The organism is Pseudoalteromonas sp. XI10, assembly GCF_001469895.1.
In the GTDB taxonomy this organism is placed as follows: Bacteria; Pseudomonadota; Gammaproteobacteria; order Enterobacterales; family Alteromonadaceae; genus Pseudoalteromonas.
In genome coordinates, this window is sequence record NZ_LOPY01000051.1 from 1 (window position 1) to 115,343 (window position 115,343).

At 41.9% G+C, this 115,343-nt stretch carries 105 protein-coding genes, 1 pseudogene and 1 riboswitch; of the genes and pseudogenes, 41 read left to right on the forward strand and 65 right to left on the reverse strand.

The genetic code is table 11. The features are described from left to right. Window positions 1-301: 301 nt before the first annotated feature. The 6 genes from hpf to tkt form a co-directional block, all read right to left on the reverse strand. Window positions 302-658 carry a ribosome hibernation-promoting factor, HPF/YfiA family gene (gene hpf / locus AUR67_RS14225; RefSeq protein ID WP_054551132.1) on the reverse strand — a complete coding sequence of 119 codons (357 nt, stop codon included), beginning with the start codon at window positions 656-658 and terminating at the stop codon, window positions 302-304. Window positions 659-840: 182 nt separating this feature from the next. Beyond that, window positions 841-1,152, reverse strand: coding sequence for a pyrimidine/purine nucleoside phosphorylase (locus AUR67_RS14230; protein ID WP_054551131.1), 312 nt, complete (start codon window positions 1,150-1,152; stop codon window positions 841-843). 273 nt (window positions 1,153-1,425) lie between these two features. Then, complete coding sequence (locus tag AUR67_RS14235; protein ID WP_058585784.1) at window positions 1,426-1,851, reverse strand: hypothetical protein; 426 nt, start codon at window positions 1,849-1,851, stop codon at window positions 1,426-1,428. An 8-nt stretch (window positions 1,852-1,859) separates the two neighbouring features. Further along, window positions 1,860-2,126: a hypothetical protein gene (locus AUR67_RS21045; RefSeq protein WP_152996534.1), complete on the reverse strand. Its 267-nt coding sequence runs from the start codon at window positions 2,124-2,126 to the stop codon at window positions 1,860-1,862. A gap of 87 nt (window positions 2,127-2,213) precedes the next feature. After that, window positions 2,214-2,573: a DUF6559 family protein gene (locus AUR67_RS14245; RefSeq protein ID WP_058585786.1), complete on the reverse strand. Its 360-nt coding sequence runs from the start codon at window positions 2,571-2,573 to the stop codon at window positions 2,214-2,216. An 808-nt stretch (window positions 2,574-3,381) separates the two neighbouring features. After that, the gene (gene tkt, locus AUR67_RS14255; protein ID WP_054560913.1) at window positions 3,382-5,373 is read right to left on the reverse strand and encodes a transketolase; all 1,992 of its coding nucleotides are present in this window, start codon (window positions 5,371-5,373) and stop codon (window positions 3,382-3,384) included. A gap of 266 nt (window positions 5,374-5,639) precedes the next feature. Here tkt and metK point away from each other — a divergent pair, with 266 nt between their 5' ends. Continuing rightward, window positions 5,640-6,791, forward strand: a complete 1,152-nt coding sequence (metK, locus tag AUR67_RS14260) for a methionine adenosyltransferase (protein ID WP_054551125.1) — start codon at window positions 5,640-5,642, stop codon at window positions 6,789-6,791. 51 nt (window positions 6,792-6,842) lie between these two features. Here the strand turns inward: metK and AUR67_RS14265 are convergent, their stop codons facing one another. The 3 genes from AUR67_RS14265 to AUR67_RS14275 all read right to left on the reverse strand — a co-directional run bounded on the left by AUR67_RS14265 (window position 6,843) and on the right by AUR67_RS14275 (window position 9,493). Further along, complete coding sequence (locus AUR67_RS14265; protein ID WP_058585787.1) at window positions 6,843-7,247, reverse strand: diacylglycerol kinase; 405 nt, start codon at window positions 7,245-7,247, stop codon at window positions 6,843-6,845. A gap of 79 nt (window positions 7,248-7,326) precedes the next feature. Continuing rightward, entirely contained in the window at window positions 7,327-7,935 is a 609-nt protein-coding gene (locus AUR67_RS14270) for an START domain-containing protein (RefSeq protein WP_058585788.1), read from the reverse strand. A 37-nt stretch (window positions 7,936-7,972) separates the two neighbouring features. Beyond that, window positions 7,973-9,493 carry a CYTH and CHAD domain-containing protein gene (locus AUR67_RS14275; protein ID WP_058585789.1) on the reverse strand — a complete coding sequence of 507 codons (1,521 nt, stop codon included), beginning with the start codon at window positions 9,491-9,493 and terminating at the stop codon, window positions 7,973-7,975. A 213-nt stretch (window positions 9,494-9,706) separates the two neighbouring features. Between AUR67_RS14275 and AUR67_RS14280 the strand changes: the two genes are divergently transcribed. Continuing rightward, entirely contained in the window at window positions 9,707-10,306 is a 600-nt protein-coding gene (locus AUR67_RS14280; protein WP_058585790.1) for a TIGR04211 family SH3 domain-containing protein, read from the forward strand. A gap of 48 nt (window positions 10,307-10,354) precedes the next feature. Here the strand turns inward: AUR67_RS14280 and AUR67_RS14285 are convergent, their stop codons facing one another. Continuing rightward, entirely contained in the window at window positions 10,355-10,837 is a 483-nt protein-coding gene (locus AUR67_RS14285; RefSeq protein WP_058585791.1) for a winged helix-turn-helix transcriptional regulator, read from the reverse strand. 167 nt (window positions 10,838-11,004) lie between these two features. Here AUR67_RS14285 and putA point away from each other — a divergent pair, with 167 nt between their 5' ends. Next, entirely contained in the window at window positions 11,005-14,808 is a 3,804-nt protein-coding gene (gene putA, locus AUR67_RS14290) for a bifunctional proline dehydrogenase/L-glutamate gamma-semialdehyde dehydrogenase PutA (RefSeq protein ID WP_058585792.1), read from the forward strand. Between the two features lie 161 nt (window positions 14,809-14,969). Then, window positions 14,970-16,178, forward strand: coding sequence for an HD-GYP domain-containing protein (locus AUR67_RS14295; RefSeq protein ID WP_058585793.1), 1,209 nt, complete (start codon window positions 14,970-14,972; stop codon window positions 16,176-16,178). 18 nt (window positions 16,179-16,196) lie between these two features. On the opposite strand, the gene AUR67_RS14300 is transcribed toward AUR67_RS14295, so the two are convergent. Further along, on the reverse strand, window positions 16,197-17,249 hold the full coding sequence (locus tag AUR67_RS14300; RefSeq protein ID WP_058585794.1) for a general secretion pathway protein GspB: 1,053 nt from the start codon (window positions 17,247-17,249) through the stop codon (window positions 16,197-16,199). A gap of 13 nt (window positions 17,250-17,262) precedes the next feature. Next, a complete protein-coding gene (locus AUR67_RS14305; protein WP_058585795.1) occupies window positions 17,263-18,180 on the reverse strand; it encodes an ExeA family protein in 918 nt (305 codons plus the stop codon). A 125-nt stretch (window positions 18,181-18,305) separates the two neighbouring features. On the opposite strand from AUR67_RS14305, the gene AUR67_RS14310 reads away from it, so the two are divergent. After that, window positions 18,306-19,415, forward strand: a complete 1,110-nt coding sequence (locus AUR67_RS14310) for a tRNA nucleotidyltransferase (RefSeq protein ID WP_058585796.1) — start codon at window positions 18,306-18,308, stop codon at window positions 19,413-19,415. Here the strand turns inward: AUR67_RS14310 and AUR67_RS14315 are convergent. The 4 genes from AUR67_RS14315 to AUR67_RS14330 form a co-directional block, all read right to left on the reverse strand. Continuing rightward, the gene (locus AUR67_RS14315) at window positions 19,403-19,924 is read right to left on the reverse strand and encodes a DUF1566 domain-containing protein (RefSeq protein WP_058585797.1); all 522 of its coding nucleotides are present in this window, start codon (window positions 19,922-19,924) and stop codon (window positions 19,403-19,405) included. The two genes, AUR67_RS14310 and AUR67_RS14315, sit on opposite strands and share 13 nt — an antisense overlap. Window position 19,925: 1 nt before the next feature. Further along, window positions 19,926-21,602: a DUF1566 domain-containing protein gene (locus AUR67_RS14320; RefSeq protein ID WP_058585798.1), complete on the reverse strand. Its 1,677-nt coding sequence runs from the start codon at window positions 21,600-21,602 to the stop codon at window positions 19,926-19,928. Between the two features lie 113 nt (window positions 21,603-21,715). Next, entirely contained in the window at window positions 21,716-22,048 is a 333-nt protein-coding gene (locus AUR67_RS14325) for a hypothetical protein (protein ID WP_054560926.1), read from the reverse strand. Window positions 22,049-22,081: 33 nt separating this feature from the next. After that, a complete protein-coding gene (locus tag AUR67_RS14330) occupies window positions 22,082-22,789 on the reverse strand; it encodes a DUF2982 domain-containing protein (protein ID WP_058585799.1) in 708 nt (235 codons plus the stop codon). A 241-nt stretch (window positions 22,790-23,030) separates the two neighbouring features. Between AUR67_RS14330 and AUR67_RS14335 the strand changes: the two genes are divergently transcribed. The 3 genes from AUR67_RS14335 to msrA all read left to right on the forward strand — a co-directional run bounded on the left by AUR67_RS14335 (window position 23,031) and on the right by msrA (window position 27,803). Next, window positions 23,031-24,083 carry an efflux RND transporter periplasmic adaptor subunit gene (locus tag AUR67_RS14335; RefSeq protein WP_058585979.1) on the forward strand — a complete coding sequence of 351 codons (1,053 nt, stop codon included), beginning with the start codon at window positions 23,031-23,033 and terminating at the stop codon, window positions 24,081-24,083. A 3-nt stretch (window positions 24,084-24,086) separates the two neighbouring features. Further along, the gene (locus tag AUR67_RS14340; RefSeq protein WP_058585800.1) at window positions 24,087-27,185 is read left to right on the forward strand and encodes an efflux RND transporter permease subunit; all 3,099 of its coding nucleotides are present in this window, start codon (window positions 24,087-24,089) and stop codon (window positions 27,183-27,185) included. Between the two features lie 84 nt (window positions 27,186-27,269). After that, window positions 27,270-27,803 (forward strand): peptide-methionine (S)-S-oxide reductase MsrA, encoded by a 534-nt coding sequence (gene msrA, locus AUR67_RS14345; RefSeq protein ID WP_058585801.1) that lies wholly within the window; start codon window positions 27,270-27,272, stop codon window positions 27,801-27,803. Between the two features lie 148 nt (window positions 27,804-27,951). Here msrA and AUR67_RS14350 read toward each other — a convergent pair whose 3' ends face one another. From AUR67_RS14350 to AUR67_RS14360, 3 genes are all read right to left on the reverse strand, one after another. Next, on the reverse strand, window positions 27,952-29,805 hold the full coding sequence (locus AUR67_RS14350) for a TonB-dependent receptor domain-containing protein (RefSeq protein WP_058585802.1): 1,854 nt from the start codon (window positions 29,803-29,805) through the stop codon (window positions 27,952-27,954). Window positions 29,806-29,838: 33 nt separating this feature from the next. Beyond that, window positions 29,839-29,993, reverse strand: a riboswitch (cobalamin riboswitch). A gap of 165 nt (window positions 29,994-30,158) precedes the next feature. Then, entirely contained in the window at window positions 30,159-30,398 is a 240-nt protein-coding gene (locus AUR67_RS14355) for a hypothetical protein (RefSeq protein ID WP_054551105.1), read from the reverse strand. 143 nt (window positions 30,399-30,541) lie between these two features. Then, the gene (locus tag AUR67_RS14360) at window positions 30,542-31,024 is read right to left on the reverse strand and encodes a YajQ family cyclic di-GMP-binding protein (protein WP_054551104.1); all 483 of its coding nucleotides are present in this window, start codon (window positions 31,022-31,024) and stop codon (window positions 30,542-30,544) included. Between the two features lie 158 nt (window positions 31,025-31,182). On the opposite strand from AUR67_RS14360, the gene AUR67_RS14365 reads away from it, so the two are divergent. Next, window positions 31,183-31,533 carry a VanZ family protein gene (locus AUR67_RS14365; RefSeq protein ID WP_055021578.1) on the forward strand — a complete coding sequence of 117 codons (351 nt, stop codon included), beginning with the start codon at window positions 31,183-31,185 and terminating at the stop codon, window positions 31,531-31,533. After that, complete coding sequence (locus tag AUR67_RS14370) at window positions 31,526-32,419, forward strand: ketopantoate reductase family protein (protein WP_058585803.1); 894 nt, start codon at window positions 31,526-31,528, stop codon at window positions 32,417-32,419. Before AUR67_RS14365 ends, AUR67_RS14370 begins: the two co-directional genes overlap by 8 nt. 114 nt (window positions 32,420-32,533) lie before the next feature. On the opposite strand, the gene thiI is transcribed toward AUR67_RS14370, so the two are convergent. Next, window positions 32,534-33,991, reverse strand: a complete 1,458-nt coding sequence (gene thiI / locus AUR67_RS14375; RefSeq protein ID WP_058585804.1) for a tRNA uracil 4-sulfurtransferase ThiI — start codon at window positions 33,989-33,991, stop codon at window positions 32,534-32,536. A 108-nt stretch (window positions 33,992-34,099) separates the two neighbouring features. After that, a complete protein-coding gene (locus AUR67_RS14380; RefSeq protein ID WP_054560933.1) occupies window positions 34,100-34,753 on the reverse strand; it encodes a TetR/AcrR family transcriptional regulator in 654 nt (217 codons plus the stop codon). Window positions 34,754-34,969: 216 nt separating this feature from the next. On the opposite strand from AUR67_RS14380, the gene coaD reads away from it, so the two are divergent. Further along, on the forward strand, window positions 34,970-35,452 hold the full coding sequence (coaD, locus tag AUR67_RS14385) for a pantetheine-phosphate adenylyltransferase (RefSeq protein ID WP_058585805.1): 483 nt from the start codon (window positions 34,970-34,972) through the stop codon (window positions 35,450-35,452). Further along, window positions 35,449-36,825, forward strand: a complete 1,377-nt coding sequence (locus AUR67_RS14390) for a capsule assembly Wzi family protein (protein WP_058585806.1) — start codon at window positions 35,449-35,451, stop codon at window positions 36,823-36,825. The genes coaD and AUR67_RS14390 overlap by 4 nt, the downstream gene beginning before the upstream one ends. Window positions 36,826-36,835: 10 nt before the next feature. Here AUR67_RS14390 and AUR67_RS14395 read toward each other — a convergent pair whose 3' ends face one another. From AUR67_RS14395 to argC, 8 genes and pseudogenes are all read right to left on the reverse strand, one after another. Next, on the reverse strand, window positions 36,836-37,369 hold the full coding sequence (locus tag AUR67_RS14395) for a hypothetical protein (protein WP_058585807.1): 534 nt from the start codon (window positions 37,367-37,369) through the stop codon (window positions 36,836-36,838). Window positions 37,370-37,877: 508 nt separating this feature from the next. Beyond that, complete coding sequence (locus AUR67_RS14405; protein WP_058585809.1) at window positions 37,878-38,408, reverse strand: hypothetical protein; 531 nt, start codon at window positions 38,406-38,408, stop codon at window positions 37,878-37,880. Window positions 38,409-38,426: 18 nt separating this feature from the next. Continuing rightward, window positions 38,427-38,633 (reverse strand): hypothetical protein, encoded by a 207-nt coding sequence (locus AUR67_RS14410; RefSeq protein WP_058585810.1) that lies wholly within the window; start codon window positions 38,631-38,633, stop codon window positions 38,427-38,429. A gap of 250 nt (window positions 38,634-38,883) precedes the next feature. Beyond that, window positions 38,884-40,748: pseudogene (argH, locus tag AUR67_RS14420) on the reverse strand (argininosuccinate lyase). A 53-nt stretch (window positions 40,749-40,801) separates the two neighbouring features. Beyond that, complete coding sequence (locus AUR67_RS14425) at window positions 40,802-42,004, reverse strand: argininosuccinate synthase (RefSeq protein WP_054551091.1); 1,203 nt, start codon at window positions 42,002-42,004, stop codon at window positions 40,802-40,804. Between the two features lie 9 nt (window positions 42,005-42,013). Beyond that, window positions 42,014-42,934 carry an ornithine carbamoyltransferase gene (locus AUR67_RS14430; protein ID WP_054560941.1) on the reverse strand — a complete coding sequence of 307 codons (921 nt, stop codon included), beginning with the start codon at window positions 42,932-42,934 and terminating at the stop codon, window positions 42,014-42,016. A gap of 7 nt (window positions 42,935-42,941) precedes the next feature. Continuing rightward, window positions 42,942-43,703, reverse strand: coding sequence for an acetylglutamate kinase (gene argB, locus AUR67_RS14435; RefSeq protein ID WP_054560942.1), 762 nt, complete (start codon window positions 43,701-43,703; stop codon window positions 42,942-42,944). After that, a complete protein-coding gene (argC, locus tag AUR67_RS14440; protein WP_058585812.1) occupies window positions 43,703-44,713 on the reverse strand; it encodes an N-acetyl-gamma-glutamyl-phosphate reductase in 1,011 nt (336 codons plus the stop codon). The genes argB and argC overlap by 1 nt, the downstream gene beginning before the upstream one ends. Window positions 44,714-44,934: 221 nt before the next feature. Between argC and argE the strand changes: the two genes are divergently transcribed. Next, window positions 44,935-46,125 carry an acetylornithine deacetylase gene (gene argE, locus AUR67_RS14445; protein ID WP_058585813.1) on the forward strand — a complete coding sequence of 397 codons (1,191 nt, stop codon included), beginning with the start codon at window positions 44,935-44,937 and terminating at the stop codon, window positions 46,123-46,125. 251 nt (window positions 46,126-46,376) lie between these two features. Here argE and panP read toward each other — a convergent pair whose 3' ends face one another. Next, window positions 46,377-48,005: a pyridoxal-dependent aspartate 1-decarboxylase PanP gene (gene panP, locus AUR67_RS14450; RefSeq protein ID WP_058585814.1), complete on the reverse strand. Its 1,629-nt coding sequence runs from the start codon at window positions 48,003-48,005 to the stop codon at window positions 46,377-46,379. 248 nt (window positions 48,006-48,253) lie between these two features. On the opposite strand from panP, the gene AUR67_RS14455 reads away from it, so the two are divergent. Continuing rightward, window positions 48,254-50,104, forward strand: coding sequence for a GGDEF domain-containing protein (locus AUR67_RS14455; RefSeq protein ID WP_058585815.1), 1,851 nt, complete (start codon window positions 48,254-48,256; stop codon window positions 50,102-50,104). Here the strand turns inward: AUR67_RS14455 and trmB are convergent. From trmB to folB, 8 genes are all read right to left on the reverse strand, one after another. After that, window positions 50,101-50,766 (reverse strand): tRNA (guanine(46)-N(7))-methyltransferase TrmB, encoded by a 666-nt coding sequence (gene trmB / locus AUR67_RS14460; protein ID WP_058585816.1) that lies wholly within the window; start codon window positions 50,764-50,766, stop codon window positions 50,101-50,103. The two genes, AUR67_RS14455 and trmB, sit on opposite strands and share 4 nt — an antisense overlap. Continuing rightward, the gene (locus AUR67_RS14465) at window positions 50,766-51,533 is read right to left on the reverse strand and encodes an ABC transporter permease (RefSeq protein WP_036970898.1); all 768 of its coding nucleotides are present in this window, start codon (window positions 51,531-51,533) and stop codon (window positions 50,766-50,768) included. Before AUR67_RS14465 ends, trmB begins: the two co-directional genes overlap by 1 nt. Then, complete coding sequence (locus tag AUR67_RS14470; RefSeq protein WP_058585817.1) at window positions 51,533-52,462, reverse strand: ABC transporter ATP-binding protein; 930 nt, start codon at window positions 52,460-52,462, stop codon at window positions 51,533-51,535. The genes AUR67_RS14465 and AUR67_RS14470 overlap by 1 nt, the downstream gene beginning before the upstream one ends. Next, entirely contained in the window at window positions 52,459-53,082 is a 624-nt protein-coding gene (locus AUR67_RS14475; protein ID WP_054551081.1) for a flavin prenyltransferase UbiX, read from the reverse strand. The genes AUR67_RS14470 and AUR67_RS14475 overlap by 4 nt, the downstream gene beginning before the upstream one ends. Window positions 53,083-53,104: 22 nt before the next feature. Beyond that, window positions 53,105-54,448: a UDP-N-acetylmuramate:L-alanyl-gamma-D-glutamyl-meso-diaminopimelate ligase gene (gene mpl, locus AUR67_RS14480; RefSeq protein WP_058585818.1), complete on the reverse strand. Its 1,344-nt coding sequence runs from the start codon at window positions 54,446-54,448 to the stop codon at window positions 53,105-53,107. Between the two features lie 161 nt (window positions 54,449-54,609). Beyond that, a complete protein-coding gene (locus AUR67_RS14485) occupies window positions 54,610-55,413 on the reverse strand; it encodes an undecaprenyl-diphosphate phosphatase (protein ID WP_054560951.1) in 804 nt (267 codons plus the stop codon). After that, entirely contained in the window at window positions 55,410-55,898 is a 489-nt protein-coding gene (folK, locus tag AUR67_RS14490; protein WP_058585819.1) for a 2-amino-4-hydroxy-6-hydroxymethyldihydropteridine diphosphokinase, read from the reverse strand. Before folK ends, AUR67_RS14485 begins: the two co-directional genes overlap by 4 nt. A gap of 1 nt (window position 55,899) precedes the next feature. Then, window positions 55,900-56,256: a dihydroneopterin aldolase gene (gene folB, locus AUR67_RS14495; RefSeq protein ID WP_055021570.1), complete on the reverse strand. Its 357-nt coding sequence runs from the start codon at window positions 56,254-56,256 to the stop codon at window positions 55,900-55,902. Window positions 56,257-56,484: 228 nt separating this feature from the next. Here folB and plsY point away from each other — a divergent pair, with 228 nt between their 5' ends. Then, complete coding sequence (plsY, locus tag AUR67_RS14500; protein WP_058585820.1) at window positions 56,485-57,087, forward strand: glycerol-3-phosphate 1-O-acyltransferase PlsY; 603 nt, start codon at window positions 56,485-56,487, stop codon at window positions 57,085-57,087. 7 nt (window positions 57,088-57,094) lie between these two features. Here plsY and tsaD read toward each other — a convergent pair whose 3' ends face one another. The 3 genes from tsaD to AUR67_RS14515 form a co-directional block, all read right to left on the reverse strand. Further along, window positions 57,095-58,108: a tRNA (adenosine(37)-N6)-threonylcarbamoyltransferase complex transferase subunit TsaD gene (tsaD, locus tag AUR67_RS14505; RefSeq protein ID WP_058585821.1), complete on the reverse strand. Its 1,014-nt coding sequence runs from the start codon at window positions 58,106-58,108 to the stop codon at window positions 57,095-57,097. 62 nt (window positions 58,109-58,170) lie between these two features. Then, window positions 58,171-58,761, reverse strand: coding sequence for a YjaG family protein (locus AUR67_RS14510; protein ID WP_058585822.1), 591 nt, complete (start codon window positions 58,759-58,761; stop codon window positions 58,171-58,173). Beyond that, the gene (locus AUR67_RS14515) at window positions 58,745-59,110 is read right to left on the reverse strand and encodes a DUF2007 domain-containing protein (RefSeq protein WP_055198283.1); all 366 of its coding nucleotides are present in this window, start codon (window positions 59,108-59,110) and stop codon (window positions 58,745-58,747) included. The genes AUR67_RS14510 and AUR67_RS14515 overlap by 17 nt, the downstream gene beginning before the upstream one ends. 86 nt (window positions 59,111-59,196) lie before the next feature. On the opposite strand from AUR67_RS14515, the gene AUR67_RS14520 reads away from it, so the two are divergent. From AUR67_RS14520 to AUR67_RS14535, 4 genes are all read left to right on the forward strand, one after another. Then, a complete protein-coding gene (locus AUR67_RS14520; RefSeq protein WP_054560956.1) occupies window positions 59,197-59,604 on the forward strand; it encodes a DUF2721 domain-containing protein in 408 nt (135 codons plus the stop codon). A 51-nt stretch (window positions 59,605-59,655) separates the two neighbouring features. Beyond that, entirely contained in the window at window positions 59,656-61,182 is a 1,527-nt protein-coding gene (locus tag AUR67_RS14525; RefSeq protein ID WP_058585823.1) for a response regulator, read from the forward strand. Window positions 61,183-61,300: 118 nt separating this feature from the next. Then, a complete protein-coding gene (locus tag AUR67_RS14530; protein WP_054560958.1) occupies window positions 61,301-62,188 on the forward strand; it encodes a LysR family transcriptional regulator in 888 nt (295 codons plus the stop codon). Window positions 62,189-62,328: 140 nt separating this feature from the next. Next, window positions 62,329-62,949 carry a 2OG-Fe(II) oxygenase gene (locus tag AUR67_RS14535; protein WP_058585824.1) on the forward strand — a complete coding sequence of 207 codons (621 nt, stop codon included), beginning with the start codon at window positions 62,329-62,331 and terminating at the stop codon, window positions 62,947-62,949. Here the strand turns inward: AUR67_RS14535 and ubiA are convergent, their stop codons facing one another. Then, entirely contained in the window at window positions 62,950-63,828 is an 879-nt protein-coding gene (ubiA, locus tag AUR67_RS14540; RefSeq protein ID WP_058585825.1) for a 4-hydroxybenzoate octaprenyltransferase, read from the reverse strand. Further along, the gene (locus AUR67_RS14545) at window positions 63,825-64,370 is read right to left on the reverse strand and encodes a chorismate--pyruvate lyase family protein (protein ID WP_058585826.1); all 546 of its coding nucleotides are present in this window, start codon (window positions 64,368-64,370) and stop codon (window positions 63,825-63,827) included. The genes ubiA and AUR67_RS14545 overlap by 4 nt, the downstream gene beginning before the upstream one ends. Window positions 64,371-64,571: 201 nt before the next feature. Between AUR67_RS14545 and AUR67_RS14550 the strand changes: the two genes are divergently transcribed. Next, window positions 64,572-64,940, forward strand: a complete 369-nt coding sequence (locus tag AUR67_RS14550; RefSeq protein WP_371351978.1) for a flagellar basal body-associated protein FliL — start codon at window positions 64,572-64,574, stop codon at window positions 64,938-64,940. A gap of 29 nt (window positions 64,941-64,969) precedes the next feature. Here AUR67_RS14550 and glpG read toward each other — a convergent pair whose 3' ends face one another. The 6 genes from glpG to AUR67_RS14580 form a co-directional block, all read right to left on the reverse strand. Continuing rightward, a complete protein-coding gene (glpG, locus tag AUR67_RS14555; RefSeq protein WP_058585827.1) occupies window positions 64,970-65,785 on the reverse strand; it encodes a rhomboid family intramembrane serine protease GlpG in 816 nt (271 codons plus the stop codon). After that, window positions 65,782-66,099: a thiosulfate sulfurtransferase GlpE gene (gene glpE / locus AUR67_RS14560; RefSeq protein ID WP_054560963.1), complete on the reverse strand. Its 318-nt coding sequence runs from the start codon at window positions 66,097-66,099 to the stop codon at window positions 65,782-65,784. The genes glpG and glpE overlap by 4 nt, the downstream gene beginning before the upstream one ends. Window positions 66,100-66,153: 54 nt before the next feature. Then, window positions 66,154-67,179 carry an L-threonine 3-dehydrogenase gene (gene tdh, locus AUR67_RS14565; protein ID WP_054551064.1) on the reverse strand — a complete coding sequence of 342 codons (1,026 nt, stop codon included), beginning with the start codon at window positions 67,177-67,179 and terminating at the stop codon, window positions 66,154-66,156. Window positions 67,180-67,234: 55 nt separating this feature from the next. Next, entirely contained in the window at window positions 67,235-68,431 is a 1,197-nt protein-coding gene (locus AUR67_RS14570) for a glycine C-acetyltransferase (RefSeq protein ID WP_058585828.1), read from the reverse strand. Between the two features lie 149 nt (window positions 68,432-68,580). Further along, window positions 68,581-69,132 (reverse strand): D-glycero-beta-D-manno-heptose 1,7-bisphosphate 7-phosphatase, encoded by a 552-nt coding sequence (gmhB, locus tag AUR67_RS14575; protein WP_058585829.1) that lies wholly within the window; start codon window positions 69,130-69,132, stop codon window positions 68,581-68,583. Next, window positions 69,132-70,190 (reverse strand): glycosyltransferase family 9 protein, encoded by a 1,059-nt coding sequence (locus AUR67_RS14580; protein WP_058585830.1) that lies wholly within the window; start codon window positions 70,188-70,190, stop codon window positions 69,132-69,134. The genes gmhB and AUR67_RS14580 overlap by 1 nt, the downstream gene beginning before the upstream one ends. A 124-nt stretch (window positions 70,191-70,314) precedes the next feature. Here AUR67_RS14580 and AUR67_RS14585 point away from each other — a divergent pair, with 124 nt between their 5' ends. Continuing rightward, on the forward strand, window positions 70,315-71,034 hold the full coding sequence (locus AUR67_RS14585; RefSeq protein WP_058585831.1) for a 3-deoxy-D-manno-octulosonic acid kinase: 720 nt from the start codon (window positions 70,315-70,317) through the stop codon (window positions 71,032-71,034). Here AUR67_RS14585 and AUR67_RS14590 read toward each other — a convergent pair whose 3' ends face one another. Together AUR67_RS14590 and AUR67_RS14595 are read right to left on the reverse strand one after the other, a co-directional pair. Further along, the gene (locus AUR67_RS14590) at window positions 71,035-72,126 is read right to left on the reverse strand and encodes a glycosyltransferase (protein WP_058585832.1); all 1,092 of its coding nucleotides are present in this window, start codon (window positions 72,124-72,126) and stop codon (window positions 71,035-71,037) included. Next, on the reverse strand, window positions 72,123-73,136 hold the full coding sequence (locus tag AUR67_RS14595) for a glycosyltransferase family 1 protein (protein WP_235591846.1): 1,014 nt from the start codon (window positions 73,134-73,136) through the stop codon (window positions 72,123-72,125). Before AUR67_RS14595 ends, AUR67_RS14590 begins: the two co-directional genes overlap by 4 nt. 212 nt (window positions 73,137-73,348) lie before the next feature. On the opposite strand from AUR67_RS14595, the gene AUR67_RS14600 reads away from it, so the two are divergent. Then, on the forward strand, window positions 73,349-74,923 hold the full coding sequence (locus AUR67_RS14600; RefSeq protein WP_058585834.1) for a capsule assembly Wzi family protein: 1,575 nt from the start codon (window positions 73,349-73,351) through the stop codon (window positions 74,921-74,923). A gap of 33 nt (window positions 74,924-74,956) precedes the next feature. Here AUR67_RS14600 and hldE read toward each other — a convergent pair whose 3' ends face one another. Next, entirely contained in the window at window positions 74,957-76,396 is a 1,440-nt protein-coding gene (gene hldE, locus AUR67_RS14605; protein ID WP_058585835.1) for a bifunctional D-glycero-beta-D-manno-heptose-7-phosphate kinase/D-glycero-beta-D-manno-heptose 1-phosphate adenylyltransferase HldE, read from the reverse strand. Then, a complete protein-coding gene (locus AUR67_RS14610) occupies window positions 76,396-76,986 on the reverse strand; it encodes an SIS domain-containing protein (RefSeq protein WP_058585836.1) in 591 nt (196 codons plus the stop codon). Before AUR67_RS14610 ends, hldE begins: the two co-directional genes overlap by 1 nt. A 188-nt stretch (window positions 76,987-77,174) precedes the next feature. On the opposite strand from AUR67_RS14610, the gene waaA reads away from it, so the two are divergent. Next, a complete protein-coding gene (waaA, locus tag AUR67_RS14615) occupies window positions 77,175-78,434 on the forward strand; it encodes a lipid IV(A) 3-deoxy-D-manno-octulosonic acid transferase (protein ID WP_058585837.1) in 1,260 nt (419 codons plus the stop codon). A 50-nt stretch (window positions 78,435-78,484) separates the two neighbouring features. Next, on the forward strand, window positions 78,485-79,027 hold the full coding sequence (locus tag AUR67_RS14620; protein WP_058585980.1) for a DUF1415 domain-containing protein: 543 nt from the start codon (window positions 78,485-78,487) through the stop codon (window positions 79,025-79,027). 75 nt (window positions 79,028-79,102) lie between these two features. Here the strand turns inward: AUR67_RS14620 and AUR67_RS14625 are convergent, their stop codons facing one another. From AUR67_RS14625 to purL, 4 genes are all read right to left on the reverse strand, one after another. After that, window positions 79,103-79,438, reverse strand: coding sequence for a YdbL family protein (locus AUR67_RS14625; protein ID WP_054551056.1), 336 nt, complete (start codon window positions 79,436-79,438; stop codon window positions 79,103-79,105). A 9-nt stretch (window positions 79,439-79,447) separates the two neighbouring features. Further along, complete coding sequence (locus AUR67_RS14630; protein WP_054551055.1) at window positions 79,448-79,630, reverse strand: YnbE family lipoprotein; 183 nt, start codon at window positions 79,628-79,630, stop codon at window positions 79,448-79,450. Further along, entirely contained in the window at window positions 79,623-82,091 is a 2,469-nt protein-coding gene (locus AUR67_RS14635; protein WP_058585838.1) for an intermembrane phospholipid transport protein YdbH family protein, read from the reverse strand. The genes AUR67_RS14630 and AUR67_RS14635 overlap by 8 nt, the downstream gene beginning before the upstream one ends. Before the next feature lie 154 nt (window positions 82,092-82,245). Next, on the reverse strand, window positions 82,246-86,130 hold the full coding sequence (purL, locus tag AUR67_RS14640) for a phosphoribosylformylglycinamidine synthase (RefSeq protein WP_058585839.1): 3,885 nt from the start codon (window positions 86,128-86,130) through the stop codon (window positions 82,246-82,248). 311 nt (window positions 86,131-86,441) lie between these two features. On the opposite strand from purL, the gene mltF reads away from it, so the two are divergent. Further along, complete coding sequence (mltF, locus tag AUR67_RS14645) at window positions 86,442-87,911, forward strand: membrane-bound lytic murein transglycosylase MltF (protein WP_058585840.1); 1,470 nt, start codon at window positions 86,442-86,444, stop codon at window positions 87,909-87,911. Between the two features lie 94 nt (window positions 87,912-88,005). Next, on the forward strand, window positions 88,006-88,176 hold the full coding sequence (locus AUR67_RS21295) for a hypothetical protein (protein ID WP_165385080.1): 171 nt from the start codon (window positions 88,006-88,008) through the stop codon (window positions 88,174-88,176). Here the strand turns inward: AUR67_RS21295 and tadA are convergent, their stop codons facing one another. Further along, window positions 88,177-88,674 carry a tRNA adenosine(34) deaminase TadA gene (gene tadA / locus AUR67_RS14650; RefSeq protein ID WP_058585841.1) on the reverse strand — a complete coding sequence of 166 codons (498 nt, stop codon included), beginning with the start codon at window positions 88,672-88,674 and terminating at the stop codon, window positions 88,177-88,179. 180 nt (window positions 88,675-88,854) lie between these two features. Between tadA and AUR67_RS14655 the strand changes: the two genes are divergently transcribed. After that, the gene (locus AUR67_RS14655; RefSeq protein ID WP_054560976.1) at window positions 88,855-90,159 is read left to right on the forward strand and encodes an inosine/guanosine kinase; all 1,305 of its coding nucleotides are present in this window, start codon (window positions 88,855-88,857) and stop codon (window positions 90,157-90,159) included. A 6-nt stretch (window positions 90,160-90,165) separates the two neighbouring features. Here AUR67_RS14655 and glsB read toward each other — a convergent pair whose 3' ends face one another. From glsB to ftsY, 5 genes are all read right to left on the reverse strand, one after another. Next, entirely contained in the window at window positions 90,166-91,086 is a 921-nt protein-coding gene (gene glsB, locus AUR67_RS14660) for a glutaminase B (protein ID WP_054560977.1), read from the reverse strand. 80 nt (window positions 91,087-91,166) lie between these two features. Then, the gene (gene rpoH, locus AUR67_RS14665) at window positions 91,167-92,030 is read right to left on the reverse strand and encodes an RNA polymerase sigma factor RpoH (protein ID WP_054551048.1); all 864 of its coding nucleotides are present in this window, start codon (window positions 92,028-92,030) and stop codon (window positions 91,167-91,169) included. A 225-nt stretch (window positions 92,031-92,255) separates the two neighbouring features. Then, window positions 92,256-93,242, reverse strand: a complete 987-nt coding sequence (gene ftsX, locus AUR67_RS14670) for a permease-like cell division protein FtsX (RefSeq protein WP_058585842.1) — start codon at window positions 93,240-93,242, stop codon at window positions 92,256-92,258. Further along, window positions 93,239-93,916 carry a cell division ATP-binding protein FtsE gene (gene ftsE, locus AUR67_RS14675; RefSeq protein WP_054560978.1) on the reverse strand — a complete coding sequence of 226 codons (678 nt, stop codon included), beginning with the start codon at window positions 93,914-93,916 and terminating at the stop codon, window positions 93,239-93,241. The genes ftsX and ftsE overlap by 4 nt, the downstream gene beginning before the upstream one ends. A 53-nt stretch (window positions 93,917-93,969) precedes the next feature. Next, the gene (ftsY, locus tag AUR67_RS14680; protein ID WP_082665648.1) at window positions 93,970-95,976 is read right to left on the reverse strand and encodes a signal recognition particle-docking protein FtsY; all 2,007 of its coding nucleotides are present in this window, start codon (window positions 95,974-95,976) and stop codon (window positions 93,970-93,972) included. Between the two features lie 209 nt (window positions 95,977-96,185). Here ftsY and rsmD point away from each other — a divergent pair, with 209 nt between their 5' ends. From rsmD to AUR67_RS14745, 13 genes are all read left to right on the forward strand, one after another. Continuing rightward, window positions 96,186-96,803 carry a 16S rRNA (guanine(966)-N(2))-methyltransferase RsmD gene (gene rsmD, locus AUR67_RS14685; protein ID WP_058585843.1) on the forward strand — a complete coding sequence of 206 codons (618 nt, stop codon included), beginning with the start codon at window positions 96,186-96,188 and terminating at the stop codon, window positions 96,801-96,803. Between the two features lie 145 nt (window positions 96,804-96,948). Continuing rightward, entirely contained in the window at window positions 96,949-97,164 is a 216-nt protein-coding gene (rpsU, locus tag AUR67_RS14690; protein ID WP_002957797.1) for a 30S ribosomal protein S21, read from the forward strand. Window positions 97,165-97,185: 21 nt separating this feature from the next. Then, window positions 97,186-97,632 carry a GatB/YqeY domain-containing protein gene (locus AUR67_RS14695; protein WP_054551044.1) on the forward strand — a complete coding sequence of 149 codons (447 nt, stop codon included), beginning with the start codon at window positions 97,186-97,188 and terminating at the stop codon, window positions 97,630-97,632. A gap of 136 nt (window positions 97,633-97,768) precedes the next feature. Further along, window positions 97,769-99,520 carry a DNA primase gene (dnaG, locus tag AUR67_RS14700; RefSeq protein ID WP_054560980.1) on the forward strand — a complete coding sequence of 584 codons (1,752 nt, stop codon included), beginning with the start codon at window positions 97,769-97,771 and terminating at the stop codon, window positions 99,518-99,520. 123 nt (window positions 99,521-99,643) lie between these two features. Then, the gene (gene rpoD, locus AUR67_RS14705; RefSeq protein WP_058585844.1) at window positions 99,644-101,500 is read left to right on the forward strand and encodes an RNA polymerase sigma factor RpoD; all 1,857 of its coding nucleotides are present in this window, start codon (window positions 99,644-99,646) and stop codon (window positions 101,498-101,500) included. 64 nt (window positions 101,501-101,564) lie between these two features. Then, the gene (prmA, locus tag AUR67_RS14710; protein ID WP_058585845.1) at window positions 101,565-102,446 is read left to right on the forward strand and encodes a 50S ribosomal protein L11 methyltransferase; all 882 of its coding nucleotides are present in this window, start codon (window positions 101,565-101,567) and stop codon (window positions 102,444-102,446) included. Window positions 102,447-102,716: 270 nt separating this feature from the next. Next, a complete protein-coding gene (gene dusB, locus AUR67_RS14715; RefSeq protein WP_058585846.1) occupies window positions 102,717-103,688 on the forward strand; it encodes a tRNA dihydrouridine synthase DusB in 972 nt (323 codons plus the stop codon). Window positions 103,689-103,709: 21 nt separating this feature from the next. Next, window positions 103,710-104,000, forward strand: a complete 291-nt coding sequence (gene fis, locus AUR67_RS14720) for a DNA-binding transcriptional regulator Fis (RefSeq protein WP_002957804.1) — start codon at window positions 103,710-103,712, stop codon at window positions 103,998-104,000. 230 nt (window positions 104,001-104,230) lie between these two features. Further along, window positions 104,231-105,817, forward strand: coding sequence for a bifunctional phosphoribosylaminoimidazolecarboxamide formyltransferase/IMP cyclohydrolase (purH, locus tag AUR67_RS14725; RefSeq protein WP_054560984.1), 1,587 nt, complete (start codon window positions 104,231-104,233; stop codon window positions 105,815-105,817). 102 nt (window positions 105,818-105,919) lie between these two features. After that, entirely contained in the window at window positions 105,920-106,741 is an 822-nt protein-coding gene (locus tag AUR67_RS14730; protein WP_058585847.1) for a class I SAM-dependent methyltransferase, read from the forward strand. A 15-nt stretch (window positions 106,742-106,756) separates the two neighbouring features. Then, complete coding sequence (purD, locus tag AUR67_RS14735) at window positions 106,757-108,043, forward strand: phosphoribosylamine--glycine ligase (protein ID WP_058585848.1); 1,287 nt, start codon at window positions 106,757-106,759, stop codon at window positions 108,041-108,043. Window positions 108,044-108,136: 93 nt separating this feature from the next. Then, window positions 108,137-110,635 (forward strand): EAL domain-containing protein, encoded by a 2,499-nt coding sequence (locus AUR67_RS14740; RefSeq protein WP_058585849.1) that lies wholly within the window; start codon window positions 108,137-108,139, stop codon window positions 110,633-110,635. Between the two features lie 46 nt (window positions 110,636-110,681). Beyond that, window positions 110,682-111,491, forward strand: a complete 810-nt coding sequence (locus tag AUR67_RS14745) for a DUF2797 domain-containing protein (protein ID WP_058585850.1) — start codon at window positions 110,682-110,684, stop codon at window positions 111,489-111,491. Here AUR67_RS14745 and AUR67_RS14750 read toward each other — a convergent pair. Further along, window positions 111,488-113,992 carry an EAL domain-containing protein gene (locus tag AUR67_RS14750; protein WP_058585851.1) on the reverse strand — a complete coding sequence of 835 codons (2,505 nt, stop codon included), beginning with the start codon at window positions 113,990-113,992 and terminating at the stop codon, window positions 111,488-111,490. The genes AUR67_RS14745 and AUR67_RS14750 overlap by 4 nt on opposite strands. A 78-nt stretch (window positions 113,993-114,070) precedes the next feature. Here AUR67_RS14750 and AUR67_RS14755 point away from each other — a divergent pair, with 78 nt between their 5' ends. Beyond that, window positions 114,071-114,364 (forward strand): hypothetical protein, encoded by a 294-nt coding sequence (locus tag AUR67_RS14755; RefSeq protein WP_058585852.1) that lies wholly within the window; start codon window positions 114,071-114,073, stop codon window positions 114,362-114,364. On the opposite strand, the gene AUR67_RS14760 is transcribed toward AUR67_RS14755, so the two are convergent. After that, window positions 114,361-115,281 (reverse strand): histone deacetylase family protein, encoded by a 921-nt coding sequence (locus tag AUR67_RS14760; RefSeq protein ID WP_054560991.1) that lies wholly within the window; start codon window positions 115,279-115,281, stop codon window positions 114,361-114,363. The genes AUR67_RS14755 and AUR67_RS14760 overlap by 4 nt on opposite strands. Window positions 115,282-115,343: the final 62 nt, after the last annotated feature.

Genomic DNA, 115,343 nt, shown 5'->3' on the forward strand with positions numbered 1-115,343 from the left:
ACTAGACTACCTACCACTTGTGTCAAGTAACTCGTTACTCGTTGGTTTTTTTAATCTGACTTCTAACGACTGATATCTAATATCTCCATTTTTATTCGGCGTTAAAACGCCTCCTACGTCTCGTATCTCACTAACTTTACTCTTTCCCCTAGCAACTCGCTAACTTTTGGAACTTCAATCTGACGGCTGATAGCTGATAGCTGATAGCTAAATATTAAAACCAAAAAAGCCAAGCGTTTCGCAACGGTTGGCTTTTTCAGATTTAGTTTTAAGTCTAGCCGCTTAGGCTAGTGCTCTGTAATTAGCTCAGGTTCATTTCTTGAATGATTTCGTGGGCAATTTCCGGTGTAGTACTGACCGGCTTTTCGTGTAGTTTGGCTTTCATTTGCCCTTTACGATGTTTTAGTGATGCATCAAGTTTTTTTGCAGCACCTGCGATAGCTGGGTACATCACATCATCTTCAGCTTTTACTGATAAACGTGCGCCTTCATAGGTTGTACTAATCTCAGCCTGATACTTATTGTGTTCTTTTGAAAGAATAATATCGAGTGATATTAATGATGGAAAATGGCTAGCAATTTTCGAGAACTTCTCGTTGATATGAGCTCTAACAGCCTCAGTAACGTCAACATGATGACCAGAAATATTAATCTTCATAGGGTATCCTTTTTTCTTGTTACCTCACAGTTAGTATTGGGGGCGAATTGAATTAACACAAGCGAAAATTGCAGATAATTAGTAATTGATTGTAACCACAGATGATTTAGATCATGCGTTGCGGATAAAGTATGCAAAAGCCCGCATCACACGGGCTTTTCAGAGAGGTTAACAACTGCTCATTAACTATACGAACAACAGTAATCAGCAAATTCGCTGACCTTTACTAGAAAGGTAACATTTGCATCAACGGTAAATGACTCTCCAGCTTGCATTGTTTGCCATTCGCTCTCACCGGGTAATAGCACTTGCCAACTGCCACCGTTAAGCTCCATCAACTCTTTTTTACTCGTAGCAAATTCAAACTCACCCGGTTGCATAAAGCCTAACGTTTTCGTGCTGCCATCAGCAAATACCACAGTACGGCTAGACACTTTACCGTCAAAATACACATTGGCTTTTTTCAGCACACTTACATTATCAAACTGAGACATCCTCACTCCTGTTGTTTTATTATTAAGTTACAGACAGTGCCAGTTGTCGGTTTAGCATTCAAGGGAAGCTGGGTGAGAAATAATCAAGTCGGGCTAGCTGTAAGCTGTCAGTTTTGAGCAGCTCGTGCAATTGTGGTAGGTCGTGCTTTAGCGCGTCAAGTTAAACACTACGAGAAAGAATATCTATGCAGAGTCATGAATTCTGAGCTGTAATAAATTGCAATTCTCATTGTTTTAAGAAGTATAGATTTTGTTATCTTCGTATGAAGTAAATTAAGACCCACAAGATTGTTTTTTAGCTATTTCATAGAAACAAATTAGACTATCTTCTTCACCCTTTGTTAATCGTTTAAATACTTTTGTACATGGAAAAAGCCAGTTATCACCACTTTGAATTCCTAACGTTAACAATTGCTCGTTATAACCCCAGACACCACCGTGCTCTTGGATGAAAACTTCACCTATGTAAGCACCTAACACCTTACTGATAGTTTCTATTTCATCGTCACTTGGGCTGTCATAGAACAATTTAGATAAAAAACTCCTAGGTATACTGTCATATAGTTTTGACACTATGAGTTCAACTTTTTCAACACTCGACTCCGTAAAGTCTAGTGTTATATCAAAATGACACTTGGCGTAATCAACAGCATCTAAAGAATATGCTTCCATCATTGCTGAGATTGTAGGTTCTTCCATTGAGATCTCTAAAAAGATTTAAAAGCTTGCTTTATAAAATAATTTACTACAATGTAGGTAACGATGCTTACAGTGATTACTAAAGCCAATGAGGGCAAGCCAAGGGGTATTGCTTCTGCTCTTGCATCACCAAAATCACACGCCCCCCAATTTGTTAAGCTGCCACCTAAATCTAGGCAGCTATCACTTCTTAGAAAGTCCATTAGCTTGAACCCGACAAGCAAACCTATTAACGAAGAGATTGAAGAGATTATTCTTTTATGTGATTTTTTCATGATGAAACACACCGACCTAACTATCTGGGGATAACCTTGATTAGTTATTTATATACCTTGACTATACTAGCTTGGAAATTGCAAAAACTAGAATGCACCACCATCTCCACCGCCGAAGCCACCATCCCCACCTCCGTCCGAGCCACTATCTATATCACTAAACATTGATGAACCTAAGAGCACTCCTAAAACACCGATACCCGATATATTGGTAATCGTATTATTCATAGACTCTAATGATTCGCCTTCAGGGAGATTAGCTTTATAAGTTGCAATATCACAGTACATAAAATATGCGTAATGTATGTGTTTTTTATTAAAGCCCATAACGTCTATTGTTTTATCAACCTGAGCTTTTGTATACGTTACAGAGCCACCGTATCTTTTCGCTAAGGCAGGTCTTAATTTGTATTTATACTTTCTGATTGTAGAACTTTTACCAAACATTAAAGTAGCTCCTGTTTTATAAAGCTTTCCTAGAAGAGTTTGACAAGTAACCCCGACAAACCTACGAGTGTCTGTAGCTAATGCAAATATCTTTCCTTACATTGCTATTAAGCAATACCACGAATGATATCCAGTTTATTTTCTGGTGCATCAACAGACATAAAATTGGGAATAGTCGATTCGGTTCTTCTTGGCCGCTCAAGAAATTGTACTGGCCATTCTGTGATCCTTTCTTCTTTCACATGCTTATACTGACCTGTTGATGGCTCATCTATATATTCACGCTGGAGAATTAATGCTAGTGGCTCTTCAGCTCCAGGTATATCATTACTGCACTCCAGTGCTTCTTCATACGTGTCGAAAGCATAGTAATAATCGCTCCCCTCTTCTAAATCAGGAGCACCGTTATGAGGGTGGCACCAAACTCAATATTCAAGTACCTCATCCCACACGTAACCACCACCAGATTTTGCTAAACCAGCATATTCACCGACTTTATTTGGGTCCAACACTTTTGGATAACTTTTCATAACCATCCTTGAGCAGAAAATATAAGTAAAAAACAAATATGCGTTTTATCGCGGCTTTTTTTGCTTCTTTTATAGCCTATTAATATCAAAGCTATTGGTTAATAGCTAGGCACAATTTCCGCGCGAAATAAATTTCACGCCTACGGTGAGGGGCTTTTAAACTGATGGCTGAGAGCTAAAACCGTTGGGTTTCACTCCGTTCTACCCAACCTACGGGGCATAAAAAAGCCCGCACTATGGTCAAACAGGGCGGGCTTTTAAATTTTAGCGGCTAAAGCTTAGAACAAAGCGTTTGCTTTGTTTACGATGTTTTCAACAGTGAAACCAAAGTGCTTGAATAACTCGCCTGCAGGTGCTGACTCACCGAAGGTCGTCATACCAACTACTGCGCCGTTTAGGCCTACATATTTGTACCAGTAGTCTGCGATACCCGCTTCGATTGCTACGCGACGTGTTACGCTTGCTGGTAGTACGCTTTCTTTATACGCAGCGTCTTGCTCATCAAATAAATCAGTTGAAGGCATAGATACCACGCGTACTTTTTTACCTTGTGAACGAAGTTCTGCAGCGGCATCTTGTGCAAGCTGTACTTCAGAACCTGTTGCAATAAGGATAAGCTCTGGCTCACCGTCACAGCTAAGTACGTAACCACCTTTTTTCACATCAGCTAACTGCTGTGCGGTACGCGTTTGTTGCTCTAGGCCTTGGCGAGTGAAAATCAGTGATGTTGGGCCATCTTTACGCTCAATAGCTTGTTGCCATGCAATCGCAGATTCAACTTGGTCACATGGGCGCCAGTTAACTAGATTAGGCGTTAAACGCATGCTTGCAATTTGTTCTACCGGTTGGTGCGTTGGACCATCTTCACCTAAACCAATTGAATCGTGCGTGTATACGAAGATGCTTGGCTGCTTCATTAATGCGGCCATACGTACTGCGTTACGTGCGTATTCCATGAACATTAAGAATGTAGCACCGTAAGGAATAAAGCCTTTATGTAATGCAATACCATTCATAATCGCTGACATACCAAATTCACGTACACCGTAGAAAATGTAGTTACCGCTAGCATCGTTAGCTTCTAGGCCTTTTGATCCATCCCAAAGTGTTAAGTTAGAACCTGCAAGGTCAGCAGAGCCACCCATGAATTCTGGTAGTAACGGGCCAAACGCATTTAATGCATTTTGTGAAGCTTTACGTGTTGCTGGGTTTGCTGGGTTTGCTTGTAGCTCTTCGATGTAAGCTTGTGACTTTTCAGCCCAATCAGCTGGTAACTCACCATTTGTACGGCGTTTAAATTCAGCAGCAAGTTCAGGGTGTGCACTTGCGTAAGCGGCAAACTTTTCGTCCCAGCTTGCTTCTAGTTGCTTACCTTTTTCTTTGCCATCCCACTCGCTGTAGATATCAGCTGGGATTTCAAATGCATCACCAGTCCAACCTAGGAACTCACGAGATGCTTTAATTTCGTCTTCACCTAATGGTGCACCGTGGCAATCATGGCTACCTGACTTGTTAGGTGAACCATAACCAATTACTGTTTTACAACAGATTAATGATGGCTTATCAGTGATGCTACGCGCTTCTTCGATAGCGGCGCGAATTGCATCAGGGTTATGACCATCAACATCGCTTACTACGTGCCAGCCGTATGCTTTGAAGCGCGCTGGTGTGTCATCGCTGAACCAACCTTCTACTTCACCATCAATTGAGATGCCGTTGTCATCCCAAAACGCAACTAGTTTACCTAGACCTAATGTACCGGCTAATGAACAGGCTTCGTGTGAAATACCTTCCATTAAACAGCCATCGCCCATGAATGCATACGTGAAGTGATCAACAATATCATGGCCTTCACGGTTAAACTGTGCAGCTAGCGCTTTTTCGGCAATTGCCATGCCCACTGCATTTGTGATCCCTTGACCTAATGGACCCGTAGTAGTCTCAATACCTGGTGCATATCCATACTCTGGGTGACCTGGTGTTTTTGAGTGCATTTGACGGAAGTTTTTAATTTCCTCTAGTGGTAAGTCATAGCCACTTAAGTGCAGTAGAGAATAGATCAGCATTGAACCGTGGCCGTTAGAAAGAATAAATCGATCTCGGTCTGCCCACTCTGGATTCGTTGGATTGTGCTTTAGATAATCGCGCCATAGTACTTCTGCGATATCTGCCATGCCCATAGGGGCGCCAGGGTGACCAGATTTGGCCTGTTGTACTGCGTCCATTGATAAGACGCGAATAGCATTTGCAAGTTCTTTGCGTGATGGCATGAATTCTCCTACCTTTATGTATTTGCGCTGGTTGTTTATGAAGCCCCATTCTTACTTATTGTAAGGGTACAGTGCAATTAAAAATCCGCATTAAATGCACCAATTATGGGCGTTTGTTAAGAACAATACGTTATTAGTAATTTTAAATAGACGTCTAGGCGTAAAATTACTATGCAAACATATTTGTTTTAGATAAAATACGCCCCTTAATTTTTTAGCGCTATTACCGACGTTTGTGAAGCGCAATATTTGTGAGCAGAAATACAATGGCAAAACATTTATTTACTTCTGAATCTGTTTCTGAAGGTCATCCGGATAAAATCGCGGACCAAATCTCTGACGCGGTTCTAGATGCTATCCTTGAGCAAGATTCTCATGCCCGTGTTGCATGTGAGACTTACGTTAAAACCGGTATGGTGATGGTTGGTGGTGAAATCACAACTAGCGCTTGGGTTGATATCGAAGAAATCACACGTAAAACAGTACGTGAAATCGGTTACACGCACTCAGACATGGGTTTCGATGCTGACTCTTGTGCAATCCTAAACACTATCGGTAAACAATCTCCAGACATCAACCAAGGTGTTGACCGTGCTCGCCCTGAAGAGCAAGGCGCTGGTGACCAAGGTCTAATGTTCGGTTACGCATGTAATGAAACTGACGTGTTAATGCCTGCACCTATCACTTACTCACACCGTCTAGTTCAGCGCCAAGCTGAAGTTCGTAAAAGCGGTGAGCTTAACTGGTTACGCCCAGATGCAAAATCTCAAGTAACGTTTGCATACGAAAATGGCAAGCCTGTTGGTATTGATGCAGTTGTTCTTTCAACTCAACACTGTGATTCAATCTCACAAAACGACTTAGTTGAAGCGGTAATGGAAACGATCATTAAGCCGGTTCTTCCTGCTGAGCTAATCTCAAGCGCAACTAAGTTCTTCATCAACCCAACTGGCCGTTTCGTAATCGGTGGCCCAATGGGTGACTGTGGTCTTACAGGTCGTAAAATCATCGTTGATACATACGGTGGTATGGCTCGTCACGGTGGTGGTGCTTTCTCTGGTAAAGATCCATCAAAAGTTGACCGCTCAGCTGCATATGCTGCTCGTTACGTTGCTAAAAACGTGGTTGCTGCTGGCCTTGCTGACAAATGTGAGCTACAAGTTTCTTACGCTATCGGTGTTGCAGAGCCAACGTCTATCAGCATCGAGACATTTGGTACAGGTAAATTAGAAGAAGCGCGCCTAATCGAATTAGTACGTGAGCACTTCGACCTACGCCCTTACGGCTTAATCCAAATGCTTGATCTTGAGCGTCCTATCTATCAACCGACTGCGGCATACGGTCACTTCGGTCGTGATGAGTTCCCTTGGGAGCGTACAGACAAAGCAGACGCACTTCGCGCAGCTGCTGGCCTGTAATAGGTTTGATAAAATGAAAAAAGCGCCTTCGGCGCTTTTTTTGTGTCTGATTTAAAGGTAACTCACTATCTTTTCGTAAACTGCGACACCCCAAACTAAGGCTAGAATTAGCAAGCTCAATGTCACTGCCGCAGAAGCCATATCTTTGGCCCTTCCCGATAATACATGATACTCAATCCCTACTCGGTCAGTGAGCGCTTCTATCGACGAGTTCAGTAACTCAACAATTAATAATAACAAGTAAGGTATAAATAGGACTAACCAATGATTTAATGACTGTGCAAAAACCACTGACAAGGGTAATAAGCACACCCCTAAATAGATTTCAGAACGAAATGCCGACTCTTCTTTAAATGCCGCTTTAAAGCCTTTAATAGAACACTTGGTTGCTTTTAAAATACGCCCAACGCCAATACCATTTGGCTTATTAACTAGGGGAATTTTTGGTTCTTTCATTTTTTACCTACCCGCTCAGAATTAGCCCGATCATAATGATAAATTCTTACTCTGTCACCCAAATACGCTTGATTAAACGCTAGCAATCACCTGGAATACTGCTGGTGTTTACGCGGGAAAACTGATCATTAGTTAATTGTTCTCTCAGTGCTTGTAGCGTTTTATAAACACTTTTTAGAGAAACTTTGTTACTTAACCAATGCGGAATTGAACCACCTGGGTCTGCGTAGGCTTGATGGCTGACCAACAAATTACTTTGTTGCTGTTCTAAACGCCAGTAAGCGGTGAGATCTTTAATACGCACAACGCCAGAGACTTCAGCTTTTGCATAAGGTTGGCTTTTGATTTGTAACTCGGTTTTGTGCTCATCTAAAGCGCGATAACAAGAGTAACTTACCAAGTCTCTATTTGATACCGGCCAAGGCGAGTTGAAGTGGGTATAAACAAGGGTTTCTGAAGGGCTTAAGCGCTCCATTAGCGTCACGCTTTTGACATTCTCGAGCCAGTTTTCGGCGTTGTCGGTATCACTGAGCAATGCCATAAAATCACTGGCCTTGGCATTTTTTACCAGCACAGAAGCATTAATTTCTATAATACCAGTTTCGTGCTTTTTATAGCTAACCTTTATGCCGTCTTGCTGTTTATAGGTTTGCCATTCAATAGGGTTAGCTACTGCCGAGAGACTCAAACATGCTAACCCTATCCATAGGCACAAGCGCATTTATTTAAAACCAATAAGGGTCTGTATTAAATGACGCGTGGCGACTTTGCTCCATCGCACTGACCAAAAACTCTGACTTTTGATCAAGCCATGATTGAATTTTTGTCAGCTCTAAGTCATCTTGACCTGCGCATAACTGCTTTAAGTACTCAAGGGTGCTTAACTCATAAATACCATGAGAGATATCAACCCATGGCATACGGAACTCATTTCGATCCTCTGTATCGAACAAGGCACCTAAGCAGTTGCCGCTGAGTAATGAGTTTTCAAGGCGGGTGCGTAGTGCCAAATAGTCTTCATCTGTAAACACTTGCTGCTCAGGAATAAGCTCGTGCATGTCGTGCCAATCTTTAGCAAATAAACGCTTAGCAATATCGGCAACTGGTTTTTCTGCTGCCTGAAACTCAGCTTGCCCCCATGATTTGCGCCATTGTTTTTCAATTAACCAGGTTGTTAATTGTAATAATAAGCGGTTGTATCGGGTGCTATGAAAAAGAGTTTCAATATCATCAATGCTTGGCTGAAGCTCTTTTAAGTCATTAATAACTTGTGTGAGCTCAGGCGCACTGTTGATTTTTTTGTAGTATGCGTGGCGCTTAGATGTGTAGGTTTTTAGCTGAATAGCATTTTCAACCCACGCTAATTCGCTCAATAACCACTTTAACTCTGTACGTAATGAGTCGGTATCGTCTTTACTAACAATATCGTCAAACAGCCAAAATGTATGGCGAATTAAACGAATACCGTCGGTGACACGCTTAAGGGTTTTTAAGCTTGGTTTTATGAAGTAGCAGGCTTCATGTTTTTGTACAAAGCGAATCGCGTAGTTAATGCTTTCTACTAAAGCTTGTTCTTGGGTTGCACCACGTTTTAGTGGCACAAAACCAATTGATTTGCTTGCTTTTAATGGTTTGTCATCTGCAAGACGATAACCTCGAGCAGCTTTAGAATAAAGCCCTAAGCGAACATGGCTTTCACTTACCAGTTTATCTGCCAGTGCAAATAACTCATTGCGACTACCTTCAATCAGTTCGATTTCAAGTTCAGAAATTGGCTCAACCTGACCCGACGCAGCAACTTCACCTTTATCTAATACCACTTCAATTTTTGCGCCACTTTCGGTTTCGAGTAACCAAGTACGGCGTATAAAGTTAGTGCTAAAAATTGGGTATAGGTTTTCTGCAATACCAGTCACTTGCATGCCATGCGGCCAAATAGCAGCATCAAATGCGAGTAAATCGGGGCGGTTACCTGACAGTGGTAAATTGTATTCTGGGCGCTGATGTAAGCCGCCAACCACTTCACCGGCAAGCTTGATAGTTTGCTCACACTCACCATCGCAACAGCGAGTACGAAGGCCAATATCTAAAGCACGTAATTCCCGGCTTGGCGTATCGTAATAAGCATTTTGTAAGTTGCGTGACGGTTTGTTAGTAACGGTTTTTGCAAATTGGGTAATTAATGCGGGGATCAGTGGAACAACGGCATCTGACACCAAAAACTTCAGTTCTATCTCAGTATCCATTCGCTTTGCGGAGTACATTTAAAATAAATAAGTGATCAAAATAAACAAAGCAGACTGTTAATGCAAATTTTTTCCTGTTTTTTGCGGTTAAGCTCACGCACGGATTACAATATCAGCCTTGCTATTAATAGTTGAAATCCCTACTATCTCTATACATAAAGAAATTATAAATTTAGCCACTTCTAGGCAAGATCACATTAACAAGGTAGATTGATGTTAAAACAGTGTATTTTTGGGTTGCTCCTTGCGGCCACCTCTTTTATTAGCTACGCAGAAGAAGCGCCAAGCAGCGACAACCAAAACACCGCCTACATAGTCGATAACCTGTACACCTTTATGCACTCAGGCCCAAGCAAAAACTACCGCATTTTGGGTTCAGTTGATGCAGGTACGCAAGTTGTGTTGTTGTCAGGTGAAGATAATGGCTACTTTAAAATTCGTGATGATAAAGATCGTGAAGGTTGGGTAGAGTCAAAATTTGTTACTGAAAATGCGGGTATTCAACAACAATTTCAAGCGCTGAATAACGACATGACGGTAATGCAAGAGCAGCTTCGCCAAGCTGAAATTGAACTGCCACAACTACAAGAGCAGAACAAATCACTGACAGAGCAAAACCTAGCTCTTAGCAAGCAAATTGAAGCGCTTAAGAACACTATTGAATCTGAGCGCAATGCAAAGCAAACAGCCAGTGCTAAAGAGAAACGTCAGCTACTTACTTATGGCGGCGCAATTGCATTTATCGGCTTACTGTTAGGTATTATCTTAACCGTGGTGTTGTCTCGCCGTAAACGTTACGACGGCTGGGCGTAAGCCACTAAATAGTCAATAAAAAAGCACCTGATGGTGCTTTTTTTGTATCTATATATCGAACCTTAGTCCGTTGTCCTGTTTAATTTTTTCGATCACCATATAGGTGTGATGCGTACCTACCCCTGGTATATCAACTAAATCCCCAAGCACCTGACGGTATTCATCCATATCAGACACACGTATTTTTAATAAGTAGTCATAGCCACCAGCAACCATGTCACATTCAACCACTTGCGGGATATTTAAAATATATTCACGAAAGACTTTAAAGACCGATGTATTCGAGGTCACTAACGATACCTGCACATGTGCTAACAAGCTCTGGTTAAGTTTTGCTTCGCTAAGCTTAGCGTAATAGCCTTCGATGTAGCCTTCTTGTTCTAAACGTTTTACACGGTCTAGGCATGGGCTTGGGCTCAGATTTACCTGTTTTGCGAGGTTTACGTTCGATATTCTGCCATTTTTTTGCAGAGCGTCTAAAATTGCTAAATCGATGCGATCTAACATGCGTAATCTATTCGGACTGGTCATAACAGAATTTTATGCGGCTAAGTTAACGGTATGCCCTGTAAATTATCGTAAATCGAAAAATTTAACCAGCATATTCTGCTGGATTTTAATTAGAATGCACGAATTATATCAATGGTAAGAAATGCAATTAGTTCATTTTTTAGACTCCACATACCAGAGGGTTACATATGCTATTTAATGGCGATTTGACAACTGAATGTCCAATTAGACAAAAGATCCGTGATTTCTACCGTATTGACGAAAATGCGGTTATTGATCATATTTTGCCTTTGGCTGAAGTAGGCGTGAAAGCGCGTAGCCGAGCGTGGGAACGCGCTCGTCAAATGGTTTTAAATATCCGTCGCGATCAGGATGGTCAAAGCGGTGTAGATGCACTATTAAATGAATTCTCACTATCAAGTGAAGAAGGCGTTGTATTAATGTGTCTTGCAGAAGCACTATTACGTGTTCCAGATAAAGCAACGCAAGAGTCACTAATTCGTGACAAACTTGCTAAAGGTGACTGGAGCTCGCATTTAGGTAGCAGCGATTCTTTATTTGTAAACGCCTCTTCTTGGGGTCTGTTAGTAACCGGTAAAATGGTTAACTACAGCGACAAGTCAAAAGAGCAGCAATTCGGTGTTCTTAAGAAAACAATTGGTCGTTTAGGTGAGCCTGTTATTCGTAAATCTGTGAACTTCGCGATGAAGATCATGGGTAAGCAATTCGTTATGGGTCGTACTATCGACGAAGCCATTGAACGTGCAGCAGAAAAAGAGCAAAAAGGCTACGTTTACTCATACGATATGCTAGGTGAAGGCGCACGCACAATGAAAGATGCAGAGCGTTACTTCCAAAGCTACATGACAGCTATCCACGCGATTGGTAAAGCAGCAAATGGCCGTGGCCCAATCAAGAGCCCTGGTATCTCAGTTAAAATTTCTGCGATTCACCCACGTTATGAATTCACACATCGTGAACGTGTTATTGCTGAAGTGGTACCTAAGTTAAAAGAACTTGCGCTTGCAGCGAAAAGCTACGATATCGGCTTTACTGTGGATGCTGAAGAAGCTGACCGTTTAGATATCTCTTTAGATGTTATTGAAGCGGTATTCAGTGATGACGATTTAGGTAACTGGAACGGCTTTGGTTTAGCAGTTCAAGCATACCAAAAGCGCGCTATTTTTGTCGTTGAGTGGGTTGCAGAACTTGCTCGTCGAGTTGGTCGTAAACTAATGGTTCGCCTTGTAAAAGGTGCATACTGGGATACAGAAATCAAAACCACTCAACAAGATGGTTTAGATCACTACCCGGTATTTACACGTAAAGCGACCACAGACGTTTCTTACAAAGCTTGTGCTATTAAGCTTCTAGAAGCACGCGATGTATTGTATCCGCAATTTGCTACACACAACGCATACACTGCAGCAACAATCTTAGAAGTTGCAAAAGGCGACAACGAAGGCTTTGAATTCCAACGCCTGCACGGTATGGGTGAGTCGTTATTCGACCAAATCGTAACCCAAGAGAAAATTCAATGTCGTGTTTACGCACCAGTGGGTCAACACGAAGACTTACTTGCATACTTAGTACGTCGTTTATTAGAAAACGGTGCTAACTCGTCATTCGTGAATGCGATTGTTGATACGACTAAGCCTGTTGAATCACTATTACCTGACCCTGTAGAAACACTGCAAGGTTTACGTAACAAGTACAACACGCAAATCAAGATGCCAATTGATTTATATGGCGAAGAACGTGCTAACTCAAAAGGCATGGACTTAACTGATATCAACGTAATTACACCATTTAAAGAAAACCTTGATACCTGGTTTGATGAGCACCGCATTGAATTAAGCGATGTGCCAGAAGGCTCTCTTCCTGTGAAGAACCCTGCAAATCACAAAGAAATCATTGGTCATGTGAAACTACAATCTTCTGACGAAATGACTTCGCTTTTAGAAAACGCAGAAAAAGCATTTGAATCATGGTCACAAACACCAGTAAAAGAGCGCGCAAACTTACTACGTCGTGTTGCTGACATTTTAGAGCGTCACCACGATGAGCTTGTTGCTATCTGTATTAAAGAAGCTGGTAAAATTACCCAAGATGGTATCGATGAAGTTCGTGAAGCAGTGGATTTCTGCCGCTACTACGCAGCACGCGCTGAAGAACTTTCTGAAGATGAGCGCTTTGAAGCACGTGGTGTGATCTTATGTATCAGCCCATGGAACTTCCCACTTGCAATCTTCTTAGGTCAAGTAGCTGCAGCAATCGTGACTGGTAACACAGTTATTGCGAAACCAGCTGAGCAAACAAGCTTAATCGCACTTCGTGCAATTGAACTGATGCTTTCTGTAGGCTTACCTGAGCACGTTGTACAGCCAGTTATTGCCCGTGGCAGCGAAGTAGGTAAAACCATCGTTCCTGATGAGCGTATTCAAGCTGTTATGTTCACCGGTTCTACAGAAACAGGGACTCTTATTTCGCAAACTCTTGCTGCGCGTAATGATATCCAAGTACCGCTTATCGCTGAAACTGGTGGTCAAAACTGTATGATCGTTGACTCAACCGCTCTACCAGAGCAAGTTGTTGACGATGTGATCAGCTCTGGCTTCCAAAGCGCTGGTCAACGTTGTTCTGCACTACGTGTATTGTTCTTACAAGAAGACGTTGCTGATGGCATCATTGAGATGCTAAAAGGCGCTTTAAAAGAACTTCATGTTGGTGACCCGTCATTGCTTTCAACAGATATCGGTCCTGTTATCGACGAAAAAGCACTGAAAAACTTAAATGACCATGTTGAATACTTAAAAGGTAATGCAACTCTTCACTATGAGTGTGCGATTCCTGATAACAGCGAAAATGGCGCATTCTTCTTTGCTCCTCGTCTTTACGAGATCAAAGACTTATCTGTGCTTAAACGTGAAGTATTTGGCCCGTGTGTGCATATCATTCGTTTCAAGGGCACAGAGCTTGATAACGTAATTGATCAAATCAATGGCACTGGCTTCGGTCTGACCATGGGGATCCACTCGCGTATCGAAGAGCGCTGCGAATACGTGGCGAAGATGTCACGTGCAGGTAATGTTTACGTCAACCGTAATATGATTGGTGCGATTGTTGGCGTACAACCATTTGGTGGCCGTGGTTTATCAGGCACAGGCCCTAAGGCCGGTGGCCCTAACTACTTACAACGTCTTGTGAAAGAAAAAGCATCACCAGATAACGTACAAATGACAAACCTAACACCTGATGAGCTAGATACTCACCACTACTCAGGTGCAGCTGAGCAAGTTGCTAAGCTGATGGAAAACTCATTACGCGATGAGAAAATCTGGCGCTCAACACCACTGAACGACCGAGTTTCTGCTGTGCGTCAATTACTTGCAAAAGTAGCGACTGTAGAAATCATCGACGAGCTTGCGGATGACTTAGCATTAACGCTAGCTGATGCACGTGCACAACTTAACCGTCTTGAAAAACACATGCGCAAGCACACTGTGCTGCCAGGACCTACGGGTGAATCTAACACGCTTCACTTAGAGCCTCGTGGTTGTGTAGTTTGTTATGCAGATAAGAGTACGTCATTTAATTTCTGGGCAATTTCGATTATCACAGCACTTGCTGCTGGTAATACTGTAATCACGGTTGCTTCTGAGTTATTCTTTGACGAAGCGGTTGCGTTTAAAGATAAGTTCATCTCAACAGGTATTGCTGAAGGTGTATTCCAAGTTGCTAAACCTAATCAGTTACAAGCAATTTTAGCGCACCCTCACCTTGCAGGTGCGGTTGTTGCAGCTCGTTCATCACGCTTGGGCTACTTCAGCCAGCAGCTAGCACAACGTAAAGGTGCGATTCTGCCAGTGATCAGCTCTGAGTACTACGACACGCTAATCAAGCGCTTACTAACTGAGAAAACAATCAGTGTTGATACAACCGCTTCAGGTGGTAACACATCACTAATGACCTTAGTTGAAGACGACGAGTAATCGTATTAGTTAAAGGAAATTAAACTTTCCTGAGTTATTTAAAAGCCCCCGCATTTGCGGGGGCTTTTGATTTTTACAGATACCTTTTTACTATTCTTGTTTACCGAGCTACAAATTTTCTGCTAGTTTTATAGTAATGTATTCGACTAGAAGTAAAGGCTTTGAAAACACTCCCTATCAATCAACTTAAGCCCGGCATGTTTGTCCAAAGTGTGACAAAGCAAAAAGGCAAGATCCGTATAAAAAACCAAGGTTGGGTAAAAACACAGGGAAGCATAGACAAGCTGATCAAGGCTGGCATCTTAGAAATAGCGATAGACCCAGACAAAACACTGACCTTAGACAGTGAGAATAAAGTGGTTGAGCAGCAACATAATCCGCAACCTGTTGGCGAGACTAGTGCTTTTGACCCTTGGCACACTACTCACAGTGTGTCTGCAGAAATGGGCAAAGCAAACAACTTATATAACGAAGCAAGATCATTGCAAAGCAAAGCCTTTGACGATATCCGCGATGGCAACAAAATTGATATTGCCCCTTTTAAAGAACTCGCAAGTGGCTTTATTGATTCGGTTTTTCGTAACCAAGATGCGCTTGCCTGTATCACTCGTATGCGTGAAAAGGATGCTTACCTACTTGAGCATTCTATCAATGTATCAATTTTGATGAGTATTTTTGCTAAGCACTTAGGTATTGAAAAAGCCATTATTGAAGAGCTTGCGACCGGTGCTTTACTTCACGATATTGGTAAGATCAATATTCCCAATGAGATACTCAATAAGCCTGGCAAGTTAACCGACGAAGAGTACCAAGTAATTCAAGACCATGCTCGTTTCAGTAAAGAAATTTTAGAGCAAGCAGGCTTGAGCGGGATTGCTGTAGATATAGCAGGGTTCCATCACGAACGCTTAGATGGCAGTGGCTACCCGTTTGGTAAAAGTGGTGACGAGATAAGCTTGTACGTACGCATGGCTTCGATTGTTGATGTGTATGATGCATTGACCGCTGAGCGGGTCTACAAAGCAGGCATGGAGCCAATTAAAGCGTTTAAGATACTAAAAGATGGCTGCCCAGATAGCTTTGATGGAGATCTAGTCACTAAGTTTATTCAGTGCATCGGTGTGCACCCGGTCGGCACTTTAGTTAAACTTGAGAGCCAAAAATTAGGTGTGGTCACTCACAGTAACCCTACTAGTCCTTTAAAACCTCAAGTTAAGGTGTTTTATCACGCTAAGCATGCTCGCTATACCGAAGTGCAGGATATTGATTTGGCTAACAGCCGTTGCCACGATAGCTTAGAATCAGCAGTCAGGCCGAGTGACTTTAACATCGACCTGATCCGCTTTTTTAAGAATGCTATTTTACCTTAACCTTAAAATTAAGACTGGCTACTCAGGCCAGTCTTGTAATGCTTTTAACGTAAACTCATAGCCATCGTAGCTTAATAAGCTCTGCTCTGGCGTAATTTCAATCACAGATAACACACCAATGTTATCGCCTTCGTATAACTCACGACCATTTAACTTAATCCAACGCTTCGATGTTTCTGAAGCATAAATATGCGCTTGGTATTTAATGGTAGGAATGAGGCTTTGTAATGCATCAGGCAATAGCTCAATGGGCTCTGCATACGATGTGTTTTTAGTGCTACGGGTAATATCAACACTATGTTTGTTATCAACATCTTCAACCGCTTTAGCAAAAGCATCTTTCAATGTATCTGGTACATCTTTAAGCTCATCATTTGTTGATGATTGAGAAGCAGGTTGAGTTGGCTGACCATTAAGTGGCTTGCCGAGCACCTTGTATTTACTTAAATCAACGCCATTACTGCTCATTTGCTGCGGGTTGATTTGTTGCATTGACTGCGAAAACTGTTGCTGTGATTGATACACTGGCTGATTTTGATACGCAGCTTGCTGCTGGTACTGAGGTTGTACTTGATAACCTTGATTTGCATACACAGGAGCTGAATTAACAGGTACTTGCACCCATTGATATTGCTGACCTTGCACCGGAACCTGCTGCATCATTTGTTGCGGTACAGATTGTTGCACTTGCCCTTGTTGCATCGTTGTTACTTGGGCTGGGTTATTGGTCGCTTGCGGGTTTTGGCTTTGCGCTACTTGCTGTTGCTTAGCGAGTTGTTCTGTTTCAGGACTTGCCTGAGCCTCAGTGGCAACGCTTTCTGTGGTTTCATTGCTGTTATTAACAAGCTTTGGCTGCTCAGCAGCAGGTTTAGTTTGCTGTAACCATTTACCAATCGAAAATCCTGCCATAAGCGTCAATATTGCCGCCAGTAATAGCCCAAATGAAAAAGCTAAGCGGCGATAGCGTGTTAATTCTTGCTGTTGTTTGAGCGCAAGTGCGGCTTGGTCATGATCAACGGCAGTTTGTGCGTGCTGATCAGATTGTTTAATTGCATCTAGTAATAATGACATAAATGAACACTCGTTATATTAGGTAGGATAAACCAATACCCATTCCTAATACGGCTAAAAATGAAACTGGGTAAAGCCAAACATAACTCGGCTCTTTATTTGCTACAGCAACAGGAGTGCTGGTTGGCGGCAGTGCTTCTGCGGCTGAGCGCATTACAAGCTCACTGTCGATACTCAATTTTTGCTGTGAAAATGCTCCCACTAAACAGCGCTCACATAATAAATTGATCAATCTTGGTACGCCTTGAGTAACCTGATAAATCGCTTTTAACGCATCCCCTGAGAACAATGCTTGCTCTGTGCCCGCTTTAAATAAACGGTGCTTAACATAGGCAAACACTTGTCCTTCAGTGAGTGGTAATAAGTGATAACGCGCAGTAATACGCTGGGCAAGTTGTCTTAATTCAGTGCGTTTTAAAAGCTCTTGAAGCTCAGGTTGCCCTACTAATACAATTTGCAGCAGCTTTTTATGATCTGTTTCGATATTGGTTAACAAGCGCAGCTGCTCTAGCACATCAGGTGCGAGTAATTGTGCTTCATCAATAATTAAGATGGTGTGACCGCCCGCTTGATTGTTTGCCTCAAGGTGCTTTTTAATCACATCAGTAAGGGTCTTCAAAGTCGCATTAGTACTGTCATACTCAATCTTTAATTCGTCACAAATACTGGCAAGCAGTTCAAGCTGTGACAAAGCCGGATTATGAATTTGTGCCACTTGGGTGTTTTCAGGTAACTGCTCTTGCAAGCTTCTTGTTAGTGTTGTTTTACCTGTACCCACTTCGCCTGTTAACAAAACGAAGCCACCCGCTTCACCTAATCCATAGGTAAGGTGCGCTAATGCCTCTTTATGGCGTTCACTAAGAAATAAATACTCAGGATTTGGGGCAATCGAAAAGGGTTTTTCTGACAAGCCAAAATAGCTTAAATACACCGTGTTATTCCTTGCGTTTAAAATCACGGTCTATAATGGCAAAAAACATCGCTACTTAAAACCTTGTTTACATTTTATTGGCTAAATAACGTAAAATAGCGAAAAGGCAAAATTATAGGTGTTTTATGCAGGTTTATTTAGTCGGTGGCGCAGTCAGAGACGCCCTACTTGGTCGTGACGTTAAAGAGCGCGACTATGTGGTAGTTGGTGCAACACCTGAACAACTTATCAGCCAAGGCTATCAACAAGTTGGTAAAGATTTTCCGGTATTTTTACATCCACAAAGTAAAGAAGAATATGCGCTGGCTCGAACCGAGCGAAAACAAGGTCAAGGTTACACTGGCTTCATTTGTGATTTCACGCCAGATGTCACATTAGAGCAAGACTTAATTCGTCGAGATCTCACCGTAAATGCCATTGCTCAAGCTCAAGATGGCAGCTTAGTTGACCCTTTTTCTGGCCAACAAGACCTTGAAAATCGTGTATTACGTCATGTCTCCGATGCCTTTAGTGAAGACCCTCTACGCATATTACGCGTAGCGCGTTTTGCTGCTCGTTATCATTACCTAGGCTTTACTATTGCGCCAGAAACCAAGGCGCTTTTAATTGATATGGTCAAAGCCAATGAGCTAAACACGCTAACTGCTGAACGCGTTTGGTTAGAATGCGAAAAATCTCTAAGTGATGGCGCATTTAGCGAGTTTTTAAATGTGCTTGCCAGCATTGGCGGCCTGCATGTAATTAGCCCTGAGCTTGAAAATAAATGGTGTGATGAGCTTTACCATACCTTACAAGCTCGCCTTGCCTATGCGAATAAACTGCAAGTTAGTGACACTGCGTTATTATTTAGCCAAGTTACCTTAGCGCTTTCAAGCGATGAGATAAAAGCGATAGCTAGCAAGATACGCTTACCTAATGAAGTGCGCGATTTAGCGCTGTTTAGTCAAACCCATCAAACAACGTTAAGTGCAGAAAAACCATCTAGCGAGGCCGTTTTTGCTTGCTTTAACCAACTTGATTTATGGCGTCGCCCTGAACGTTTTGATCAAGTATTAAAGGTGTTAGAGATAAGTCAGCAACAGCCAGTAGCCCGCTATGACTCTTTAGTAAATGCAGCCACACAAGCACGGGCTGTCAACCCGCAACAGTTTATTGCACAAGGTATAAAAGGCGCAGAAATAAAAACCGCGCTTGAGCAAGCGCGGTTAAAGATTATTAAAGACTACTTTTCGTAGCGCACCAAACGCAAATAAACATCGGACGTTTTTGCGTGAAGGCTGTTGATGCCTTTATCAAATTGATACACCCAAGCTAGATCAGTGCGACTGATCCCTGAAGTGCTACTCCAGTAGTTTTGCAGCTTAGTCGATAAAAATGCGTTTTCGTTAATGCTAGGCTGCACACAACTATGCTCTAAAATACTTGCTAACTCTTTAACATTTGGCACATGCCAATCACTGTAATCAGCAAAAGTTGCATTTTCAGCCCCGCGTAAAGCTTCGCCCCAAGTAAGTTGCTGGCTAGTGCCCTCGCAAGTATCTGTGTCACTATCATAGCTTTGACCAAACGTACAACGTTGCCACATAAGACCCGTTTCGCTATCACTTACAGTGCCATCTTCGTTAATTACAAAACGGCTATCAGGGGTCGTCTCTGTGACGGCGCTGTAACATACTTGCGCAGCAGCAAAACCCGATTGCAGAGCAATAACGGTAAGTGCTGTAATTAAAGGTAACTTTCGCATATTACTCTCCCGGCGTTCTAACTAAGCGCACAAAGGCGGTATTACTTTTCGGATACGCTAAATCATTAGCTGTACTCATATCGATAATATAAGCTTGCGATAAACTCGTACCATCTGCCGCTGTTTGCGAAGTCCAATAAGGCATAAATGAACTGCTACCGGTACTTAGCTGAGTATCACTTGGTTGATTAGGGAAGAAATCACTATTAAGCAATGTAGACTCACCTTGCTTGGCATAATCTAATAACCCTAATAACTCGGTGTAAGTTGGCACACGCCAATTTGTACCACCGCAAAAATCGCTGCTGTTCACATCATTAATGTAAGTTTGCAGGCCACAGTCACTGGTGCTTGGGCAAGTAGAGCCGGCAGCCCCTTGCACACTACCCGTTTGCACACCACTTGAACCATTTAAATACCAGGTATAATGGTTTGTTGCTGCACGATCAGCTGTCGACGGTGGTAATGTTGAACTGGCTTCTTTTACTTCCCAAATAAGGCCCGTCACGTTATCGCGTACACAACTAAAGCTGGTCGCATCATCAGGGAGTTCGTCGGCAAATTCATTCATTTTAGTAAAATCAAACGCTAAGTCGCCCTGACCTACTTTATCTAGTTGGTTTGCGACACTATCACGACCTACATCGGCGTCTTGGCTTGGGAAGTCTTCGCTGTCACAATTAATTTTTTGTGAGTTGTTATAGCAATCACTCATGCCTGTATCGTTAATTAAACCAAGTGGTTTTGGGCTAATATCAATTATCACAGTATCTGTGTCGCTTCGCGATTTACTGTCAGTCACGGTAACTTCTAAACTAAGCTCAGAATCGGTATCAACATCAGGGGCTACAAACGTCGTGATACACTGGTTCTGGTTTGCCAAGGTCACAGTTTCACCTGTTAATTGCTCCCAAAAACATGACTTTGTTGCTGTCACAATTTCACTATTGCTGGCATCAAGGGTTACGGTATCAAACTCAATAACCTGCTGATCTTCACCTGCATCCGCAATAATCACTTCAACGGTTTTGTTTAAGGTAAACGATGCTTCAGTGCTTGCTGAGCCACCTTCATCATCCGTTACAGTTAAACGCCATGTCATCGCTGTATTTGATTCAAGTAGTGGGTGAGTAAAGCTAATGGTTTGATTGTTGTAACTGTCAGCCGTTAAATCTGGGCCATCAAGTTGAGTCCACAAGTAACTGTCAACTGAGCCGTTTTCATCAATATCAACAGACTCTTCGCCACTTAATGTGATCACATCATTATATTGTGATGGCAATTCTTCTGGAGCTGTTTGCGTGATCACTGCAACAGGCAGTTGATTATTTGATGTAATAAAAATACTGACCTGATCGGAAACAAGTTGCCCATCGGTTTGATAATTCACTTTTAAAACAAGTTCAGAGTCGAGTTTAATATCTGGAGCGGTAATGGTTTGTTCTGCGCCCTCTGCTGGAAAACCTTCTAGTGCAGGGCCACTGACTCGCTCCCAAGTAAAGGTGCCATCAGCTGGGGAGCCTTGGGCAGAGACAGTAAATTCACTTTTTTCAATAATTTGCTGATCGGAGCCTGCATTAACTGTTGCTGCGACTGGGTTCGAATCACTCGAACCACCACCGCCGCCACAGGCTGTTAATGTCGTTAATGCAACTAGGGTAAGAGGCACTAATCTCATGTTTACCACCTTAAAATGCAAAGTCGGTCATGGCCGACTGCCAAATAAGAAAGTCGGTCATGGCCGACTGCCAAATAAGCTAATAACAAGCAATTAAAGTGCCAGACTAGGAATTATAAATAACTATCTTGGTGAATACGTACGAAGAGCTTAGTGCCTATTTTACTGTAATCAACTTTGTACTCTCTGCCATCAAGGGCTTGAATAAACAACAAACGTTTTTCTTCTGCAAATACATCTGGGCTTGATACATACACCATCTCTAAGTAGCGCTCTTTGGCTTCACGACGGTTTTTTGGCAGGTCTTCTTTAAACGGCTCTAAACCGTTTTGAGTAACTTTAATGCGTGGATGGTTCTCACCATTCACAACCACTAAGTCGAGTTTTTTATCTTTATGTATAATTGTGTTTCGACCGCTTTTAATAAAAGAACGTTCTTGACTCATAGCCTTTTCCTACTACTTACTGCCACCTATAGCTTACTTTTTCTGTAAGCGAGTCTCTATAAACTCACTAGGATTCAGTTTCCAACGATTCAAATCAGCACTAAATTGCCAAATATCAACATCAAGTACATTGGCAGGCAATAATAAATCGTATCCTGTCAACTGCCTTAAATGCTGCGTACGATTGGCAAACATGGCAATCAATCCTTTGTAAACCTGACCACTTGGGGCAGTGTAGTCCGTCTCTTCTATTAACCATTTTGATGGGCAATCACCATTTTTGCAATGTTTTTGAATAACTTGCATAAATAGATGACGCTGCTCTATTAGTAATCGTCCGGCAATTCTTGGGTGAATCTGTGTTAAAAATTCATCTATGTTATTGAGTTTAATACCAACTGCATTTAACTCAAGATATTCTAAGCCCTGTTCCACTTTTGGTATACCACTATGATGAAAATTAGCATGATTTAGCTGCCAATTCCCAACTTTGTGATGATAAATAAGTAAATTCTGAGTAAATGTTAGGCTAAAGTATGGTTCTTGAGTTTTTAAAAAGCCAATAAAAATTGCCGCTATGCAGGTTGTGGCTAAAAAAATCTCAACAATGCTAATTTCACCGGGCCTCAATAGGTTAACTAGCATAATAATGATTAACCCAATACCACCAACAATTAAAAACTCACTGCCATGGCGGGATGCTTGTGCGCGCACTCTAAGTGCAGGAGGTTTCTTATCCATAAACAGAAAAGTAAAAAATAAACATCACAATTGTGACCAAAACTATCTTTCTAAGCGTTAAACAATAATTACATTTTGGCTCTTTACCCATACTAAAACCTCTCTTTTAGTCACAATAAAGGAACAAACTAGCCGAACTTTTAACTTTTACGCCAAATGCACAAATTTATGAGATACCTGACATACGGGGCACGTACTAATTTTGTACACTACACTCAACTAATTTTCTGGTAACACGATGATGTATTCTACACAATCTGGTAAAGCACTTTTTCCTTTTATTATTACCCTTTTACTAGGGTTATGTATTTATTTGTATTTACCTTCAAGCCAAGGTGAGCAAAGCAACTTTGGCGACCGTGCAACTCAAGTGACAGCGCACACTGTTACAGCCGAAGAAAATGCGGTGCTAATAGAAGCAATTGGTAGTGCTCGTGCTAACCAAGCTATTTATATTCGCAGTGCACAAAACGATTATGTTACCGATATCTTTTTCAATGATGGCGACTTAGTCAGTAAAGGTCAAAAACTGGTTCAATTGCAATCTCAAGAAGAAGAGTTAGCAGTGAAAGAGCTAAGCATTAATTTACGTGAAGAACGCCGTCAACTTGAACGCCTTACTGAGCTATCTCGCTCACAGGCTACGGCTAAATCATTACTAGAAGAGCAGCTATCTCGCGTTGACGCAACCGAAGCACAACTTGAAAGCGCTAAAACAAAACTTGCCGAAATGACGATTAAAGCACCGTTCACAGGTTTACTTGGTAAGCGCGAAATTTCAATTGGTACTTATGTTAGCAATACTACAAACATCACCACCCTTGATGATATCAGCATCATTAAAGTCGACTTTAAAGTACCAGAAAAATACCTAGCGCAGTTACAGCTAGGAATGAAAGTGATGACGCAAAACGATGCTTACCCTGATAAAACCTTTAACGGTAAAGTGACGCATATTAGCTCGCGTATCGATTCAGTCACTCGTAGCGTTGAAGTTACAGCAAGCTTTATCAATGAAAAAGGCCTATTACGCCCAGGTATGCTGTTAAACACCGCATTAGAGTTAAGCTCAAACCAAGCGCTAATGGTACCAGAGAAAGCCGTCATCCCTCAGCAAGACAAACACTACGTGTTCCAAATTGAAGATGGCGTTGCTAACAAAGTCGAAGTACATGTGGCGGGTCGTCACAATGGCTGGGTAGCTATTGATAAAGGCCTTGAAAATGGGCAGCAAGTCGTGACTGAAGGCATCATTAAGATCCGTACTGGCAGCAAAGTAAGTATCAAGGGCTAAACCATGAAAATTACTGATACTAGCGTTAAACGCCCGGTCTTTGCGATCGTAATAAACCTGTTGTTACTTACCTTTGGTTTGGTGGCATTTTCTATGCTACCACTGCGAGAATATCCAGATATTGAAACACCGATTGTCAGCGTTAGCACAGATTACACCGGTGCCAGCGCAGAGATAATTGAAACTAAAATCACCCAAGTACTCGAAAACCGCATTTCAGGTATCGAAGGCATTAAAAGTATTAACTCATCAAGCCGAAATGGTCGCTCAAATATCACTATTGAGTTTAATATCAGCCGCGATATTGATGCCGCATCAAACGATGTACGCGAACGTGTAGCCCGTGCCCTTGATAGCTTACCTGAGCAAGTTCGCCCGCCAGAGGTCTCTAAATCAAACAGTGATGAAAGCCCAATTGCCTGGTTCGTACTAAACAGCACTACCATGGACTCATTACAGTTATCTGATTATGCACAACGCTTTATTGTTGACCGATTAGCGGTTGTTGATGGTGTCTCTAATGTACGCGTTGGTGGCGAGCGTAAATACGCAATGAAAATTTGGTTAAACCGTAAAGCGATGGCAGCCCGCGGTATTACCAGTAGCGATATTGAAAACACCTTACGCACTGAAAACGTTGAACTACCTGCCGGTGAAATCGAATCTATCGACCGTGATTTTACAGTACGTACCGCGCGTAGTTATAAAGATCAGCGAGACTTTAGAAACCTAGTAATCAAGCGTGGCGATGACGGCTATTTGGTACGTTTAGGTGAAGTGGCTGATGTTCACTTAGAAGCTGCTGACGATGAAAGTTTATTCCGTGGTAATGGCCGTAATATGATTGGCTTGGGTATCGTCAAGCAAGCCAAAGCCAATACGCTAACCGTGGTTGATAATGCCCGCGCAGAGCTTGAAAAAATTAAGCGTAACCTGCCAGAAGGCACCACCATTCAAGACAGCTATGACTCATCTATTTTCATCAAAGAATCAATTGATGAAGTATACAGAACCCTTGGGATTTCAATGGCGCTAGTTGTCTTGGTTATTTACCTATTTTTAGGCAATATCCGCGCAACCCTAGTGCCTGCTGTAACCGTACCAGTGGCCTTAGTGGGCAGCTTTATGTTCTTGCTGGCTATGGGTTACTCAATCAACTTGTTAACTCTTCTGGCACTCGTGCTTGCTATCGGTTTAGTAGTAGATGATGCGATTGTAATGCTTGAGAATATTCACCGCCGTATAGAGCTGGGTGAACCACCACTGCTTGCAGCGTTTCGTGGTGCCCGTGAAGTTGGCTTTGCGATTATTGCCACCACACTCGTACTGATTGCGGTATTCGTGCCACTAGTGTTTATGGATGGCCGTATTGGTGCCCTATTCACAGAATTTGCGATGGCAGTAAGCGCCGCAGTGTTCTTTTCTAGTATTACGGCATTAACACTTTCTCCGGCACTCTGCTCAAAAGTATTAAAAGCTTCAGAAAAAGAAAGCAAGTTTAGCCAGTGGATGGATAGAACCTTTAACAAAATCGAAAATGCCTATCGTAACTCGCTGGCTTCAAATATGGGCCGTAAGTGGAGCTTGCTACTGACTATGATTTTGGCTGGTGTTGCCAGCTTTATGCTGTTTCAAAAAGTGCCTTCAGAGCTTACTCCAAAAGAAGACCGCGGTACTTTCTTTATCATGATGAGTGGCCCAGAAGGCGCAAGTTATGAAAATAACGCTGCAAACATGGCTAAAATTGAAGAACGTTTAATGCCTTACTCTGAGTCTGGTGAATTGAGCCGAGTGCTTGTTCGTGTACCTGGCTGGGGTGGTCAAGGCGGTGTTGCTATCATTGGTATGGCCGACTGGGATAAGCGTAAGCGCTCAACCTGGGAAGTAATGGACGAAATCAGCGGTAAAATGACTGAAGTGACCGATGTGCGTGCGTTTGCAATTATGCGCCGTGGTATTGGTGGCGGTGGTTCATCTCGCCCGATTGAATTTGTACTGCAAGGTAACGATTACGACCAACTAGCCGATTGGCGAGACCGTATTATTGAGCGTGCTGAGAAAAACCCAGGCTTGGTAAGAATCGATCATGATTACAAAGAAACATTCCCGCAGTTTTTAATCAACATTGATAAAAACAAAGCCGCTGATTTAGGGGTTTCTGTATCGGATGTAGGCCGCACACTCGAAACCATGTTAGGCCAACGCCGCGTAACGACCTTTATCGACCGTGGTGAAGAATATGATGTGATTTTAAAAGGCACCAAAGAAGACTTTGCTAACCCAACTGATATCTCAAATATCTATTTAAAATCACGCAGTGGTGAATTAGTGCCGCTAGATAGCTTAATTAGCTTAAAAGAAGAAGCCACTGCATCGCGTTTAAACCGTTATAACCGTATGCGCGCAATTACTTTAAGTGCGAACTTAGCAGATGGTTATACCCTAGAAGAAGCGCTTAACTTCTTAAATCAAGTGGCAGCGGAAGAAAACGACATCGACGGTGCAATCGACTACAAGGGTGAATCTCAGCTGTTCTATGAAGGTGCATCGGCAATGACTTATGTATTCATACTAGCACTGACTGTGACCTTCTTAGTACTCGCAGCACAGTTTGAAAGCTTTATTCACCCATTTGTGATCATGCTTACTGTGCCACTTGGTTTAGTGGGTGCACTATTTGGCTTGTGGTACACCGGACTTACTCTGAATATTTACAGCCAAATTGGTATCGTAATGCTGATAGGTTTAAGTGCGAAAAACGGTATCTTGATTGTTGAGTTTGCAAACCAGCTGCGCGATAAAGGCGTTGAGTTTAACGAAGCGATTAGCCAAGCTGCGACACAACGTTTACGCCCAATTATTATGACCTCACTAACCACAGTGATGAGCTCGGTACCGCTAGTTCTTGCAAGTGGCCCAGGTGCAGAAAGTCGCATGGTAATTGGTGTGGTGGTATTTACAGGTGTTATTGTTGCAACCTTACTTACCTTATTCGTAGTACCTGCAGCATACAGCGCACTTGCTAGAAATACCCAGTCGCCTGAGTACTTGCAAAGCAAGTTAGAACAACAAGCAAAAGACAAGCCGTTAGAAGAAATTTAAACAAGCTTAAGCTTTAACAAAACGCCGTCTTTACGGCGTTTTGTTTTTTCGGCTATAGTCAGCAAAACGGTAAGGGAGTGAAATATGGATAACAACATACAAATCGCCACTTTTGGCGGCGGCTGCTTTTGGTGTATTGATGCCGCATTTAGACGCGTAAAAGGCGTGCTTAATGTCAGTTCTGGCTATGCTGGCGGTGAGATTGAAAACCCAAGTTATCAACAAATTTGTACCGGCTTAACGGGTCACGCTGAAGTTGTTCAGCTCGATTTTGACAGCAGTATTGTAAGCTATAACACCCTACTTGAAATGTTCTTCACTTTACACGATGCCACACAGTTAAACCGCCAAGGTAATGATGTCGGCACCCAGTATCGAAGTGTTATTTACTATCATGATGAAAAGCAAAAAGCAGAATCTCAAGCCATGATTGATGCCTTACAAAAGCAAATTCGTGAGCCGATTGTCACCGAGCTTAGCCCGCTTACAAACTTTTACCCTGCAGAGCAGTACCATCAAGACTATTACAATGAAAACCCAAATCAAGGTTATTGCAGTATTCTGATTGCCCCTAAGATTGCAAAGTTCGAACAGTATTACGCAGATAAACTAAAATGAAAAAAGCCCGCTAAGTAGGTAGCGAGCTTTTAGACGCAGAACTAATAATAACGCTGAGCTTGTTTTAACTTAAGACTAATGACATCAACGGGCAAATTAATGTCAATTACTAGCTATAAGTAAACAACTCAGCTGACTTTAAGAGTTATTAGAACTGATAGCGGGCACCTACAAACAGGCGACGCTCGGCCGTGTTGTAGTAATAAAATTCGTCGTTGATGTAATCACCATCTAGGTCTGTACCATAGGCATCAACGGCGTTGTACTCTTTATCGAATAGGTTTTCTACACGTAGTGACACAGTTAAGTTGTCAGTTACTTGGTAGTGACCTACTAAATTCCATAACGTATACGAAGGTAAGTGCGTTAACTTGCCATCACGGTCACCACGGTATTGCATATCGATACCGGCATCAAAATCCCCCCATGCTTTGTTTAATGACCAATTAACACTGTGATTTGACACATAGGTTAGTGACTGACCAGTCTCAGTATCTTCTGCTGAAAGATAGGTAAAGTTAAAGCTGTGATCAAAGCCAAACACTTGGTTTTTAAAGCTAAACTCAACACCTTCGTGGCGAGCTTCGTTTATATTGGTTGGGATCCACTGCCCTGATGCATTTGGTGCCCAAGCGATTTTGTTATCGATTTCGCTGCGGAAAATCGCAATATCAAGGCTGATATCATTCACATTGAGTGATAAACCAAGCTCTTGGTTATCTGATGTTTCAGGATTTAACTCTGGGTTACCTGAGCCTGGGTAATATAAGTCATTAAATGTTGGAGATTTAAAACCCGTACTTTGACTTACGCGGAATGTAGCGATGTCATTTAAGTGATAGCCAACAGCTGCGGTGTAAGTTGTTTCATCACCAAACTGCTGATCATCATCTTGGCGAACGGTTAGGTTTGCCAGCACTTGTTCGTCGTCATAATAAGCGCCAACAAACGCAGCGAATACTTCACGGCTGTCTTTTAAGTAAGTACCAGAGTTAGTGTTCACTTCATCTTTATACCAATTCAAACCGCCACTAAGAGTCAGAGCTTGATTGAAAAAGTATTGGCCATTGTAATCGATTTGCTCACGCTCAGTTTCAAACTTATCGACCACCGTTGCGCCTGTGTAATCAATACGTGAGTCATCTGAACTATCACTTGATATTGCAATATCAATGGCATGGCTGTGTTTTTCGAAAGCTTTTTTCCAACCTAGTGAAGCTTGGTAATTTTCGAATTCGCCTTTTTCTACAGTGCTGTCTACAGGGCTATAAGCGCTATCGTATTTTGCTTCGCCTTCTGAGTATTGTGCTTGCGCTAAAAACTCACCTAACTGCTCATTTTGATAACCTAGATTAAAGCCAAGGTTTTTGTTCTCGTAGCCGTCTTCATCTGGGGCTAAGCCTTGCAGAACATCAAATCCATCTGTTTTTTCATAACCGGCATTAACGGCAACATCAACACCCGCAAACTGGCCACCTGTCGCTACTTGGTACTCTTGGTAAGAGTCTGAGCCAAAAGTAACATCTAAGGTCGTATTTTGTGCTTTACGGGTAATGATATTAATCACACCAGCTAGCGCATCAGAACCATATACAGCAGCACGTGAACCTTTAATTACTTCAACACGCTCAATACTGTTTAAAGGAATATTGCTAATACTTTTATAGCCAAGTGTTGCAGAGCCGGTGCGTACACCATCAATTAAAATAAGTGTATGACGAGAACTTGCACCACGTAATGAAACACCTGAGCTTTGTCCAAAACCACCATTGGCATTAATTTGAAAGCCTGCTTGGGTGGCCAGTAAGCTTGGTAAGTCACGAACATAGCTTGCTTCAATATCAGCACGGTCTATAACAGTAACGCTAGCTAATACATCATTAATTGATTGTTCGAATTTATTGGCAGTAACTGTGATGTGCTCGATTGATTGCTCGTCAGCAGATACAGAAAAAGACAACGCAGCAGCAACCGCTACGCCTAACGCAGATTTATTTAGCATGATATCCCCTAGCCTGTGCCCACCGCACACGCGAATAGTAAGTTACTTCAAGGCCGGTCTCCGGACTCTGTAAATGCATGGCATATACATTACCGTTGCGGGGGCAGTGTTGGCATTGTTTTCTCCCTGAAAACGCACCGACTTCCCGATTATCTTGCGACTATTTCACCCTTTGAAATAAAACGTATCAGAAGATACAGCAAGCACCTTGAAAATAGGCCGTTATTGTGATGATTTTGGGGAAGAAAGTCAATGGACGGCTATACTGCTAAAATAAAGTTTTAAGCTTTAAGCTGTAAGCCGAAAGTAAAAAAGCCAATCAGCATGGCTGATTGGCTTTTATAAAACAATGATTACCAGAAATACTCATGAGGTTTCGAGTTTCCTAACGGAAAAACAATTCCTTCTGGGTCAGCACCATTCAGCACAAGCTTACAAAGAGCTTTATTTAAACGTCTTCTTGGCTTGGTCATCGTCATTTTCACCCACCAACTTGGTGTTTGTTGGTAAAAATAAGTACTGTGTGGGCCTGTGTATTTTCTGTTTATTTTACCGTGTTTATTACGATCTATTGCTTTGTTTTTTACTGACATAAATATCCTCTAGCTGAAAATAGCTAGAAGATATCTTTTTCTCTGTAACCTAATATTTGTCTCAAAATACGCTCCTTGTAAAGTTCAGAAACTTGTAGGCTTATAGCTTAAAACTTACAGCTTAAAGCTAAAAACATAGAGTATTAATCGCGGAAGTTTTTGAACTGGAATGGTTGACCTAAATCAGCAGTACGAACAACTTGCATTGCTTCTTGTAAATCATCACGCTTTTTACCAGTTACACGTAATTCTTCACCTTGAATAGCAGCTTGTACTTTGATCTTTGAGTCTTTGATTAACTTAACGATTTTCTTCGCTACGTCTTTTTCAATACCTTGCTTAAGAGCAACGTCACGCATTACGTATTTACCGCTACGCGACTCATCTTTAAGCTCAAGGCTAGATACATCTAAACCACGCTTTGAAATTTTCGCAGCAAGAATATCAAAAAGCTGCATAACTTGTTGTGGTGCTTCTGCTTTTAACTTAATTACTTTGTCACTTAGTTCGATTGATGCATCAACACCACGAAAATCAAAACGCGTCTCTAGTTCACGCTTTGCATTATCTACTGCATTCTGCGCTTCGTTCATTTCTACTTCAGAAACAATATCAAATGAAGGCATGGGGTTCTCCTAACATAGTCTTTTTTAAATTCATTTATGGTTGGCAATTATAACGCTTATTTATAGATTCTTTCTATTTTTATCCGACTTGTTCAGGTGCGATGCAAAAATTGTTTGATATACTGGCCATTCAATTTCGGCATTATTTAGGGTTTATTGTGACAAGGCGTGTTTACCAAGTTATCTTTTTAGCCAGCATTATTGGCTTTACAATTTTATTTGCCAAAGAAATTAAAGGGGTGAGCAACCTCTTTCCACACGTTGATAAAGTGGCGCATTTTGGTATTTTCTTTGTACTGGCCATGGTGATGGATAAAGCCTTTAAATTGCCACTTATGGTGCAAATTTTACTGTTAGCCGGATATGGTGCAGCCATAGAGTTTATGCAAGATATGCTGCCTTATCGTCAAGCTTCGGTTGGGGATTTTGTCGCTGATTTTATCGGTGCTGTAAGTTACTTTATCATTAAACTTGGTTTTCATTTAGGTAGTAAACAACGTAATGGCTAACATTTTAATTGTTGGCGACGGTGCGATTGGCTTGTTGTTTAGTCATTTTTTATCTGCGCAACATGACATTACATTACTGACCCGTAAGCCGACCCTGACCACGCGTTTTTATCAAGCGAGTAATGGTAAATCACACCCAATTAAAGCTCGCCTTATTCACCACAAAGAGCTAAGTCAATCCGCCCCCTTTGACTTGGTGTTAATAACAGTAAAAGCATTTCAGGTGCAAACTGCCTTTGGACAAGTAAAACCTTACCTCAGTAAAACATGCCAAATCGTTCTTTCTCACAACGGCATGGGGAATGTTGATGAACTCAATACCCAGCTTTTAAACACGCAAGGGTTAGCGTTTTTAACAACGCGTTTAGCTGGTTTCAAAACAACGCCTTATAGTGTTAGCCATACAGGTAATGGCGAAAGCGTGTTAGGTGCATGTAATGCAGCTGCAAGCGAAAACCTCGGTGAACTTAAGCAGCAGTTTAGTTACTTACCACACTTTTCAGTGAGCGATGATATTCACTCATTGCGATGGCAAAAACTGTTAGTGAATATTGCTATTAACCCGTTAACAGCGATTCATAACGTAAAAAATGGCCAGCTACGTGCACCGCAATTTAGCACGCGCATAATCAATTTACTTAGTGAAGCGTGTCTGGTTGCCAATAAACAAGGGGTTAAAGTAAAACTCAGCGAGGCGCTGGATCAAGCCTATTCTGTGATGACAGCCACCGCTGAAAACTTTTCTTCTATGCAGCAAGACATCAGCCATAATCGAGAATCAGAAATTGATGCAATTTGTGGTTATGTGTGCGAGCAAGGCGCTAAGTTAGGGGTAAAAACTCCCTATAATCAGGCCATGCTGAGCATGATAAAAATAAAAAGTTAGCGAGCTGCTAGTTACTAGGGTAAATAGGAAAGTTTCAAGGGGAAAGGGGAAAGTTCTCGTAATTATTTCAGGCATTAAAAAAGCGCGAACATGTCGCGCTTTTATTACCATCCCTTACGGACGATACACTTTTACGTTGCTAAAGCCTTCTTCGTGCAAGATCAGCGCTTGTAGCTGGCTCATCACACCTTTAGCACAATATAAGTAATATTCTTTATCTTTTGGTAAGTCACCAAATTTAGTCGCTAAGCGGAAGAAAGGTAAATGTACAACTTCAATACCTTCAAGCTCTAATGGGTTTGCGTCCTCTTCTTCAGGTGAGCGAATATCAACAACAACCGCTCCTTCAGGTAAATCAGATACAGACTCAGCTTCTTTCACTTCTTCTTTTGCTTCGGTGTCAATATCGCGAATATCCATCACACGCGCATTTTCAACAACTGTATTTAGCACGTCGAAGTCAAACTTAGCTTCTTCGGCAAGAATAGTTTTGATTTTAGCTTTAACTGTTGGCTTTTTAGAAATTACACCACAGTATTCCGGCATGCTTTCTGCCATCTCAGCCGTGCCGATTTGACGCGCAATATTGATAATATCTTGCTTGTCGTGTTGGATTAACGGGCGAATGATTAAAGTTTCCGTCACACGGTCAATCACACTCAAATTAGCCAGTGTTTGGCTTGATACCTGACCAATACTTTCGCCAGTTACCAATGCTTGTACACCTAGTTTTTCTGCAACTTGGCTACCGGCACGCATCATCATACGCTTAAGCACAACACCCATTTGGCTGTTTTCAACGTTTTCTAAGATTTCTGCTATAACAGGTTCAAAATCAACAGTAACAAACTTCACTTTATGAGTAGAGCTGAACTGTTTCCAGATATAATAACTGGCCTGCTTAACACCGATTTCGTGCGCAGCACCACCTAAGTTAAAGAACAAGAAGTGAGTACGTGCACCTTTACGGATCATTTGATAGCTTGCAACACCAGAGTCAAAACCGCCCGACATAAGCGATAATACATCTTCTTGTGTTGGCAACGGGAAGCCCGCCATACCTAAGTGAGTTTGAGTAACAATGTATGCTTTATCATCACGTACTTCTAAGCGAACAGTTACTTCAGGGTGAGATAATTTAACGCGCGCACCTTCAACATGCTGGTTTAAACCACCACCTACGTAGCGCTCTACATCGCTCGATGTGAAATCATGCTTACCAGAACGTTTACAACGCACACAGAATGTTTTGCCCGCAATCGTATGGCCGATTAGTTCAAGTGCTTTTTGGTAAATATCGTCGATTGAGTCGAAGTCTGTTTCTGTTACTTCAATAAACTGTACGATACCTGGAATGCGTTTTAAGCCATCGATAATATCTAAGCGAACTTGCTCAGAGTCTAGCAAGCTAACAACAGAGATATTGTCCCAGTTGTTTCTTACCTGAACTTTTTCGTCAACACGACGCAAAACGATCTTAATGTTATTTTCTAATAACTTGGTAAAACGCTTACGAACAGATTTACTCTTGATCGCGATTTCAGGGTGTAATTTGACGATAAATTTAAGCATAGTTCACTCTTAGACTGTGGATTTCACACGCCCCGAGGTATAGCAACCTCAAGGGCGCGCGATTATAACAAAAATTATAGCGTCTAGGAAATAAACTGCTTTGCGGGATTATTGTTCGCTTTGCTCTGTTTCAGCAAGGGCTAAATACTTAGCTCTTAATTGGTTAACTTGCTCTAGGTGTTGCTCAGTGCAATGAGCTTTTAATAGCAGTAATACTTTTAAAATACCGTTATAAATATCAGCTCTGGCAAGTTCACCACTTAAGCGACGAGCTTTGATGTAAGGCGTCCAAAAGCTCACGGTCATTTTAAGCATATGCGCAAGTTCTGTAACATCTTCGTCTTCAATGCAAATAACACCACCTTCACGTAATGCAAACAGCACATCTTTGACTTGCTCTAAAAGCTCAGCCTGAAACGCAATGTAGCCTTTTTTCAGCTCTTCATCACGAGATAAAATATCGCCTAAGTTGTCGTAGAAAAACTGAAAACGCCACATTAATTCAAACAGTGAATCTAGATAACCGGCTAGATTCTCTAGCGCATCATCATCAGGCGTCAAAGGCTTAAAGTGTGTGTGTAAGTGGTCGCTATACAAAGCAAATATATGGCGAATAATATCTTCTTTATTTTTAAAGTGATAATACAAGTTACCTGGGCTTATCCCCATATGCGAAGCGATATGATTGGTTGTTATGGCACGCTCACCGTGGCGATTAAATAACTCGATGCTGGTGTGTATGATCTTGTCCTTTGTGCTCATAGCATAATTACTCTGTTTTTATGATTATTACGTTCCCCAGCCGAGCAGTATAAACAAATGCGCGGCAATTAAATACTACCTTGAAAAATATTAACCTCAATCGGTTTAGTACCTTATATAGGTGAAGGTTCCTAATCCGATACGCGTATTTTCTAAGCTGCATAGTCGAGAAAACACTGTTAATATAGCAGGCAAATTTATAAATCGCTGATAGTTATGAACGTTACTGCAATCTATCCGGGCACTTTCGACCCACTTACAAATGGCCATACAGACTTAATTCATCGCGCGGCAAAAATGTTCGATAAAGTAATTGTTGCCATTGCGCATAACCCAAGTAAACAACCCTGCTTTACCCTTGATGAGCGCGTTGAGCTTGCTAATAAAATTTTGGCGCATCTTGATAACGTGAATGTAATTGGTTTTTCAGGCTTATTAGCTGATTTAGCTCGCGACCATAATGCCGAAGTGCTTATTCGTGGTATTCGTGCGGTGTCTGACTTCGACTATGAATTTCAGTTAGCGAATATGAATCGTCGCCTGAACCCAGATCTAGAAAGTGTATTTTTAACACCGGCAGAAAAAAATTCATTTATTTCATCGACTCTCGTCAAAGAAGTCGCACGTCACAATGGCGATGTGAGCGAGTTTGTTGACCCTATTGTAGCCAAAGCCTTACAGGATAAAATTCACGGATGAAATTAAAAAATTTCATTAGCTTAACTGCATTACTAATGATCTCTGCACCAAGTGTTGCTGGGCCATGGATAGAAAGTGACGACCCTTTACTTCGCGCTTCAATCGAAATTCTATTTAACCAAGGCATTATCAAACAGCCTATTAATAGCTACCCATTAATGTGGCAAGGTATCGCACGCGACCTAGACGTTGCCAATACCAGCCAACTAGATGAACGAAGCTTATTTGCCTACCAGCATGTTAAGCATGCCCTTGATAATGCTAAACAAAAAAGCAGCTCAGGTATTCGCCTAAACTACAACAGCGAACCTCTCGCTCAGCAAGGGTTTGGGAAACGCCACCAGCAAGAAAGCGGTGTAAATAGTTATGGTTCAATCACAGGAAAGCGTGTTAGCGCTAAAGTCAGTGTAAATTATGCCGATGACGCCCTTGATAAGCAGCATGTTACTTACCAAGATAGCTATTTAGCCGTACTCCTGGGTAATTGGTCACTTAGTGCGGAGCAAGTAAGCCATTGGTGGGGGCCAAGTAACGATAACGCCCTACTACTATCAAATAATGCGGCGCCCATGAAAGGCGTGCGCTTTACCAGAGCGAATACACAATATGTAGGCCCAAGTTGGTTATCATTTATCGGTAACTGGCAGTTAACGGGTATCTACGCCAAACAAAAGCCATATTTAAATAACTCAGATGACGGTGACTTTTGGGCGCTCCGATTTGCAAGCACCCCATTAACAGGCCTTGAAATAGCAATTAACAGTGCAGGCTCTGATTATTTAACTAACCTAGAGATTGACCCTGTTACACTCGAAAGCAATGAATCAACACACCGTTTAACTAGCTTAGATGTTAAGTACTCAACCACTTTAGCAGCTCAACCAGTGGCATTTTATGCTGAAGTGATGGGTCGAAATGAAAGTGGCTTAGCACCGAGCGAGCCATTTTATACGCTGGGTGTTGAAAGCTATTTTGGCTCGAAAGAGAGCCTATTAAAAAGCTATTTTGAATACTCAAATACAGAGCAAACTTGTGAGCAAATTAGCGATTGCGTATATGGCTCTGGTAGCTATACACAACGCTCGCGCTTAATTGGCAGCTCAACACCACTACAAAGTAAATCGGCTATCCTTGGCGCCTATTACCACACTCTAAATGGTTATGGTGGCCATGCTAAGCTTCGTTGGATTGAAAGCGAAACAACACACGCTGAGCTCGCATCAGATATGAGTCAGCTGCAGTTAGAACTCGGTTATCAACAATCTGTGTTTAATGGCTTGTGGAAAGTGACAGGGCTTATTTCAAAGGATGAAATAGGTGATGAGTCAGAAACAAATACGGCCCTTAGAACCAGTTGGGAATATCGCTTTTAACTAATTGAGGTCAAGCAGGTTCAGCTTGACCTCGAACTTTCCTGTATAGCTTCGCAAGCCCTAAAAAATCTTTATTACTGAAAAGTGCGATGAGCATCATTGCATCCATAATATTGACAGTAACCGTATAAAAGCCCCATAACCACCACTCTTCGGTATTCTCAAGTATATTAATATCTATATACATACTGATAAAAAGAGAGCTGTTAATTAATAAACCTAATAACACATAGAGTTTTGCAGGGTAACTAACGATCGATTTACCTTTAGATATCAGCAGTATTGCACCAATACAGGTGAGATCTAGAGCTGTCCAAACTACATAGGCAGTTGCATAACTCATCGACTCTATCTGGAAAGTAGCTGAAGTTAGTGGATCTGAGGCTAAATAAGACAAAAACATTGTTAGCGAAATCCACATTAAAGTTTTATCACCATTGGGAACTATTGATTTACTAACCATGTTATATAGGAAAGCCATCAGAAATCCCCACATAATAAATGTTGCTAGATAAGCACTTACATACTTATGAAACTCAGCCAAAGCTTTTCACCTTTTCTTTTGAATAATTCATGCATACAACACGATGAAGCTTTAGAAAATCCTTATTAAAAAGCAACACGAGAATCATAGTGACATCTACAGTGTTTACGCCAAATGAGTACAACGTCCAAAGAAACCATTCAGATTTGTTTTCGTATATAAAAATATCGATGTATATCGATAACATTAGGATGGAATTGAGAGTAAGTCCGAAGAGGATATAAGTTGTTCCGCAAAAGTTAGCTACCTTGGCACAATACATCCAAAATAAGACTACAGCTATAGTGAGTAAGTCAAAGTAAAACCAGTTCAAATAACTATAAACAGAGAGTTTAACGAAGCCGCTGATGAAGTATGAAATCATCATAATAAAAGATAAAACAAGAACTCTACTATCTGTTTTATTGATATTAACCGCTAAGTTAAATAAAAAGGCCATCAAAAAGCCCCACTCTATGAAGGCCCCTAACAAGTCCCCCAAAAAAGCATCTATATACATCTTTAAGTTCTATAACTGCTTTTGAAGTTGTTTTGACTTACCTGTACGTAAAAAGCGGTTCTTTAACGCATTTAGACCCAAGATATCTCTATCAACGATGAGTGCGATAATCATCGTAAAATCGAGTAAGTAGACGGTGAACGAGTAAAAGTCCCATAAGAACCAAGGACTTACATTACCAGTAATATGTAAATCATAATACATCAATAATTGAAGTATCGTATTTGAGCAAAGTACAAAAATTACATAGGTAAATGCTGGTGACTTAACACCCTTAATAAAGTAGGTACAACTAAAAATTACAGCTAGGGTAATTACATCATAGATAGCCCAACTAAGGTAGACACTTGAATTATCGAACCAAGAGAATAGATGATCACTTGTAAAGTATGATGCAAAAACAACGAGCGATAGCATTAACAGAACATTATTTCTTTTAGCATTTGCAATCCAGAGAAAGGCATTAAAAAAAAATGCCATCATTAATCCCCATACAACCATTGCAGGAAGAGATAAACCAAAATGTTCTGTTAAATACATCTTTTACTCATAGTGTAATTAATTTGGGCGTTTATCCGGATCTAATACAATGATACCACCGCGTTGGATTTCAGCACCGCCAGATAAAGCCATGGCTTCACTTGATAAAGTTACTGTATCAGATTGCAGGGTTTTATTACTAGTAGTTTGTTCCAAAGCAGGCTTTGTTTGTTGCATTTGGCTGTAAGCTTGCATTTGCAATTGGCTATTGTTTGAAACTTGCATAAGTTAATTCCTTTAAGTTAATTGTTTTTTCAGTACAGCTTACAATAGCTTGCAAGCTGAGTTAAGCGTTCTCATTTTTTTGACGCTTTTTTATACTTCATCGCGACGTTGCCACCGCGCGGATAATAAAAGCAATTAACGATCCAACTTTTATAAATTTTGGTCTTTTTGATCATAAAAGTCAGCAAATCTAAATTTCAGGCATAAAAAACGCACAGGGGTAACCGTGCGTTTTTCTCATCCAGGGAATTTAAGCCACGTGTTTACACGGGATCACCGCGCTATTACTTGGCTTTAAAATATATTCCATTGCCACTTCATCGCAGTTCTCTTTGCGAAGGCAAAGCTCACAATCTTTGATCACTTTTTCTGGCAAACTGTCTTTGCTACAAAAGCTAAAACCTTGGCTTGCAAAAAACTCTGGCACTCTTGTCAGGACAATTACCCGACTAAGCGCCAAGCTTTTGGCTTTTTTTAGCAAATGTTCAACAAGTTGACGCCCCTGCCCGGCAATTCGTGATTCGGGGTCTACCCCGAGCGAGCGAATTTCAGCAAGGCCAGTGTCGTAAATATACAGCGAGGCACAGCCAGCAACTTGGTTTTCAACTTCTGTAACAGCAAACTCATTAATTGAGTGAATCATGTCGCTTTTAGCTCGTGGTAGGTTTTCACCTACCGTAGCCCAATGCTGAATAAGCTTAGCGATGGACTCAACATCATTTAAGGTTGCATCACGTACCGCTATTTGCTGTTTTTTTTTGCGTATTTGATGGCACTTGTTACTTGCTCAACAGAGGTGCCACCCAGAGCTTGCCTTGCTTTAATACAGGCATCTATTTCTAATACAGGATATACATCTGATTCGAAAATGCTATGCACTGACTTAAATTGCTCTAAACTTAAATCTTCTAAGTTATTCCCTTGTGCAATAGCCATTTGCACGAGCGTACCAACAATGTGGTGACCTTCTCTAAATGGAATACCTTTAGCCACTAAATAGTCAGCAAGTTCAGTCGCATTTGAGTGACCACCTTTTGCAGCTGCTAATGTTTTATCTGCATTAACTTTAATACCTTTGATACACGCTTGCGCCATATGAATACATGCCAGCCAAGTTGGCATCGCATCAAATAAGCCTTCTTTGTCCTCTTGCATATCTTTATTGTAAGCAAGTGGTAGCGCTTTAAGTGTCATCATCATGGCACTGAATGCGCCAAAAACGCGGCCAGTTTTACCACGAATTAACTCTAGTGCATCTGGGTTTTTCTTTTGCGGCATTAGTGAAGAGCCTGATGTTACCCCATCAGAAAGCTCAATAAAGCCCGCTTCACCCGAGTTATAGAAAATTAAATCTTCAGCCATGCGTGATAAGTGGATCATCGAGATCGATGCACAGCTTAATAGCTCAACTACAAAATCACGGTCAGATACGGCATCAAGGCTATTGCGTGTAGCACCGGTAAAACCTAACCCTTCGGCAAGAGTTTGCCTATCAATTGGGTACGCAGTTCCGGCCAATGCACCGCTACCAAGTGGGCAATAATTCATACGGTTTTTGGCATCACTTAAACGGCTTTCATCACGTTCAAGCATTTCAACATAGGCCATACACCAATGACTAAATAACACAGGTTGTGCGCGCTGTAAGTGTGTGTAACCCGGTAAAATAGTGCCAAGCTCACGCTCAGCTAAGGCAATAAATTCACCTTTAAGTTCTGCGATTGCTTCAAGAATATGCTCAGCTGTATCACGACACCACAAGCGGAAATCTGTTGCAACTTGGTCATTACGACTACGACCAGTGTGTAACTTTTTAGCAAGGTCACCCACTTTATCAATCAGTGCTGATTCAACATAAGAATGAATATCTTCATGCCCTGCTACAGCCACTGCTTGTGGGTTCGCTTTAACTTCATCTAACAGCTTATTAAGTGCAGCAACGAGGTCATCGTATTCTTGCTGGTTTAAAACGTTTACTTGTTTTAACGCTCCAGCCCAAGCAACTGAACCAATAATGTCTTGCTCTGCAAGTTGATAATCAAAAGGAAGTGAATCGTTGAATTGTTTAAACGCTTCATCTGGACCCGTAGAAAAACGTCCGCCCCATAATGCCATTGAACTGTCTCCAAATTCGGCTATTGCCCTGCTATTGCAGGGCAATAATTAAATTACTTTTTCGTTAGTGCTGAGATTCTGCTAGATAGCGAGAATAAACGAATGAAGCCTTCTGCATGTGATTGGTCATATACATCATCTTCGCCGAAGGTTGCGAAATCTTCGCTGTATAAGCTATTCGGTGATTTTTTCTGTACCGCCGTGACTTGGCCTTTATAAAGCTTAAGCACTACTTCACCCGTTGCTAACTTAGACAGTGATTCAGCACCTGCAAGAATCGAGTCTTTTAATGGCGTAAACCAACGACCGTCATAGACTAAGTGAGAGAACTCGCCACCAAGTACTTCTTTCCATTTACGGCTTGATTTATCTAGTACAAGCTCGTCAATCGCTTGAAGAGCAGCCATGATCACAGTGCCCCCAGGTGTTTCATAACAGCCACGCGACTTCATACCCACTAAGCGGTTTTCTACGATATCAACACGACCCACACCATGAGGCGCAGCAATGTCATTTAATTTAACTAAGCAGTCATATGGTTTAAGCGATTCACCATTAACAGCAACCACTTCACCTTCAACAACGTTTAATGTTACATATTCTGCTTCATTGGGTGCTTGCTCTGGCGAGTTAGTCCAAGTCCACACTTGATCACTTGGTTGGCACCATGGATCTTCAAGCTCACCACCTTCGTGAGAAATGTGCCAAGCATTCGCATCACGGCTATAAATTTTTGTTGCTGATGCAGAACACGGAATATTACGCTCAGCTAAGTAATCAAGTAATGATTCACGGCTTGATAAGTCCCACTCACGCCAAGGTGCAATCACTTTTAGATCTGGTGCAAGGGCTGCAAAACATGACTCAAAACGTACTTGGTCGTTACCTTTACCAGTACAACCATGTGAAAGCGCATCAGCACCTACTTTACGTGCAATTTCAACCTGCGCTTTAGCAATGATTGGACGCGCCATAGACGTACCTAGTAAATAAGTGCCTTCGTAAATAGAACCCGTTTTTAAAGTTGGGTAAATATAGTCGCTAACCATCTCGTCTTTTAAGTCAACGATATGGCATTCCGACGCACCTGAAGCTATGGCTTTTTCTTCAACGCCTTCAAGCTCTTCTGCGCCTTGGCCAACATCAGCAACAAACGCGATTACTTCACAGCCGTAGTTTTCTTTTAACCATGGCACGATTGCCGATGTATCAAGACCACCAGAATAGGCTAATACGACTTTTTTAATTGAACTCATTGGTGTTCCTTAAACAAAATTTGGATTTAATAATGTGACAAGTAGAGCATTTTGCGCGTGCATACGATTCTCTGCTTGTTGAATAATTTTTGATGCTGGGCCATCCATTACCTCAGAGGTAATTTCAAACTCACGATGCGCTGGCTGACAATGCAGTACCGTTTGCGCACCCGTTTTCTCTAGTAGGGCTTGGTTAAGCTGATATGGCATATATTTAGCTTTAACCTGCTCAAGCGGTGTTTTATCACCCATTGAAACCCAGGTATCAGCATAGACTGCATTTGCGCCAACTGCCGCCTCAATTCTGTCACTCACCATGACAGAGGCACCATTCATTGCTGCAATTTGCTCTGCTTGCTTAAGAATTTGCGAATCTGGCGAGCTACCTTTAGGACAAACTGCAACAAAATCAGTGCCTAAAGTAGCGGCTAATAACATTAGAGAGTGTGTGACGTTGTTACCTTCACCTAAGTAAGCAAGCTTTAGTTTACTAACATCGCCATGCACTTCTTGCAGCGTTAAAAAGTCAGCAAGCGCTTGGCACGGGTGATATAAGTCACATAAGCTATTAACAACAGGCACCGATGAATATTCAGCAAGCGTAGTCAGTGTTTTGTGCGCATTCACGCGAGCAACAATGCCATCAGCCCAAGTTGAGATATTAAGAGCAAAGTCTTTAACCGATTCACGAGCGCCCATGGCACCATTTTGTGAATCTAAATAAACTGCGTGACCACCCAGTTTATTAATACCAATATCAAATGATAAACGAGTACGTAAACTTGGCTTTTCGAACAATGTAACCACTGATTTGCCCGCTAATGCTTGGCTGAAGTCTGTTGGGTTTGCTTTAATTTTTTGCGCTAAGTTTAGTAATTTAAGTGCGCCTTTTTGGTCTAACTCAAGACCATTTAAGAAATTCTTTAACATGAAATACCTATGGTGTAATTTTCGTTCCTACATGTTCGCCTTTTAATAAAGCGACTAAGTTCTCTGGCTTCAGCCAGCTTGAGATATACACACCACGTCGTAAATGTTGGGCAGCAAGAAGGCTGGTCTTTACTTTGACCTCCATCCCGCCCTGAATGACTCCTTCAAGGATAAGTGTTTCGATTTGCTGCGTATTAAGTTGATGTAGAGGCTGCTTATTGGCATCAAGCACAGCTTCTACGTCTGTCATAAAAATAAGTTCTGCATTAAGCTCTTTAGCGATAGCCGCTGCAGCTTCATCTGCATTGACGTTGTACCATTGGCCATCTTCCCCAAAGCCAATAGAGCTCACTAGGGGTAAACGACCTTGTTCAAGCATGCTAGGTAGCACGCTGTCACAACTACCCGAACATTGACCTACTTGCGCCAATACTTTAAGTTTTTCAGATACCAGTACACCCGCTTCATAAAGGCTTAAACCAACAGGTTTGTGGCCAGCGCTGATTGCTTGGCTCATCAATTGTTTATTGGCACAACCGGCAAGAGCACCAACAATATATGGCATTTGCTCATTTGGGCTGATACGTAAACCTTGATGTTTTGCAGTTACAAAGCCGGCGTCTTTAAGCCAAGCATCAACCAAGGCTCCACCACCATGAACAATCACAAAGTTATCTTGTTGCTCAGAGGCTAAAACATCAAAAAGCGCTTTTGCGGCATCTGCGCTATTTAACACAGCACCACCGACTTTAATGATCCAAGTTTTCATTACAGCGCTCCTACTAAGCCAGTATGGTGAGGTTCACCCATGGCTAAATTAATACACTGTAATGCTTGCCCAGCAGCACCTTTTAGGAGGTTATCAATCGCTGACATAACGATGAGTTGCTCACCTTTTTGTTGCCATGCAATATCAACAAATGGCTGTTTAGCCACGCCTTTAATGCTTGGAATTTTATTGCCAAGTAAACGAATTAACGGCTCGTTTGCTAATACTTGATAAGCCGCATTCACTTGCTCTGCAGTTACGCCTGGTTTTAATTGCACATAAATAGTTTCTAAGATTCCACGGGGGAAGTTACCCAAATGTGGTGTGAATAGCACAGGGTGACCAAGATGCTGCTCAATCTCAGGTGTGTGTCTGTGGTTAAACAAACCATAAGGAGCAAGTGACACTTCGCAAAAGTGCGTATTAACACTGGCTTTTCTACCAGCGCCTGTAACACCTGACACCGCATTAACAATAATGGCTTGATCAGCTAATAAACCCGCTTCTTTAAGTGGTTTTAAAGAATTAAGTGCAGCTGTAGGGTAACAACCCGCAACAGCAACAAGGTTTGCTTTACTAATCGCATCGCTATTCCACTCTGCTAAACCATATGCTGCTTGCTCTAAAAGCTCAGGATGTTCATGTGCGAAACCGTAATAAGTTAGGTAATCCTCATTCCCAGCTAAACGGAAACCACCAGATAGGTCGAATACTTTTTTACCCATGGCTAAAAATTGGGGAGCAAGATCAACACTGACCTTGTGATCTGTACACAGGCATACATAGTCAGCATTGCTTTCAATATCTTTGTACGCTTCAGCAGTTAGAGGTTGTAGTGGATACTCTAACAATCCAAGGTGCTCAGGGTATAAATCGCTTAATAACTTACCTTTATCTAAACTCCCTTCAGACACATAACATGCTTGTAGGGTCAGTTTTGGATGCTTAGCAACTAAACTTGCTAGCTCTGCGCCGCTATAACCACTTGCGCCAATAATCACTACATTCATTGCTTACTTTTACCTATTAAATCTGTTTATCGATACGCCTAAAATTACTCGCTCAATTGCGAATAAAAACACTGTCTAAAGTAATGAAATCAGGTTATCGTCGTTTCGTGTTCATCGTACAGCTTTACTAATATTTATGCTTAAAAAGTGAATTGATATTCATCATAAATACTTTTATATTGTTATGCAATTAGATTGAATAATTATTTTTGGATTTTTTTATGTCGCTACCCTCTTTTATATCTATGTATCAGCAGCTAATTGCTGCCCCTTCAATTAGTGCGATTGAAGATTCTTTGTGCATGAGCAATAAAGGGGTTATTACCTTGCTCGCAGACTGGTGCGAAAGCCTTGGTTTTACATGTGAAATCACAGAGCTTGAAAACGGTAAAGGCCGTTACAACTTATTAGCGAAACGTGGTGAAGGAGATGGCGGTTTAATGCTTGCAGGTCATACTGATACTGTGCCATTTGATGATAGCCGCTGGAACTACGATCCATTCAAACTTAGTGAGCATGACAATAAACTTTATGGTTTAGGTAGTATTGATATGAAGGGCTTTTTTGCCTTTGTATTGCAAGCAATTAGTGAGCTCGATGAAACTAAACAAACAGAGCCACTATTAATTCTAGCCACTGCTGACGAAGAAACCACAATGGCGGGAGCACAACAAATTTGCCGCCATCCAGACTTAAAACCAGCGCGCTGTATTATTGGTGAGCCAACTGATATGACACCAGTATTTACTCATAAAGGCCATATGAGTACAGCGATCCGGGTAATTGGTCGCTCAGGCCATAGCTCCGCTCCTGAACGTGGTTTAAACGCCATCGAAGTCATGCATAAAATGATTACAAAATTGTTAATCATCAAAGAAGAATTAAAGAATAAATATTCAGTTGAGCACTTTGAAATCCCGTACCCTACTTTGAACCTCGGCCATATCCATGGTGGCGATAATGCCAACCGCATTTGTGGTTGCTGTGAAATGCACATTGATATGCGGCCTTTACCTGGTTTAAGTGTGCAAGAACTACAAGCGATTTTGCTAACAGCCGCAGAAGAGATTAATGCTCAATACCCAAATGCAGTGAGCGTTATCGACATGCATGAACCTATCCCAGCATTTAGTGGTAGCACTGATACAGCACTTGTAAAGCTGGCCGAAAAAATCTCGGGTCAACCAGCTGTCGCTGTAAACTATTGTACAGAAGCTCCTTTTATTCAACAGCTTGGCTGTGAAACCATCGTCATGGGACCTGGCTCAATTAACCAAGCCCACCAGCCAGATGAGTTTTTGGCGATGGAAAAAATAAAACCTTCGCAAGCGATTATCAGTAACATGATTAAAGCAAGCTGCTTTAGTGAATATACCCAAACCACCTCAAGATGCGAGTTTCAGTTGGAATAAAAAGCGATTTAGGCAAGGCATTGATTGCAAATAATAGTGGTTCTATTGTTAAAATCAATAACGCAGTATAAATCGCTTTTAAACCAACCCTCTGGGCGTTTCACAGGCACTTACTCTCATCGTTGTTACTTCTTAAAAGGGACTACCATTCTTGCAAAGTAACGCCTTGATATTAAGCACCTGTGAAACGCTGAATTCTGCATCTTGAGGTGGCTTGGGTATAATAAAAAGGGAGCATCACGCTCCCTTTTCTAATCCATATACTTACTCAAGTACTTTTTAAATACCGGATCAGTTTTCGCTAGTTCTTTTTGCTCCGCTAAAATATCTTTTAGAATTGCTTTAGAGGTTAACGGGTTGGCTAATACAACGCGAAATACCACGGTGGGCTGATGGTCATATTTTGCAGGAGTTAAACGAGTACGCGATACAAAAGAACGACCCGCTTCACGCTGACGTTTTTGCATGCTTGCAGTAAAGCGATTCAACGAAGCGTAAATATCTAATTTCGTTTCTTCGTCAGCATCTTTAAGCTTCGCTTGGATTTCTTTTGGTACGTAACGATAGGTTAATAAGCAAAGCTCAGGCTCTGAGATTAACTCAAAGTCTTCATCCTGCTTGATCATGTCGGCAAAAGTGCGGGCTTTCACGATACTGCGATCAATTAGCATCTCGTAGCCTTTACGGCCAATAACACGTAAGCAAGCATGCACTAACATTGCCATACCAGGGCGGCTGCCCTCAAGGGTATGACTGCCTAAATCTTTTGAGCCTTTACGAAGAATATATTCCGCATGATGCTCAATAGCATCCGTCGCAGCAGGGTCTTTAAATAACACCAGACCAGCCCCCATTGGTACATACATTTGTTTGTGTGCATCAATGGTTATTGAATCAGCGCGTTCGATACCGCTCAATAGGTGGCGGTAATTTGAAGATAATAAGGTTGAACCACCCCATGCAGCATCGACATGAAAATGACAGCCAAGTTCTTCGCTCAAATCAGCCATTTCATTTAGTGGATCTATGCTGCCTGTTTCAGTCGTCCCAGCAACACCCACGAGTGCCATTACCTTAATGCCAGAGGCTTCAAGCTCATGAGCCTTTTTACGCATCGCATCAACATCGACTTTATTATTTTCGCCGGTTGCAATTGCGACAATGTTATCGCGACCAATACCCAGTAAATCAACGGTTTTGCCTAATGAGTAATGGCCTCGCTCAGAAACAAGCACAGCTAAGCCTTTATAACCATAATGCAGCATTCCAGAGATTAAACCCTGCGCAGCAATACCTTTATAGTCACCATCCGCTTTTAATAAACGGTTGCGGGCAATCCATAGTGCAGTAATGTTAGCAACAGTGCCACCTGAACAAAATGCGCCTAATGACGTTTTCGCACTGTGCATCCATTTACTATAAAAGCTGTCGTCTTCACCATATGCAAGGTGATGCATCATGCCCAAAACTTGTCTTTCAAGAGGCGTAAATGCCTTTGAAGTTTCAATTTTTACTAGGTTTTGGTTAAGACCGACCATTAACTTAGACAGCGGTAACACAAAATGCGGTAATGCTGAGGTCATATGGCCAATAAAGCTCGGCGCAGCGGTATGAACAGAATGAGCAACCAACTGCTCCATAATGTCTTGAGCATAGTCAGATACAAAGGTCGGCTCTTCTGGAATAGTAGCCGTTTGAAAGTCTTTTTCAATTTCGTGCAAAGGCTTTTCGATAGCAGCTATGTTCTCATTTAAGAACCCAGCTAAGTTGCTAGAAATTTCAGATTCGATTTTACTTAATGTCGAGTCTGGTGCTTCTGGCACCGTAAAAATACGAATCAAGCTTTCTTTAGAGGCGACGGCACAACGCTTTTGATCCATCCTAATACCCATAATTAGCAGCTAAAAATGCACCCGATGGTGGGACATCTAGGTAAGCACTTTTGCGGCACTGTTTCTACGAAATTGGCTAACTTTACTGGAATATCACGAAAATGTCTCGCATAAAGCAAAAAAGCGCTAATTTCGATGACAAAAAAGTGATCAGTTAATGAAATTTGCAGTCATTTTATACTATCAGATACGCTTTTTTTGAGTATAATCAAACGATAACTGCAAAGGGAACCTCTATGCCCAAAGGAATGCAAAAAACCAGCTGGCTGCTATATGGCTTCGCCGCATTTTTTATTAGCTTATTTGGCTATATCTATTACACCTATGAAACCACGCGTAGTGAGATCATGGAGAATATCGATACCAAACTGCTTAATGCTGCGGTCAGTGTCAAACATATCCTAGGTGATGACTATCACAATATAGTTAATGCGGGCTTACCAATCTCTTCGGCAATATATAAAGACAAAAGCCGAGCCCTATCTGAGTATGCAAAACAAATGCAGCTTGCCTATGTGTACGCAATGGTACTGCGCGACGGCAAAGTCTATTTTAGTGCCTCGAGTTACACGCAAAAAGATCAAAACAATGGCCGCGTAACACAGTTTCTAGATGCCTACCCCGAAGCGACAGAACTTAACAAAGAAGCCTTTTTTTCAACAGAGCCAGTATTTGAGGTATCAAAAGATCAATGGGGCTATTTTAAAAGCATCTTTGTCACTTTTGTCGATGATAATGGTCACACCTATATAACTGGTGCCGACATAACCATTAGTGACTTAAATCAGCAACTACAGCGCAGTGTGACCCGTGCAATGATCACAGGCTGCTTCTTTTTCTTTATTGCAGCGCTAATTGCAGGGTTGTATTTTTTACAACTAAAACGCTCCCTCTCAACAGATGCCCGCACTGGCTTTGCAAACCACGTCGCACTCGAATACTACATAAAGAAAACCACCAAACATCGTATGGAGCTAGCAGTTATTGCCATTAATGAGTTAGAAGATATTAGCAGTTTTTATGGCACTGAAGTGAGCGACAAAGTAATGGCTAACTTGCTTAGCTATTTTCAATCAAGGATGCCTAGCGAAGGGTTTGTCTATCGATTAGCAACTAATAAAATTGCGCTATTACGAACGCATAGTGATGAGCGTAATATCGATGATGTAATTAATGCTTTTAACTATGCAATTCCTGCGTTGAAAGAACCTTATATCTACGTGAGCTTGTATGCTGGCATTGCTACAGGTAATAAATTAATGCTGATTGAAAATGCCCATGTTGCGCTGCAACAAGCAAAGCTAAATAATCAGCGTATTGTACGTTATGAAAATGTGTTTAAGCAGGTTGAAGAGAAGTTTAGAAGCAATGTTACGCTTGCCAAAGAAGTAAAAGAAGCCTTCGATAACAACCGTATCGTACCTTACTTTCAAGCAGTCTATAATAACCAAAGCAAACAGATTGACCATTATCAATGCCTAGCCAGAATGGCCAGTGCCACGGGCCGTATTCATGCGCCAGATTACTTTATGATGGTACTAAAGCGCTCACGTATGGACGGTCTTTTAAGGCGCACCATGTTTACTCGCTGCATTGAGCAGTTTAGAAAAACCAATGTGCGCTGGAGTATCAACATTACCGCACAAGATATTCTCGACCCAAGCTTAAGCGAGTTTTTAGAGTTACAACTTAGGCGCTATCCGCAGCCTCATAATATTATTTTTCAGTTTTATGAGCGTGATGCTATCGCTTACTTTAGTGAAGTAAAAACCTTTATTAACACCCTAAAAAATAAAGGCGCTCAGGTTATTATCAATGAATTCGGCGCGGGCTTTTCAAACTTACCCCACATTAGAAAGCTCGAAATTGATGGCTTAAAGCTAGATAAAGGGTTGGTGAGCCAAATTCATACCAATACTGATAACTATCTATTTATTGAAAACTTGGTGAAATATGCTCAGCAACTAAAGTTAGATGTAATTGCTGAGCAAGTTGATAACGAACAAATAGCTGATGCGCTTGCTCGTGCGGGTGTTACTTTAATGCAAGGGAGTCATTTTGCACCACCGACCCCCTATATTCATTAAAGGTTGATCACCAAACGGTGACTTTGTTGACCACTGGCCCAATATTTACGTTCGAATGGGGTAATTGCAGTATCGCTTTCATACAGCTCAACATCGCACTTATGCCCTGCAAGCTCTAATGAGCGGGCAAACTCTTTTACGTATATATCCCAGTTGCTTCTCAGCTCTAAGCGGCCACCTAATTTAACAATATACGGAAAAATTGCAGCACCGTGCCAGCGTCTTTGCAAGTGTTTTGCTTTTGGCCAAGGGTTTGGATACAACAAGTAATGATGACTCGGTTGCCAGTTTGCAGCCACCGCTAAGCGCCAAAAATCATTTAAATCAGCTTGTACTAAAATGTACTGCCCTGCATCTGTTTGCTTGTATTCAATATCATGCTTATCTAAGCGATGTGATGACTTATCAATGCCAATCACCAATGCATCAGGGTGACGCTTTGCTAAGTTAGCGGTACTTTCACCCACACCACAACACGAATCAAGAATAATAGGCCCGTTAAACGCCTGCACCTTTGCGTTTACCTGATCAAAAGCCGCTTGCGTATGCTCTGCAATCGGCTTTTTAAATTCAGCACTTAAGTGCTTTAAAACAATTTCGTCTAGCTTTTCATGTAAGCTAGGTTGATTCGATACAATACTTCTCGAATTTGCATCCGTCATTAGTGTCTAAGCCCCACACCACGTTTAATAAGGGTTAATGCTAACGTAAATAAACCCACAATAAATAAACCAAGTACACCAAATGCTACCGATAAGTCGACATCAGACACACCTAAGAAACCATATCTAAATGCATTCACCATATAAATAATTGGGTTTACTTGCGATACGCCCTGCCAAAATTCTGGCAACAAGGTGATAGAGTAAAACACCCCACCGAGATAAGTCAGCGGCGTTAAAATAAAGGTCGGGATAATACTAATATCATCAAAGCTATTAGCATAAATTGCATTGATAAGTCCGCCTAACGCAAACACAGCCGACGTTAAAATAACCGTAGCCATAATCACAAAAATATTATGAATTTGAATATCAACAAATAGCAAAGAGACACAGGTAACAATTAAACCAACCAGCATGCCTCGTGTCATACCACCGCCCATGTAGCCAAGTACAATGATGTAGTTTGGCACTGGTGCAACTAAGAGCTCTTCAATGCTTTTTTGAAATTTAGTCGAATAAAAACTCGAGGCAACATTCGAGTAAGAGTTGGTGATCACCGACATCATAATCAGACCCGGGACAATAAACTCCATATAACTAAAGCCACCCATATCCCCGATACGAGAACCAATCAGATTACCAAAAATCACAAAATACAGGCTCATCGTGATTGCCGGCGGAACTAAGGTTTGCACCCAAATACGTAAAAAGCGAATACACTCTTTGATCCAAATACTTTTTAGCGCTACTCCATATTTAAACATTATTCGCCTCGCCCTTGTTCTAATAAACCTACAAACAGCTCTTCTAAACGGTTTGCTTTATTTCGCATACTCAGCACAGTATTACCTTGCTCAGTCAGCGCACTAAACACCTGGTTTAAGCCCTGAGACTTCGCCACTTCAACTTCTAAAGTGTGATCATCGGTCAGTGTGTATTGGTAACCTTCAATGCTAATTGGCTGCACAGGTTGCTTTAAATCCAGTACGAAAGTTTCTTTATCAAGCTTGGCAAGTAACGCTTTAATGGTGGTGTTTTCAACAATCACACCACTGTCGATAATCGCGATGTTTTTACATAACAGCTCAGCTTCTTCTAGATAATGGGTGGTCAAGATGATGGTCACACCTTGCTTATTAATCTCGCGAAGAAAATCCCACATAGAGCGACGTAGCTCAATATCAACACCGGCTGTTGGTTCATCTAAAATGAGTAATTTAGGTTCATGCATCAGTGCACGAGCAATCATTAAACGGCGCTTCATACCACCTGAAAGGGTGCGCGCTTGTTTATCTTTTTTCTCAAATAAACCTAGCTGATTTAAGTATTTTTCAGCACGCTCATGTGCCAGCTTTCTTGGTACACCGTAATAGCCTGCTTGGTTAACCAAGATTTGATTTAGTGTTTCAAACTGACTGAAATTAAATTCTTGCGGTACTAAGCCGAGTTCAGACTTAGCAGCTTCAAGGTCTGTATCAATATCGTGACCAAATACCTGGACACGACCGGCACTTTTATTCACTAACGATGAGATAACACCAATAGTGGTTGATTTACCTGCCCCGTTTGGTCCAAGTAAGGCAAAGAAGTCGCCTTGCTGAACTTGTAAATCAATGCCTTTTACGGCTTCAACACCATTTTTATAAACCTTTTTTAGGCCTTCAATATTTAATGCGATCGTTTTTTCGCTCACTGTTTGCCCTCTCCATAACCCCAACGTTTCGTCAAAGTATGTTCAATGTTTAAATGATCTAAAATTCGCGCCACCATAAAATCAACCAAATCTGAAATCTGCTCTGGTTGATGATAAAACCCCGGTGCCGCAGGCATAATAGTTACGCCTAGCCTTGCTAGCTTCAGCATGTTTTCAAGATGGATTTCGCTAAATGGCGTTTCACGCGGGACTAAAATCAGTTGCCCACGCTCTTTAATAACCACGTCAGCAGCACGTTCGAGTAAGTTATCTGATGCCCCGACCGCAATTGCAGATACAGAACCTGCACTACACGGGCATACCACCATTTTTTTCGGCGCAGCTGAGCCTGATGCAACAGGACTAAACCAGTTGTCTTTACCAAATACTTTAAGTTGTTCAGGAGCGGCATTAAAAAGCGTACTCAGCTGCTCTGTCGCTTTGTCTTCATTACCCGAAAGTTTGATATTCGATTCTGTATCAAAGACCACTCTTGCCGCACTTGAGATCAGTACATACACCTGAAACTGCTGTTCAAGTAATACCTCTAATAACCTTAAGCCATAAGGAGCCCCAGAGGCACCGCTAAAAGCTAACGTTATTTTATCTTTAAATTGCATACAGTTAAGCTCCGTATACTGGTTAGTTTTGTTCAAGGGCAGTGATTAAACGCTGATGAATACCTTCAAAACCACCATTACTCATAATTAAAATATGTTGTGACGGCGCACAGTTGCCAACGACCTGAGTAATGATTTCCTCAGTGCTTTTCATGCAATGCATACCTGCTTTGTCTGCGTATTCTTTTAACGACCAGCTTAAATTTTCTGGCTCAAATAAATACACATCATCTGCTGCATCGAGAGAATCAATCAGAGTTTGTTGATGCACGCCCATTTTCATAGTGTTTGAACGAGGCTCTAAAATAGCAATTATCTTCTCAGTGCCTACTTTTGCACGTAGCCCTGCTAAGGTCGTTTTAATTGCCGTTGGATGATGGGCAAAGTCGTCATACACTTTTATCGAGTTAACATCGGCTTTAAGCTCCATACGGCGCTTAGGTGAGATAAACTCAGCTAATCCTGCAATACTGACTGATACCGCGATGCCTACGTGCCTGGCTGCTGCAATGGCCATAATGGCATTTTTGACATTGTGCTCGCCCATAGCTTGCCAACTGACAACACCTTGCACTTGTGAATTTAGTAGCACTTCAAATTCACTACCATCAGCTTTAAGTAAGCGGTAATCCCAATCACCCGTCAGTGTTTCGCTCTCGCTCCAAAGGCCACGTTCAATCACATCTTGTAGTGCTTCGTCTTGGCTTGGCCAAATCACTTTGCCACTACAGGGTAATGTACGCATCAAGTGGTGAAATTGTTTCTTTATCGCGTTTAAATCTTCAAAAATATCAGCATGATCAAATTCAAGATTATTTAGAATTAAGGTGCGTGGTAAGTAATGAACAAATTTACTGCGTTTATCGAAAAACGCCGTGTCGTATTCGTCGGCTTCAATAACAAAAAATGGCGTTTCGCCAACACGAGCAGACACACCAAAGTTTTGTACTATACCACCAATTAAAAAGCCCGGTTTCATTCCTGCGTATTCTAGTAACCATGCCAGCATACTGGCTGTAGTCGTTTTGCCGTGTGTTCCGGCCACAGCCAACACCCAAGAGTTTTGCAGTAAATTATGCTTTAACCATTCTGGACCAGAAGTATAAGGCAAGCCTTTATCAAGAACGTATTCAACACAAGGGTTGCCTCGGCTCATAGCATTACCAATCACCACCATATCTGGCGCGGGTTCTAGTTGGGCAACGTCATAACCTTGGGTGAGTGTAATTCCTAGCTCTTCTAATTGCGTGCTCATCGGTGGGTACACATTTTGATCAGAGCCTGTCACTGTGTGACCTAACGATTTAGCGATTGCGGCAATACCACCCATAAAGGTGCCACAAATTCCAAGAATATGAATATGCATCTACTGTCCTGAGCAAAATGAATAAGAGATAAGTAAGGCGTTATAATGCCAAATATAAGCTTTACTTACCATTACTACACGGCATTAGAGTATTGCCAAATAGCCAACATAAAAAAACACCTCAACTTGAGGTGTTTTTTTAATTAAGTTTAAAGCCTATTTTACAGCATTAAGAATGCAAACAAACCGACACCTAATAGTAAGCGATAGATAACAAATGGCATCATGCCCATGCGCTCAATCACTTTTAAGAAAAAGAAAATACATGCATAAGCCGATACAAATGATAAACCTGCGCCTAATAGAATTGCATGCCAATCAATCGCCTCGCCCGCTGTAGCCAACTGATACACATAATATGAACCTGCTGCAGCAATAACTGGAATTGACATTAAAAACGAAAAACGTGCAGCGCTTTGCTTGTTTAGACCCAACATTAAGCCCACAGTAATGGTAATACCTGAACGGGATGTTCCAGGAAATACCATAGCGAGCACTTGCGAGAAGCCTAATAAAAGCGCACTGAAAAAGTTTACTTGGTAAATATTCTTAACTTGCTTTGCTTTTACATCGGCATACCAAAGTAACAAACCAAATACGATGGTTGAAGTAGCAATAACCCAGGCATTACGCGAGTAACTTTCCACAAAGTCTTTAAATAAATAACCAATTAATAATGCAGGAATGGTCGCAACAATAATCCACCAGCCTAAACGACTATCATCGGTTGCGCCTTGTGAGCCAAAGGATTTAAACCAAGCACCGAGAATATCCACCACTTCTTTACGAAAATACAGTACCACAGCACCCAGTGTACCTACATGTACCGCAACATCAAATGCCAAGCCTTGGTCGTGCCAACCTAAAACTTGTGAGGGTAAAATTAAATGTGCTGAGCTCGAAATAGGTAAAAACTCAGTCAATCCTTGAATTAAGGCTAAAACAATTATCTCAATAATACTCATGGGTTAGAAAACTCCACCTTCCATAGTTTTTGTTGTGGGTTGTTATAATTATTCCATAACTCAGCCAAAGTTAGCTTAGCTACGGGGTGATAAAAATCGGGAGCAATTTCAGCAAGAGGCTGCAATACAAACGCATTTTTAGTGATTTCATCCCGCGGTAATTGCGCAGGCGAATCACAGATAATGTCATCATAAAACAATAAATCAAGGTCTAATGTGCGCGGGCTAAACTTTTTATCCTCACGGGTGCGGCCATTATCAAGTTCAATTTTTTTCAATAGCTTACATAGTTCAGCTAATGGCATATCGGTTTTTGCTGCAACCACTGAATTATAAAAATTGCTACCAGCAAACCCCACTGCTTCACTTTCATAAACAGACGAATGTATAAAGCCTGGAAAGTGAGGCTTTAAGGCAATAAGCGCTTGTCGAAGATAATGCTCTTTATTGACATTAGAACCTAAGCTTATAAATATTTGCGCCATGTTAGTTTGCCTTACGACGGGTGATCTCAACTCCCACCGTTTGCGCTTGTGGCACTGCGGCTGGTTTACTAACACGTATAGTGACTTGGTTAGTCGCAAACTCAGCTAAAATAATAGCAGCTAATTGCTCAACTAAAGTTTCAAGTAACTCAACGGGTTTTGCCGTTGTATGCTCAATCACTCGTTCACTCACTTTGGCGTAATCAAGTGCTAAATTTATATCATCAGTTGCCGCTGCGGCAGAAATATCACATAACATTTCGATATCAAAATACAGGCTTTGTTTACTTTCTTTTTCAAAATCATACACGCCAATAATGGTGTCTACATGTAGTTGTGATATATATACCTTGTCCATTGATACTCCAAGTGACATGAATATTAAAACAACTCCTCATACTAAACGCTTATTGATAACAATAATGCGCTATATAAGCTGTCATACTGTTTTAATATATAAAAATTACCCCTACAATAACGGATAGATGCATTGCAATAAGGTGCTTACATTCTACTCGATGAGAGCGGCAGATGGTTTTGCCGCCAATGATAGCCCAAAAGTGCAGATTAAAAAATAAGGAAGCGCGTGTTAGAAGTTTTAATGTTAGTTTTAGCTTACATACTGGGATCGGTCTCTTCCGCTATCCTTGTATCACGGCTGTTTAAACTACCAGACCCACGCAGTCATGGATCGAATAACCCTGGTGCTACAAATGTTTATCGCCTTGGTGGAAAAATCCCCGCTGTTTTAGTTCTTGTCTTTGATATTTTAAAAGGAACCATCCCTGTCTGGGGTGCCTACTTTTTAAAAATAGACCCACTAATGCTAGGTTTAATTGGTGTGGCAGCCTGTTTAGGGCATATGTATCCGCTGTTTTTTAGCTTTAAAGGTGGTAAGGCCGTTGCGACCGCTTTTGGCACGTTATTACCCATTGGTTTATCGCTAGGTGGGATGCTGATCGCAACCTGGCTCATAATTGTTGCTATCACACGTTATTCATCGCTTGCGGCACTGGTTACGGTTTCTTTAGCGCCTCTTTATACATGGTGGATAAAGCCTTTGTATACCTTGCCAGTTACCTTTTTGACCGTGTTAATAATTTTCCGTCACAGAGCAAATATTACTCGTTTGATGGCGGGGGAAGAACCTAAAGTAGGGGCTAAGAAAAAAGCCCCTGAACAAGAATAGCTAGCAGTTATAACGCTTCGAGTGAATCAATAGGCCAGCGCGGCTTAGTTTTCATATCGAGGCTAGCAAACTGACCAGCTTTCAAACGCTGCATACCAGCGTAAGCAATCATTGCGCCGTTATCTGTACAAAACTCTGTGCGCGGGTAATACACACGCCCTTTCATGCCTTGCATTACTCGTTCAAGTTGCGCACGTAATTGCACGTTTGCACTCACACCACCGGCGATCACTAAACGTTTGATACCTGTTTGCTTTAATGCACGTTTACATTTGATAGTTAATGTATCGATAACCGCGGTTTGGAATGCATGAGCAATATCAGCTTTGGTTTGCTCATCATCATCGCTATCACGAATCGCAAGCGATGCCGCTGTTTTTAAGCCACTAAAGCTAAAATCTAAGCCTGGTTTATCAGTCATCGGACGTGGGAATACAAAACGCTCAGGCGTACCTTGCTCCGCAAGTTTTGCTAAACGTGGGCCACCCGGATAATCAAGACCTAATAACTTCGCAGTTTTATCGAATGCTTCACCGGCAGCATCATCAACTGACTCACCCAGCACTTCGTATTCACCAATGCCAGATACTTTAACCATCATAGTATGACCGCCAGACACCAGTAGTGCGATAAACGGAAATTCCGGTTTGTCCTCTTCAAGCATTGGCGCAAGTAGGTGGCCTTCCATATGATGAACAGCAACAGCAGGAATATTCCAACCATAGGCCAATGAGCGACCAATAGAAGTTCCCACAAGGAGTGCACCAACAAGTCCAGGACCTGCGGTGTAAGCAATACCATCTAAGTCTTCTGGCCCACAACCCGCTTGTGCAAAAGCAGCATCAATCAAAGGTAAGGTTTTACGTACATGATCGCGTGACGCAAGCTCAGGTACCACACCGCCGTAATCGGCATGCACTTTTACTTGGCTATACAGTTGATGTGCTAATAAGCCTTGTTCATCATCATAAATGGCAATCCCCGTTTCATCACATGATGATTCAATACCTAAAATTCGCATCAATTACTCCGCCAAGAAAAAACAAACGCGTATTTTACAGTGAAAATACGCATTACTGAATATTAAATTGCAATACCGATGTTGGTTTGGCCGTCAGATACTGCAAGTTGCTTAAGCTCTTTTACGTTCTGGGAGGTAATTCGGCCCATTTGCTCTACAAAATCAATAAGCTCTGCAAGCACATCAATTTCATACTGCATTAAAGGGTGTTCACGAACAGCTTTGTTATCAGCAATTTCACCATCCACTGTTAGTTGATATTCAATGAAACGAGCCACTGAAGCCTGTGAAATTTTACTAATATTTAAAAACTCTTGTTCATCTTTGGCTATCAAACCGTGCAACATGCCAAGCAAAGCGGTTGCTGTATCGATTGCGGGATAAGTCCCGAACATGTCAAAGTCAGTAAGCTCTGGCACATTCGGCTCTATTTTTTCAATTTGCTTTTCAAGGCTGATTTTACTTTTTGGTAGTAAGATTTTTTCCCAGCAGACACTTAATGCGCTACGAAAAACCGCGGCATCACCAAACCCTGTTGCTTCACTAAATAAGCTGTAATTAGGCAGCATACGCTCAAGTAATGCGCCACCTAACACCGCTTTTTGCAAATAGTTTAATTCTCTAATACGTTGAAAATTATTCGCTTTTGTCATTCTTTACAGTCCCACAAGACCAACATATTTCAAATGTTGCTCCGTTAAGCTCATGACACTTAGGGCATACCCAGTCAGGAGCCGATTGTTTTAATTGCCGGTAGTTTAGCAATATTTCTTGCGCCTGGCGCTCTTTTAATGCGTAAACGAGTATATCGACCCCTGTTTGTTCAAATGGGATCTCCCCAAGCGCCCCTTGTAAAAGCTCACCTTGCAGTTGCGATTCGATCCCTTTACTTTTTAAAAGCCCTTTAATAATGTTTGCTTCTAAGCCATTTTCAGCCTGAAACACTTTCACCCAAGCGAATGGGTCCTGCTTAGCAGGTTGATTTAAATTATTGTTTTGCAAATCACTTCCCTTTTACTTTTCTATCTTTAAATCCTAAACTACGCTAGCAACTAACTTCGCTGCAATGCTTATTTCAAGGTAGCCACATGACTTTAACAACACCGGGACTGTTATTCCCAGCAATTTCTTTACTGTTACTTGCTTACACCAACCGTTTTTTGGTGCTGGCTCAGCTTATTCGAGAGCTCAATGCACGTGAAGGGGAAAGTATCCGCCCGTTAGTTGTTGCGCAAATTACCAATTTAAGAAAACGCATTAAACTCATTCGGGTGATGCAGGTTTATGGCGTGGCCTCTTTTCTGATGTGTACATTATCAATGTTTGCTTTATTTATTGAGTTTAATACCACAGGAATCATTTTATTTGGCATCAGCCTCGCTTGCTTAGCCTTGTCACTTCTCACCTCTTTGTATGAGATCCACATTTCTTGTGATGCTATTGAAATCGAATTAAAGAATATCGAAAAAAAACCAGTTTCAGATAAGGCAGAGTAAATTTCTGCCTCTATACTTATTGTATGAGATACAACAATAAGTGGTGTTTTTGTGGATGATTTCTTATTTTCTGAAGAACAGTTAGAAGAAAATAATATAGAAACTGAAGAGCCTGAATACTGGCATATTCTTGTTGTTGATGATGAAGAAGATATCCATCAAGTTACGAAACTAGTATTAGCTGGCTTCACTTTCGAAAATAAAGGTCTGCGCTTTTATGACGCCTACTCTGCGGCCGAAGCAAAAGAGTTTTTAAAAAAAGATATTCCCTTTTCTGTTGCTCTAGTTGATGTGGTAATGGAAACCAACCATGCTGGTCTTGAGCTTATTCAATACATTCGCGATGAAATAGAAAACCACGATATTCGTTTAATTCTGCGCACAGGTCAGCCAGGTGAAGCCCCAGAAGAAGCGATTATCCGCGATTACGACATCAACGATTATAAAAACAAAACTGAGCTCACCGCGATTAAAATTAAAACCCTGCTCTACTCAGCCTTAAGAGCACACCGCGATATTCAAATTATTGATCGCCACAAGCATGGGCTTGAACAGATCATCAACGCGTCTGCTAACTTTTTAAAATGTGACAGTGTTCATGAATTTGCTTCAACAATTTTAAGCCATGTCACTAACGTGATGGGCATTAATGACACGCAAATTTATTGTGCTGCAGCCGTTAATCTACAATCGTCACCAGCAAAAGATTTTCAATTGCTTGCAGCCTCAGGTGTAGGCCCCACACCACAGCAAAACACCATTCCTGATGAAGTAAAAAACTTATTTATAGATGCACATGAGCGAAAATCATCACTAAAAACAAGTAATGATTATATTGGTTACTTCCCTACCAAAGCCGGCCTTGAAACCATGCTTTATGTTCATAAAGGCAGTAAGTTACAGGCAACAGAGCATCAACTGTTAGAGTTTTATGCCAACAATATCGCGCTTGCTTACGATAATTTAAAGCTCAGAGAAATGGTAAAAGAGTCGCAAAAAGAGCTTTCGTACATTCTTGGAGAAGCAGTAGAAAAACGCTCTAAAGAAACCGGCTCTCACGTTAAACGTGTTGCTTTATATAGTGAGTTACTTGCTCAACTTTCAGAGCTTAATCCATTTCAATGTGAAATAATTAAGCTTGCTTCACCACTACATGACATTGGTAAAATCAGCATTCCAGACAGCATATTGAATAAACCAGGTAAACTCACTGATGATGAGTGGGAAATAATGAAAACCCATGCAGAAATCGGCTATGAAATATTAAAAAACTCAAGTAACGAGATATTGACATGCGGTGCTTTAATTTCTTACCAGCATCATGAAAAGTGGGATGGCTCAGGGTATCCACAAGGTTTAATGGCAGACGATATTAATATAGTTGGCCGCATAACCGCCCTCGCCGATGTGTTTGACGCCCTTTGCAGTGACCGTTGTTATAAGAAGGCTTGGCCATTAGAAGAGGCGTTAACTCTCATAAAAGATCAGCGGGCGAAACATTTTGATCCAATTCTAGTCGACTTATTACTTGAAAATTTACCACTTTTCTTAGAGATTAAGGACCGTTATCCTGATTAGATGTAACTTTTCTGTAAAACACTTCCCAAAATAGGTACAATAATTTACTATGCCTACCGTGAAGTATAATAATATTGCCTGGACGTAAAAGGCTTACTTATAACAAGGGACTATTAAAGTGAGATTTGAACAACTTGAACAATTTGTGGCGCTCGGGGTGCTGAGGCATTTCCGACAAGCTGCAGAAAAAACCCAAATCAGCACTTCAGCGTTAACTCGCAGTATTCAGACGCTCGAAGATGAAATTGGCTATGAGCTCGTTACCCGCTCTACACGCTCAGTTAAGTTAACCAAAGAAGGTGAACTTTTCCTTGAGTACGCTAAACAAACCCTCGACAATCTAGAAGAAACCAAAAAGCGTTTATTCGAATCTTTAAACGGTTGCACTAACGAAAAATTAGTTATTGGTTATACCAACAAAGCAAGCACGGTCGTGCCTGTTTCTTGCGGCCAATTTTTAGCGCAGTATCCGCATGTAAAAATAGAGATGCAACTACAAGAGCAAAGTGAACTTGTTCGTAAACTGCAATTAGGTGAAATTGATATTAGCGTATGCTCTCAGGCAATGAACAGCATTGGTAGTGATATACATTTACCTGATCAACTGATTATTTTTGTAGCTAAAAACCACCCACTTGCGCATAAGAGCGACATTAGTAAACGCGACTTTGCAGACTACCCTATGTACAGCTGTTTTTCACAGTCTAAACAAGTGCAAGCTATGCTAAACGATGCTATCGAGTCTTTTGATAAAACATCAAGCATCAAAGTAGGCAGCATCGAGCAAGTAATGGATGGCCTTAAAAAGTCAAACCACATCGCAATAGCCAGTATTGAACACACAAATATTGTCTCTTCTGACCCAGATTTACTGTTATTGAAAACCAATAAAGGTATCGCACACGAGCAGCTTGTGATCCAAACAAATCAACAAATCAATGAGAATTCTCATGTTAGTCATTTACTTGACCTCATTGAAAAAACGGCGTTATCAAGCCAAAGCTAAAAGCTATTTTATATGCTGCTAGCCTGTAATTAATCAGGCTAGCCAATCCACTCTATTTCTTCATTTTTTGCTGCCTAAAAAGCGTGCATCACACAATTTTTCATATACACTTACGCACCTTTTTTTGATTGTGCACATGAATGAACGCACCGCTTATTACCGACACATACTTAGATGCTATTGAACGTACAGGATATGCTGTTGTTGAAAACGCGATTGATGAAAGCTTAATTGCTGATTTAATTGCAGATTGCTATCGCATTAACCCGCATTTTCATACCGCAGGTATTGGCCGATTAAACGACCAACAAATAAATAAAACCGTGCGTAAAGATAAAACCTTTTGGTTTGATAGCTCAAGCCAAGCACAAATTACTTATCTTGCGACCATGGAAGCGATAAAGACACAGTTAAACCGTGGCTTCTATTTAGGCTTATTTGATTATGAATGCCATTATGCAAAGTATCAACAAGGTGACTTTTATAAAAAGCACTATGATGCCTTCAAAGGCCGTTCGAATCGCATTTTTACAACGGTTTGTTACTTAAATACGCCAGAGTCTGGCGGTGAATTGGTGATCTACAAACCAAAAAGTAAAGACATTGAAATAATCATTAAACCTCAAGCGGGCTTATTGGTGATGTTTGAAAGCGAACGCTTTATGCATGAAGTATTACCCGCAAACGATGTACGCTACTCTATTGCGGGCTGGTTCAGAAAAAATGCCTCAATCAGCGGCATTATCGACCCACCAAGGTAATTAAAATGGCAGTGGCAAGGATGCTGCTATACCGATAAAAATCACTAACCCTACATAATGGTTATTCAAAAATGCTTTGAAACAAGGATCTCGCTCTCGTTTATGAATAAGCATTTGTTGATAAAGTAAAAAACCAACCGCTGCAGCTAAGCCCAGCCAATAGGGAAAACCAAGGTGATTACTCATACCTATGTAAGCAAGAATCGTAATAAACAAGGCATTGAGTAAAAAAATGATGTGTCTGTCATAGCTGGCAAACAAGATTGCTGTTGATTTAACGCCAATCTTTAAATCATCATCTCTATCAACCATGGCATACATAGTGTCATAAGCCACAGTCCAAACAAGATTCGCGGTAAATAGTAGCCAGGCTTCTAATGGTACTGAGCCAATAGATGCCATATAGGCCATTGGAATAGCCCAGCTGAATGCAGCACCAAGCACAACTTGCGGTAGTTGCGTGTAGCGCTTCATAAATGGATAACAAAACGCCAGTGCTAAGGCACCAAACGACAATAATATCGTTGACCACCCGAGTGTTAACACTAAACCAAAGGCCACCACAATAAGCAATACAAATAAGCTCAGAGCTTCACCACTTGATACCAAACCTGCTGCCAGCGGTCGCTGAGCTGTGCGCTTAACTGAACCATCTATTTTACGATCGGCAAAGTCATTAATTACACACCCAGCACTGCGCATCACAAAGACGCCCAAACTAAAAACCACAAAATTTAATAAGCTCGGTGTGCCAAGCTCAGCAAGCCACAGCGCCCAATAAGTTGGCCACAATAGCAACAAGGTGCCAATTGGCTTATCGGTACGCATTAACTGTTTATAGTAAGGTATATGTGCGACCTTAAGTGCAGCTAGCTTCATAGGTAAATATACGCTCCAGGTAAGAATACTTCAGCCACGAGAAAATGAGCATTAGATAAGCTAAAAACACTGCGTCTTCCCCACAATGATTGTGAAGAGAAGCCAATTTCAGATGTTAAAGCTTGGATAGCGTGCTGCTGTGAAAATTCAGCAACTTCTATTTCTGTGCGCGATAAGCTTGGGTCTTGAAAAATAACATCACCAAGCGGCCTTGTTCCCATACTTAGTAACTGCTGCTTTTTTAATGTATCATCTGCCGGCAACCAGCTTTGTGCATAAACCATTGGTTTACCATCGCATAGAAGTAACACTTCGCGATTTAATGCCTGACTTAGAGAGGTATTGAGTAACGCTTGTTGCTCGGCGGTTAGGTCAAATGGCGCCTCGTTTAAAACTTCAACTGAAAAAGCCTGACAGTGACTTTTAAGCTTGGCTGTTAATGACCCAGCTTCAAGCAACCAACCTTGCTGTTGTTGCGTCAAATCTGGAAATGCTGAAGCAGGCTGCCAATTTGCAGCTAATGAAACTGGGAATGTGATCACAACGACTCATTATTTTTAAATACCGTGCAAATGATATCACTGCTGCACGTTTCGAAAAAGTCATGATTTAATCTCAAGCAGGGTTAAAAAACGCAGAACAGCCTGTATCTTAAGTGAATTTGGGTATAGACTAAAAATCATTGAAAGGGTGGAATATTCTTAACTATGAAAAAATCATTGTTATCAATTTACTTGATAAGCATGCTACTTGTTACTGCAACAAGTTGGTCTGTACGCGCTGAATCAAATGTTGGCTACTTTGGTTTTGAGCCTGACATCATCACAAACTACATAGGTCAAGGTAATAAAAAGCTTGGCTATGTTCGTATAACGGTGGATCTCATGCTCAATGATCTATCTGATATCGCAATCGTAGAACATCACACTCCACTATTGCGTGATGCGATTGTTGAAATACTCTCAAAAGAGCCTGAAGAAAACATTAAATCGCTTACCGGTCGCGAAGAAATCAGAAAGCGCTGCACCGAAAAGCTAAAAGCACTACTAAAACAAGAAACAGGACAAGAGATTGTCCGAGAAGTGTTATTTACTAAGTATTTATATCATTAATTGTTAGATGGCGGCATAAGCCGCCATTTTTATTTACGCGATAACAGCTTGTCTGACACGGCATAAGCCATACCAGCTAGTAACCCCGCTAAATGCGCCCAGTTCGCCATACTCACAGGCAACATATCTACAAAGCCCAGAATAAGCCAAACCAGCATAAAACCAACAATGCTATTACTCACTAGTGGCGGCTCTGTTGGCCTCATTACGCTATAAATCCAGCAAAAACCAAGTAAGCCATACACAACGCCGCTTAGACCACCAAAGTTAGGCCCTACAAGTAAAAACTGTGCCCAACTGCTAATAAGTGCCGTCACTAAAAATAAACCCACTAAGGTTAATTTACCGCTACGTTTTTCTATATCGTTACCCAGCGTCATCCACCAGATCAAATTAAAAATAAGATGAACAGCGCTAAAGTGCACAATGGCAGGTGTAAACCAAGTTAGAGGCTGTGCAGGATTAAACTGCAACATACTGTAAATAGTTTCAAAACCACCTAATAAAAAGGCCACATATATAGCTATAGAGACTAAAGTAACCGTACGGTTTAGCCAGCTTAATGTTTTAAAACGGGCTTTTAAATTAAGGGATTGCCCTTGATATGACAGAGGCGATTGTGTACTGCCTACCTGCCATGAAGCTTGTTGGTATTTTTCGTCATGAGGGTTAGCTGCAAACTCTTGCCAAAGAGGTTGAGCTTGATGAAAGTGCTCTGGAGCAACACAAATAATCACAGTTTGTCCATCTTGAGAGCGCAGCTCTCCATGTAAGCCCTTACTTTTGATGTAATCTATAAAGCCTTGTGCGGCGCGAGGATTATTTATGCTACCCAACTCAATCATCGTTCAATGTGCTCCGGAAGTTGTGTCTGCCAAGCTGTAAAGCCACCATCCATGCTGTATACGTCTTCAAACCCCTGCTCTACTAAATAGCTCGCAGCACCTTGAGAACTCACACCATGATAGCAAACGATGATGATTGGCTGATCAAACTCTTTATGCATCATAAATTCGCTGATATTAGCATTTGATAAATGCTCAGCGCCTGGGATATGTCCAGTTTGAAATGAGTTAGGATCGCGAATATCAGCAATCACAACCTCTTCTTTATCTAACAGCGCAAATGTTTCGCTCACTGAAATATGTTTATACGACATAGTACTCTCTAAACTAAAAAGGCGGCCAAAGCCGCCTTATCAAATTACTCGGTGTTAATCCCAGTTGAGGATTACTTTACCTGATTGGCCTGAAATCATTGTATCAAAGCCTGCTTGGAAGTCATCCACGGAGAACTGGTGAGTGATAATTGGTTTCAGATCAAGACCTGACTGAATTAGACTCGCCATCTTGTACCAAGTTTCAAACATTTCACGGCCGTAAATACCTTTAATAATTAGACCTTTGAAAATAACCTGGTTCCAATCAACCGCCATATCTGAAGGTGGAATACCTAACATGGCAATTTTACCGCCGTGATTCATGTTGTTTAGCATGCTGTTAAATGCAACTGGCACACCTGACATTTCAAGACCAATATCAAAGCCTTCGGTCATGCCAAGCTCTTTCATTACATCTTCAAGCTTTTCAGTTGCTACGTTTACAGCACGAGTCGCGCCCATTTTACGTGCTAAATCTAAGCGGTATTCGTTCACATCAGTGATAACCACATGACGTGCACCAACATGTTTGGCAACAGCAGCAGCCATGATACCAATAGGGCCAGCACCTGTGATTAATACGTCTTCACCTACTAAGTCAAACGACAACGCTGTGTGTACTGCATTACCGAATGGGTCAAAGATTGATGCTAGTTCATCAGGAATGTTATCTGGAATTTTAAATGCGTTGAAAGCTGGGATCACAAGGTATTCAGCAAATGCACCTTCACGGTTAACACCTACGCCTGTTGTATTACGGCATAAGTGCACACGACCAGCGCGACAGTTACGACAGTGACCACAGGTAATATGACCTTCGCCAGAAACACGGTCCCCCACTTGGAAACCACGTACTTCCTGACCCATATCAACCACTTCACCTACATACTCGTGACCAACAACCATTGGCGTAGGAATTGTATTTTGTGCCCACTCATCCCATTTATAAATATGGACATCTGTTCCACAAATTGCTGTTTTGCGGATTTTAATAAGCAGATCGTTATGGCCAACTTCAGGTTTTGGCGCATCAGTCATCCAGATCCCTGGTTCTGCTTTTAATTTAGATAATGCTTTCATGATTTACACTCAATTAAACAAAACCGAAGCAAAAGCTTCGGTTTAGGAAATAAAATTAGATAACACCCATTTCTTTACCAATACGGGTAAAGGCAGCAATAGCGGTATCTAATTGCTCTTTTGTATGCGCCGCAGAAATTTGCGTACGGATACGTGCTTGGCCTTTAGGTACTACAGGGAATGAGAAACCTGTTACGTAAATGCCTTCAGCAAGTAATTTGTCAGCCATGGCTGAGGCAATTTTAGCATCGCCTAACATGACAGGGATAATAGCGTGGTCTTTACCAGCACAGGTAAATCCTGCTGCTTCCATTTGTTCACGGAAATACTTTGCGTTATCCCAAAGCTTAGCGCGTAACTCGCCGCCATTGCTTAGCATCTCAAGTACTTTAATTGATGCAGTAACAATTGATGGTGCAAGTGAGTTTGAGAAAAGGTATGGACGAGAGCGCTGACGTAACCACTCAACAATTTCTTTTTTACCTGAAGTGTAACCACCTGATGCACCACCAAGTGCTTTACCAAGGGTACCTGTGATGATATCAACACGATCAAGTACACCGCAGTACTCTGGCGTACCTTTACCATTTTCACCAACAAAACCAACCGCGTGAGAGTCATCTACCATCACTAATGCATCATATTTATCAGCTAGGTCACAAACCGCTTCTAGATTACAAATTACGCCGTCCATTGAGAAAACACCGTCAGTGGCGATTAGCTTAGTTTTAGCACCCGCTTCATCAGCAGCAATAAGTTGTTTTTCAAGGTCGCTCATGTCGTTATTTGCATAGCGGAAACGCTTAGCTTTACAAAGACGCACACCGTCAATGATCGAAGCGTGGTTTAGCGCGTCAGAGATAATTGCATCATCTGGGCCTAAGATTGTTTCGAATAAACCTGCGTTGGCATCAAAACATGATGAGTAAAGAATAGTGTCTTCTGTTTCTAAGAACTCAGAAATCTTTTGCTCTAAAGTTTTATGAATATCTTGAGTACCACAAATAAAGCGCACAGACGCAACACCAAAACCATGATCGTCAAGGCCTTGTTGAGCTGCTTTAATTAACTCTGGGCTATTTGCTAAGCCAAGGTAGTTATTAGCACAAAAGTTAATGACCTTATCACCTGAGGCAACTTCAATTTGAGCCTGTTGCTGTGACGTGATAACACGCTCGCTTTTGTATAAGCCTTCAGCTTTCACTTCATCAATTTGCTGCTGCAACTGATTAAAAAACGCAGATGCTCTCATCTGTAATCTCCACATATTCTTGTATCTAACCAGAAATGATTAGCATGACATTAAATTTTGCGCCTATTGTAAAAGCTTAGCCGAACAATTGCACTGTTTGCAGTTCGTCGCAGACCTTAAGGCTTACGAAATAAAACTGGTCTTACCTGCTAAGACTGTAAAACTAAAGCAGGTAACTCAGCTAAAGACTCACAGACTACATCGGCGTGTTGCTCTGTTGACTCGGCATAACTCTGCCCTGAACGAACTAACACACGGGTAGCGATATTAGCTCTTTCAGCGGCAATAAGGTCGCCAAGCTTATCACCAACCATAATGCTTTGAGATGGATCGATTTGATGCTCATCAATGGCTTGTAAAAGCATACCCGGAGCAGGCTTGCGACAGTTGCACTCTTGCAAATAGGCAGGCTCAGCTTTGCTTGGATGATGCGGACAAAAATAGACATCAAGAATAGTAACGCCATGGCGGCAAAACTCGCCCTTCATCCACTCAGTGAGGTTGTAAAAATCTTGCTCTGAATAATAACCACGGCCAATACCTGACTGGTTAGTTACCACCACAATTTTATAGCCCGCATCAGTAAAGGCTTTGCACGCCTCAAATACACCGGGTACAAATTCAAACTCTTCTGGTTTGTATACATAGCCATGATCAATATTGACCACACCATCACGGTCTAAAAATAAAACTTTGCTCATTACAATTGCTCTTTATCTACCACGTGGTCAAACATCGAAATCACCTTTTCAACACTTATTTGCGTCATTAAATCAGCCCCTTTAACGCGTGTTCCCCAAGGTAGCTCTTGCGCTGTTTTGCCTGTTTGCTCACGTAAATTTTGGTGATAAACCTCAACAACATAATCTTGGTATAAATAAGGCCCTGTGCGTTTTGGGTTTGAGTGGGCATACAAACCAATAACAGGTGTTCCTACCGTTACAGCCATATGTGCAGGCCCAGTATCAGGAGCTAACACTAACGCTGCACGTTTCAAAACACATAACAGTTCTTTTAGTTGAGTTTTCCCTACTAAGTTAAGCACAGGAGCCGAACTCTGCGCGATAATTTGCTCGGCAAGTTCAATCTCTAAAGAGGTTGGGCCGCCAGTAATAACCACCGAAAAGCCTTGTTGATGAGCATGTTCAGCAAGTGCAGCATAACGCTCTGGTAACCAATTACGTTCTTTTTTACTTGCCGCAGGCGAGATAACAAAAATACGCCCGGCTAAACGCTCATCGCCTAATAGCGCATCGGCTGCTTGTTGGTGCTGTTCAGTAATTGGCATTTGCCATTGAGGTTTGTAATCAGGGGCCCCTATTGCTTGAGCAAAACCTTTAAAGCCTTCTAATACATGCGCCTCTGATTGCGGGGCAATACGCTTATTAATAAACAAGCTATGTAACTCTTTTGAGCGCGCCCAATCAAACCCCACTTTGACTTTTGCCGGAATACAACGGGCTGCTAGATTCGCTCTGAGTGCTACTTGCATATGTAATAGCACATCAAATTTACGCCCCTTGAACGTATCTTTTAGTTGCTGATAAGCCTGTTTGCCCTGCTTTTTATCGAACACAACAAACTCAACGCCAGGTAAATCAGCCAGTAACATGGCCTCAACTTTACCAATCGCCCAGGTAATTTTTGCCTTCGGATGTGCCTTTTGAATTGCTTGCACTGCTGATACGGCATGACATACATCACCAATAGCCGAAAGCCTTAAAATACAAATATCTGAATAGGAGGTTGATTGAGTCACGTGCGCCCTTAGCTACAGCAAATAATATGCGATCTTAAATTAACTTGATGCTAATGCAAGCACTTATGCGAAAAGCTAAAAATACGGTAAGATAGCGCTAATTTTATTTAATCTTGAAGTTGTTATGTTTGAAACTCAGCATCTGCAGAACACCACCCTTTTGTGTCACCCAGCTTATAAAGATGAGCTCACGCAACAGTGGTTCGATGCCAATTATTGGCAACAGCAAGATAAAATCGTTGGTGCAAAAAAAGGCCGCGCGACAGCGTGGTTTTTTAAACATCAACAACTTACAGGCGTTCTGCGTCACTATTGGCGTGGTGGTTTAATAGGTAAGTTGCTGAGCGATCAGTACTTATATTTTGGTTTAAAGCAAACTCGTGTTTATAAAGAGTTTACACTGATGATTCGCTTAATTGAGCTTGGCCTAAATGTGCCTACACCTATTGCGGCAAAAGTGACCACTCGTGGCTTAATCTATCGCGGCGATATCATTACCGAAGCTGTAACTGGCGCAAAAAGCGTGTTAGATATTTTAATCACGCGCCCACTTAGCCAGTCTGAGCTAAAAGCGATAGCAGTCACTCTCAGCGAGTTTCACAATCATGGCGTCTATCACGCAGATTTAAACATCAATAACATACTGTTCGATGATACAGGTAAGGTGTTTATCATCGACTTTGACCGCGGTGAAATCAAACAGCCACATGCTAGCTGGCAAACAGAGAACATTAAGCGCCTTGCCCGTTCATTTGCGAAAGAGCAAGGCCGTAATGAAGTGATGCATTGGCAGCAAAGTGATTGGCAGTCACTGGTGTGTGACTACCAAGCATTGCTGAACTAATTATCGATTTTGGGCCAATGCTAAATAACTTTCAGCGACTTTTGTTGATGGTATTTTTGATAGTATTTCTGCATCAACAACCTCTGGCTTATCGTTTAACACAGACTCAATAGCTTGAGTTAAAGCCCCAGGGTTATTTGTAGGAACCAAATACTTGGCTAAACTACCCGTTAAGATTTCTTTTGGTCCATGAGTACAATCGGTGCTTACAACTGGCGTACCCAGTATGAGCGCCTCAATGAGAACAGTAGGTAATCCTTCATAATCTGAACTCAGTACCAAAGCATCAGCGCCTTTAATCCAAGCATATGGGTTTTGCTGAAAGCCTGGCAAAATAAGCCTATCTTCAATACCATGCTGGCGACCAAGTTTGGCGGCTTTATTAACTTTATTACATAATAAAACAAGCTTATGGGATGTATTTAAATTAGCAAATGCTGAAAATAAAACATCATGTCTTTTTTGTTTTGCTAAACGACCAACGTGAATAATGTAAGGCTCACTTGGCAATCCTAACTCAGCTTCACTCGCTTTTTTGACTATGCTTTGAATATTGAACGGGTTAAAAATTGTTGTGATACTGCGGGGACTAATCAACTTTTGCTGTTTAATTTCACTTTCAATACCTTCAGAAACACAAATTAAATTTTGTCCTGACAAGCGCTTTTTACTTTTCAGTAAATAATAATAAGCAAATGGTCCAAGTTTCTTTTGTCTATTTAACTCAGCCGTAATTGAGTTATGAATGACATAGAAAACATGTTTAATAGAACTACAAATTAGCAAATTATTACTACGATCTAAATTTGATAGAACGAGATCAAATTCCCCGTTTTTAGATTGGTATTGTGCAAACCAGTTTTCGATATGTTGTACGCTTTTCTTTAGTTGCCAGAATCTATCAACTTTTTTTGCCTTATGGTCAAACAAACATTCAACATGCAGCTGTGATGGTAAGGTATATTCAATCGAGTTCGCTAAACTAAGAATGACAACTTCATGTTGTTGAGCCAGAAGCTCGCCAGCCAGCGTCAGCATCACTTTCTCAGCCCCACCGCCAACCAAAGAATCAATAACTATGGCAACCTTCATTTAGAAATCCCAAACAATAACTCAGACACGCCTTGCAGCATTTCTTTCTTGGCATTATGCGGTTTTATTTTCGCCAAAACGTTTTTAGTTGCTTGATAAGTTGCTGGTTCCAGTAATCGTTTAACAGCGTCACTTAAACTGTCTAACGTTGGGTCAGCGGCTAAAGTTAAGTTACTGTCCACACAGTTTTGCAAACGTTTCGGTTGGTCCTTGGAAATTGCTGCAGCAACAGTGGGGACTTTGAGTGAAATAGCTTGTAATAAACTGTCCCCCGCTGATAACACTGCAAAATTAGCATGTGCTAATACACCAACAAATTTACTTGCATGTAAACTTTTTAAGATGATCAGGGTATCATCTTTAGGTAGATCGTTTGGGTAGTTAGAACCAAAAACAACGATACCTTTCAAACCTGTTTCAGCAGCTATTTTCTTGGCTGCTTGATAAAAAATATCAGCAAATAGCTGTGTTTTTTCACCGTGCCCACCTGATCCAGCATTTACTAAAAAATAACCTTCATTAGTAAGGTTAAATTGAGCTAACAATTGATACGTGTCAGTACTTGATGACTGCGAGAAAAAAGGACCCACATTTACCGGAGGTGACAAAGGAAAGAGCTTAAGCTTTAATCGCTCACTGAAGCTTATTTTTTCAATACAATAATCAGGTTGCGCAACCCAATGTTTATCTATTAAATTTAAACGATTTAGCTTTAAGCCTTTCGCTCTTTTTTTATTATGCTGTGAAATAAACACCACTTTAGCCCCTGCACGCTTTGCTGTTTTCATTTGGGCTGCTCTACCGGCACAATCAAAAACAACCAAGTTAGGCTTAAATGTTTCAATTAATTGATTAACCTTACGCGTTTCTTTTGTCGCTGATTGCTCTATGAGTGTTGTATCAAATGGGCAATCAAAAGCGTAATTTGTATGTTTATTTAATAAAAAGTGGATGTCTAAACGATCGGGAAAACACTCATTTAAATAATGAGCAAATGATAACGAACGCATGTATTCACCTATTCCTTCAGATGATGACACGGGGATAAATAAAAGGCGTTTTTTTTCCATTACACTTTAAATTATAAAATTTGCCAGATTATACATCAAATTGAGTTCCTTTTACGATACCTAGACGAATTGCTCGTTGTGAATTATTTACTGCAATCATCATGTAGGGTTGGTAGACTTCTAGTCCCAAAAAACTAACCGAGAATTAAGCATTGCCTAAAAAAACACTTTTATTACTCGCTCTTGCTAGCGCACTTAGTCTACCTCTAGCTGCTGAACCTTGGGTTAAACCAGACGACTATGGCTTACGAGCCGACATTCAATTATTAGCGGATACAGGAGTGATTAAAGCCCCTGTAACTACATACCCGCTAATGTGGAATAGCTTTATTGATGAATTAAATGACACCACACTAGAGCAATTACCTAGTTTTGTTCAAGATGCTTTACTTCGAGTACAACACAGATATAAAGCCGAAAATACCGAACAGCACAATTTCCATACTGAAGTTTTTCTATCAACAGATACATTACCAGCCACGAGTTTTGGCGCCACCAACACACAAAAATCAGAAGCGACCGTCGCTTATAGTTATTTAGGTGAAAGTTTAGCTGGTAAACTAGCAGTTAATTATCGTTCTGATGGTCGAAAATGCTATCTAGAGGGCATGGAACAATCAGACATAGCTGAAGATCATCAAGCGCTTACTGACTGTGATGATATTACTTTTGACCATAGTTACCTTGCCTATAAAATTGGCAACTGGGTATTTCGTGCAGGTGCAGTTGAACAATTCTGGGGACCTGGTGTTGACAACAGTTTAATTCTCACAGCGAATAGTAAACCTTTACAAGCTTTCAGCATTAGTCGTGAAAAAGCCACCGCTTTTGAATCAGCTTGGTTGAGTTGGATTGGTCCTTGGAGCTTAACAACTCAAATGGCTAAGCTTGAATCAACCCGAGCAGTCCCTGATGCGCTACTTTGGAGTAGCCGAGTGAACTTTAGGCCAATTCAGCAACTTGAAGTTGCTCTAAGCTGGTCTGCACAATGGGGCGGGGATGGTGAACCCCAATCTATCTCTGAATTTTTTGATATGGTTACAGGTAAAAGTACTTGTCCCGATGGTTCGCAAGACTGTACTGAAGCTGAAAAGTCAAAATTAGGCAACCAACTGGCAGGTATTGATTTACGCTGGTCAGATACTCTCTATTCATACCCGTACGCTATTTATGTAAGTACGATTGGCGAAGACGCTAGTAGCTACTTTAAACCCGCAGACAGAGCGTATTTAGCAGGTGTAGAAACAACAATTCCATTTGCAGAGCAAAATATCAAAGTAAACATTGAATACATTGATACTGTGGTTTCATGCTCTGGTGATGAATCTGTGCCTGGTGCTGAAATCTTCAATAACTGCTATTACGAGCATGGTAAATATAATTCTGGTTATCGCTACCAAGGAAGAACGATAGGCTCTACATTTGATAACGACACAGAATCCCTTGTACTTACAGTTCTTGGGCAACATAGAAATGGCAACGATTGGCAGGTTAAACTGCGCCAAGTTGATTACAACAACGACAATGTAGATCTTTACCCTAGCAACCCAGATTTAGGGCATACAATCACTAAAAATGCCATTGATAGCACACAACTAGAACTGCGCTACAGAATGTTAGCATTACAAGGAAGAATCTCTTTCGGTGCTCTGGCTGCTAAGAATAAATCAATGGAGGAATCAGACACTGAAACCTCCGCATTTATGAAATATGAAATGAACTTTTAGAATCAAAAAAGCCAACACATGTTGGCTTTTTTATTAACTTTTGATTTTGCTAATTACGTTTGATGTTGAGCAACCATTAAGAAACTCAAGCACTTCGACTTTTCCGCCATGGCGTAATACATGATCGGCACCGGCAATTTGGTCAACGGTGTAATCGCCGCCTTTTACTAGTACATCAGGGCTAATTTGCTCAATAAGCTTAGCTGGCGTGTCATTTTCTTCAATGCTGCCAAATGGAATAACCCAATCAACTGACGCAAGCGCACTTAATACCATGGCACGTTCATCCAGTGGGTTAATTGGTCTTTCTGGGCCTTTTAAACGAGAGATTGATTCATCATTATTTAAGCCAACAACCAGCCTGTCACCTCGTGCTTTTGCTTGAGCAAGGTAGCGCACATGGCCTGCGTGAAGAATATCAAAGCAGCCATTAGTGAACACTATTTTTTCACCATTTTGTTTAGCAAACTCAATGTGCTGAAGCACATCTTCAAACGGCGTTTGGTAATGCTCGCCAGTTTGCTGCAAATATTGACCAAGCTTACGGCTCAACTCTTCTGGTGACACGGTTGCGGCACCCAGTTTACTCACCGCAATTCCGGCAGCAAGATTGGCAATTTCAACCGCATCTTTTGCAGCCATACCCGCACCAAGCATCACGGCCAATGTTGCAATTACAGTATCACCTGCACCAGTAACATCGCTGACTTCAAGCTGTTGGGCTGCAAAATCATGTTTTTCTGCTTGGCTAATTAACGACATGCCCTGCTCTGAGCGAGTTAACAACATAGCAGCGATGCCTGCTTCAGTGATTAGATCACGAGCGCTTTGGGTTAAGCTTTGCTCAGAGTCAGTTTTACCACCAGCAAGTTTAAATTCGTTTAAGTTAGGTGTTATATAATCAGCGCCACGGTATAAGCTTAAATCAGATGATTTAGGATCAATAAGAACCGTTTTACCCGCTTTCTTTGCAACCTGAACCATTTGTTGAATTAAGCTCAGTGAGCCTTTGTTGTAATCAGAAAACAACACAAAATCATAGTCATCTAAAACCAGCTCTAAACGGTTTAATAACAATTGACTGTGTTGCTCAGTAAAGCTCTCTTCAAGGTCTAAACGAACAACTTGCTGATGACGGCTGATTACTCGCATTTTAGAAATAGTCGGTAAATCGCAAACACTCACTAGTTGCGAGTCAATTTTCTCTGAACTTAAAATTGTTTCGAGGATTTGCCCGCTTTCGTCTTCACCAACTAAGCCTAGTAGGCCCACTTTACCATCTAAACGAGCAATATTTTTTGCGACGTTTGCAGCACCACCGGCTTTGTCTTCAAACTTACTGACTTTTACAACAGGGACTGGGGCTTCAGGCGAAATACGCCCTGAATCGCCATGCCAATATCTATCTAGCATGACATCACCAACGACCAAAATACGTGCCTTTGAAAGGTTTTTTAGTAACGCTAAATCCATTACTTTTGCTCCGCTACAACCATATCGATGGCTTCGCATAGCCAATGTCCGATGAACATATGCGCCTCTTGGATACGCGCTGTTTCATCATTTTTAATGATAATAGGTAACTTAGCGATATCTTTTACTTTACCGCCATCTCGGCCTGTTAATGCGACTGTAAAGGCGCCAATTTCATTTGCTGCAGCCAGTGCGAGGTTGATGTTAGGGCTAGTACCAGAGGTGGTTAAGCCAATCACTAAATCTTCAGGTTTACATAACGCCTGCACTTGGCGCTCAAAAACAGTATCAAAATGATAGTCGTTACTGTGAGCGGTTAAAATTGAAGTATCTGTTGTCAATGCGATAGAAGCAAGTGGACCGCGCTCCAATTTGTAACGTACGACAAACTCAGCAGCTAAATGCTGTGCATCAGCCGCACTACCGCCATTACCAAACCAAATTACCTTACCACCAGCTTGTAAAGCGCTGTGACATACTTCAAGTAATTGCATCACTTCTGGGTGATATGTATCCATCGTTTCAAATAACATTTGATGGCGGTTCAAACTTTCTAAGTAGCTTGCTGCTACAGAATCTAATTCAGGCATGAATATCCCTCTTTGGAACAAACTTTGGCAGGAGTAATAATGTTATTATTCCACAGATTTATTTCTTTGTGTTCAGTTTATCGTACTTTTATGAATATCGACTGGATAATTACAGTTATATGTAGACTAACTATTGGCAACAGCTCGATTAGCGTTAAACTACCCTAAAACTCTATATATTAAAAATTATGGCGCGCATTTTATACTCTTTACTTTTATACCTACTAAGCCCACTGGTTGTTTTTTACCTTTATGTTTTACGTGGCAAAAAGAATAAGGGTTACCGTGAGCATTTTGCTGAGCGCTTTGGCTTTTCTAACTTATCGCATCACGATGTTGTTTTTCATTGTGCCTCTGTAGGGGAAGTGTTAGCAGCAACGCCGCTTATTAAGGCCGTTCAATCAGAAAACCCTGCACTTACTATTTTAGTAACCTGTAATACCCCAACGGGTCGCGAACAGATAAAAAATAACTTTAAAGATGCGGTTAGCTGCTGTTATTTACCGATTGATTTTTTCTTCGCTACCAATCGATTTTTAAAACGAATCCAGCCAAAGGTACTGTGTATTTTAGAAACTGAGCTTTGGCCAAACCTTATGGCGCAAAGCAACAACACCGGCACAAAAGTACTTGTTTTAAATGCCCGACTTTCAGCTAAATCACAACAAGGCTACCAAAAGGTAATGCCTTTAACTAAAGTGATAATGCAATCAATTAGCGACCTTGCTAGTCATAATCAAGATGATGCCAAGCGTTTTATTGAACTTGGCTTAATGCCTGAAAAGGCACGCGTATTTGGCTCAATTAAATTTGATATCACGCCTACAGAAGAGCAATTAAATAAAGTCGCAGCACTTAAAAACCAATATAACAACGAGCGCTTTATCTGGGTTGCAGGCTCTACTCACCCTATTGAACACGAGCTTATTTTAACTGCTCATGAAAAGCTGTTAAAAGCGTTACCTAACGCTCTTTTGATTATTGCTCCACGTCACCCAGAGCAATTTGACAAAGTCGCTGAAGTTTTAAAAAGCTCAAATTTGAGCTTTAGTCGTCGCAGTGAAGATAACTATAACAACCAACAAGTTGTGTTAGCTGATACGTTAGGTGAGTTACAATGCTTATATGGTGTGGCAAACATCAGCTATGTTGGCGGTAGTTTAATCGAGCGAGGCGGCCATAACCCGTTAGAGTCAGCAGCGTTTTCTGTTGGCGTATTAGCAGGTCCTCATACCTATAACTTTGACCACATTTACCCTGAGCTGATTAGTGCTCAAGGAGCTAAAACCGTTACCGATGAGAATCACCTTGCTGACACACTTATCGCTTTGAGCACTGATGTACAAGAGACGATTAAGCTCGGTCAACAAGCTGCGAAATGCGTTGCTAACAATCAAGGCGCCATCAGTAAAACGGTTAATTTAATTGAGCATTACTTAGAAAAGTAAGATAGATAAGTAAAATAGAATAGAGAAATAATGTGACTTCAAAGCAAGCGATGAATCGCCCAGAAATACAAATGCGCGAATGGGTATCAAGCGTAATCGTAAAATACAATTTCTGCCCGTTTGCCCGTAAAGAAGTTGAAAGCAATTGCATTCATTATCAAATCAGTCAGTCTACTACTCTTGATGATGCAGTAATGGATATGCTTGAGCAATGTAGCGCGTTAGACCAACAAGCAGAGCGCGAAACCACTTTGTTAATGTTTGAGCAAGGCTTTAAGGATTTTGAAGAGTTCTTAGATTTAGTCGATTTAGCCAATGCGCTTTTAGCTGCGCAAGGCTATGAAGGTAAGTATCAAATAGCCAACTTTCATCCTGACTATGTGTTTGCTGATAGCGATGACAGCGATGCTGCAAACTATACGAATCGTGCACCTTACCCAACACTGCATTTGATCCGTGAAGCCAGCATGAGTGAAGCGTTAGAAAGCTACGATGAACCTGAATCGATCCCAGAGCACAACATTAAACTAGCTAGACGCAAAGGCATCGACTTTTGGCAGCAGCTGCTGCAAAACTGCATCGATAAGTGCTAACACCTGCCGGCGTTCAATAGATAAAAAGCCAGCAATGCTGGCTTTTTATTTTTTATAGCTATTAAATTTAGTGAGTTATTTTTTTACCCACTCACCGTTCACTTCAATGTAGTGACCCGGCTTAGTTTTTTCGATAGTTTTAGCAGCTGCAAGGGCTTCAACTTGCGCTAACGAAAGGTTATTCTTTTTCGCAAGTTTTAAATATTGCTCTTTACGCTTTGCATTAATTTCATCAACGACCGCTTTTGCTTCGCTATTATTAACCACTAAACCTAAATAGCCTGAGCTGTCTTCACCTACTAAGCCTTGGCTCTTTGCATCATCAAGGCTGATAGCCCAAGCAGAGAAGGATAAACAAACAGCACTGATCAAGGTGATCACATTTAGTTTTTTAAGTTGTAATTTACGCATGTGTGCTCCTTAGAATAATTCGCTGTCATCACTGAATAAGGTATCAAGTTCTTTATCCACTTTTACGCGGATCTCATGGTCAACTTTTACATTTAAGTTGATTGTAATCGGCTCTTTTGCTGCCACCTCAACACGGTGGGTACAGGCACTCAGCATGCCTACTGCCGTCAGCATTACTAACCATTTAGCCATCATTGCTTCCTTTTTTTGCATACTCTTTCTCAACTTTTTGAGTAATTTCATCACTTAAACGCAGCGCTCTAAGCAAGGTAAATACATTCTCTTCATGGTTATAATTAAAGTTCACTGCTTGCTGCTGCGCTTCATTATAACCCTCTAAATTAACACCTAAATGCAACCATCCATCCGGTTTGAGGTTAACACTGCTGCGTAGTTTTTTAATATCTAAATTCTCAAGTAAACTCAGCGTGGTGCTCAGCTCTTGTTGCTGCGCTTTTACAGCTTCAAAACCTGCGTTATTGGAAATCAGTAATTTACCATCACCTTGATTAACTAGCTGCCCTTGCTTTACCTCTATCCCCTGTTTGCTTATAACAACAGGTAAGGTGCCTGCTAAGCGCCCGCTTAAGCTAATGCCAGACTCAGCATCAAGGGTGACCAATTTACTGGCATCAATATTTTCAAATTTAACAGTCGCGGTTTGGTTATCACTGAGTGGGCAGTACTTATTCACCACAAATGCGCCTCCCATAACCTGACCAGTTAGATTAGCTGCGCAAGGCTGATTAGCCGTTACCTGCAACTGACCTTGTATATTTTTGACCACGGCACCTGCGCGCAATTCATTGAGTGTAAATTTAGTCGCTGTAATATTAAGCTGGCCTGAATTAAACGTGCCGTTCAAATTCACTGCAAAATCATTCGCTAGATAATCATTATAAAGCGCACTAAGTTTATCTATCTGCAAATTACCCTTTGCTTGTTGAAGATTTACATCCCCTTTTATATTGCCCGAAACGACTCCATCGGTGACTGTAGCAAGCGGCTCAAACTGAGCAATTATTGGGTTAAGTTTGGATACGGCTTGCTCTGGTATCACCAGTTCAAATGGGTGTGCAACCTCAGACATATGATGACTAACAAGCGCTTCAAAGCCATCTGCAAATACATGATGCGTTGCCTGCAAGGCGCGGCTTTGAAGAGCCTTTGTAACGACAGACAACTTATTTAAGCTAAGCTCTGGTGTTGATAATTTAGCGGCGGTGGTTTTGGCATCAATATCAGCAAATAATTCTCCCACACTGAGGTCTGTACTAAGGGTTAGCTCATTACTTATTTTTACTGCGCTAATATCATCATAATTTAATGATTTAACCTTGCTATTGGCTTTAACAACAAGGTGCTGCTGGGCATTATACTCAGCGTCAATCGCGCTGCTAAAATCAGCTATCTGTGCACCCGATATTAGCGCATTTTTAGCACTGATATTGGTATTCAGTTTAGCTGTAGGACTAGTAAATAACTCATCGATATCTAGCTTTCCTTTAGCCCCAATACCCTCAACCAGAGCAGCGTCAGCCTGAAAGTCTAAAAATCCAGGTAATGACTCCATTGAAAGTTGAAAATCAGCGCTAACGCTGCTTTCATGCAAATGCGCATTGAGTTTAAGCTCATCTATATCTTTACTATTAAAATCAATGCTAACTTGGCTATTAAGTGATGCGAGCGGATCCAGCAAAGAAAGGCTCGTATTACTGACTGCCACCTCACTTAGCCCTTCTGTAGCTTGCAGCTTTACGATTGGGGCTGATAGATTTTTATCTTCTACAATAACTGGTTTTTCAAAGTGTAACTGCCAAGTAAGCGGTAACTGGGCTTCAATAAATGATTGATGCTGTTGATCTGCTATGGAGTTTAAGCAATCTCGGTTTGCGCTAAGCTGATTTTGTAAAGCTGATAAATCCGCGTATAAATGCTGTTGATTTAATTGATACTTAGCACTCAATTGCCCTTCAGTGTTAAAGCCTAGGTCGCACTGCTTTATTGCATGCTGATAACTTGCATTAATTGAGCTTTCAATTGCAACTGTAATTCCATCAAACTTAATCTGTGACTGAGTGGTAAAATGGCTGTTTGTTGGCAATGTTACGAACCGCTCTGCCACTTGCTCATCAAACGTGATGTTGGCTTTGACTTCATAATTAGATATTACAACGTCAGCATTGAGATCCCGTGAAATCGTAAAATGATTTAGACGTTTTTCTTGTATCGCCAGCCTAACAGGGTTTTTGGTAAACGGTGAGACTACGTCAAGCTGCTGAATGCTTATTAGCGGTCTTTGCTCGGGTAATACCAAGGCAAGCTTTTTAAATTCAGTTTGTGAAGTGTCAGGTTGTTGATTATTAGTCTGATTGCTAATTATAAGATTGGCTCGAGAAACACTAACCTGTTGCTTGTTCGCAATAATGCCTGCTAACTCAATTTGCTGCCCTTGGTAGGTTAAGCATAATTTCTCGATATTCAAATCAAGCTGGCGAGTCAATGACCAATCAATGCAGTGAAGCTCAGCGCCATTTTTACTGAGCATAGGCGTTAAATACCACGATGTCAGAGGTAATCTGAACAGATAAGCCAACAGCACCATGCTTAGCACGATACCTAGCAACCCAACACACGCTCGCTTAAAACTCAAAAAACTCTCCTTGCTTCTCGCTTCTCGCTTCTCGCTTCTCGCTTCTCGCTTCTCAGAACATTATAAACAAAAAGGCCACACATGATAGTGCAGCCTTTTTAGTTTAAACGGTTTGTATGAACCTAGCTTGTATAGCTAGGCACACAATTAAGTTCTAGCCAACGTTTTTACGTGCGTTGCGGAACATACGCATCCATGGGCTATCCTCTGTCCACTCATCTGGGTGCCATGAGTTAGCAACAGTACGGAATACACGCTCAGGGTGCGGCATCATAACCGTTGCACGGCCATCAGTAGAGGTAATACCTGTGATACCTTCTGGAGAGCCATTCGGGTTAGCTGGGTATTGCGTTGTTGGGTTACCGTAGTTATCAACAAACTTCACTGCCACAGTACCTGATTCAAGCGCTGCTTTAACTGCATCACCGTTTGCGAACTCAGCATGACCTTCACCGTGAGAAACAGCGATAGGCATACGAGAACCAGCCATACCATTAAAGAATACCGATGGGTTTTCTTGCACTTCTACAAGGCTAAAGCGAGCTTCAAAACGCTCCGACTTATTCGTTACGAAACGTGGCCAGTGCTCAGTGCCCGGGATCAATTCTTTCAATGTTGAAAGCATTTGACAGCCATTACATACACCTAAGCTGAATGTATCTTCGCGGTGGAAGAAGCTTTGGAACTGCTCACGCGCCATCTCATTGAATAAGATTGACTTAGCCCAGCCTTCACCTGCACCTAATACGTCACCGTAAGAGAAACCACCACATGCCACTAAGCCTTTAAATTGCTCAAGTGTTAAACGACCTTCAAGAATGTCGCTCATGTGTACGTCAACCGCGGCAAAGCCTGCACGGTTAAATGCCGCAGCCATTTCTAAGTGAGAGTTAACACCTTGCTCACGTAGAATCGCCATTTTCGGCTTCGCACCAGTTGCAATGTAAGGCGCTGCAACATCTTCGTTTAAGTCAAAGTTTAGTTTTACATTAAGACCAGGGTCTTTTGCGTCAAACTTAGCGTCAAACTCTTGCTTAGCACACTCCGGGTTATCGCGACGAGCTTGCATTTGGTAAGTTGTTTCTGCCCAAATAGTACGAAGCTCAGTACGCGTGTGGTTAAGAACCACATCATCACCACGAGTGAATACCACGCGGTCATCAGCGTTTAGTGCGCCAATTTCATGGCTGATAGCTGCTAGACCGTGGTCTGCAAGAACCGCTTTAACTGCGTCTAAGTCAGCGTTTGCCACTTGGATAACCGCACCTAGCTCTTCATTGTAAAGCGCTTCGATATCTGAACCTGTTAAGCCAGCAAGGTCTACTGTTACACCCGTGTGACCAGCAAATGCCATTTCAGCAACCGTAGTGAATAAACCACCGTCTGAACGGTCATGGTAAGCAAGTAGCTTGTTATCAGCAACAAGCGCTTGCATTGCTTCGTAGAAGCCTTTTAATAGTGCAGGGTTATCAACATCAGGTGTTACATCACCTAGTTGCTTATAAACCTGTGCAAGGCTTGATGCGCCCATACGGTTTTGACCCGCACCTAAATCAACTAATAATAGTGATGACTCACCTTTATCAGTACGTAGCTGTGGCGTTACTGTTTTACGCACATCTTCAACACGACCAAAGGCTGTAATGATCAATGATAATGGCGCAGTAACCGATTTTTGCTCACCGTTTTCATCCCATTGAGTTTTCATCGACATTGAGTCTTTACCCACAGGGATAGTTAAACCAAGTGCCGGACAAAGCTCTTCACCTACTGCTTTAACAGCTTCGTAAAGACCTGCATCTTCGCCAGGGTGACCTGCTGCAGCCATCCAGTTTGCAGATAGCTTGATATTTTCAAGGCCACCGATGTTAGCACACGCGATGTTCGTTAGTGACTCAGCCACAGCTAAACGAGCAGAAGCACCGTAGTTTAAAAGTGCAGCTGGTGTACGTTCACCTAGTGACATTGCTTCACCGTGGTAAGTATCAAACGCAGCGGCTGTTACCGCACAGTTTGCTACTGGCACCTGCCAAGGACCTACCATTTGATCTCGAGCAACTAAACCCGTTACCGTACGGTCACCAATGGTGATTAAGAATGTTTTCTCAGCAATCGTTGGTAAGCGTAATAAACGCTGTGCAGCGTCTGCCGCATCAATGTTAGCAACGTCTAATGGTTGCGATTGTGCTTTTTTCGATTCAACTTCGCGGTGCATTTTTGGTGCTTTACCAAGTAAAACATCAAGCGGAAGATCAACTGGGTTGTTACCGAAGTGGCTATCTTCAACCGTTAAGTGACGCTCTTCTGTTGCTTCACCAATAACAGCGTATTCTGCTCGCTCACGTTTACAGATTGCTTCGAAGCGCGCGAAGTCTTCTGCTGCAACTGCTAATACGTAACGCTCTTGAGATTCGTTACACCAAATTTCGTGTGGTGCCATACCCGGCTCATCGTTTGGAATGTCACGAAGTTGGAATTTACCACCACGACCACCGTCGTCTACAAGCTCAGGGAATGCGTTTGAAAGACCACCTGCGCCCACATCGTGGATGAAAGCAATTGGGTTTGCATCACCTAGCTGCCAACATTTGTCGATAACTTCCTGACAACGACGTTCCATTTCTGGGTTTTCACGCTGTACAGATGCAAAGTCTAAGTCTTCGTTTGATTGACCTGATGTCATACTAGAGGCAGCACCACCACCAAGGCCGATGTTCATTGCCGGACCACCCAGTGCAATTAGCTTAGCACCTACAGGGATTTCACCCTTTTGAACATGTTCAGAACGAATGTTACCTAAACCACCTGCAAGCATGATTGGCTTGTGGTAACCACGTACTTCTTCACCGTTATGGCTTGATACTTTCTCTTCGTATGTACGGAAGTAACCAAGTAAGTTAGGACGACCAAATTCGTTATTGAATGCCGCGCCACCTAATGGACCTTCAGTCATAATATCAAGTGCATTAACGATACGACCAGGCTTACCGAAGTCTGTTTCCCATGGCTGCTCGTAACCAGGAATACGTAGGTTAGATACAGTGAAGCCAACTAAACCAGCTTTAGGTTTAGAGCCGCGGCCTGTTGCACCTTCATCACGGATCTCACCACCAGAACCTGTTGATGCACCTGAGAATGGCGCAATCGCTGTTGGGTGGTTGTGAGTTTCAACTTTCATCAAGATTTCGATGTTTTCTTGATGGTACGCGTACTCACCCTCAACATTAGGGAAGAAACGACCTGCTAACGAGCCCTTCATTACCGCTGCGTTATCTTTATAAGCAGATAGTACGTTTTCAGGGTTTTGCTCGTAAGTGTTTTTGATCATTTTGAACAATGATTTTGGCTGTTCGATGCCATCAATTGTCCAATCGGCGTTAAAGATTTTGTGACGACAATGCTCAGAGTTTGCTTGCGCAAACATGAATAATTCGATGTCGTTCGGGTTACGCCCTAACTTTTGGAAATTTTCTACCAAGTAATCAATTTCGTCATCTGCAAGCGCAAAACCTTGCTCAACGTTTGCTTTAGCAAGCGCTTCACGGCCACCACCTAAAATGTCAACTGATGACATTGGACGCGGTTCATCATGACGGAATAATTTAGCTGCATCAGCCATATCCGCGTGCGTTGCTTCAGTCATACGGTCATGTAATAACGCTGCAACTTCAGCTGTTTGCTCAGCTGATAAATTACCTTCTACGTAGTATGCAATACCACGCTCAACACGGTGAACTTGGCTTAAGCCACAGTTATGTGCGATGTCAGTTGCTTTTGATGCCCAAGGCGAGATAGTACCTGGACGCGGCGTTACAAGAATTAACGTGCCAGCAGGGGTATGCTCGGCAATTGTTGGACCATAAGTAAGCAGTTTTTCCAGCTTGGTTTGCTCATCAGCTGAAAGCTCGGCTGTAAGATCAGCAAAATGCATGAACTCAGCATAAACGTCAGTGACTGGAAGTTGTGCCTGTTGGCAACGCGCTAAAATTTTCTGAACTCTAAAATCGGAAAGTGCTGGTGCACCACGAAGGATCAACATAGGTATTTTCATCCGGGGTTAGGGATTGAACGATATTTTAGGCGCATATTATAGTGCAAATAACGTCTAGATTTAACTCAAAATTACGCTTTTATTTAAATAATCTTCATAACCGCTTTTATGGTTGCAACAATTAACTATCTTAGTCGTCTTTATTTCTTCGCAGGTTCTTGTTCTGTATGACTTATCTATCATCAACCTTGTTATAGTTATTAATTTTTAAATAGATAATTAAAACTATTCGCCAAGTGACGTGGCTAAGAAGTTTTGTTATAACACTAAGGTAATGGTTTAAGGGGCATTTATAATCTATGCAAAAGTTACTCGCTATTTTTAGTTTAGTGCTCATGTTATGTGCGTGTGATATGCAACAGCAACCGTCGCAACTTGCTCATATCAAGGCACAGAATAAAATTAGAGTAGGCACATTAGCTGGCGCGAGTAACTACTATCAGGCTCCACAAGGTGTGCAAGGCTTTGAATATGAGCTTGCCCAAGAGTTTGCTGACTATGTTGGTGTAGAGCTCGAGATGGTGCCCTTTTTTAATCTATCCGATATGTTTGCACGCTTAGAAAGTGGTGATTTAGATATTATAGCTTCAGGCCTTACCTATAACACGATTCGAGCAGAGCATTATCGATTTGGCCCAACCTATCGCACAATTAGCCAAAAATTAGTTTATAAACAAGGCCGTACTCGCCCTCGAGAGTTTGAGGATTTAACCGGTAATCTCACTGTTTTAGCCAAAAGCAGCCACTCGTTGGCACTACAGCAATTAAAACAATTGCATCCTGAACTTAGCTGGAACGAAACAGAAGACATGGATGAAGAAGAGCTTCTGCAAGCAGTTATCGACGGTGAAATTGATTACACCCTAGCAGATTCACACACCTTATCGCTGTTTCGCCGCTATCACCCAAATTTGAGTATCGGCTTTTCGGTTACCCGTAACGACCCTATCGCTTGGTTACTAAGAAAAGATGGTGACGACTCTTTATATGCCTTGATGGTGCCATTTTTTGGCGACGTGAAAAAAAGCAATCAGCTTTATGTATTAGAAGAAAAATACTTCGGCCATGTTCGCCAGTTTAATTATGTGAATACCCTTGCTTATATCGAAGCAATAAAAGACACCTTACCTAAATACCAACCTTGGTTTGAGCAATACGCAGGTAACATAGACTGGCGATTACTGGCAGCTTTGAGTTATCAAGAATCAATGTGGAACCCAAGGGCTAAGTCACCAACCGGTGTACGTGGCATAATGATGCTAACCCAAGCAACAGCAAAACAGGTCGGCGTAACAAACCGACTAGAGCCTGAGCAAAATATTAGAGGTGGTGCGCAATATCTTGCCAAAGTGATTTCTTGGATCCCTGAGCGCATTCCGCAGCCCGACAGAACCTGGTTTGCCTTGGCCTCTTACAATGTTGGCTGGGGACACGTCAACGACGCACGCATTATTACCGAGCAAGAAGGTGCAAGCCCCGATAAGTGGGCTGATGTTAAAAAGCGCTTACCGCTTTTAATTAAAAAGCGTTACTATCGAAAAACCAAATATGGTTATGCCCGTGGCGATGTTGCAGTAAAATACGTTGATAATATTCGTCGCTATTACGACGCACTGGTTTGGCTTGATGAAAATGATGCGATTGCTAACCCAAGCGAAGAAGAGCAAAGCACTGTAGAAGCTCAACCTGAAGCGCAAGTGAGCGAGCCAAAGCCCAATGACAACACGCAACAAACCAACTCAGAGCAGCAAGAATTAGAAAACAACTAACTTCAAGCACCGAAATCTGTTTACTTGTCATCAAATGATCATTATCTTCCTGTAGAGATCAATATAATGCTTTACTCTCACTTAAGGAGCACTCATGTTAAAAAGAAGACGCACGACACATAAGTTCAAGCGTAATGTTATTTACTCAACGGCGACCCGCCGTCGTATCATGCTACGTAATACACACAAAAAAGTTATTTGGCGTCGCCGCTTATTTGCGATGCAGTTAATGGAAGCACAAGTTCCTGCAACGCCGGTTGTATAACTAGGCGTTGCGAGCAGCCTGCTTTGCCGCCTTTTTCTCTTCTCTACGACGCTTAAAAAACGCAGATATCACCGCCCCACACTGCTCACTCATAACATCGCCGGTTACTTCAACTTGATGATTAAGCCTAGGCTCTTGCAGCAGATTCATAATTGATCCTGCCGATCCCGTTTTGGCATCTTTAGCACCAAATACCAATCGCTTAATGCGGCTATGCACCAACAGGCCTGCGCACATAGAACAAGGTTCTAAAGTTACATACAAGGTGCAATCGATTAATCGGTAGTTATTAAGTACTTTACCTGCTTCGCGGATTGCCATCATTTCAGCATGAGCGGATGGGTCGTTATCGATAATTGAGCGGTTATAACCATAAGAAATCAGTTGATTGTCTTTTACCAGCACAGCACCAACCGGAATTTCATTAATCGCAGCCGCTTCATTGGCGTAGATTAATGCTTTTTCCATCCAATATTGGTCGCTAAATTGTTCGCTCATATATCACACAAATCTTGTAAAACTGTGAGTAATTATACCTAGTTAGTGAAAAATGTCGGCAATAAATACTGCTACACTTAAAAATTAACGCAAAATTTAGTGGCTTTTTCATGGCTCAATGGACCCATATTGCGCTATAATCTCGCGCTTTTTTTATTTAGCTTACAACACGGGTAGCAAATGAAATTTCCTGGACGCCGCAGGCATAAACATTATTTTCCGGTGGAAGCCAAAGATCCACTGACGAATCAACTTAACTCAACCGACCGACTACAACGTAGTTATATTACGGGTATCGACCAAATTGTGGTAGATATTGAAGCGAAAGTTGATCAAGCTTTCCTAGATGAATTTCAATTGCGCCGTGGCATGTCGCAAGTGATCGATAACGATATTACCAACGCACTATACGACAGACTAAAACTCGACAATATGATCGATTATGAGTTTGCCGGTGGAACGGTAGGTAACACCATGCACAACTACTCTACCCTAGCTGACGACCGTTCAGTGTTGTTAGGGGTAATGAGTGAAAATATCAAAATCGGCAGCTATGCATACCGTTTTTTATGTAACACCTCTAGCCGCGTTGACCTTGACTACCTTCAGCCTGTAGATGGCCCTATTGGTCGTTGTTTTACTTTAATTGACGAGACCGGTGAGCGTACCTTCGCAATCAGCGCGGGGCTTATGAACCATCTTCGCCCTGAATCAATCGATCAGGCACTTATTGAGAATTCATCAGCACTAGTGATCAGCGCATACCTAATGCGTACTCAAGGTGATGAAACCATGACAGAAGCGACCATGCAGGCAGTAAAATATGCCAATGATGCAGGTGTCCCTGTGGTTTTAACCCTTGGCACTAAGTTTCTAATTGAACAAGACCCTGCTTGGTGGGCTGACTTTGTAAAAGAGCATGTTGATATTCTTGCTATGAACGAAGAGGAAGGCCTTGCGATTACCGGCTTTGAAGATCCGCTTCTGGCAGCCGACAAAGCGCTAGATTGGACTGATTTAGTTATTTGTACGGCTGGCGAAAAAGGCTTGTTTATGGCCGGTTACGTAGACGACTCATTCAAGCGTGAAACAGAATACCCGTTATTACCAGGCGCGATTGCTGACTTTAACCGTTATGAATTTTCTCGCGCAATGCGTAAAGACGACTGCCAAAACCCAATTCGTGCGTACAGCCACACAGCACCGTTTATGGGCGGCCCAGATAGTATTAAAAATACCAATGGCGCAGGCGATTGTGCTCTGGCTGCGGTACTGCATGACCTATCGGCAAACGTTTACCACAAACTTAATGTGGCAAACTCAGCGAAGCATCAGCAGCCTGCTATGACCTACTCATCGCTTGCACAAATTAGTAAATACGCTAACCGTGCAAGTTATGAAGTACTTGTTCAGCACTCGCCACGTTTATCTCGTGGCTTACCTGAACGTGAAGACTGTTTAGAGCAAGTTTACTGGGATCAGTAAGCGCGACTAAAAAATTGAAATATCCAGTTTCTGGGATAAACGCTCAAGAGCCGCTATCCCAGCTACTGAGTTACCATACGAGTTAAGTCTTGGCGCCCACACAGCCACAGTAAATTGATTTGGTAATACAGCTAAAATAGTACCCGACACCCCTGACTTACCCGGCATACCAACACGGTAGCCAAAATCCCCAGCAGCATCGTATAAACCACTGGTAAACAGTAACGAGTTTAACTGCTTATTTTGCCTTGCACTGAGCACTTCTTGGCCATTGGCATCTTTACCTTGGTTTGCTAAGTAATTGTAGGCTTTTGCTAATTCTACGCAGTTTAACTCTATGGCACAGAAGTTAAAGTAAGCCCATAACACATCATCAACTTCATTATTAAAGTTGCCGAATGACTTCATTAGATGCCCCATCGCGGCGTTGCGATGACGAAACTCATATTCAGAATTTGCCACTTTCTTATCAATAACAACCTGAGCATTTCCTGATAACTGACGAAATGACTCAAGCATAGAGTGCATCGGCGCAGATAAACGACTATATAACGCGTCACAGGTGACAATCGCGCCGGCATTAATAAATGGGTTGCGTGGTATGCCCTGTTCAAACTCAAGCTGTGTAAGTGAGTTAAAAGCGGTGCCTGAAGGCTCTTTACCGACTCGTTGCCACAGCTCATCACCATAACGCTGAAGTGCTAAAGTTAAGGTCATTACTTTCGAAACAGATTGAATTGTAAAACGCGCACTACAATCACCCGCACAATAGGTTTGCCCATCTACTGTATGAATAGCAATGGCAAACTGGTTTGGCTCAACCTCTGCAAGCGCAGGAATATAATCAGCAACCTTACCTTGGCTCAGTAATGGTTGAACTTCTTTTGTGATTTCATCTAATACATGTTGATAATCAATCTGTGACATACCGCGTCCTTTAAAACAAAAAGCCCCGCATTTGCGAGGCTTTGTAGTCTACTAAAGATGGTTTGCTATAGCGATTGCTATTAGCTCATCGCTGATTGCAGTTTTTTCATTGCTGTTTTTTCTAGCTGGCGAACACGCTCTGCTGAAACATTATATTTCTCAGCAAGCTCTTGTAATGTTGCTTTATCGTCAGCTAACCAACGTGCACTTACGATGTCTTGAGAACGTTCATCAAGGGTTTTTAACGCGCTGAATAAACGTGCATGAGACTGTTCTTGCCATTGCTGCTCTTCGATATCATCAGCAAGGTCAGCACTGCCATCTGTTAAATACTGTACTGGCGAGTATGTGCTTGTCGGTGCGTCGTCATTGTCGTCGCCCGTTAAGTCAAAGCCCATATCTTGGCCACTCATACGTGATTCCATCTCACGTACTTCTTTCTCACTTACACCTAGCTCATTAGCAACTGTGCTAACCTCAGCTTGGTTGAACCAACCTAAACGCTTTTTATTTTTACGTAGGTTGAAGAATAATTTACGTTGCGCTTTTGTTGTTGCAACTTTCACAATACGCCAGTTTTTCAGTACGTATTCATGAATTTCGGCTTTGATCCAGTGTACTGCGAATGAAACTAAGCGAACACCTACACTTGGGTCGAAACGTTTTACCGCTTTCATCAGACCAATGTTACCTTCCTGAATTAAATCAGCTTGCGGTAAGCCATAACCTGAATAGCTTTTCGCAATATGAGCAACAAAGCGTAGATGCGACATAATGAGTTGCTTCGCAGCTTCAAGATCACCTTCTTCCTGAAGACGTGTCGCCAACTGCTTTTCTTTCTCTGCATCAAGCATAGGAATAGTGCTAACCGCTTGAAGGTAGCCGTCCATACTTGCGCTCTGTTGACCTGCAGTAAGTGCCATTGCGTATAAATCTTTACTCATTTTTCACCTCAGTGATAAACATTTGAAACCATCTTAGCACTCTTTAAGCGAGAGTGCTAACTTCAATTAAAAACTTTTTTAAAGTTCAAATCAAGTGGTTTTTGCATCTATTTTTAGTCTACGCTAACACGCTGAATAAGCGATGAATTCTAGCTTGGAGTGATATTTTGATAAATTAACAGCGACTACTATTTATCGCTAAAAGAGCAGTGTAACAATGAATTGTTACACTTTATCGGGTTCAATTTCTTTTATGTAGCGGTTAACTGATAGATAAGAACCAACAAACCCTAAGCCTGTTGCAAGAGCGACTAAAATGCCAAACTCTGTGAGTGTTAAACCAATTAAGTCAAAGCTGGTTTCATAAACACCTGCAACATCACTTACAGCAGCGCCAAGCCACCACATCATTAACGCAACACAAATAAAAGAGAACAAACCGCCAATAATACCGTACCAAATCCCTGTCCATAAAAATGGCGCATGAATAAAGGTGTTTGTCGCCCCAACTAACTTCATCACTTGAATTTCATCTTTCTTATCCATGATTGATAAGCGGATAGTATTACCAATGATCAGGGTGACGGAGGTTAATAATAGTAGAGCAATGGTGATCACGCTTTCTTTTAATAAACTTAAAAGTGCATTTAATCGCTCAAGCCAAGCAATATCGAGTTTACCAAAATCAACTTCTCTTTCGGCTTCAAGCTTGTGCAATAATTGTTTTGCCGTATTTGGCTGGCGGTAACGTGCTGTCGGCGTAACAATAACAACATCAGGTAACGGGTTCGCATCTAAATATTCAAGTGCTTGGCCAAATCCTGATACTTGTTTAAATTCAGTGAGGGCATCGCCTTTTGATATAAACTCCACTTTATCTACTTCAGGGTAGAGTGCTAAACGCTTAACCAAGGTTTGCGTTTGCTGTTCGCTCATAGTTTCTTTTACGAACAACGAGATCTCTGCGGCATCTTCAAAGCCACTGCTCACTTGCGAGACATTTTTAACCACCAAATAAAGCGTCGCTGGCAGTGTTAAGCTTAATCCCAATACCGCAATGGTCATCAATGAAGCGAGTGGCGTTCGCCACATTTCACCGAGGCTGTGCACACCTTGGCGAATAAGGTTAATAAAGAAGAAATAAGGCGCTGCTAAAAATGACTTCTTCTGACGTTCGTTTTGGCTGTTGCGGCTTTTAAACAATAAACTCATAGTGCCCCCTCAGCTAACGGATCGTCAATCATACGGCCGTCTTTCAGTGTTAGACTGCGATAACGCATACGCGCAATTAAGCCAATATCATGGGTTGCAATCAGCACGGTTGTACCATGATTATTAAAGTCTTCGAATAAACGTAAAATGTCCATCGAAAGTTCAGGGTCTAAGTTACCGGTTGGCTCATCGGCGAGCAAAATAGGCGGAGAATTGACAATCGCGCGGGCAATACCAACACGCTGCTGCTCACCACCTGATAAGGTTGCTGGATTACACTTAGCTTTATCAAGTAACCCTACTTTATCAAGCGCACCGTGAACACGTTTAGCTATTTGTTTATGGTGCGTACCTTCAATGATTAAAGGTAAAGCAACATTATCAAACACTGAGTAACGTTCTAGTAAGCGGTGATTCTGAAAGATGATACCAATATCGCGGCGCACATAAGGGATCTGACGCGATTTAACAGCATTTAAATCAACACCATTAATAAGCACCTGCCCGGCTGATGGACGCTCCATCAAGCTGATAAGCTTCAATAGTGTACTTTTACCTGCCCCACTGTGCCCGGTTAAAAAGGCCAGTTCGCCAGGCTTAATATGAAAGCTGACTTTTTCAAGGGCACGATGGCCACCTGGATATGTTTTACTGACTTGCTGAAAATTTATCATTTTAGTTATCAATCATCTTGCAGCGAAAAAGGGAGCAAGCTCCCTTTAGTTAATTATGCGTCATCCTCGTCTTGGCTAAATAGTGCATCAATAAAGTCACTACTATTAAAGGTACGTAAATCATCAATACCTTCACCAACACCAATGTAACGAATTGGGATATTAAATTTATCTGCAACGGCGAAAATCACACCACCTTTGGCGGTACCATCTAGTTTAGATAAAGTAATGCCCGTTAAACCAACACATTCATTAAATAATTTAACTTGGCTAATTGCGTTTTGACCTGTACCTGCATCAATAGTTAGCATAACTTCATGCGGCGCATCTGGGTCAATTTTCTTCATTACACGGGCAATTTTTTCAAGCTCTTGCATTAAGTTATCTTTATTTTGCAAGCGACCTGCTGTATCGGCGATTAACACATCAGCATTACGAGCCTTTGCAGCCTGAAATGCATCAAATACCACTGACGCACTGTCTGCACCTGTATGCTGAGCAATCACAGGAATGCTATTACGCTCACCCCATACTTGCAGCTGCTCAACCGCTGCAGCGCGGAACGTATCACCCGCAGCAAGCATCACTGACTTACCTTCGTTTTGGAACTGCTTAGCTAATTTACCAATCGTGGTGGTTTTACCTACCCCATTTACACCCACCATTAAGATAACAAATGGCTTTTTGTCACCACTTACAACCAGCGGCTGCTCGGCGGTTTTAAGCATACTAGCCATTTCTTGCTTCATTAACTCATATAAAGCATCGCCATCTTTTAATTGCTTACGATCAGCGGCATCGGTTAGGTTATCAATCAACTTCATTGTTGTATCAACACCTAAATCGGCTGTTAGTAACTGTGTTTCTAGTTCTTCAAATAACTCATCGTCAATTTTCTTACCACTAAAAATAGACGCAAAGCCTGAACCAATATTAACGCGAGTTTTTAATAGACCTTTTTTAAGGCGTGCGAAGAAACCTTCTTTCTTTGGTTTTTCAGCAGCGGCTTGAGCTACTTTCTCTTGTTCTAAACGCTCCGCTTCTGCTTGTTCTTCAGCAATGCGCTCTTGCTCTAAGCGCTCCGCCTCTGCTTGTTCAGCAGCAATGCGCTCTTGCTCTAGGCGCTCTGCCTCCGCTTTCTCTGCCGCAATACGTTCTTGTTCTAAGCGCTCCGCTTGTGCCTTTTCTGCAGCAATACGTTCTTGCTCTAAGCGCTCCACCTCTGCTTGTTCAGCAGCAATGCGTTCTTGCTCTAAGCGAGCAGCTTCCGCCTTTTCTGCAGCAATGCGTTCTTGTTCTAAACGTTCAGCTTCCGCCTTTTCTGCCGCAATGCGCTCTTGCTCTAAACGCTCTGCTTCTGCCTTTTCTGCAGCAATGCGTTCTTGTTCTAGACGTTCTGCCTCGGCCTTCTCTGCAGCAATGCGTTCTTGCTCTAAGCGTTCAGCTTGTGCTTTTTCTGCCGCAATGCGCTCTTGCTCTAAACGCTCTGCTTCTGCCTTTTCTGCAGCAATGCGTTCTTGTTCTAGACGTTCTGCCTCGGCCTTCTGTGCAGCAACTTGCTCGGCTTCACGCTGCGCCTGTTCTGCGGCAACACGTTCTTGCTCTAATTTCATTGCTGCTTCTTGCTCAGCAAGACGAGCTTGTTGTTCTTGACGTTGTTGTTCTGCCGCTTGCTGCTCTTGAGCTAAACGTTCAGCTTCTGCTTGTTCTGCCGCAATGCGTTCTTGCTCTAGACGTTCAGCTTCTGCCTTTTCTGCAGCGATACGCTCTTGCTCTAAACGTTCAGCCTCTGCCTTTTCTGCAGCAATGCGTTCTTGCTCTAGACGCTCCGCCTCTGCCTTTTCTGCAGCGATACGCTCTTGCTCTAAACGTTCAGCCTCTGCCTTTTCTGCAGCAATGCGTTCTTGCTCTAAACGTTCGGCTTCAGCCTTTTCGGCTTCAATTCGCTGTTGTTCTTCTATTTGCTTCTGGTTATCAGCCTCTTTTGCTGCTTGCTCTGCTTGTTGCTTATCTGATTTGCCAAAACCAAACCAAGACAGGAATTTACTTTTTTTTGCCATACTTGCTAATAACCACTTATAAAAATCTGATAAACTTACATGAATAATAGTTTGGTGACAGTTCAGCTTTTTAGCCAAACATAAACAGGTACCATCTATCGCTAAGGTCGCAATACTATCACTTTTAGCGCAGTAGAAAAATGACACGCTAGCTATTGCATACAATATTATCTGAGCTAGTGGTCAGTTACCAATGATTAGTGAGTTAAATGAGAAAAAAATCAACAGCTAACCGCCAAGCAAAAGCAGCGAACAATAAATCAGCAAATGGTTTTATTCGTATTATTAGTGGGCAATTTCGCGGTAGAAAATTACCCGTAAAAGATGTGCAAGGCTTGCGCCCAACCACTGACCGTATAAAAGAAACTGTATTTAACTGGCTAATGCAAGATACCCGAGGCGCAGCGATACTCGATTGCTTTGCCGGTTCCGGCGGTTTAGGTTTTGAGGCGTTATCGCGCTTTGCTGATCATGCTGTATTTTTCGAACTAGATAAAAGTGCCGCTAGCCAACTAAAAGAAAACATTAGCACCCTTAAATTGGATAATGCCGTCGTAAAACAAGGCAATAGCCTTTCATTATTAGAACAAAACACGCAAAACGAGCAATTTGATCTAATTTTTGTTGATCCGCCATTTCGACAAAACTTGGCTGAAAAAAGTTGTTTTTTACTCGAAAAAAATAACTGGTTATCTGCCCAAGCACTTATATATGTTGAGGTCGAAAGCGAACTAAGCGACCTAGATACTCCAGATAACTGGATGCTTTTAAAAGAAAAAGCTGCCGGACAAGTAATTTGTCGGCTATATCAACGCGAGACAAATTAACTCTGTTTTGCAAACCTAGTTTCTGTTAATATTATTCTTTACATGTGGTGTTGCTTCGGATTACAATACCGCACCATTTTTGAACCACTTGGTCGTTATTCGATCAACTTGAGCAACGCTCATTATTTAGGTAGGTGAATTTTTAATGCCAGTAATTAAAGTAAGAGAGAACGAACCGTTTGACGTAGCACTTCGTCGCTTCAAGCGTTCATGTGAAAAAGCAGGTATCCTTTCAGAAGTTCGTCGTCGCGAGCACTATGAAAAACCAACAGCTGAGCGTAAGCGTAAAAAAGCTGCTGCAGTAAAGCGTCACATGAAGAAGCTTTCTCGCGATAACGCACGTCGCGTTAAATTATACTAATCAGTATTTGGTCTTGTATAAATGAGCCTTTTATTAACGCTAAAAGATGCGCAAAAAGATGCGATGAAGGCAAAAGACAAAGAACGTCTTAAGCCTATCCGCATGGTACTTGCTGCAATCAAGCAACGTGAGATTGACGAGCAAATTACGCTTGATGACGACGGTATTACCGCTGTTTTAGTAAAGCTTGTTAAGCAACGTCGCGATTCTTACACCCAGTACATTGATGCGGGTCGTGAAGATTTAGCTGAAATTGAAGCCAGTGAGATTAAAGCACTTGAAGAATTCTTACCTCAACAATTGAGTGAAGAAGAAATCATTGCTCTTATTGACTCGGCTATAGCTGATACAAACGCAGCGGGTATGCAAGACATGGGTAAGGTAATGGGAGTTATCAAAAGCAAAGCTGAGGGTCGTGCCGATTTAGGTAAGATTTCTGGCTTAATCAAGCAACGATTAACTGCCTAACCCCCACATACAGATGTATGATTCAAGCAAACCGAGCCTAGTGCTCGGTTTCTTGCTTTTAGTCTTTCATAAACACAGTAATTGTGTTCAAATCTTATTTTACAACGCATAGATAGCGCAGGAAAATACAACAGCTATGGCCGGAAAGATCCCTCGACAGTTTATTGATGATTTACTCGCTCGCACAGATATTGTTGAGTTAATTGATTCGAGAGTTGGCCTTAAAAAAGCAGGTAAAGACTACCAAGCCTGTTGCCCATTCCATAACGAAAAATCACCTTCATTTACCGTTTCTCAAGATAAACAGTTTTACCACTGCTTTGGTTGTGGTGCCAATGGCAATGCAATTTCGTTTGTCATGGAATACGACAAATTAGAATTCGTCGATGCTATTGAAGAATTAGCGAGTATGCTCAATTTAGACGTACCTCGCGAACAAGGCACAAGCTCCGGCCCACAACGCACTGCAGAACAAAAGCGCTCTGATTACGATTTAATGTTACATGCAGCTCGGTTTTATCAGCACCAATTAAAGCATCATGCCAACTCGAAAACGGTTATCGACTATATCAAGGGTCGTGGTTTAAGCGGTGAAACAGCGAAAAAGTTCATGATTGGTTATGCGCCAAGTGAATGGGAAGCGCTATGCCAGCAACTTGGCCGCAACAAAGAACAAAAAGAGCAGCTTGTAGAACTAAAACTAGCCTCTGAAAAGTCGCCAGGTCGTCAATTTGACTTCTTCCGTGATCGACTCATGTTCCCTATTCGCGATAAACGCGGTCGGGTGATTGCCTTTGGTGGCCGTGTTATGCAAGCGGATCAAGGTCCTAAATACCTTAACTCACCAGAAACCCGTATTTTCCATAAAGGCTTTGAGCTTTATGGTTTATACGAAGCCAAGCAAGCACATAAAAAACTTGAACATATTTTAATTGTTGAAGGTTATATGGATGTTGTTGCTTTAGCTGAGCAAGGCATCGAATATGCCGTTGCCGCCCTTGGCACAGCAACAACCGCAGAACATATGCACACTTTATTTAGAACCACAGATAAAGTGATTTGCTGCTACGACGGTGACCGTGCTGGCCGCGATGCAGCTTGGCGTGCACTAGAAAATGCACTGCCTTATCTTGGTGATGGTAAGTCGTTAAAGTTTGTGTTTTTACCAGATGGTGAAGACCCTGATTCACTGGTACAAAAAGAAGGTAAAGACGCTTTTGAAGCTAGGTTAAGCGAAGCCGATGATTTTACTAAGGTGCTGTTTAATAAACTCAGCCAAGAGATAGACCTTACACAAGACGCAGGTAAAGCAAAGCTCCTTAGTGATGCCCTGCCATTAATTGAAAAAATCCCTAGTGATTTTTACCAAGAAAATATTTTGGAACATCTTGGCCGCTTAATTGGTCGAACAAGAGAGCAATTAAATAATCGCGTTAAGTCGCCAAAGCAACAGCATGCGATTGAGCGTAAATTTAAAATAACGCCGATGCGCCAAGCGATTGGTATTTTATTACAACACCCAAATTTGGCGACCAGCATTGCTTATATGCCAGAGTTAGCTGAGATGAAAATAGCCGGTATTGAGCTATTTTTACGCATTCAGCACTTAGCACTAGAACGTGAAGGTATCACGACGGCACAAATTTTAGAGTCATTTAGGGATGGCGCTGAATATGACGCGCTAGTGAAACTAGCAACTTGGCAGCACCAAATAAATGACGATCGTTTAGAGACGGTTTTTAAAAATACTTTTAAATTTATTGAAGACCAGTGTTTAAATTATCGACTAGAGACCCTATTAATAAAAGACAAGACCCAAGGCTTAAGCAGCGAAGAAAGGCTAGAATGCCACTTACTGACGCAAGCGTTAAAAGGCAGCAACAGCTAGTCAGAATTGAATAATGCTGTTATACTGTGCTATTCACTGCGTCTAGTTAGTTTTCGTGTCGCTTAATTAGTAAGCGAGCTGGCGCCTGTTGTATCAACTTTCAGAGTGGAAGAATAAATCTCTATGGATCCAACTCCTCAGTCACAATTAAAGCTTCTGATTCAAAAAGGTAAAGAGCAAGGTTATTTAACTTTTGCAGAAGTTAATGATCACCTTCCACAAGACATTATCGACTCAGATCAGGTAGAAGATATCATTAGCATGATTAATGATATGGGTATCAAGGTAAGTGAAAACGCACCTGATGCCGATGAATTAATGATGCAAGAAACAACGACAGACGAAGACGCAGCAGAAGCCGCGGCAGCTGCACTTGCGACTGTAGAAAAAGAGATCGGTCGAACAACTGACCCTGTACGTATGTATATGCGTGAAATGGGTACTGTTGAACTTCTTACGCGTGAAGGCGAAATCGTTATCGCTAAGCGTATTGAGGAAGGTATTAACCAAGTACAGATTTCAGTTGCTGAATACCCTGAAGCAATTACTTATCTACTAGAGCAATGGGACAAGTTCGAAGCAGAAGAAATGCGCTTAAGCGACATTATCTCTGGTTTCTTTGATCCTAATAATGAAGAAGAATCACAAATCTCTGCAACACACATCGGTTCTGAGTTAAACGAAGAGCAACTCGACGAAGAAGACGACGAAGACGATGATGAAGATGACGACAGTGATGACGATGATGATAGCGATGGCGACACAGGTCCTGATCCTGAAGAAGCTCGTATTCACTTCGAGAACTTACGTGAGCTTTATAACAAAGCACGTGTGACGTTCGAAGAAAAAGGTCGCTCGCACCCTGATTCACTTGAAGCTATTGCAGAAATAGGCGAACTATTTAAAACCTTTAAATTAGTGCCAAAACAGTTTGATCGCATGGTTAACAACATGCGTGAAATGATGGACCGCGTTCGTGTACAAGAACGTATCATCATGAAACAAGCTGTACAAATTGCTAAGTTACCGAAAAAGAGCTTTATCAAGCACTTTGCTAACAACGAAACTGACACAAGCTGGATTGACCTTGAGATTGCTGCTAACGAGAAATACTCAGTAGCACTTGAAACAGTTAAACCAGAAATCATTCGTTGCATCAGCAAACTAAGTGCAATTGAAGAAAGCACAGGCCTTAGCATCGAACGAATTAAAGATATCAACCGCCGCATGAGTATTGGTGAAGCGAAAGCTCGCCGTGCGAAGAAAGAAATGGTTGAAGCGAACTTACGTCTTGTAATTTCAATTGCGAAAAAATACACCAACCGTGGTTTACAGTTCTTAGACCTAATCCAAGAAGGTAATATTGGTCTAATGAAAGCGGTTGATAAGTTCGAATACCGCCGTGGTTATAAGTTCTCTACTTATGCAACATGGTGGATCCGTCAAGCAATCACGCGTTCGATTGCTGACCAAGCACGTACCATCCGTATTCCTGTGCACATGATTGAGACGATCAACAAATTAAACCGTATCTCTCGTCAAATGCTACAAGAGATGGGTCGTGAGCCGAGCCCAGAAGAATTAGCTGAGCGTATGTTAATGCCTGAAGACAAGATCCGTAAGGTACTTAAAATCGCTAAAGAGCCAATTTCAATGGAAACACCAATCGGTGATGATGAAGATTCGCACTTAGGTGACTTCATTGAAGATACCACTATCGACTCACCTATTGATTCTGCAACCATGGAATCACTACGTGGCGCAACAAACGATGTACTAGCGGGCTTAACAGCACGTGAAGCTAAAGTACTACGTATGCGTTTCGGTATCGACATGAACACTGACCATACATTAGAAGAAGTAGGTAAACAATTTGACGTAACACGTGAGCGTATTCGTCAAATCGAAGCGAAAGCGTTACGTAAGTTACGTCACCCTTCTCGCTCTGACTTACTGAAAAGCTTCTTAGATGCTAAGTAATTTAGTATCGCGTTATTAACTAAAAGGCCGCTGTTGCGGCCTTTTTTCTATTCGAGAGATATTCATGGCTTGGATCCAAATTCGCATCAATGCAAACGCAGACAACGCAGAATTAATCAGCGACTTACTCATGGACACTGGCAGTGCGTCAGTCACCTATGTTGATGCCAAAGATACCCCTATTTATGAGCCAAAACTTGGTACTGTGCAGTTATGGGCTGATACCACTGTGATTGGCCTGTATGACGCTAACCATGATATGGACAGCGTTGTAGCAACATTAAATGCTGAAGCATCACTCGCCGATAAGCTCGTTTATAAAATTGAACAGCTTGAAGATAAAGATTGGGAGCGTGAGTGGATGGATAACTTCCACCCTATTCAATTTGGTGAGCGCTTATGGATCTGTCCAAGTTGGCGTGATATTCCAGATCCTGATGCGGTTAATGTATTGCTCGACCCTGGCCTTGCTTTTGGCACAGGTACCCATGCAACCACTGCGCTTTGCTTAAAGTGGCTAGAAAGCCAAGACTTAACAGGTAAAACTGTGGTCGACTTTGGTTGTGGCTCGGGCATTTTAGGAATTGCAGCGATCAAACTCGGCGCAGAGCGTATGATCGGTATCGATATTGACCCTCAAGCTATTGAAGCAAGCCGCGATAATGCAAAACGTAATGGCGTTGCAGATAAACTTGAAGTGTATTTACCTGAAGATCAGCCAGAGTTTAAAGCCGATATTGTGGTTGCAAACATCTTAGCTCAACCACTTCGCGAACTACATGAAGTGATTTTAGGCCTTTTAAAACCGAATGGTAAAATTGCTATGTCAGGTATTTTAGAAGAACAAGCTCAGTCTGTAGCCGATGTTTATGCCCCGTTTTTAGCACTTGATGACGTGGCTGTTGAGGGTGAATGGACCCGAGTAAGCGGCATCAAGAAAGCCTAAATAGCACTAGAGTATTTACTCAAACATAATAGGTAAAGCCAGTATTTAACAGGCTTTACCTTATTTTTACAGTTAGTAGTTTCTCACTTTTTTGTGAGTAAAATTTTTTCTGTTCAAATATCAAACAAATCAACCAGCCCGTCAAACTGTTATCAAAAGTCAATACGAAAAGAGCAAAAAAAAGTCACTTTTGTTCAATTTATAGCCTTTGATTTTTGCTAAAAAAGCCGTAAACTTAGCGCCCCTTGAAAAGAGGCCAATTGAATAACAGTGCGTATCGGTTCATACCAACTTGAGAACAATGTAATTGTCGCGCCAATGGCAGGCATTACAGACAGACCATTTAGACAACTTTGCCGTCGCTTAGGTGCGGGCCTTGCTGTTTCTGAAATGCTCTCGTCAAACCCGAAAGTATGGAAAACCGAAAAATCGATGAACCGTATGGATCACAGCGGTGAGTCGGGAATTCGTTCGGTGCAAATCGCCGGAGCCGATCCTGAGCTTATGGCACAGGCAGCACAATTCAATGTCAGCAATGGTGCACAGATCATAGATATCAATATGGGGTGCCCAGCTAAAAAAGTGAATAAGAAACTCGCAGGCTCTGCCTTATTACAGTTTCCTGAATTAGTAGAAGAGATACTCGATGCCGTTGTTAATGCTGTCGATGTCCCTGTCACTTTAAAAATCCGTACCGGATGGGATCAGGATAACCGTAATGGTGTCGAGATTGCGAGAATAGCTGAACGTTATGGCATTGCCTCACTGGCAGTACACGGGCGAACGCGCGCATGTATGTATAAAGGTGAAGCAGAGTACGCCACAATTAGGGATATTAAACGTTCAGTGTCTATCCCTGTCGTTGCCAATGGTGATATTACTTCACCAGAAAAAGCAAAGCAGGTTTTGGATTATACGGGTGCAGATGCCATTATGATTGGTCGAGCCGCCCAAGGTCGCCCTTGGATTTTTAGGGAGATAGACCACTATTTGCGAACTGGAGAACATTTGCCAGCACCTGAAATTTCAGAAGTGCGCAGCATTTTGATGGAGCATTTAGACAATCTTCATCAGTTTTACGGGGAGCCAATGGGAGCGCGTATCGCTCGAAAGCATGTATCTTGGTATTTGCAAACCCATGACAGTGACGGTCAGTTTAGGCGAGTATTTAATGCGTTAGATAACCCACAGGCACAAGTCGACGCATTAGAAGAATACTTTAAAACACTAGCAGCTAACTAAGAAAGAAAGAGACATATAACGATGTTCGAACAAAACGTGACTTCTCCATTTATCACAAACCCTCATGTACAGTCACACGAGAAACCACAGCCGTTGCGTGATGCAGTGAAAAAAGCTGTTCATCACTACTTAAAGCAACTTAATGGTCAAGACGTACAAGACGTATACGACCTTGTTCTTTCTGAGCTAGAAGCACCATTACTTGAAGAAGTAATGACGTACACGCGTGGTAACCAAACTCGTGCTGCAATCTTACTAGGTATCAACCGTGGTACTTTACGTAAGAAACTTAAAAAGTACGGCATGAACTAATACCCGTTATATTGAATCCGTAATCATTCTAACGAGCCATCGTTATAATTGCTTACAGCTTCATAGTAACTGGTAATAAGTTATTTGAAAAAAGCACCTTAGGGTGCTTTTTTTATAGCTGTTAAAAACTATGCAAAATCCTCACGCTTTAAACGTCGTTTTTTAAAGCAGATTCAGTTAAAATACCGCCTTTCTAAGCTAGCTCAAACATTGAGGTAATCAAAACTACAATGGATACACATCGTCCAATTCGTCGCGCACTATTAAGTGTGTCAGATAAAACCGGTATCGTTGAATTTGCTCGCGCTCTTGAAGCACAAGGCGTGGATATTTTATCAACTGGCGGTACTTGCAAATTACTTGCTGATAACGGCATTAAAGTCACTGAAGTATCTGACCATACTGGTCACCCTGAGATCATGGATGGTCGCGTAAAAACACTTCATCCAAAAATTCACGGCGGCATCTTAGCGCGTCGCGGTCAAGATGAAGACGTAATGGAGGATCACAACATCTCTGCTATCGATATCGTTGTAGTTAACTTATACCCCTTCGCAAACACTGTTGCGAAAGAAGACTGCAGCCTAGAAGATGCGATTGAAAACATTGATATCGGTGGTCCAACTATGGTTCGCGCTGCGGCGAAAAACCATAAAGACGTAACTATCGTAGTTAATGCAAAAGATTACGACCGTGTGATCAGCGAAATGCAAAGCAACAACGGTTCAACAACGTATAAAACACGTTTTGATTTAGCTATTGCTGCTTACGAGCACACAGCTCAGTACGATGGCATGATTGCAAACTACTTCGGCAAAATGGTTCCTGACTACACAGAGGAAGCTGCTGAAGAGACTAAATTCCCACGTACTATCAACATGCAGTTCACTAAAAAGCAAGATATGCGCTACGGTGAGAACTCACACCAAGACGCTGCTTTTTATGTTGAAAACGACCTAACTGAAGCATCTGTTGCGACTGCAGTTCAACTGCAAGGTAAAGCACTTTCTTACAACAACATTGCTGATACTGACGCAGCATTAGAGTGTGTAAAAGAATTCGACGTACCAGCGTGTGTTATCGTAAAACATGCGAACCCTTGTGGTGTGTCAATTGGTGACAACATTCTTGAAGCTTATGATCGCGCATTCAAAACTGACCCTACATCAGCATTTGGTGGCATCATCGCATTCAACAAAGAACTTGATGCAGACACAGCTGAAGCTATTGTTGCTCGTCAATTCGTTGAAGTTATCATTGCACCTAAAGTATCTGAAGCTGCAGCCCAAATCGTATCTGCTAAGCAAAACGTACGTTTATTAGAATGTGGTGAGTGGTCTGGTAATGCAACAGGTCACGACATCAAGCGTGTTAATGGCGGTATTCTAGTTCAAGACCGCGACCTAGGCATGGTAACGCAAGGCGACCTTAAAGTTGTATCGAAGCGTCAACCAACTGAGCAAGAATTAAAAGATTTATTATTCTGCTGGAAAGTAGCTAAATTCGTTAAGTCTAACGCAATCGTTTACGCACGTGACGGTATGACTATCGGTGTAGGCGCAGGTCAAATGAGCCGTGTTTATTCAGCGAAAATTGCTGGTATCAAAGCCGCTGACGAAAACCTTGAAGTAAAAGGTTCAGTTATGGCATCGGATGCATTCTTCCCATTCCGTGACGGTATTGATGCAGCAGCAGAGGCTGGCATCACAGCTGTTATTCAACCAGGTGGTTCAATGCGCGATGAAGAAGTTATCGCTGCAGCTGACGAAGCTGGTATGGCAATGGTATTTACAGGTATGCGCCATTTCCGCCACTAATCACATAAAGGGTTAAGCACATAGCTTAACCCTTTTTGTTTGCCACAAATTCACGTATTCTGATTAATAATAATAATTACCCATATAATGAAGGAACAGATGATGAAATTTGCCGTAAAATCGTTACTTGTTGCAAGCCTTGCACTGACATCAGCACAGGCTTTAAGCCATTCTCATGAATCAGCGCTTACACAAGCTGTGCAATCAAGCGAACGTGATGCTAAAAATAGCGCACGTGATAAATATCGCCATCCAGTTGAGACACTTGAGTTCTTTGGCTTTAAGCCAAACATGACAGTTGTTGAAATTGCACCGGGCGGTGGCTGGTATAGCGAAATTCTTGCGCCAGCTGTAAAAGGCCATGGTGTTTACTACGCGGCACATTTCCCTGCTGATTCTGAGGTGGGTTATTACCAACGTTCATTAGCTGGTTTTAAGAAAAAGATGAGCGATGACGCACGCTTCAGTGAAGTTAAACTAACTGAATTTGCGCCAGTAACACATCTTGATATTGCACCAGCGGGTAGCGCAGATCTTGTCTTAACATTTAGAAATGTACACAACTGGTACATGGGTAAAGATAAAGAAGGCGCGTTAAGTGCGTTTAAAGCATTTTATAAAGCACTTAAACCAGGCGGCACTTTAGGTGTGGTTGAACACCGCCTACCTGAAGCGCGCAGCGACGAAGATCAGAAATCATCAGGTTATATGAAGCAAAGCTATGTAATTGAAATTGCAAAGCAAGCTGGCTTTGAACTAGTGGCAAGCAGTGACATTAATGCAAACCCTCTTGATACAGCGGATCACCCTAAAGGGGTGTGGACACTACCACCACGTTTAGCACTTGACGAAAAAGACGCTGCTAAATATAAAGCAATTGGTGAGAGTGATCGTATGACGCTGAAGTTTAAAAAACCGCTATAAATAGGATTATACGCCATGAATGTACTTGTCATCGGCAGTGGCGGCCGCGAACACGCTCTTGCGTTTAAGGCTGCACAAAATACTAAAGTAAACACCGTTTTCGTTGCTCCTGGTAACGCAGGTACTGCACTAGAGCCAAAACTTGAAAACGTAGCTATCAACGTTGAAGACCTAGCAGGTTTAGTTACTTTTGCTAAAGAAAACAACGTTGAGTTAACTATTGTTGGTCCAGAAGTACCGCTTGTTTTAGGTGTAGTTGATACATTCCGTGAAAACGGTTTAGCTATCTTCGGCCCAACAGCAGGTGCTGCACAGCTAGAAGGCTCTAAGTCATTCACTAAAGACTTCTTAGCACGTCACGACATCCCAACTGCTGACTACCAAACGTTTGAACAAATCGATCCTGCACTTGCTTACCTAAAAGAAAAAGGTGCGCCTATTGTAATTAAAGCTGATGGCTTAGCAGCAGGTAAAGGCGTTATTGTTGCAATGACTGAGCTTGAAGCTGAAGAAGCTATCCGCGATATGCTTGCAGGCAACAGCTTTGGTGAAGCGGGTAGCCGCGTGGTTATCGAAGAGTTCTTAGAAGGTGAAGAAGCCTCTTTCATTGTGATGGTTGATGGCAAAAACGTACTGCCATTCGCAACTAGCCAAGATCACAAACGCGCTTACAACGGTGACCAAGGTCCAAACACTGGCGGCATGGGTGCATACTCACCGGCTCCTGTGGTGACTGATGAAATTCACCAACGCATTATGAACGAAGTGATCAACCCAACGGTTGAAGGTATGGCAAAAGAAGGCCACCCATACACTGGTTTCTTATACGCTGGTTTGATGATCACTGCTGATGGTACGCCAAAAGTAATCGAATACAACTGTCGTTTTGGCGACCCTGAAACACAACCTATGATGCTTCGTCTTAAGTCTGACCTTGTTGAGCTTATCGAAGCGGCTAACCGTGAAGAACTAGATAAAACAGTAATCGAGTTCGACCCGCGTGCAGCAGTAGGTGTTGTATTAGCTGCTAAAGGCTACCCAGATAGCTACCCGAAAGGTGATGCAATCAGCGGCTTGCAAGTTACTTACCCTGAAGGTGAGAAAGTATTCCACGCAGGTACTAAGCAAGATGGCGAAAACGTTGTAACTGCTGGCGGTCGTGTGCTTTGTGCTACTGCACTTGGCAACACAGTAACCGAAGCGCAACAACGTGCTTATAAACTGGTTGAACAAATCAGCTGGGAAGGCATGGAATATCGTACTGATATCGCTTACCGTGCAATTGCTCGCGAACAGAATTAAGGTCAAACCAGTCTAATTCTGAAAAAGCGCAGTTTATCTGCGCTTTTTTAATGCTACACTGTTAAGAACATTTACCTAGATAAAGAACTAATTTTGAATAATAAAGCACTGAAATATAACTTTGTTTCATTTCTTATTCTGACAATTTTGTTTTTTATCATTGCTACCCTAGCTGCACATTTAGCCAGCCCTACCCGCTACACCATAGATAAAACAGCCCCCATCTACAGTAATACAGCTTATCGAATAGATAGTAGTAAAGCGCTGACTCTCGAGCAGTTTTTAGCTGAACCAGACAAACTTAAACAGCGCCCTTTTAAAGATGTTGAGTGGGATTTAGCGGCGCAAGATTATTGGTTAAAGCTTGATTTAGAAAACCGCCAAGCAAAGCCTGTTGAGCTGGCGATTCACTTTGATAACCCTATGGTTGATTATCTTAGCGTTTATCATGTTGATGATAAGGGCCAGCTTATAGATACAACCGAGCTGGGTGATAAAGTATCTGGTCTTAGTTTGTTTCAATACAGTACACCGCACAGCATGCTTACAATGCAGGGCTATGAGCAAACATCCCTCATTATAAAAATAGATACGGTGGGTATTAGCAAAACACCTATTAATATTTATGGTGAAAAAGAGTTTCAAGATCTACTACGTTCGCAATCAGGAATTTGGGGGATCTTCATTGGTGTGCTGATCATGGCAGCCCTGTATAACTTGGTATTATTTTTAGGGATCCGTGACCGCGTCTATCTTATTTATATAGGCTACATCATCTCAGCCTTGCTACTTATGGGCTCAGTGCTCGGCTTTGGTTTTTATTTATGGCCGTTATCGTGGCAAATCTTTTTTAATGAGCAAGTGGTGTTCAGTAACTACGCGATTGCATTTTTCACCGTCGCGTTTTGCACCATGTTCTTACGCTACCATAAAGATAATTGCCGCTTATACAAGCTCAGTATCAGCTTTTTAGCCCTGCTGTTCAGCCTCAGTCTTATCAGCTTTTTTATGCTGGAATACCATTCTTCAAAAATATTTTTTGCCATCATGGTGCCGTTATACATTTTATGTATTTGCATGATTTACAAAAAGTTGGTGAGCGGTTTTCGGTGGGCAAAGTTTTATGTCATGTCGTGGGTGCCATTGATTGTAGGTGCAGCCATTCAGCCATTAGAACTTACAGGCTTTATTCCCTACAGCTTTGCAGTTAGGCACATATTTTTAGTCGCCATTCTCTGTGAGATTGTGCTTATGGCAATGGCGCTGGCAGACCGGGTGCGTTATCAACGTGAAAAAGCGCTGTATCATGCAACCCATACCCAACAAACTGAGCTACTCAACCAAGCAATGCTCAAACAAGCCTATATGGCGATTACCTCGGAGCAAAGACTCGCTAATCTTTGTTTAGTGAAAATCGAGCAATTTAACGCCCTAATGAGTATTCTAAAGCCAAGCCAAAGCAGCCAAATAATTATCACTGTGGCCCAATCTCTAGAGCATCAAATAAATAAAAATAGGCAATTTATTAATTTAGAGTCAGCGCTAGATAACAGTCCAAAAGTAGCTGATTTAGGCAATGGTGTACTGGCTTTTATTTCTACCAAAATTCAATCACAAGCAGAGCTTCACCAGGAGCTTAGCAACTTATGCAAACAGCTGCCTAAGCAATATAAAGTGGCAGGCTTAGACCTGCAGCTTTACTACCGCTATAGCATTACTGAGCCAGTGAGTGATGATGGCTTTGATATTTGGCTACAACGTGGCTATTTAGGGTTGTCACAAAAACAGCAAAACATCGACTTTACTACACCGCATATCGATATGGATGTCAGCCTTGCCGCTGAGTTACAACAAGCAATGCGAAGCAATACCTTAGCCATTTACTTACAGCCCATTATTAATTTACGCAATGGTGCTATCTGTGGCGCAGAGGCATTGTTACGCTGGCCTACAGCGGGTAAATACCTGGACATTGAGCAACTCATTTTATTGGCTGAACGTACTGGTTTAATTAACGAGTTGAGCTTATGGGTGATTGATCAGGCTTGCCTAGCTGCTGCCCAGCTTAATCGACAAGGCTATCGCGAGCATACCATTAGCGTTAATTTAAGTGCCAAGAATCTAGCTATTCCTAAGCTTGTCGAAAAAGTTGAAAACACCATTTTAAAGCATGGCATAACTGCGGATCAGTTAAAGTTTGAATTGACTGAATTTGCGCTTATCAAAAACCATGATGAAATGGTCAGCTTTATCAGCGAACTTAATAAACTCGGTAGCAAGGTAGTACTCGATGATTTTGGTACTGGTTACTCGTCGTTGAACTACTTAGTAAATTATTCATTTAGCACGATCAAAGTCGATAAGAGCTTTATTCTTGATTTAGTGAATAACACCACCAACCAGGTAGTGGTAAAAACGGCTATTGATATGGCCCATAACCTTGATATGAATATCACCATCGAAGGCATTGAAGACCAAGAAACAGAAAAAATGCTGATCAAGATGGGCGCAGATCAAGGGCAAGGCTATTATTACAGCAAAGCGGTACCGATTAATGAGTATCTAAGCTTTATTGCCTCACAATTTAAATAGGCCGTGTTACACTGCCCTTTTTAACATCTTTAGGGGCCATGTAAAGATGCAAGGTACGATCAGAAAATTAAAGTCGACACTGACCTCTCCTGTCGAATATCAATTACCTATCGGTGATGAGCTAGTTTCATTAAATGACTATATTGGTAAGCCGCTCACACTGACTTTTACCGGCAATATTTTTTGCTGTAACTGTGGTAAGAAAACCAAGAAAAGCTACTCTCAAGGCCACTGTTTTGTCTGTATGCGCAAACTGGCTAGCTGTGACATGTGTATCATGAAACCTGAAACGTGCCACTTTGATAAAGGCACCTGTCGTGAGCCACAGTGGGGTGAAGAAAACTGCATGATCCCGCATTACGTGTATTTAGCCAACACCTCAGGCCTAAAAGTAGGTATTACCCGCCATACTCAAATTCCTACACGCTGGATTGACCAAGGTGCGACGCAAGCTTTACCTATCTTCAAAGTACAAACCCGTCTTCAATCGGGTTTAGTTGAGGTTGCCTTAGCCGAGTTTATTGCTGATAAAACCAATTGGCGAAACATGCTAAAAGGCCAATCTGAAGCGATTGATTTAAAAGCTGCTGCTGCAGAGTTGATCCCACAGATTGATGCTAAGTTGAGTGAACTTGCAGAGCTATTTGGCGCAACAGCCATTGAAAAGCTCGATGAAGATGTAGTTGAGCTAGACTACCCAGTAAGTGAATACCCAAGCAAAATCAGCTCTTTTAATTTTGATAAAGCACCAGAAGTATCGGGTACTTTAAAAGGCATTAAAGGCCAGTACTTAATTTTTGATACTGGCGTCATTAATATTCGTAAGTTCACTTCTTACGAAATTAGCCTAGCTTAGGCACTTTTTTCGCTATTGAGATAAAAATCATACCATTGCTGCTTCGCTATTGGGCGGCAAAAGTAATAGCCTTGAATGGTATCGCAGTTAAGTGAACGTAAGTAATTTAACTGCTCTACCTTCTCTACCCCTTCTGCGACAACATGAATACTCAAGCTTTTCGCAAGGCTAATAATCGCCGTAACAATTTCACTATTACCGTATTCATCGGGCACTTTTGCGATAAAGCTGGCATCTATTTTTAACGTATCAATTGGCAGTTTAGTTAAGTAACTTAAGGCCGAATAGCCCGTGCCAAAGTCATCTAACGTTATATGCACTCCTAACTTTTTAAGCGCGAGTAACTCTTGCTTAGCCTCACTAAAGTGGCTGATAAAACAGCTTTCAGTAAGCTCTACTTCAAGCTTGTGAGGGTCTACATCGTAACGCTCAAGTAAGCGCTCAACATTCGACGCTAGTTGCCCCTGACGTAAGTGATTTGCCGAGATATTAATTGCTAAGCGCCCTGCTTCAATGCCTTGTTGCTGCCATTTTTCTAACTCTTTACAAGCTTGCTCGATGACCCATAAATCAAGTTTCACAATTAGGCCTAGTTCTTCAGCAAGGGGAATAAATTTAGCGGGTGATATCACCCCAAGGTTCGGTTCATGCCAACGTAAGAGTGCCTCTACCCCTAAAATTTTGCCTGAATTTAACTCCTGCTTAGGTTGGAAATAAAGCTCAAACTCATCGCTTTCTATGGCGTTTTGTAATCGGCTCATCATAGCCAATCGCTCTAAAGAGCGTGCATTCATCGCAGGTTTGAATAATTGAAATGAATTACGTCCCACTTCTTTAGCACGGTACATAGCAATATCAGCATGCTTGAGCAGTGTAGCGCTATCTACGCCATCATCAGGGTAAACCGCTGCGCCAATAGAAGCTGTAATTGCAACCACATGCTCGTTAATAGCAAGCGGCATACTCACCTGCTGTAATACTTGTTCGGCAAAGTTGAGCAGTGTTTCAACCCGGTTTACTTCGCATAATAAAACAAACTCATCGCCACCTAAGCGCGCAAGAGTATCCCCTTCAGGAAGAATTGATAAAATACGCTCTGCCACTTGCTGCAATAAGTTATCACCAGCGTCATGCCCTAAGCTGTCGTTAACCTCTTTAAAGCGGTCTAAGTCGATAAACATCACCGCTAATAGATCATGGTTTCGTTTAGCAGAACTCAGTGCAATAGAGAGTCTGTCATGAAATAAGCGTCGATTAGGCAGGCCGGTTAATTCGTCGTAATAGGCAAGCTGGGCAATTTTTTCTTCGGCACGTTTGCGCTCTGTAATGTCGCTAAAAATTGCCGCATAAAGCACTTCATCAAAGTTAGGGTCTTTAATCTGGATAATGGTGAGCCACTCTACAAACTCTTCACCATCTTTTTTGCAATTGCAGATCTCCCCTTGCCAGACCCCTTCATATTCAATGGCATGCCACATTTTTTGATAAAACGAACGGCTATGTTTTGTAGAGCTTAAAATATTGGGACGCTTACCGATTACTTCATGCTCAGCAAAGCCGGTCAGTTTAGTAAAAGCAGGGTTAACTTGAATAATAGTGCCGTCTTTACGGGTTAACATAATGCCATCGAGTGAGGCATCAATAATTTTATTTGCTAAAAACAGGTTACGTTGTGACTTTTGCAAAGCAATATCACGCTGCTCTATGGCCCGCTCAAGCTCGCAGCAATAAGCTGACTCAATCTCTGTGATCAAATCAGCAAATGATATCACCCCGCAAATTTCATCATCTCGAACCACTAAATGACGCACATTACGCTCTGTCATAGTGCGATACGCATCAAATAAACTGCTTTCACAATCAATTTCAATGAGCGGGTAGCTGGCATATTGCCAACAAGGATTTAGCCACTCGGTTTGAATGATCAGTTCAACAATATCACGCTGAGTAATAATACCGTGCAGTTCAAGCTCTCGGTTATAAACAAGTACACTATCAAGGCGGCCTGCGCGCATCAGTTGCACAACCTCTTCTATCGGTGTTTGCGCATCAACTATCTCTAGATCAGTGCGATACTGCTCATGAATAGGTCGAAATTGTAGGTAGTGGTCCAAACCTTGGTTATGCACAATATCAGATAAGTTCAACATACCTGCAGGCTGATTCTCACTATCCATCACCAATAAATGACGAATGCCATGCTGTTGAAAACGCAGGGTTGCATCACTGACAGAGCATTGATTTGGTACTGTAATAACAGGCGCCGACATGACCTCGTGAATGGCAAGGTTCTTATAGATCGGGCTGCTGATGTCAATTTTCAAACAATCAGCCTCAGTCCAAATCCCAACAACAGACTGCTCATGCTTGATAAAAATCGCCGTCACATTGTGAACATGCATCAACCTTACCGCATCGACCAAAGGCGTATGCGCAGGACACGATACCAGCTTTTGCGAAAAGACATCACTCACCTTTTGATGCCGTCTTGGTTGATTCATAAGTCGACTTTCCTAGTTCTTACATGAATTGGCAATTATAATCATTTCAACCTCTGCAACTTTGACACAGGACAATAAATGCACTCATCATTTCCTAAGATTATTTTTTCAGACCATGAATTAGCACTAGTTGAAGACGAAGCCGATATAGAAAGCTTTGTATATAGCTTGAGTGAAGAGCAGCAACAAGAAGCGATGCTACTTTTGGCAACAGGGCAGTATGTCAACTTGCAGGGAGAAAGCGTGAAAGCATTAACTGATATAGAGCTTGCTAATAGAGTGACTGAGCACCTAGCACAAGAGGGAGTATGCTGTTTAAGTAAGGTTACTCGGCTTACACCAACGCAAGCCTTTGCGATGCTGGCAGATTAAGGCGCATCCACCAGCGCTTTAATGTGCGCAACGGCACTACGGCCAAGGGCTGATAAAGCATAACCCCCTTCAAGATAAGAGATAATCCCTTTGCAATCTTGCTGCTGACAAAACTCAGCTAATTGCGTGGTTAGCCATGCGTAATCGTCTTCAACAAATTTCAGGCTTGCCATGTCATCTTCAAGGTGAGCATCAAAGCCAGCACTAATAAACAACAGTTCAGGTTTAAACTCATTGAGTTTTGGTAGCCACTGCTCAAGGTAAACAGCTTTTAAGTCATTACCATCACTGGCAATTGGCAGCGGTGAGTTAACTAAAGTCGCGTTATTTTCAACCGCCGTATTTGGGTAAAAAGGGTGTTGAAACAAAGAGCAAAACAACACATTGTCATCATCTAAAAAGATATCTTGCGTGCCATTACCGTGGTGTACATCAAAGTCCAAAATAGCGATACGTTTAACACCTTTGCTTTGCGCGTACTTCACGGCAATGGCTAGGTTATTAAAAACGCAAAACCCTGCAGAGGTGCTACGGTTTGCATGATGCCCTGGCGGTCTAACCGAGCAAAATGCGGCATCCAGTTTATCAGCAAGGATTTCATCAACGGCGAGTAATCCAGCACCAACGGCCCGTTCAATTGCTTTCATTGAATCTGGGCATAACCAAGTGTCGCCGTCTAATTCAGCAAGCCCTTCATCGGGAATTGTTTGTTCCACATGGCTTACCAAAGGTTCATCATGAGCACGTAAAAAGTCGTCGCGGCTGGCTTTAGGAGCTTGTAAGTGAGTAATTGCTATATCAACACCACTTGCTAGCAAGCGGTCGGTGATCACATCTAAACGCGCAGGGCATTCGGGGTGATCCTCAATCATTTTATGTTTACGACAAAATGGATGTGAGATAACTGCCGTTCTCATAATACGCTCCTTGAATTATTTTCCCCCAGTATAACAAAGCCACCTAATGGTGGCTTTGCGAC

What these genes read in the sequence shown, in the direction of transcription:
- msrA (WP_058585801.1), top strand. Translation starts at nt 27,270, where the DNA reads ATGGATAACAACATACAAATCGCCACTTTTGGCGGCGGCTGCTTTTGG.
- fis (WP_002957804.1), top strand. Translation starts at nt 103,710, where the DNA reads ATGTTCGAACAAAACGTGACTTCTCCATTTATCACAAACCCTCATGTA.
- tkt (WP_054560913.1), bottom strand. Translation starts at nt 5,373, where the DNA reads ATGCCATCACGCAAAGAACTTGCAAATGCTATTCGCGTCTTATCAATG.
- AUR67_RS14230 (WP_054551131.1), bottom strand. Translation starts at nt 1,152, where the DNA reads ATGTCTCAGTTTGATAATGTAAGTGTGCTGAAAAAAGCCAATGTGTAT.
- AUR67_RS14405 (WP_058585809.1), bottom strand. Translation starts at nt 38,408, where the DNA reads ATGTATTTAACAGAACATTTTGGTTTATCTCTTCCTGCAATGGTTGTA.
- AUR67_RS14610 (WP_058585836.1), bottom strand. Translation starts at nt 76,986, where the DNA reads ATGCCTGAATTAGATTCTGTAGCAGCAAGCTACTTAGAAAGTTTGAAC.
- AUR67_RS14335 (WP_058585979.1), top strand. Translation starts at nt 23,031, where the DNA reads ATGTATTCTACACAATCTGGTAAAGCACTTTTTCCTTTTATTATTACC.
- AUR67_RS14630 (WP_054551055.1), bottom strand. Translation starts at nt 79,630, where the DNA reads ATGGCTAAATGGTTAGTAATGCTGACGGCAGTAGGCATGCTGAGTGCC.
- AUR67_RS14380 (WP_054560933.1), bottom strand. Translation starts at nt 34,753, where the DNA reads ATGAGCACAAAGGACAAGATCATACACACCAGCATCGAGTTATTTAAT.
- folK (WP_058585819.1), bottom strand. Translation starts at nt 55,898, where the DNA reads ATGGCGCAAATATTTATAAGCTTAGGTTCTAATGTCAATAAAGAGCAT.
- purH (WP_054560984.1), top strand. Translation starts at nt 104,231, where the DNA reads ATGGATACACATCGTCCAATTCGTCGCGCACTATTAAGTGTGTCAGAT.
- AUR67_RS14350 (WP_058585802.1), bottom strand. Translation starts at nt 29,805, where the DNA reads ATGCTAAATAAATCTGCGTTAGGCGTAGCGGTTGCTGCTGCGTTGTCT.
- AUR67_RS14510 (WP_058585822.1), bottom strand. Translation starts at nt 58,761, where the DNA reads ATGACAAAAGCGAATAATTTTCAACGTATTAGAGAATTAAACTATTTG.
- AUR67_RS14315 (WP_058585797.1), bottom strand. Translation starts at nt 19,924, where the DNA reads ATGCGAAAGTTACCTTTAATTACAGCACTTACCGTTATTGCTCTGCAA.
- AUR67_RS14245 (WP_058585786.1), bottom strand. Translation starts at nt 2,573, where the DNA reads ATGTTTGGTAAAAGTTCTACAATCAGAAAGTATAAATACAAATTAAGA.
- argC (WP_058585812.1), bottom strand. Translation starts at nt 44,713, where the DNA reads ATGAATGTAGTGATTATTGGCGCAAGTGGTTATAGCGGCGCAGAGCTA.
- thiI (WP_058585804.1), bottom strand. Translation starts at nt 33,991, where the DNA reads ATGCTTAAATTTATCGTCAAATTACACCCTGAAATCGCGATCAAGAGT.
- rpsU (WP_002957797.1), top strand. Translation starts at nt 96,949, where the DNA reads ATGCCAGTAATTAAAGTAAGAGAGAACGAACCGTTTGACGTAGCACTT.
- putA (WP_058585792.1), top strand. Translation starts at nt 11,005, where the DNA reads ATGCTATTTAATGGCGATTTGACAACTGAATGTCCAATTAGACAAAAG.
- AUR67_RS14755 (WP_058585852.1), top strand. Translation starts at nt 114,071, where the DNA reads ATGCACTCATCATTTCCTAAGATTATTTTTTCAGACCATGAATTAGCA.
- argB (WP_054560942.1), bottom strand. Translation starts at nt 43,703, where the DNA reads ATGAAAACTTGGATCATTAAAGTCGGTGGTGCTGTGTTAAATAGCGCA.
- ftsE (WP_054560978.1), bottom strand. Translation starts at nt 93,916, where the DNA reads ATGATAAATTTTCAGCAAGTCAGTAAAACATATCCAGGTGGCCATCGT.
- folB (WP_055021570.1), bottom strand. Translation starts at nt 56,256, where the DNA reads ATGGACAAGGTATATATATCACAACTACATGTAGACACCATTATTGGC.
- AUR67_RS14410 (WP_058585810.1), bottom strand. Translation starts at nt 38,633, where the DNA reads ATGCAAGTTTCAAACAATAGCCAATTGCAAATGCAAGCTTACAGCCAA.
- glpG (WP_058585827.1), bottom strand. Translation starts at nt 65,785, where the DNA reads ATGATTGAGTTGGGTAGCATAAATAATCCTCGCGCCGCACAAGGCTTT.
- AUR67_RS14570 (WP_058585828.1), bottom strand. Translation starts at nt 68,431, where the DNA reads ATGAGAGCATCTGCGTTTTTTAATCAGTTGCAGCAGCAAATTGATGAA.
- AUR67_RS14320 (WP_058585798.1), bottom strand. Translation starts at nt 21,602, where the DNA reads ATGAGATTAGTGCCTCTTACCCTAGTTGCATTAACGACATTAACAGCC.
- AUR67_RS14730 (WP_058585847.1), top strand. Translation starts at nt 105,920, where the DNA reads ATGAAATTTGCCGTAAAATCGTTACTTGTTGCAAGCCTTGCACTGACA.
- AUR67_RS14275 (WP_058585789.1), bottom strand. Translation starts at nt 9,493, where the DNA reads ATGGATACTGAGATAGAACTGAAGTTTTTGGTGTCAGATGCCGTTGTT.
- AUR67_RS14750 (WP_058585851.1), bottom strand. Translation starts at nt 113,992, where the DNA reads ATGAATCAACCAAGACGGCATCAAAAGGTGAGTGATGTCTTTTCGCAA.
- tsaD (WP_058585821.1), bottom strand. Translation starts at nt 58,108, where the DNA reads ATGCGAATTTTAGGTATTGAATCATCATGTGATGAAACGGGGATTGCC.
- AUR67_RS14430 (WP_054560941.1), bottom strand. Translation starts at nt 42,934, where the DNA reads ATGTTAAAGAATTTCTTAAATGGTCTTGAGTTAGACCAAAAAGGCGCA.
- dnaG (WP_054560980.1), top strand. Translation starts at nt 97,769, where the DNA reads ATGGCCGGAAAGATCCCTCGACAGTTTATTGATGATTTACTCGCTCGC.
- AUR67_RS14300 (WP_058585794.1), bottom strand. Translation starts at nt 17,249, where the DNA reads ATGTCATTATTACTAGATGCAATTAAACAATCTGATCAGCACGCACAA.
- AUR67_RS14695 (WP_054551044.1), top strand. Translation starts at nt 97,186, where the DNA reads ATGAGCCTTTTATTAACGCTAAAAGATGCGCAAAAAGATGCGATGAAG.
- hpf (WP_054551132.1), bottom strand. Translation starts at nt 658, where the DNA reads ATGAAGATTAATATTTCTGGTCATCATGTTGACGTTACTGAGGCTGTT.
- rpoD (WP_058585844.1), top strand. Translation starts at nt 99,644, where the DNA reads ATGGATCCAACTCCTCAGTCACAATTAAAGCTTCTGATTCAAAAAGGT.
- AUR67_RS14265 (WP_058585787.1), bottom strand. Translation starts at nt 7,247, where the DNA reads ATGAAAGAACCAAAAATTCCCCTAGTTAATAAGCCAAATGGTATTGGC.
- argE (WP_058585813.1), top strand. Translation starts at nt 44,935, where the DNA reads ATGTCGCTACCCTCTTTTATATCTATGTATCAGCAGCTAATTGCTGCC.
- AUR67_RS14485 (WP_054560951.1), bottom strand. Translation starts at nt 55,413, where the DNA reads ATGAGTATTATTGAGATAATTGTTTTAGCCTTAATTCAAGGATTGACT.
- AUR67_RS14325 (WP_054560926.1), bottom strand. Translation starts at nt 22,048, where the DNA reads ATGAGTCAAGAACGTTCTTTTATTAAAAGCGGTCGAAACACAATTATA.
- glpE (WP_054560963.1), bottom strand. Translation starts at nt 66,099, where the DNA reads ATGTCGTATAAACATATTTCAGTGAGCGAAACATTTGCGCTGTTAGAT.
- AUR67_RS21295 (WP_165385080.1), top strand. Translation starts at nt 88,006, where the DNA reads ATGTTAAAAAGAAGACGCACGACACATAAGTTCAAGCGTAATGTTATT.
- AUR67_RS14425 (WP_054551091.1), bottom strand. Translation starts at nt 42,004, where the DNA reads ATGAGTTCAATTAAAAAAGTCGTATTAGCCTATTCTGGTGGTCTTGAT.
- AUR67_RS14235 (WP_058585784.1), bottom strand. Translation starts at nt 1,851, where the DNA reads ATGGAAGAACCTACAATCTCAGCAATGATGGAAGCATATTCTTTAGAT.
- AUR67_RS14285 (WP_058585791.1), bottom strand. Translation starts at nt 10,837, where the DNA reads ATGACCAGTCCGAATAGATTACGCATGTTAGATCGCATCGATTTAGCA.
- purL (WP_058585839.1), bottom strand. Translation starts at nt 86,130, where the DNA reads ATGTTGATCCTTCGTGGTGCACCAGCACTTTCCGATTTTAGAGTTCAG.
- AUR67_RS14625 (WP_054551056.1), bottom strand. Translation starts at nt 79,438, where the DNA reads ATGCGTAAATTACAACTTAAAAAACTAAATGTGATCACCTTGATCAGT.
- prmA (WP_058585845.1), top strand. Translation starts at nt 101,565, where the DNA reads ATGGCTTGGATCCAAATTCGCATCAATGCAAACGCAGACAACGCAGAA.
- AUR67_RS14585 (WP_058585831.1), top strand. Translation starts at nt 70,315, where the DNA reads ATGTTTGAAACTCAGCATCTGCAGAACACCACCCTTTTGTGTCACCCA.
- metK (WP_054551125.1), top strand. Translation starts at nt 5,640, where the DNA reads ATGGCAAAACATTTATTTACTTCTGAATCTGTTTCTGAAGGTCATCCG.
- purD (WP_058585848.1), top strand. Translation starts at nt 106,757, where the DNA reads ATGAATGTACTTGTCATCGGCAGTGGCGGCCGCGAACACGCTCTTGCG.
- AUR67_RS14390 (WP_058585806.1), top strand. Translation starts at nt 35,449, where the DNA reads ATGAAATTAAAAAATTTCATTAGCTTAACTGCATTACTAATGATCTCT.
- AUR67_RS14355 (WP_054551105.1), bottom strand. Translation starts at nt 30,398, where the DNA reads ATGTCAGTAAAAAACAAAGCAATAGATCGTAATAAACACGGTAAAATA.
- glsB (WP_054560977.1), bottom strand. Translation starts at nt 91,086, where the DNA reads ATGTCACAGATTGATTATCAACATGTATTAGATGAAATCACAAAAGAA.
- mpl (WP_058585818.1), bottom strand. Translation starts at nt 54,448, where the DNA reads ATGCATATTCATATTCTTGGAATTTGTGGCACCTTTATGGGTGGTATT.
- AUR67_RS21045 (WP_152996534.1), bottom strand. Translation starts at nt 2,126, where the DNA reads ATGAAAAAATCACATAAAAGAATAATCTCTTCAATCTCTTCGTTAATA.
- rpoH (WP_054551048.1), bottom strand. Translation starts at nt 92,030, where the DNA reads ATGAGTAAAGATTTATACGCAATGGCACTTACTGCAGGTCAACAGAGC.
- AUR67_RS14330 (WP_058585799.1), bottom strand. Translation starts at nt 22,789, where the DNA reads ATGGATAAGAAACCTCCTGCACTTAGAGTGCGCGCACAAGCATCCCGC.
- AUR67_RS14455 (WP_058585815.1), top strand. Translation starts at nt 48,254, where the DNA reads ATGCCCAAAGGAATGCAAAAAACCAGCTGGCTGCTATATGGCTTCGCC.
- AUR67_RS14465 (WP_036970898.1), bottom strand. Translation starts at nt 51,533, where the DNA reads ATGTTTAAATATGGAGTAGCGCTAAAAAGTATTTGGATCAAAGAGTGT.
- coaD (WP_058585805.1), top strand. Translation starts at nt 34,970, where the DNA reads ATGAACGTTACTGCAATCTATCCGGGCACTTTCGACCCACTTACAAAT.
- AUR67_RS14760 (WP_054560991.1), bottom strand. Translation starts at nt 115,281, where the DNA reads ATGAGAACGGCAGTTATCTCACATCCATTTTGTCGTAAACATAAAATG.
- AUR67_RS14360 (WP_054551104.1), bottom strand. Translation starts at nt 31,024, where the DNA reads ATGCCTTCATTTGATATTGTTTCTGAAGTAGAAATGAACGAAGCGCAG.
- trmB (WP_058585816.1), bottom strand. Translation starts at nt 50,766, where the DNA reads ATGACGGATGCAAATTCGAGAAGTATTGTATCGAATCAACCTAGCTTA.
- AUR67_RS14310 (WP_058585796.1), top strand. Translation starts at nt 18,306, where the DNA reads ATGCAGGTTTATTTAGTCGGTGGCGCAGTCAGAGACGCCCTACTTGGT.
- panP (WP_058585814.1), bottom strand. Translation starts at nt 48,005, where the DNA reads ATGGATCAAAAGCGTTGTGCCGTCGCCTCTAAAGAAAGCTTGATTCGT.
- AUR67_RS14280 (WP_058585790.1), top strand. Translation starts at nt 9,707, where the DNA reads ATGTTAAAACAGTGTATTTTTGGGTTGCTCCTTGCGGCCACCTCTTTT.
- tdh (WP_054551064.1), bottom strand. Translation starts at nt 67,179, where the DNA reads ATGAAAGCATTATCTAAATTAAAAGCAGAACCAGGGATCTGGATGACT.
- AUR67_RS14520 (WP_054560956.1), top strand. Translation starts at nt 59,197, where the DNA reads ATGACTTTAACAACACCGGGACTGTTATTCCCAGCAATTTCTTTACTG.
- AUR67_RS14595 (WP_235591846.1), bottom strand. Translation starts at nt 73,136, where the DNA reads ATGCGTTCGTTATCATTTGCTCATTATTTAAATGAGTGTTTTCCCGAT.
- ftsX (WP_058585842.1), bottom strand. Translation starts at nt 93,242, where the DNA reads ATGAGTTTATTGTTTAAAAGCCGCAACAGCCAAAACGAACGTCAGAAG.
- AUR67_RS14370 (WP_058585803.1), top strand. Translation starts at nt 31,526, where the DNA reads ATGGCTAACATTTTAATTGTTGGCGACGGTGCGATTGGCTTGTTGTTT.
- AUR67_RS14340 (WP_058585800.1), top strand. Translation starts at nt 24,087, where the DNA reads ATGAAAATTACTGATACTAGCGTTAAACGCCCGGTCTTTGCGATCGTA.
- mltF (WP_058585840.1), top strand. Translation starts at nt 86,442, where the DNA reads ATGCAAAAGTTACTCGCTATTTTTAGTTTAGTGCTCATGTTATGTGCG.
- tadA (WP_058585841.1), bottom strand. Translation starts at nt 88,674, where the DNA reads ATGAGCGAACAATTTAGCGACCAATATTGGATGGAAAAAGCATTAATC.
- AUR67_RS14655 (WP_054560976.1), top strand. Translation starts at nt 88,855, where the DNA reads ATGAAATTTCCTGGACGCCGCAGGCATAAACATTATTTTCCGGTGGAA.
- AUR67_RS14535 (WP_058585824.1), top strand. Translation starts at nt 62,329, where the DNA reads ATGAACGCACCGCTTATTACCGACACATACTTAGATGCTATTGAACGT.
- AUR67_RS14620 (WP_058585980.1), top strand. Translation starts at nt 78,485, where the DNA reads ATGAATCGCCCAGAAATACAAATGCGCGAATGGGTATCAAGCGTAATC.
- AUR67_RS14475 (WP_054551081.1), bottom strand. Translation starts at nt 53,082, where the DNA reads ATGCAATTTAAAGATAAAATAACGTTAGCTTTTAGCGGTGCCTCTGGG.
- ubiA (WP_058585825.1), bottom strand. Translation starts at nt 63,828, where the DNA reads ATGAAGCTAGCTGCACTTAAGGTCGCACATATACCTTACTATAAACAG.
- ftsY (WP_082665648.1), bottom strand. Translation starts at nt 95,976, where the DNA reads ATGGCAAAAAAAAGTAAATTCCTGTCTTGGTTTGGTTTTGGCAAATCA.
- rsmD (WP_058585843.1), top strand. Translation starts at nt 96,186, where the DNA reads ATGAGAAAAAAATCAACAGCTAACCGCCAAGCAAAAGCAGCGAACAAT.
- hldE (WP_058585835.1), bottom strand. Translation starts at nt 76,396, where the DNA reads ATGGATTTAGCGTTACTAAAAAACCTTTCAAAGGCACGTATTTTGGTC.
- AUR67_RS14550 (WP_371351978.1), top strand. Translation starts at nt 64,572, where the DNA reads ATGCTACTTGTTACTGCAACAAGTTGGTCTGTACGCGCTGAATCAAAT.
- waaA (WP_058585837.1), top strand. Translation starts at nt 77,175, where the DNA reads ATGGCGCGCATTTTATACTCTTTACTTTTATACCTACTAAGCCCACTG.
- gmhB (WP_058585829.1), bottom strand. Translation starts at nt 69,132, where the DNA reads ATGAGCAAAGTTTTATTTTTAGACCGTGATGGTGTGGTCAATATTGAT.
- AUR67_RS14590 (WP_058585832.1), bottom strand. Translation starts at nt 72,126, where the DNA reads ATGAAGGTTGCCATAGTTATTGATTCTTTGGTTGGCGGTGGGGCTGAG.
- AUR67_RS14745 (WP_058585850.1), top strand. Translation starts at nt 110,682, where the DNA reads ATGCAAGGTACGATCAGAAAATTAAAGTCGACACTGACCTCTCCTGTC.